Origin of the sequence: Methanocorpusculum labreanum Z, assembly GCF_000015765.1 — an archaeon.
GTDB classification, from domain to species: domain Archaea; phylum Halobacteriota; class Methanomicrobia; order Methanomicrobiales; family Methanocorpusculaceae; genus Methanocorpusculum; species Methanocorpusculum labreanum.
This window is the reverse complement of record NC_008942.1, coordinates 1194244-1308472: the sequence shown is the minus strand read 5'-3', so window position 1 is coordinate 1308472 and position 114229 is coordinate 1194244. Positions and strand designations below refer to the sequence as shown.

116 protein-coding genes, 8 tRNA genes and 2 other RNA genes (2 of these 126 running past the window's edge) are annotated in these 114229 nt (G+C 50.7%); 65 read left to right on the top strand and 61 right to left on the bottom strand.

What is annotated here, in order from left to right:
• Positions 1-283, bottom strand: partial view of an exodeoxyribonuclease VII large subunit gene (xseA, locus tag MLAB_RS06775; protein ID WP_011833652.1) — the 5' end (the start) only. It extends 1094 nt beyond the left edge of the window; the window shows 283 of its 1377 coding nt (coding positions 1-283); it begins with the start codon at positions 281-283; its stop codon lies off the left edge, out of view.
• A gap of 42 nt (positions 284-325) precedes the next feature.
• Between xseA and MLAB_RS06770 the strand changes: the two genes are divergently transcribed.
• Positions 326-1168, top strand: coding sequence for a sugar phosphate isomerase/epimerase family protein (locus tag MLAB_RS06770; RefSeq protein WP_011833651.1), 843 nt, complete (start codon positions 326-328; stop codon positions 1166-1168).
• Between the two features lie 91 nt (positions 1169-1259).
• Positions 1260-2522 (top strand): hemolysin family protein, encoded by a 1263-nt coding sequence (locus MLAB_RS06765; protein ID WP_011833650.1) that lies wholly within the window; start codon positions 1260-1262, stop codon positions 2520-2522.
• A 12-nt stretch (positions 2523-2534) separates the two neighbouring features.
• On the opposite strand, the gene MLAB_RS06760 is transcribed toward MLAB_RS06765, so the two are convergent.
• From MLAB_RS06760 to MLAB_RS06745, 4 genes are all read right to left on the bottom strand, one after another.
• On the bottom strand, positions 2535-3356 hold the full coding sequence (locus MLAB_RS06760; RefSeq protein WP_011833649.1) for an FkbM family methyltransferase: 822 nt from the start codon (positions 3354-3356) through the stop codon (positions 2535-2537).
• The gene (locus MLAB_RS06755) at positions 3349-4392 is read right to left on the bottom strand and encodes a lysylphosphatidylglycerol synthase transmembrane domain-containing protein (RefSeq protein WP_011833648.1); all 1044 of its coding nucleotides are present in this window, start codon (positions 4390-4392) and stop codon (positions 3349-3351) included. The genes MLAB_RS06760 and MLAB_RS06755 overlap by 8 nt, the downstream gene beginning before the upstream one ends.
• A 36-nt stretch (positions 4393-4428) precedes the next feature.
• Entirely contained in the window at positions 4429-5472 is a 1044-nt protein-coding gene (locus tag MLAB_RS06750; RefSeq protein WP_011833647.1) for a lysylphosphatidylglycerol synthase transmembrane domain-containing protein, read from the bottom strand.
• Between the two features lie 332 nt (positions 5473-5804).
• Positions 5805-6809, bottom strand: coding sequence for a prenyltransferase/squalene oxidase repeat-containing protein (locus MLAB_RS06745; protein WP_011833646.1), 1005 nt, complete (start codon positions 6807-6809; stop codon positions 5805-5807).
• Between the two features lie 213 nt (positions 6810-7022).
• On the opposite strand from MLAB_RS06745, the gene larC reads away from it, so the two are divergent.
• Positions 7023-8186: a nickel pincer cofactor biosynthesis protein LarC gene (gene larC / locus MLAB_RS06740; protein WP_011833645.1), complete on the top strand. Its 1164-nt coding sequence runs from the start codon at positions 7023-7025 to the stop codon at positions 8184-8186.
• Positions 8171-8845: a DNA repair and recombination protein RadB gene (gene radB / locus MLAB_RS06735; RefSeq protein WP_011833644.1), complete on the top strand. Its 675-nt coding sequence runs from the start codon at positions 8171-8173 to the stop codon at positions 8843-8845. Before larC ends, radB begins: the two co-directional genes overlap by 16 nt.
• A 37-nt stretch (positions 8846-8882) precedes the next feature.
• Here radB and MLAB_RS06730 read toward each other — a convergent pair whose 3' ends face one another.
• From MLAB_RS06730 to MLAB_RS06710, 6 genes are all read right to left on the bottom strand, one after another.
• Positions 8883-9842, bottom strand: a complete 960-nt coding sequence (locus MLAB_RS06730; protein WP_011833643.1) for a malate dehydrogenase — start codon at positions 9840-9842, stop codon at positions 8883-8885.
• A gap of 18 nt (positions 9843-9860) precedes the next feature.
• Positions 9861-10173, bottom strand: an RNA gene (ffs, locus tag MLAB_RS09635) — signal recognition particle sRNA.
• Positions 10174-10404: 231 nt separating this feature from the next.
• Positions 10405-10476: transfer RNA gene (locus MLAB_RS06725), tRNA-Ile, on the bottom strand.
• Between the two features lie 173 nt (positions 10477-10649).
• A tRNA-Asn gene (locus MLAB_RS06720) sits at positions 10650-10722 on the bottom strand.
• 59 nt (positions 10723-10781) lie between these two features.
• Positions 10782-11069, bottom strand: coding sequence for a hypothetical protein (locus MLAB_RS06715; RefSeq protein WP_011833642.1), 288 nt, complete (start codon positions 11067-11069; stop codon positions 10782-10784).
• Complete coding sequence (locus MLAB_RS06710; protein WP_011833641.1) at positions 11069-11422, bottom strand: hypothetical protein; 354 nt, start codon at positions 11420-11422, stop codon at positions 11069-11071. Before MLAB_RS06710 ends, MLAB_RS06715 begins: the two co-directional genes overlap by 1 nt.
• Before the next feature lie 63 nt (positions 11423-11485).
• On the opposite strand from MLAB_RS06710, the gene MLAB_RS06705 reads away from it, so the two are divergent.
• Entirely contained in the window at positions 11486-12619 is a 1134-nt protein-coding gene (locus MLAB_RS06705; protein WP_011833640.1) for a M24 family metallopeptidase, read from the top strand.
• Between the two features lie 4 nt (positions 12620-12623).
• Positions 12624-13499 (top strand): type II methionyl aminopeptidase, encoded by an 876-nt coding sequence (map, locus tag MLAB_RS06700; RefSeq protein ID WP_011833639.1) that lies wholly within the window; start codon positions 12624-12626, stop codon positions 13497-13499.
• 332 nt (positions 13500-13831) lie between these two features.
• On the opposite strand, the gene MLAB_RS06695 is transcribed toward map, so the two are convergent.
• The 5 genes from MLAB_RS06695 to MLAB_RS06675 form a co-directional block, all read right to left on the bottom strand.
• Complete coding sequence (locus tag MLAB_RS06695) at positions 13832-14806, bottom strand: archaeosine biosynthesis radical SAM protein RaSEA (protein WP_011833638.1); 975 nt, start codon at positions 14804-14806, stop codon at positions 13832-13834.
• Positions 14806-15993, bottom strand: a complete 1188-nt coding sequence (locus MLAB_RS06690) for a M20 family metallopeptidase (RefSeq protein WP_011833637.1) — start codon at positions 15991-15993, stop codon at positions 14806-14808. The genes MLAB_RS06695 and MLAB_RS06690 overlap by 1 nt, the downstream gene beginning before the upstream one ends.
• Before the next feature lie 3 nt (positions 15994-15996).
• Positions 15997-16500, bottom strand: coding sequence for a hypothetical protein (locus MLAB_RS06685; protein WP_011833636.1), 504 nt, complete (start codon positions 16498-16500; stop codon positions 15997-15999).
• Between the two features lie 84 nt (positions 16501-16584).
• Entirely contained in the window at positions 16585-17037 is a 453-nt protein-coding gene (locus tag MLAB_RS06680) for a DUF5814 domain-containing protein (protein WP_011833635.1), read from the bottom strand.
• Positions 17034-17675 carry a DUF2150 family protein gene (locus MLAB_RS06675; protein ID WP_011833634.1) on the bottom strand — a complete coding sequence of 214 codons (642 nt, stop codon included), beginning with the start codon at positions 17673-17675 and terminating at the stop codon, positions 17034-17036. The genes MLAB_RS06680 and MLAB_RS06675 overlap by 4 nt, the downstream gene beginning before the upstream one ends.
• Positions 17676-17927: 252 nt before the next feature.
• On the opposite strand from MLAB_RS06675, the gene MLAB_RS09870 reads away from it, so the two are divergent.
• Positions 17928-18221: a hypothetical protein gene (locus MLAB_RS09870; RefSeq protein ID WP_187146107.1), complete on the top strand. Its 294-nt coding sequence runs from the start codon at positions 17928-17930 to the stop codon at positions 18219-18221.
• A gap of 17 nt (positions 18222-18238) precedes the next feature.
• Here MLAB_RS09870 and MLAB_RS06665 read toward each other — a convergent pair whose 3' ends face one another.
• The gene (locus tag MLAB_RS06665) at positions 18239-18640 is read right to left on the bottom strand and encodes a pyridoxamine 5'-phosphate oxidase family protein (RefSeq protein WP_011833633.1); all 402 of its coding nucleotides are present in this window, start codon (positions 18638-18640) and stop codon (positions 18239-18241) included.
• 118 nt (positions 18641-18758) lie between these two features.
• Here MLAB_RS06665 and glnA point away from each other — a divergent pair, with 118 nt between their 5' ends.
• The 4 genes from glnA to MLAB_RS06645 all read left to right on the top strand — a co-directional run bounded on the left by glnA (position 18759) and on the right by MLAB_RS06645 (position 24371).
• Positions 18759-20144 carry a type I glutamate--ammonia ligase gene (gene glnA / locus MLAB_RS06660; protein WP_011833632.1) on the top strand — a complete coding sequence of 462 codons (1386 nt, stop codon included), beginning with the start codon at positions 18759-18761 and terminating at the stop codon, positions 20142-20144.
• A 131-nt stretch (positions 20145-20275) separates the two neighbouring features.
• Entirely contained in the window at positions 20276-20719 is a 444-nt protein-coding gene (locus tag MLAB_RS06655) for a MarR family winged helix-turn-helix transcriptional regulator (protein WP_011833631.1), read from the top strand.
• Positions 20716-22452: an ABC transporter ATP-binding protein gene (locus MLAB_RS06650; protein WP_011833630.1), complete on the top strand. Its 1737-nt coding sequence runs from the start codon at positions 20716-20718 to the stop codon at positions 22450-22452. Before MLAB_RS06655 ends, MLAB_RS06650 begins: the two co-directional genes overlap by 4 nt.
• An 8-nt stretch (positions 22453-22460) precedes the next feature.
• Positions 22461-24371, top strand: coding sequence for an ABC transporter ATP-binding protein (locus MLAB_RS06645; RefSeq protein WP_222702363.1), 1911 nt, complete (start codon positions 22461-22463; stop codon positions 24369-24371).
• A 290-nt stretch (positions 24372-24661) separates the two neighbouring features.
• On the opposite strand, the gene MLAB_RS06640 is transcribed toward MLAB_RS06645, so the two are convergent.
• From MLAB_RS06640 to MLAB_RS06625, 4 genes are all read right to left on the bottom strand, one after another.
• Positions 24662-24746, bottom strand: a tRNA-Leu gene (locus tag MLAB_RS06640).
• A 176-nt stretch (positions 24747-24922) separates the two neighbouring features.
• Entirely contained in the window at positions 24923-26614 is a 1692-nt protein-coding gene (locus MLAB_RS06635; protein WP_011833628.1) for an AMP-binding protein, read from the bottom strand.
• Between the two features lie 57 nt (positions 26615-26671).
• On the bottom strand, positions 26672-27631 hold the full coding sequence (gene moaA / locus MLAB_RS06630) for a GTP 3',8-cyclase MoaA (RefSeq protein WP_011833627.1): 960 nt from the start codon (positions 27629-27631) through the stop codon (positions 26672-26674).
• Positions 27606-28217: an RlmE family RNA methyltransferase gene (locus MLAB_RS06625; RefSeq protein ID WP_011833626.1), complete on the bottom strand. Its 612-nt coding sequence runs from the start codon at positions 28215-28217 to the stop codon at positions 27606-27608. The genes moaA and MLAB_RS06625 overlap by 26 nt, the downstream gene beginning before the upstream one ends.
• Before the next feature lie 104 nt (positions 28218-28321).
• On the opposite strand from MLAB_RS06625, the gene MLAB_RS06620 reads away from it, so the two are divergent.
• From MLAB_RS06620 to MLAB_RS06610, 3 genes are read left to right on the top strand one after another with little or no spacing between them, the layout of a single operon-like run.
• Entirely contained in the window at positions 28322-29065 is a 744-nt protein-coding gene (locus MLAB_RS06620; RefSeq protein ID WP_011833625.1) for a DNA polymerase sliding clamp, read from the top strand.
• 5 nt (positions 29066-29070) lie between these two features.
• The gene (gene priL / locus MLAB_RS06615; RefSeq protein WP_011833624.1) at positions 29071-30135 is read left to right on the top strand and encodes a DNA primase regulatory subunit PriL; all 1065 of its coding nucleotides are present in this window, start codon (positions 29071-29073) and stop codon (positions 30133-30135) included.
• Positions 30136-30178: 43 nt separating this feature from the next.
• Entirely contained in the window at positions 30179-31396 is a 1218-nt protein-coding gene (locus tag MLAB_RS06610; RefSeq protein WP_011833623.1) for a phosphoglycerate kinase, read from the top strand.
• Positions 31397-32085: 689 nt separating this feature from the next.
• On the opposite strand, the gene MLAB_RS06605 is transcribed toward MLAB_RS06610, so the two are convergent.
• On the bottom strand, positions 32086-33246 hold the full coding sequence (locus MLAB_RS06605; RefSeq protein ID WP_011833622.1) for a type IV pilin N-terminal domain-containing protein: 1161 nt from the start codon (positions 33244-33246) through the stop codon (positions 32086-32088).
• A gap of 188 nt (positions 33247-33434) precedes the next feature.
• On the opposite strand from MLAB_RS06605, the gene MLAB_RS06600 reads away from it, so the two are divergent.
• From MLAB_RS06600 to MLAB_RS06495, 23 genes are all read left to right on the top strand, one after another.
• Entirely contained in the window at positions 33435-34049 is a 615-nt protein-coding gene (locus MLAB_RS06600; RefSeq protein WP_011833621.1) for a translation initiation factor IF-2 subunit beta, read from the top strand.
• A 66-nt stretch (positions 34050-34115) separates the two neighbouring features.
• On the top strand, positions 34116-34388 hold the full coding sequence (locus MLAB_RS06595) for a DNA-directed RNA polymerase subunit L (protein WP_048062084.1): 273 nt from the start codon (positions 34116-34118) through the stop codon (positions 34386-34388).
• Positions 34389-34567: 179 nt separating this feature from the next.
• A tRNA-Ser gene (locus tag MLAB_RS06590) sits at positions 34568-34652 on the top strand.
• Between the two features lie 72 nt (positions 34653-34724).
• Positions 34725-35177 (top strand): 30S ribosomal protein S13, encoded by a 453-nt coding sequence (locus MLAB_RS06585; RefSeq protein ID WP_011833619.1) that lies wholly within the window; start codon positions 34725-34727, stop codon positions 35175-35177.
• A gap of 14 nt (positions 35178-35191) precedes the next feature.
• Entirely contained in the window at positions 35192-35737 is a 546-nt protein-coding gene (locus MLAB_RS06580; RefSeq protein WP_011833618.1) for a 30S ribosomal protein S4, read from the top strand.
• 2 nt (positions 35738-35739) lie between these two features.
• On the top strand, positions 35740-36135 hold the full coding sequence (locus tag MLAB_RS06575; protein ID WP_011833617.1) for a 30S ribosomal protein S11: 396 nt from the start codon (positions 35740-35742) through the stop codon (positions 36133-36135).
• The gene (locus MLAB_RS06570; protein WP_011833616.1) at positions 36136-36963 is read left to right on the top strand and encodes a DNA-directed RNA polymerase subunit D; all 828 of its coding nucleotides are present in this window, start codon (positions 36136-36138) and stop codon (positions 36961-36963) included.
• Positions 36964-37317, top strand: a complete 354-nt coding sequence (locus tag MLAB_RS06565) for a 50S ribosomal protein L18e (RefSeq protein ID WP_011833615.1) — start codon at positions 36964-36966, stop codon at positions 37315-37317. It begins immediately after the preceding gene.
• A 7-nt stretch (positions 37318-37324) separates the two neighbouring features.
• On the top strand, positions 37325-37747 hold the full coding sequence (locus MLAB_RS06560) for a 50S ribosomal protein L13 (protein WP_011833614.1): 423 nt from the start codon (positions 37325-37327) through the stop codon (positions 37745-37747).
• A 14-nt stretch (positions 37748-37761) separates the two neighbouring features.
• Positions 37762-38160, top strand: coding sequence for a 30S ribosomal protein S9 (locus MLAB_RS06555; RefSeq protein WP_011833613.1), 399 nt, complete (start codon positions 37762-37764; stop codon positions 38158-38160).
• 73 nt (positions 38161-38233) lie between these two features.
• Complete coding sequence (locus tag MLAB_RS09630) at positions 38234-38422, top strand: DNA-directed RNA polymerase subunit N (protein ID WP_011833612.1); 189 nt, start codon at positions 38234-38236, stop codon at positions 38420-38422.
• Between the two features lie 16 nt (positions 38423-38438).
• A tRNA-Pro gene (locus MLAB_RS06550) sits at positions 38439-38513 on the top strand.
• 37 nt (positions 38514-38550) lie between these two features.
• Positions 38551-38739: a DNA-directed RNA polymerase subunit K gene (locus MLAB_RS06545; protein WP_011833611.1), complete on the top strand. Its 189-nt coding sequence runs from the start codon at positions 38551-38553 to the stop codon at positions 38737-38739.
• 2 nt (positions 38740-38741) lie between these two features.
• Positions 38742-39941 (top strand): phosphopyruvate hydratase, encoded by a 1200-nt coding sequence (gene eno, locus MLAB_RS06540; RefSeq protein WP_011833610.1) that lies wholly within the window; start codon positions 38742-38744, stop codon positions 39939-39941.
• A 1-nt stretch (position 39942) separates the two neighbouring features.
• Positions 39943-40551, top strand: coding sequence for a 30S ribosomal protein S2 (rpsB, locus tag MLAB_RS06535; protein WP_011833609.1), 609 nt, complete (start codon positions 39943-39945; stop codon positions 40549-40551).
• Positions 40552-40705: 154 nt separating this feature from the next.
• Positions 40706-41359 (top strand): ArsR family transcriptional regulator, encoded by a 654-nt coding sequence (locus MLAB_RS06530; protein WP_011833608.1) that lies wholly within the window; start codon positions 40706-40708, stop codon positions 41357-41359.
• A gap of 42 nt (positions 41360-41401) precedes the next feature.
• Positions 41402-41472 (top strand) — tRNA-Gly (locus MLAB_RS06525).
• Between the two features lie 10 nt (positions 41473-41482).
• Positions 41483-42151 carry a DUF5612 domain-containing protein gene (locus MLAB_RS06520; protein WP_011833607.1) on the top strand — a complete coding sequence of 223 codons (669 nt, stop codon included), beginning with the start codon at positions 41483-41485 and terminating at the stop codon, positions 42149-42151.
• A complete protein-coding gene (locus MLAB_RS06515) occupies positions 42151-42747 on the top strand; it encodes an L-threonylcarbamoyladenylate synthase (RefSeq protein ID WP_011833606.1) in 597 nt (198 codons plus the stop codon). The genes MLAB_RS06520 and MLAB_RS06515 overlap by 1 nt, the downstream gene beginning before the upstream one ends.
• Complete coding sequence (locus MLAB_RS06510; RefSeq protein WP_011833605.1) at positions 42744-45176, top strand: heavy metal translocating P-type ATPase; 2433 nt, start codon at positions 42744-42746, stop codon at positions 45174-45176. Before MLAB_RS06515 ends, MLAB_RS06510 begins: the two co-directional genes overlap by 4 nt.
• A gap of 92 nt (positions 45177-45268) precedes the next feature.
• Positions 45269-46975: a class I adenylate-forming enzyme family protein gene (locus MLAB_RS06505; protein WP_011833604.1), complete on the top strand. Its 1707-nt coding sequence runs from the start codon at positions 45269-45271 to the stop codon at positions 46973-46975.
• A 3-nt stretch (positions 46976-46978) separates the two neighbouring features.
• A complete protein-coding gene (locus MLAB_RS06500; RefSeq protein ID WP_011833603.1) occupies positions 46979-48667 on the top strand; it encodes a class I adenylate-forming enzyme family protein in 1689 nt (562 codons plus the stop codon).
• Between the two features lie 156 nt (positions 48668-48823).
• Positions 48824-50512: a class I adenylate-forming enzyme family protein gene (locus MLAB_RS06495; RefSeq protein WP_048062081.1), complete on the top strand. Its 1689-nt coding sequence runs from the start codon at positions 48824-48826 to the stop codon at positions 50510-50512.
• Between the two features lie 32 nt (positions 50513-50544).
• On the opposite strand, the gene MLAB_RS06490 is transcribed toward MLAB_RS06495, so the two are convergent.
• Positions 50545-50727 (bottom strand): hypothetical protein, encoded by a 183-nt coding sequence (locus tag MLAB_RS06490; protein WP_048062080.1) that lies wholly within the window; start codon positions 50725-50727, stop codon positions 50545-50547.
• Positions 50728-50782: 55 nt separating this feature from the next.
• Here MLAB_RS06490 and MLAB_RS06485 point away from each other — a divergent pair, with 55 nt between their 5' ends.
• The 3 genes from MLAB_RS06485 to MLAB_RS06475 are packed head-to-tail and all read left to right on the top strand — an operon-like array spanning position 50783 to position 52050.
• The gene (locus MLAB_RS06485; RefSeq protein ID WP_011833600.1) at positions 50783-51334 is read left to right on the top strand and encodes an HDIG domain-containing metalloprotein; all 552 of its coding nucleotides are present in this window, start codon (positions 50783-50785) and stop codon (positions 51332-51334) included.
• A complete protein-coding gene (locus MLAB_RS06480) occupies positions 51334-51846 on the top strand; it encodes a thiamine-phosphate synthase family protein (RefSeq protein WP_011833599.1) in 513 nt (170 codons plus the stop codon). Before MLAB_RS06485 ends, MLAB_RS06480 begins: the two co-directional genes overlap by 1 nt.
• Before the next feature lie 9 nt (positions 51847-51855).
• Complete coding sequence (locus MLAB_RS06475; RefSeq protein ID WP_011833598.1) at positions 51856-52050, top strand: 30S ribosomal protein S17e; 195 nt, start codon at positions 51856-51858, stop codon at positions 52048-52050.
• Positions 52051-52163: 113 nt separating this feature from the next.
• Here MLAB_RS06475 and MLAB_RS06470 read toward each other — a convergent pair whose 3' ends face one another.
• From MLAB_RS06470 to MLAB_RS06425, 10 genes are all read right to left on the bottom strand, one after another.
• Entirely contained in the window at positions 52164-53114 is a 951-nt protein-coding gene (locus MLAB_RS06470) for an MBL fold metallo-hydrolase (protein WP_011833597.1), read from the bottom strand.
• Positions 53115-53289: 175 nt separating this feature from the next.
• Positions 53290-53952 (bottom strand): V-type ATP synthase subunit D, encoded by a 663-nt coding sequence (locus MLAB_RS06465; RefSeq protein WP_011833596.1) that lies wholly within the window; start codon positions 53950-53952, stop codon positions 53290-53292.
• A 7-nt stretch (positions 53953-53959) separates the two neighbouring features.
• Positions 53960-55336: a V-type ATP synthase subunit B gene (locus MLAB_RS06460; RefSeq protein ID WP_011833595.1), complete on the bottom strand. Its 1377-nt coding sequence runs from the start codon at positions 55334-55336 to the stop codon at positions 53960-53962.
• A 2-nt stretch (positions 55337-55338) separates the two neighbouring features.
• Entirely contained in the window at positions 55339-57084 is a 1746-nt protein-coding gene (locus tag MLAB_RS06455; protein WP_011833594.1) for a V-type ATP synthase subunit A, read from the bottom strand.
• Positions 57075-57377 (bottom strand): V-type ATP synthase subunit F, encoded by a 303-nt coding sequence (locus MLAB_RS06450; protein ID WP_011833593.1) that lies wholly within the window; start codon positions 57375-57377, stop codon positions 57075-57077. The genes MLAB_RS06455 and MLAB_RS06450 overlap by 10 nt, the downstream gene beginning before the upstream one ends.
• A complete protein-coding gene (locus MLAB_RS06445; RefSeq protein ID WP_011833592.1) occupies positions 57378-58436 on the bottom strand; it encodes a V-type ATP synthase subunit C in 1059 nt (352 codons plus the stop codon).
• Between the two features lie 8 nt (positions 58437-58444).
• Complete coding sequence (locus MLAB_RS06440; RefSeq protein WP_011833591.1) at positions 58445-59023, bottom strand: V-type ATP synthase subunit E family protein; 579 nt, start codon at positions 59021-59023, stop codon at positions 58445-58447.
• 15 nt (positions 59024-59038) lie between these two features.
• Positions 59039-59290 carry a hypothetical protein gene (locus MLAB_RS06435; RefSeq protein ID WP_011833590.1) on the bottom strand — a complete coding sequence of 84 codons (252 nt, stop codon included), beginning with the start codon at positions 59288-59290 and terminating at the stop codon, positions 59039-59041.
• Between the two features lie 3 nt (positions 59291-59293).
• Positions 59294-61279 (bottom strand): V-type ATP synthase subunit I, encoded by a 1986-nt coding sequence (locus MLAB_RS06430; RefSeq protein WP_011833589.1) that lies wholly within the window; start codon positions 61277-61279, stop codon positions 59294-59296.
• Positions 61266-61595 (bottom strand): hypothetical protein, encoded by a 330-nt coding sequence (locus MLAB_RS06425; RefSeq protein ID WP_011833588.1) that lies wholly within the window; start codon positions 61593-61595, stop codon positions 61266-61268. Before MLAB_RS06425 ends, MLAB_RS06430 begins: the two co-directional genes overlap by 14 nt.
• A 207-nt stretch (positions 61596-61802) precedes the next feature.
• Between MLAB_RS06425 and MLAB_RS06420 the strand changes: the two genes are divergently transcribed.
• Entirely contained in the window at positions 61803-62594 is a 792-nt protein-coding gene (locus MLAB_RS06420) for an FkbM family methyltransferase (RefSeq protein WP_011833587.1), read from the top strand.
• A 10-nt stretch (positions 62595-62604) separates the two neighbouring features.
• Here the strand turns inward: MLAB_RS06420 and MLAB_RS06415 are convergent, their stop codons facing one another.
• The 13 genes from MLAB_RS06415 to MLAB_RS06360 form a co-directional block, all read right to left on the bottom strand.
• Positions 62605-63783, bottom strand: a complete 1179-nt coding sequence (locus MLAB_RS06415; RefSeq protein ID WP_011833586.1) for an aminotransferase class V-fold PLP-dependent enzyme — start codon at positions 63781-63783, stop codon at positions 62605-62607.
• Positions 63780-63980 carry a hypothetical protein gene (locus MLAB_RS06410; protein WP_011833585.1) on the bottom strand — a complete coding sequence of 67 codons (201 nt, stop codon included), beginning with the start codon at positions 63978-63980 and terminating at the stop codon, positions 63780-63782. The genes MLAB_RS06415 and MLAB_RS06410 overlap by 4 nt, the downstream gene beginning before the upstream one ends.
• A 37-nt stretch (positions 63981-64017) precedes the next feature.
• Positions 64018-64089: transfer RNA gene (locus MLAB_RS06405), tRNA-Cys, on the bottom strand.
• A gap of 178 nt (positions 64090-64267) precedes the next feature.
• Positions 64268-64341, bottom strand: a tRNA-Arg gene (locus MLAB_RS06400).
• Between the two features lie 45 nt (positions 64342-64386).
• On the bottom strand, positions 64387-65046 hold the full coding sequence (locus tag MLAB_RS06395) for an HAD-IA family hydrolase (protein WP_011833584.1): 660 nt from the start codon (positions 65044-65046) through the stop codon (positions 64387-64389).
• Between the two features lie 10 nt (positions 65047-65056).
• Positions 65057-66085: a hydrogenase formation protein HypD gene (hypD, locus tag MLAB_RS06390; protein ID WP_011833583.1), complete on the bottom strand. Its 1029-nt coding sequence runs from the start codon at positions 66083-66085 to the stop codon at positions 65057-65059.
• A gap of 992 nt (positions 66086-67077) precedes the next feature.
• Positions 67078-67500 carry a GxxExxY protein gene (locus MLAB_RS06385; RefSeq protein WP_011833582.1) on the bottom strand — a complete coding sequence of 141 codons (423 nt, stop codon included), beginning with the start codon at positions 67498-67500 and terminating at the stop codon, positions 67078-67080.
• Between the two features lie 371 nt (positions 67501-67871).
• Entirely contained in the window at positions 67872-68462 is a 591-nt protein-coding gene (locus tag MLAB_RS06380; RefSeq protein ID WP_011833581.1) for a 5-formyltetrahydrofolate cyclo-ligase, read from the bottom strand.
• The gene (gene arcS, locus MLAB_RS06375; RefSeq protein WP_011833580.1) at positions 68459-70084 is read right to left on the bottom strand and encodes an archaeosine synthase subunit alpha; all 1626 of its coding nucleotides are present in this window, start codon (positions 70082-70084) and stop codon (positions 68459-68461) included. The genes MLAB_RS06380 and arcS overlap by 4 nt, the downstream gene beginning before the upstream one ends.
• Positions 70081-71526, bottom strand: coding sequence for a tRNA guanosine(15) transglycosylase TgtA (gene tgtA / locus MLAB_RS06370; protein ID WP_011833579.1), 1446 nt, complete (start codon positions 71524-71526; stop codon positions 70081-70083). The genes arcS and tgtA overlap by 4 nt, the downstream gene beginning before the upstream one ends.
• Before the next feature lie 4 nt (positions 71527-71530).
• Positions 71531-72091: a TIGR00296 family protein gene (locus MLAB_RS06365; protein ID WP_048062275.1), complete on the bottom strand. Its 561-nt coding sequence runs from the start codon at positions 72089-72091 to the stop codon at positions 71531-71533.
• Between the two features lie 568 nt (positions 72092-72659).
• A complete protein-coding gene (locus MLAB_RS09865; RefSeq protein ID WP_011833577.1) occupies positions 72660-72809 on the bottom strand; it encodes a hypothetical protein in 150 nt (49 codons plus the stop codon).
• A 535-nt stretch (positions 72810-73344) separates the two neighbouring features.
• Positions 73345-73917 (bottom strand): hypothetical protein, encoded by a 573-nt coding sequence (locus MLAB_RS06360; protein WP_011833576.1) that lies wholly within the window; start codon positions 73915-73917, stop codon positions 73345-73347.
• A gap of 185 nt (positions 73918-74102) precedes the next feature.
• On the opposite strand from MLAB_RS06360, the gene MLAB_RS06355 reads away from it, so the two are divergent.
• The 10 genes from MLAB_RS06355 (at position 74103) to MLAB_RS06310 (ending at position 86827) form a co-directional block, all read left to right on the top strand.
• Entirely contained in the window at positions 74103-77300 is a 3198-nt protein-coding gene (locus tag MLAB_RS06355; RefSeq protein WP_011833575.1) for a helicase-related protein, read from the top strand.
• Between the two features lie 5 nt (positions 77301-77305).
• A complete protein-coding gene (locus MLAB_RS06350) occupies positions 77306-78022 on the top strand; it encodes a DUF4391 domain-containing protein (RefSeq protein ID WP_048062079.1) in 717 nt (238 codons plus the stop codon).
• A complete protein-coding gene (locus MLAB_RS06345) occupies positions 78022-78312 on the top strand; it encodes a hypothetical protein (protein WP_048062078.1) in 291 nt (96 codons plus the stop codon). Before MLAB_RS06350 ends, MLAB_RS06345 begins: the two co-directional genes overlap by 1 nt.
• A gap of 194 nt (positions 78313-78506) precedes the next feature.
• Positions 78507-80417, top strand: a complete 1911-nt coding sequence (locus MLAB_RS06340) for a site-specific DNA-methyltransferase (RefSeq protein ID WP_011833573.1) — start codon at positions 78507-78509, stop codon at positions 80415-80417.
• 7 nt (positions 80418-80424) lie between these two features.
• Positions 80425-83655: a restriction endonuclease gene (locus MLAB_RS06335; RefSeq protein ID WP_011833572.1), complete on the top strand. Its 3231-nt coding sequence runs from the start codon at positions 80425-80427 to the stop codon at positions 83653-83655.
• Between the two features lie 383 nt (positions 83656-84038).
• Positions 84039-84263 carry a hypothetical protein gene (locus MLAB_RS06330; protein WP_143702789.1) on the top strand — a complete coding sequence of 75 codons (225 nt, stop codon included), beginning with the start codon at positions 84039-84041 and terminating at the stop codon, positions 84261-84263.
• An 881-nt stretch (positions 84264-85144) separates the two neighbouring features.
• The gene (locus tag MLAB_RS06325) at positions 85145-85609 is read left to right on the top strand and encodes a hypothetical protein (protein WP_011833570.1); all 465 of its coding nucleotides are present in this window, start codon (positions 85145-85147) and stop codon (positions 85607-85609) included.
• A complete protein-coding gene (locus MLAB_RS06320; RefSeq protein WP_011833569.1) occupies positions 85606-86127 on the top strand; it encodes an HNH endonuclease in 522 nt (173 codons plus the stop codon). The genes MLAB_RS06325 and MLAB_RS06320 overlap by 4 nt, the downstream gene beginning before the upstream one ends.
• Positions 86127-86633: a hypothetical protein gene (locus tag MLAB_RS06315; RefSeq protein WP_011833568.1), complete on the top strand. Its 507-nt coding sequence runs from the start codon at positions 86127-86129 to the stop codon at positions 86631-86633. Before MLAB_RS06320 ends, MLAB_RS06315 begins: the two co-directional genes overlap by 1 nt.
• Entirely contained in the window at positions 86630-86827 is a 198-nt protein-coding gene (locus MLAB_RS06310; protein ID WP_143702788.1) for a hypothetical protein, read from the top strand. The genes MLAB_RS06315 and MLAB_RS06310 overlap by 4 nt, the downstream gene beginning before the upstream one ends.
• 194 nt (positions 86828-87021) lie before the next feature.
• Here the strand turns inward: MLAB_RS06310 and MLAB_RS06305 are convergent, their stop codons facing one another.
• Positions 87022-87459 (bottom strand): GxxExxY protein, encoded by a 438-nt coding sequence (locus MLAB_RS06305; protein ID WP_011833567.1) that lies wholly within the window; start codon positions 87457-87459, stop codon positions 87022-87024.
• Here MLAB_RS06305 and MLAB_RS09720 point away from each other — a divergent pair.
• The 5 genes from MLAB_RS09720 to MLAB_RS06280 all read left to right on the top strand — a co-directional run bounded on the left by MLAB_RS09720 (position 87451) and on the right by MLAB_RS06280 (position 89907).
• Complete coding sequence (locus MLAB_RS09720) at positions 87451-87651, top strand: hypothetical protein (RefSeq protein ID WP_143702787.1); 201 nt, start codon at positions 87451-87453, stop codon at positions 87649-87651. The two genes, MLAB_RS06305 and MLAB_RS09720, sit on opposite strands and share 9 nt — an antisense overlap.
• A 277-nt stretch (positions 87652-87928) precedes the next feature.
• The gene (locus MLAB_RS06295) at positions 87929-88420 is read left to right on the top strand and encodes a hypothetical protein (RefSeq protein ID WP_011833566.1); all 492 of its coding nucleotides are present in this window, start codon (positions 87929-87931) and stop codon (positions 88418-88420) included.
• A gap of 374 nt (positions 88421-88794) precedes the next feature.
• Positions 88795-89105, top strand: an RNA gene (rnpB, locus tag MLAB_RS09500) — RNase P RNA component.
• A 72-nt stretch (positions 89106-89177) separates the two neighbouring features.
• Positions 89178-89663, top strand: coding sequence for a YkgJ family cysteine cluster protein (locus MLAB_RS06285; RefSeq protein WP_011833565.1), 486 nt, complete (start codon positions 89178-89180; stop codon positions 89661-89663).
• Positions 89650-89907 carry a hypothetical protein gene (locus MLAB_RS06280; RefSeq protein ID WP_011833564.1) on the top strand — a complete coding sequence of 86 codons (258 nt, stop codon included), beginning with the start codon at positions 89650-89652 and terminating at the stop codon, positions 89905-89907. Before MLAB_RS06285 ends, MLAB_RS06280 begins: the two co-directional genes overlap by 14 nt.
• A gap of 2 nt (positions 89908-89909) precedes the next feature.
• On the opposite strand, the gene MLAB_RS06275 is transcribed toward MLAB_RS06280, so the two are convergent.
• Positions 89910-90305, bottom strand: coding sequence for a hypothetical protein (locus tag MLAB_RS06275; protein ID WP_011833563.1), 396 nt, complete (start codon positions 90303-90305; stop codon positions 89910-89912).
• 87 nt (positions 90306-90392) lie between these two features.
• Here MLAB_RS06275 and MLAB_RS06270 point away from each other — a divergent pair, with 87 nt between their 5' ends.
• Together MLAB_RS06270 and MLAB_RS06265 are read left to right on the top strand one after the other, a co-directional pair.
• The gene (locus MLAB_RS06270) at positions 90393-91079 is read left to right on the top strand and encodes an HAD family hydrolase (RefSeq protein WP_011833562.1); all 687 of its coding nucleotides are present in this window, start codon (positions 90393-90395) and stop codon (positions 91077-91079) included.
• Positions 91080-91116: 37 nt separating this feature from the next.
• Complete coding sequence (locus MLAB_RS06265; RefSeq protein WP_011833561.1) at positions 91117-92151, top strand: MBL fold metallo-hydrolase; 1035 nt, start codon at positions 91117-91119, stop codon at positions 92149-92151.
• Positions 92152-92585: 434 nt separating this feature from the next.
• On the opposite strand, the gene MLAB_RS06260 is transcribed toward MLAB_RS06265, so the two are convergent.
• Positions 92586-94634: a cation:proton antiporter domain-containing protein gene (locus MLAB_RS06260; RefSeq protein WP_011833560.1), complete on the bottom strand. Its 2049-nt coding sequence runs from the start codon at positions 94632-94634 to the stop codon at positions 92586-92588.
• A 185-nt stretch (positions 94635-94819) separates the two neighbouring features.
• Here MLAB_RS06260 and MLAB_RS06255 point away from each other — a divergent pair, with 185 nt between their 5' ends.
• On the top strand, positions 94820-95905 hold the full coding sequence (locus MLAB_RS06255) for a radical SAM/SPASM domain-containing protein (protein WP_048062270.1): 1086 nt from the start codon (positions 94820-94822) through the stop codon (positions 95903-95905).
• A gap of 32 nt (positions 95906-95937) precedes the next feature.
• Here the strand turns inward: MLAB_RS06255 and MLAB_RS09860 are convergent, their stop codons facing one another.
• A complete protein-coding gene (locus MLAB_RS09860; RefSeq protein WP_011833558.1) occupies positions 95938-96090 on the bottom strand; it encodes a hypothetical protein in 153 nt (50 codons plus the stop codon).
• 306 nt (positions 96091-96396) lie between these two features.
• On the opposite strand from MLAB_RS09860, the gene MLAB_RS06250 reads away from it, so the two are divergent.
• The gene (locus MLAB_RS06250; RefSeq protein WP_011833557.1) at positions 96397-97734 is read left to right on the top strand and encodes an ATP-binding protein; all 1338 of its coding nucleotides are present in this window, start codon (positions 96397-96399) and stop codon (positions 97732-97734) included.
• A gap of 37 nt (positions 97735-97771) precedes the next feature.
• Here MLAB_RS06250 and MLAB_RS06245 read toward each other — a convergent pair whose 3' ends face one another.
• The 4 genes from MLAB_RS06245 to MLAB_RS06230 all read right to left on the bottom strand — a co-directional run bounded on the left by MLAB_RS06245 (position 97772) and on the right by MLAB_RS06230 (position 103764).
• The gene (locus tag MLAB_RS06245; protein ID WP_011833556.1) at positions 97772-98791 is read right to left on the bottom strand and encodes a CPBP family intramembrane glutamic endopeptidase; all 1020 of its coding nucleotides are present in this window, start codon (positions 98789-98791) and stop codon (positions 97772-97774) included.
• Between the two features lie 694 nt (positions 98792-99485).
• Positions 99486-100544, bottom strand: a complete 1059-nt coding sequence (locus tag MLAB_RS06240) for a DNA cytosine methyltransferase (protein WP_011833555.1) — start codon at positions 100542-100544, stop codon at positions 99486-99488.
• Positions 100517-101605, bottom strand: coding sequence for a response regulator (locus MLAB_RS06235; protein ID WP_011833554.1), 1089 nt, complete (start codon positions 101603-101605; stop codon positions 100517-100519). Before MLAB_RS06235 ends, MLAB_RS06240 begins: the two co-directional genes overlap by 28 nt.
• Positions 101605-103764, bottom strand: coding sequence for an ATP-binding protein (locus tag MLAB_RS06230; RefSeq protein WP_011833553.1), 2160 nt, complete (start codon positions 103762-103764; stop codon positions 101605-101607). Before MLAB_RS06230 ends, MLAB_RS06235 begins: the two co-directional genes overlap by 1 nt.
• Before the next feature lie 246 nt (positions 103765-104010).
• On the opposite strand from MLAB_RS06230, the gene MLAB_RS06225 reads away from it, so the two are divergent.
• Positions 104011-104466: a very short patch repair endonuclease gene (locus MLAB_RS06225; protein ID WP_011833552.1), complete on the top strand. Its 456-nt coding sequence runs from the start codon at positions 104011-104013 to the stop codon at positions 104464-104466.
• A gap of 126 nt (positions 104467-104592) precedes the next feature.
• Here the strand turns inward: MLAB_RS06225 and MLAB_RS09855 are convergent, their stop codons facing one another.
• The 3 genes from MLAB_RS09855 to MLAB_RS06215 all read right to left on the bottom strand — a co-directional run bounded on the left by MLAB_RS09855 (position 104593) and on the right by MLAB_RS06215 (position 108197).
• Complete coding sequence (locus tag MLAB_RS09855; RefSeq protein WP_187146106.1) at positions 104593-104754, bottom strand: hypothetical protein; 162 nt, start codon at positions 104752-104754, stop codon at positions 104593-104595.
• A gap of 167 nt (positions 104755-104921) precedes the next feature.
• The gene (locus MLAB_RS06220) at positions 104922-106517 is read right to left on the bottom strand and encodes a TIGR03768 family metallophosphoesterase (RefSeq protein WP_187146105.1); all 1596 of its coding nucleotides are present in this window, start codon (positions 106515-106517) and stop codon (positions 104922-104924) included.
• 57 nt (positions 106518-106574) lie between these two features.
• Positions 106575-108197, bottom strand: a complete 1623-nt coding sequence (locus MLAB_RS06215) for a putative manganese-dependent inorganic diphosphatase (protein WP_011833550.1) — start codon at positions 108195-108197, stop codon at positions 106575-106577.
• A gap of 120 nt (positions 108198-108317) precedes the next feature.
• Here MLAB_RS06215 and MLAB_RS06210 point away from each other — a divergent pair, with 120 nt between their 5' ends.
• A complete protein-coding gene (locus tag MLAB_RS06210; RefSeq protein ID WP_011833549.1) occupies positions 108318-108608 on the top strand; it encodes a UPF0058 family protein in 291 nt (96 codons plus the stop codon).
• A 50-nt stretch (positions 108609-108658) separates the two neighbouring features.
• On the opposite strand, the gene MLAB_RS06205 is transcribed toward MLAB_RS06210, so the two are convergent.
• From MLAB_RS06205 to MLAB_RS06195, 3 genes are all read right to left on the bottom strand, one after another.
• A complete protein-coding gene (locus MLAB_RS06205; RefSeq protein WP_011833548.1) occupies positions 108659-109060 on the bottom strand; it encodes a hypothetical protein in 402 nt (133 codons plus the stop codon).
• 28 nt (positions 109061-109088) lie between these two features.
• Positions 109089-109892 (bottom strand): ATP-grasp domain-containing protein, encoded by an 804-nt coding sequence (locus tag MLAB_RS06200; RefSeq protein ID WP_011833547.1) that lies wholly within the window; start codon positions 109890-109892, stop codon positions 109089-109091.
• A gap of 717 nt (positions 109893-110609) precedes the next feature.
• Positions 110610-111878, bottom strand: coding sequence for a proteasome-activating nucleotidase (locus MLAB_RS06195; RefSeq protein ID WP_011833546.1), 1269 nt, complete (start codon positions 111876-111878; stop codon positions 110610-110612).
• Between the two features lie 189 nt (positions 111879-112067).
• On the opposite strand from MLAB_RS06195, the gene MLAB_RS06190 reads away from it, so the two are divergent.
• The 3 genes from MLAB_RS06190 (at position 112068) to MLAB_RS09715 (ending at position 113580) form a co-directional block, all read left to right on the top strand.
• Complete coding sequence (locus tag MLAB_RS06190; protein ID WP_048062268.1) at positions 112068-112586, top strand: multiprotein bridging factor aMBF1; 519 nt, start codon at positions 112068-112070, stop codon at positions 112584-112586.
• Positions 112586-113251: a triose-phosphate isomerase gene (gene tpiA / locus MLAB_RS06185; RefSeq protein ID WP_011833544.1), complete on the top strand. Its 666-nt coding sequence runs from the start codon at positions 112586-112588 to the stop codon at positions 113249-113251. The genes MLAB_RS06190 and tpiA overlap by 1 nt, the downstream gene beginning before the upstream one ends.
• 95 nt (positions 113252-113346) lie before the next feature.
• Positions 113347-113580 (top strand): hypothetical protein, encoded by a 234-nt coding sequence (locus MLAB_RS09715; protein ID WP_048062071.1) that lies wholly within the window; start codon positions 113347-113349, stop codon positions 113578-113580.
• 232 nt (positions 113581-113812) lie between these two features.
• Here the strand turns inward: MLAB_RS09715 and MLAB_RS06175 are convergent, their stop codons facing one another.
• Positions 113813-114229: the 3' portion of a C45 family autoproteolytic acyltransferase/hydolase gene (locus tag MLAB_RS06175; RefSeq protein WP_281034019.1), read on the bottom strand. 606 nt of this gene lie beyond the right edge of the window; the window shows 417 of its 1023 coding nt (coding positions 607-1023); its start codon lies beyond the right edge, outside the window; the stop codon is at positions 113813-113815.

Genomic DNA, 114229 nt, shown 5'->3' with positions numbered 1-114229 from the left:
AGGAAATTGAGGCGGGGTTATCCCCCTGTTCCGTAAGAGAGAAATACAGATGTCCCGACGCATTTGGACGATATCCGGTGATCTCTCCTCTGACGATGATGTCCGTAAGAAGCGGGCAGTCGACGACTTCTCTGATCCGTTTTGCAAGTTCGGACACGCTGAGCGTGGTGTCTGAAACGCCGAGTGTTGAGTTTTCCGTAATCGGGGCAAGAAGCGAGGATTTGGACTCTTCGTTATCAAATGCCAGAGTCTTCTGCTGCGCTGTTCGCTTCTTTCCTGCCATATACCATACATTTAGTTGCTGACATGAGAAATATAACGGTCAATGATTCGACTCGCTGCTTCTTCGATGTTCTTCCATGAATATGAACCACCGGAAATTTTTGCTGCAGTAAACAAAGCCGGAGCTGATACTATTGAATTCTGGATGGAGACCCCTACATTCTGGTTGAGGGGAGCGCATGCATCGGAAGTGATCGAGATGCTGCGGCTCTACCCGAATTTTGGAAATATCGCGATGCATTCCCCTGTTTTCGAACTGAATCCCTGTTCGTTCAATCCTAAAGTCGCGGAGCTCACCGCAGAATATACCTTATCCTGCATGCATATTCTGGAAGAACTCGGCGGCGGTGTTCTAACCATCCATCCGGGAAAAAGAACGGCCAAACGTCCAATAAGCGCATTGGATAAGGAACGGTTTGCCCGTTATCTTACGAAAGTGGGAAATGCTGCTGTTGGGAGTTCCGTGACCGTGGCTCTTGAAAACATGCCTCCTGCGGTGAATGCGCATATGGTGACGGCTGAAGAAATGTGCCAAGTTCTGGACGAATATTCCTGGCTCTCGTTCACGTGGGATTACGCCCATGCCTGTCTTGCAGGTGATCCGTTTTCTTTTCCCAGGGAATGCGGTGAAAAAATCGTAAATATTCACACAAGCCGCGGGAGCAAAACATCGATGCACTCACCTCTTGCCGGAACACCCGAGGCTGCCGAACTGAAATCCGTTCTTTCAGAGATGAAATATAGCGGACTGATGACCTTCGAACTGGAAGATCTGAGTTTTGGACCGCATTCACATGCGGTTTGTCCGTATCCTTTCACCTATGATGAAAAAATTGCGATCCTTACCCGTGAAGTGAACGAGTTTTCGGATTGCCGATGTATTTAAGAAATGGTACGTATAAATAAATATAGAGATTTTAACCAATGGCTGTTTCCAGACATAAAAATAGATCTGCCGCATATGCGGCGTGGACGTTATGGTAGTTTATACGAATATCATCATTTTTCTTATATTGCTGATTTGTTCGGCATTTTTTTCGGCTTCCGAAGTCGCTCTTGTAGGTATCAGCCGTGCAAAAGTTCATACACTTTCAGAAACAGGAAGCCGCGGCAGGCGTCTGGATAAATTAAAAAATAATCCGGATCATTTTCTGATCACGATCCTGATCGGAAACAATATCGCAAACGTCGGGGCCGCATCTCTTGCGACCGCCGTTGCTTTGGAATTATTCCAGAATAACGGCGTCGCGATCGCGACGGGAGTTGTCACCCTTCTGCTGCTGATATTTGGGGAGATAGGTCCAAAAACCTACGCCAATCGTCAGATGGAGCGGGTCGCACTGTTCGTTGCAACACCGATTTATTTCCTTACCATGCTCCTCTCGCCGCTCTTCTATGTCTATGACCGGTTCCGGAAGAAGGATCATTCACCGTCCGTAACTGAAGAAGAGATCCGTGAATGGATCGATGTCGGAGAGATGGAAGGGGCGATTGAAGAGGAAGAGAAGGAGATGATCTACTCGGTTCTCAAATTCAACGACACGACTGCAAAGGAGATCATGACGCCGAGGCCCGATGTTGCGGTTGTTGAGGATACGGTAACACTTGAAGAAGCGGTATCCCATTTCAGGGAAACCGGTTTTTCGCGTGTACCGGTCTATCATGACAAAACCGACAATATTGTCGGAACCCTCAACTTCAAGGATCTCTTTAATGCCTACTCGACGGATAACCGCAAGGCCTCGGTCAAGAGCCTGATGCTTGACGTTTACTGCGTGCCTGAATCGAAAAAGATCGATGTTCTTCTTCGTGAACTTCAGGTCAGGCGTGTTCATATGGCGATCGTTCTGGACGAGTTCGGCGGATTTTCCGGTGTCGTGACCTTCGAGGACATTCTCGAGGAACTCGTCGGCGATATCATGGATGAATCCGACGGGGATGAAGTCTCGGATATCATCCCGATCGGCGACGGTCTGTATATGATCGATGCCCAGGTCCGTGTGGCCCTGCTGAATGAACGGTTTGATATTTCACTGCCCGAAGATCCGGGTAATTACGAAACGATCGGCGGCCTCGTCTTCTCGCAGTTGGGTCATATCCCTCGTCTCGGAGAGTCGATCCCGCTCCCGGGAGATCATATTACCCTCGTTGTTACCAAGATGCGGGGTAGACAGATCCTTAAAGTCAAGATGATTCTCGCCGCCCCTGAATATGACGATCAGGATATAAGCGGGGAGTAATCCCCTTATATCTTAAATTTTAGCATAGATCTTCTTCCATTTTTCCACGATCCTGTAATGTGGATTTGCATTTAGAAGAAGATCCCGCAGTATTTTTGGATCATCCGGCAGATGATAGGTGCATACGGAGATTTGTGGTCCCTGGGTTTTCAGGATCTCTTTTGCTCCGGCAAGCATTCTGCGTTCCGCTCCTTCAATGTCCGCTTTGATAAAATCCACGGTAAGAGCGTTTTCAGCACAAAATGCGTCGATGGTGGTGACTGGGGCCGTTTCGATTCTCCCTTGCTGATTCAGGACCATGGATGAGCCGACAAGCGTGTCCGTAAGGATCGTAAAATTGGCATTTCCGCACGTGTCGCTTACTCCGCAGGGAACTATATGTACCTGTTTCGCGAACTTTTGGTTCAGTGCAAGCGTTTTCAAAAGGATATCCCGTGCTTCCCTGATCGGTTCGAATGCATAGACCTCCGCACCTTTCGATGCGGCAAGAATAGAAAACACGCCGAGATTTGCTCCGCAGTCAAAGACCACATCTCCCTTATTGATCCTGACATCACTCCATTCATAGGGGCCTTCATCGGTGTAATGATATCTCCCAAGAAGCGCCGGGTAGAGAATATCTCCGATCTCCATTGCATAATACGCCTCTTCCCGGGTAGGATGTCTCTCGTGCGAAAGGACGGGTAAACAAAGCCCTGCTATTTCCATGCAGTCATTGGATTTTACGTAGAACCTGTCGTAGATTTTTTGATACTGATGCCGGTAAAAATCCTCCGTCCTTTGGTTTTTCGTCAGATGATACCGTACACGGTCAAAAAACGGTATCTCAGGCATCGTCGGATATCACTTTCTTGTTTGCCGCTTCACGTTTGACGATCAGGAAACTGGCGATAAAGCCGATGAGGATGTTTGAATAATACAGGATCATGCGCAGGAGGACAACAAAGAGACCCACAACTGAACTTGGAATGATGAGAGAATAAAATCCTGCATAGGCGAGTTCTGCGATTCCGGCAGCTCCGGGGGTCAGCGGCAACATCATAATGACCGCGATGATCAGCTGGAAGATGATCGACAAGAGTACATTCGGCGGGTATCCAAGTCCCATAAGAATGATCGAGGCGACTGAATACTCGCACGCCCACAGACAAAACGTCAGAATGAATCCAATAAAGAGTCCCCATTTCGCTTTCCCGGCAAAGAGCCGGAATGTGTTGTAGAACTGATCGACCCCGTCTAGTATCTGTCCAGTTATTTTTTCGACCTTTTCAGGGTTCATTTTCTTCATGAACAGGCCTCCGATTTTCAGCGCGAGCTTTTTGATGAGTTCCGGCTTTCGCATAATGGCGACCAGAATGATCAAAAGTCCGGTGAAAAATGCCGTCCCGCACCACGCAGCGATGATCAGTCCCTCCGGGATCTCGCCATTATTGTATACGAAGGAAAACATGCCCATGGCAAACATTACTCCCAAGACCATGAGAACCGCTTCCAGAAGTCTTTCGATCAAGACTACCGCCGTTGCGTCTGCTACCGGCACATTGGCTTTATACAGTTCATGAATCCTGACAGGTTCTCCTCCTATTTGTGAGGGGGTTATAGCCGCTATCAGCTGCCCGGCGCAGACCATATTGAGGGAGTGGAAAAACGGCACTTTATATCCCAAAGACCGGCACATGACCACAATTCGGGTTGCCCAGAAACCCATGGCAAGCATATGTACCATAAACGCAAGAAGCAGATATAAGGGGTTTAACTGCTGAATAGCAACGATTGTCTCCTCGTTGAATGTCAAAAGAATGACAATAAGAAGGACTGCGAGCGAAAGCCCTATTGAAATCCAGAGAAATTTTTTCTGCTTTGCATCCATGCTGTTCACTAAATGTTGATTGCTGAGAATTTATAATTACAGGTTAATCGGTTCATCTTTCTGGATTTTTGCCTCTCTGCGGACAATAATCATGCTTGCTGCAAATCCGATGGCGAGGTTGAAGTAATACATGATAAGCCGCCATAAGAGGACAAACACTCCTATAAGCGAGGTGGGGATTATCAGAGCATAGAAACCTGCCATGGAAACTTCGGCGACCCCTACGCCGCCCGGGGTAAGGGGTATCATCATGATCACGGTGATGAGGATCATGAAGATGAACGAGAGCAGGAAGTTCGGCGGCAGACCGAGTCCGACCATGAGAACGGAGGCGATGATAAATTCATTTACCCAGTAGAGTGCACTGAAGAGGAGTCCGTAAAACATTCCGGTCTTCGATTTTCCCGTGAAGTGCTTAAGGGTCACATAGAATTTTCCCAGATGCAGGTCGATTTTTCTTTGATACTCCTGAATGATATCCGGGGATTTGTTTTTTCCGAAGATGTGCAGCAGTTTGTGTAAAACCTTATTTGACCATACCGGATTTTTGGCAATGATCAGGAATACAAGCAGAAGACCCGCAAAGACAAAGGCTGCAATGTACGCAATCATCATGTATGCTTCGGGGAAGTTGAGGTCTGCAAAAAACAGGCCCAGAAGGAATACGCTGATAATGGTTCCGGCTATAAGAACGATCGCGTCGAACACTCTCTCCATTATCACGACCGCAGTAGCTTCTCCTCCGGGGACATTGGCTTTGGTCAATTCGTACACTCTGACAGGTTCCCCGCCGATCTGCGAGGGAGTAACCGCTGCGAGGAACATGTTTGAACAGACGAGGTTGAATGAGTGGAAAAACGGCACTTTGTATCCAAGCGATCTGCACATAAGTTTGATACGCAGCGCCCAAAAGCCAAGCGAGAAGATATGCATGACAAATGCCAAGAGAATGAACCAGAGATTACACTCTTCCAGCTCCTCAAGCGTCGAGGTGTCAAAGGTTAAGATCAGCATCACAAATAGTACCGCTAAGCTGATGCCAAGAGAAATAAAGAGCCAGCGCTTTTGTGATTTATCCATACCCACCCTGATTAATGACTACTCATTGAACTGAATGTGATATATGTTTTGTAGTTGGTCGAGGGTCGAAGACCCGAGACCATGAGCAAGTTGGAACGACTTGCGACCTGAGAGGGTCGAAGACCCGAGACCATGAGCAAGTTGGAACGACTTGCGACCTGAGAGGGTCGAAGACCCGAGACCATGAGCAAGTTGGAACGACTTGCGACCTGAGAGGGTCGAAGACCCGAGACCATGAGCAAGTTGGAACAACTTGCGACCTGAGAGGGGCAAAGACCAAAGGGGGTAACAAATTCTCACATACTACTCATAGAAATCAACGTTCCAGAGATTCACGGTTCGATTCCATACTCTTTCAAAACAATCAGGGATCTCAGAGTTATCCATTTCGATGGTTCTCCCTTTTTTTCGATCGGGACAAGAGTTTTGCCGTTGAACGTACTTTCCAGTTTCCAGGTTCCATTCTTCAGCCGCTTCTTTTTCAGTATGTCGACAGCGTCCTGCAGCCTTGCATCGCGAATTCCCAGCTCATGAAAAATAACGAGCAGTTCCAGAATGTCGGTCTGATACATGAGAGGAAAACCGGGTTTCAGCCAGCCTGGTTTGGCAACTTCCTGAAGATTGTGACTTTTCTTATAGAGATGATGCAGCAAAAAATACTCAGTCAGCATTTTAATAGTCTCATTGATTTCAATGGTTCGCAGGTGATTTGGGATCGCAGTCAGCCCCTTTAGCGTTTTGGCCACTCCCATATGGCACGAATGAGCGCCGAAGCACATTTTGAGCCGGTCATACGGCTCTCCTTCTGCCGGTTGACGTATGCCGTCATCTGCCCGCTGGTAAGAAGTGATCCACTCAATCGCCTGCGTGACTCTCGGATCGTTTTGATAACCCAGTTTCACGAGGCTGAACACCATGTTTCCGGTAAGACACGGAATTACTCCGCCGGGAAGTCCGGTCCCGGTTTTTGCACTCGTATCATAGGAAAACCCGCCGTGCATTGGTTCCTGAGAATGATTGAGTATAAACTCGCACGCTCGTTTTATTCCCGGATCTTTTGGATCTGCACCCAGTTCCGCCAAAATCAGCAGAGTCCAGGATGTGCCTGTGTATTTGTCTCTGTAAAACCGCAGAGGATCTCCCCATGACCCGTCCTCATTCTGTATTTCCATGATTTGGGGAACAAGTCCCTCCGTCATAATTGCGTGCTTAGCTTTTTTCACTTCAGGATCATCTGCATCTCTTCCCAAAAGGGATGTGAGCGTGAAATAACGAATCGAGGGATTGTCCCTTTCCAGAAGCCAGTTCAGAACGTCAGAATTATTAATCTCTTTCATGATACTCTCACTCTCAAAGCAGTATGTGTATGCTCAATCCCGAAAAAGACGGTATTGGCGTGTGATGGGTGGTCCTATACTATCAGAATAGGCTTCTCCCTCATCAAACTTTGCTTCCAATGACAAGCTCTTTCATCAAATATGAAAACAGGACCTCGTCGTACCATAAGGCGATATTTATTGTGACATGCAGGCGTAATAGATATACATAATATGCGTATTCTGGTAATTGATCCCCGTTTTGGCGCTGCAGGCGATATGATCCTTGGTGCCCTGCTCGGTCTTGGAGCAGACAGAGAGTTCGTTCTCCGGTCGGTAGCTTCCGTCTCGAAACCGGAGATCACAAACGTTCTCCGTGCCGGAATCCCGGCAACCTATATCAGGACCAATACGAAAAAAACGACCCGTAATCTTTCGGAAATACTGGAAATCATCTCTGCAGCAGATGCTTCAGAACAGGCAAAGGATATTGCAAAGAAGGTATTTACAAGAATCCAGAATGCAGAGGCGTCCGTCCACCAGACCGAACATGTTCATTTTCATGAGGTTGGTGCCGATGACGCAATTTCCGATATCCTTGGTTCCGTCTCGGCTATTTTATCATTGAACGTGGATGCGGTACATATTCTCCCGCTGTCAACAGGCATGGGCACGGTCACCTGTTCGCATGGAATAATGCCGGTCCCGGCCCCGGCAACGGCAGAGATTCTCAAGGCATCCAATCTCGCCGTCTCTCTCGGTTCGTTCGAGGGAGAACTCTGTACGCCAACCGGTGCGGCATTGCTTGCCACGTTCCAGGAAGTTTTCGGAACGACCGTTCACTCGGGAAAACTTCTCTCGTCGGGCGCAGGAGCCGGTACGCGTGATCCATCCGACCACCCGAATGTTCTTTTTGCATACATTATGGATACCGGGGATGAAGCGGGATCGGTTGACGTGCTCGAAACGAATGTTGATGATATTTCGGGTGAAGTTCTCTCCTCGGTCCTTTCGACGATGATGAATGAAGGGGCCCGCGATGCGTCTGTTATCCCTATCGTCATGAAAAAAGGCAGACCCGGTTATCTCATTCGAGTCATCTCTCTCCCGCGGGATGCCCCGCGTCTTGCAAAAATCCTTGCGCATGAGACCGGAAGTCTTGGCGTAAGATGCACCCCTATGATCCACCGGTTCATTGCAGACAGAACGATTGCGAGTACAAGCGTCGTCATAAATGACCGGGTCTACTCCGTTGACGTCAAAATTGCATCCATGGACGGCGTGGTCTATTCCCGCAAAGCCGAATTCGATGATCTTCAGCGAATCTCGGATGCATCCGGTCTTCCGGTTCGAACGGTAAAACGCATCGTCGAGGAAGATGTATGGAAGACGCCGTAAAAAAAATATCAACCGGAGCCTCTGGACTTGACACCCTTCTCGGCGGCGGCATTGAGCCGCGTATGATCACCCAGTTTTTTGGAGAGGCCGGTTCGGGAAAGAGTACGCTTTGTATGACGGCAGCCGTTTCGGTGCTTCGAAAAGGTCTGGGGGTCGTCTATATCGATTCGGAAGGTTTCTCCATCGAGCGGTTTTCGCAGATAGCCGGAGCCTCTACCGAAGAGTGCGCCAAGCATCTGTATGTATTTGAGCCGGCGACCTTTGCCGAACAGGGTCTGATGATTTCAGAGTCGGAACAGCTGATCAAATCCGGGACTGCCGGACTGATCGTGCTTGACTCGGCAACTGCCCTCTACCGTGTGGAACAGATGGATACGAAAGACGCTCTTTCGATGCTTTCACGCCAGATGATGGTGCTTCTGGGAATTGCCAAGAGATATGATATTCCCGTTCTCATCACCAATCAGGTGTTCATGGACATCGATCATCACCGACTGAGCGGTCTTGGAGGAACTGCGTTGTCGCATATCTCAAAAGCGATCATCCGTGTGGAAAAACACGAGGGATTCAGACGGGCCGTCGTTTCCAAACACAGGTCCCGCCCTGAGGGTATGTCCTGGGAGTTTGTTCTCACCGGTACCGGGGTCAGGGACCGCTGACCTCCGCCCTTTTTTTGATAAAAAAAGTATTGCTGTTTTACTCTTGGGATTCTGCATCGAGTACAGCACAGACGTTTTCGGTCGTATCTCTGATCAGTTTTACCGATTTTGCAAACATCTGCTCTTCTTCTTCGGATAACTTCACGCCGATAGGGAATACTCCCCCGCGTGTTATCCGGGCAGGAACGCTCACGCATACTCCTTCATGTCCGAACACCTCGCGGCGGATCTGTGTTGCGACGGTAAGCATGCGGTTTTCATCCTCGACGATGGTTCGAATCAGTGTTGCGATCGCATCGCCGGGACCGTAAACCGTTGCTCCTTTTGCCTCGATTATGTACGACCCGCTTGATTTCACCCGCTGGATCATCTCTTCACGCGGGAGTTTTGCAACGCCCAGAAGATTGTCGATCTGGATACCGCCGACCGTCGTCGCTGACCACATCGGGACCATGGTGTCGCCGTGTTCACCGATGATGCGGGTATGTATCTCACTAACGTGCACGTTGAAAAATTCTGCAAGGCATGCCTTGAGCCGCATCGAATCAAGATGCGTTCCAAGACCGAACACTCTGTGCGGCATCATCCCCGAATACTTGAGAGCAACGGTTGTCATAATATCCACGGGATTTGTTACAACAAGCAGGATCGCCTCCGGTGCCATGCGCCCTACTTGTTCGGCAAAAACCTTCACAATCCGTGCATTCTCAAGAGCCAGATCCAGACGGGTCTGTGTAGCTTTTCTTGGAACGCCGGACGTAAGAACGATTATATCTGATCCACGGAGCTCTTTTGGCGTTGTACCAAACGTTACACGGGTATTCGTTCCGCGTGCCGCAAAAGAGTCCATCATATCATGGGCGAGACCGTCCAGATACTGTTCATTTCCAGGTCTGCCGTACAGGCACATTTCCTGCACATGCGGAAATTGGGATACGGCATGTGCTACATATGAGCCTACCTGACCCGTTGCACCGATAATCGTAACTTTTGCCATAAGAACCCTTAAAAGATAATTGGGACACGTTCTCGGTTGGAAGCGCATATCCAACTTCTGTTACATATCCCTTCTCCGCCCCGCAACCCTGCGGGCGCCATGCGTTTACGGTGAGGTCTGCTCCCTTCCGGGCCTGAACCGGTGCCCACAACAATGAGATAATACATCCCTCCGGATGTATCCATCACATCCGCTGACCTCGCAGGACAAGGTATCAACGTTGGAACATGCAACATAGGAAGGACTGACACAGCCGTCCTCAAACTTCGTCCCCTGCGTATTGGCAGTTTCAGGTTACAGGTGACGCCAAGCCACCCGGACTAGTCCCAATATATATGGGAAGCCCGGAGAATAAAATGATGTAGGGTATGGAACGGAGGATTTCGGCCTTATGACGACTACTTTATCGTGATAATGCATAATCGGATGAATGGACGCATTTTCAGAATCGTCCGATTATCATTTTATGAATGGTTTTCCCAGCGATGGAAATGCTTATGGAATGATTTGCCCAGCAGCTCAAAAAAACAGCTCTACACTTTTGCCTAAAATGCAATGAGAATGGGCCCGGAGGGGTTCGAACCCACGACCACCCGGTTATGAGCCGGGCGCTCCACCACTAAGCTACAGGCCCGCAGAGAGAAGTACGTAAAACGGGTTTGTGGTATGAAACCACGCGCCCTCAAAATTTGTTCCCTTGCAGAAGAACATATAATATTTGGTATGCTGATAGATAAAGGTGTTTGTTTATTCTCTGAAAGTGAAGGGTATATGTTTTGAAAAAAATACACAAAAAAACAAAAGAAACGCCGCCAACAGGACTCGAACCTGTGACATGCTGGTTAACAGCCAGCCACTCTACCAACTGAGTTATGGCGGCACAGTTGTGTTGCCTAATTACATGGGCGGGTCTTTGTATTAAAGATTATGATTTTAGCGTCACTTTTCCTGGTGTAAAGAAGCCAGACGCATAATGAGTTTTTCCAAATCCTGATTAAAGTTTGCGAGCATCTCATAGGCCTTTGGTGTGGCGACGGCACCCGACGGTGTTGCTTTGATATACTGCATCTGCTCTAAAATCCGCAAAGAATAGCGAATTCTGTGCTGCGGCTGGCCGAGTTCTTCAGTCAGTTTCATAATGCCGATCGGACCCTGACGTGCAACAACACGCATGACGGACAGGTGGCGTTCGAGTAATTCTACTTCTCCAGTGATTTTGCTGAGCATTATTCCTCCACGTTTTTCTTGGATTCTTCTTCGCGCATCTCTTCTTCGAGTTCTGCGCGGATTTTAGCACGATATTCGTCCTGTTCTTTCTGCATCTGGGCAAGACGTTCTTCTTTGGTTGTGCCGTGAATGTCGAGCCAGGCTTTGGTAGCGCGGTATTTTGGGATAAATACTGCAAGACTGATTATGGAAATTACGATGCAGATGAGTACAATCGGTATTCTGAGCCAGATCGAGTCCGGAACGATAAAGAATACTATAACTGCCGCGGCAATTGCGAATATCAGAATGTTTAAGATGATTACGAGAACCGTAAATTTTCCCTTAAACTGAGTCCGCTCAGTGTCATCCATCGTAAGTACATCGGTTGCCTAAAGATAAAAACTACATCTCTTTGGAACGCTAATAATGAGAGGATGAAGCAGCTTTTGGATGAATTGGAAAAACATTCATGCGATGCATATGTTGCATACGACACATCGGAAAATGCGGATATGCGCTATGCTTCGGGATTTCTCGCATCTGATCCCTATATATACGTATTTTCCAGAGAGGGCGTTGCGACCCTGATCGTATCTTCGATGGAAGAAACGCGTGCGCGCTACGAGTCAACATGTAGCATAGTGACACGCATCTCCGCAGGTCTCCCAGAACTCCTGAAAGAGTATCATGATCCCGATTTGGCGACGGCCCATATGATCAAAAATTTTGCAGGTTCGCGCCTGTTGATCCCCCCTTCGATGCCGGTCGGTTTCGCTCACAAACTGGCCGAGGTCGCTGAAGTAGTCATAGATTCCGGGACGATCGCGAAAATCCGGAGCATAAAAACCGAGGATGAAATTACCAATATGCGCTATGTCCAGAAGATGAATGAGGTCGCCGTCCGCGCAGCCGTCGATGCCGTCAGAAAATCGGAGCCGGATAACAGAGGCATTTTGATGCTCGAAGATGCTCCCCTTACGTCGGAAAGGATCCGCGACATCATCCACTTTGCGCTTCGGCCCTTCAGCTGCGAAGACATCGACACGATCGTCTCCTGCGGGGAAGCATCATCCATGCCCCATGCGCGGGGAACAGGTCCGCTGTACGCAAACCAGCCGATCGTCATGGACGTCTTTCCACGAAGCGAGTTGACAGGATACTTTGCCGATATGACACGTACCATCTCCAAAGGTGCTCCCTCTGACGAAATAATCAAAATGTATGATGCCGTGCAAAAAGCCAAAGAACTGGCCGCATCCATGATCCGTCCCGGAATCACAGGCGCCGAGGTTTACACTGCGGTCGTGGAGTTTTTCCAGACACAGGGTTACGAAACGGCCGGATCCTCGGGATTTACGCATAGTCTTGGGCATGGCGTCGGACTCGAGATCCACGAAGCGCCGTCCCTTTCTCCGTCCGGCGGCGAACTGAAAGTTGGGCAGGTCATCACGCTGGAACCGGGCCTTTATTATCAGGGGATCGGCGGGGTCAGGCTCGAGGATATGGGTGTCGTAACAAGTGATGGATTTGACAGCTTTACGTGCTTTGAAGAAAAATTAGTAGTATAGTATTATGAACGATAACGAACTGGATACCTACATTGAGGCGGGGCGAATCGCAAAAAACGTCCTGCACAAATGCGCCGCCGAAATAAAACCGGGTGTCGGCATGGCCGATATTTTCGACATGGTTTTGGATGAAATATCCTCGGCAGGCGTATCACCCTCCTTCCCTCCCAATATTTCTTTGAATAACTGTGCGGCCCACGATACGGCCTCCCCTGACGAGGAACGGGTATTTGCCGAAGGGGATCTGATAAAACTGGATATTGGAACGCACATCGACGGATACATCGCAGACACCGCCGTCACGGTGGATCTCGGCGACCACGCTTCCTTATGCGAGGCATCACGCGCTGCGCTTGACGCCGCGATCAATGTCGTTGCGCCGGAGGTTGTCGTCAGCGAGATCGGCGCGGTCGTCGAAGAAACGATCACGTCATTTGGCTACAAGCCGATCATAAACTTAACAGGCCACGCACTTGCGCGCTATAGTCTCCACCACGGCCTCTCGATCCCGAACACGGGAAGATTCGGCAGCGCTGTTCTCAGAGAAGATATGGTTATTGCGATCGAACCCTTCGCATCGACCGGCTCGGGTCTGGTCCACGAGGCGCCGCGGGCCGAGATCTATCAGGTCGTCGGCAATGCTCCGGTCAGATCACCCGCCGGCAGAAAAATCATGAAAAAGGCGGAAGAGATGCACGGTCTGCCGTTTGCCCGCCGCTGGCTGAATGTTCCAAAGGCGGAACTTGCTCTGCCAACCCTCCTTCGTCAGGGAAATCTCTTCGTATATCACAGCTTATCGGACGTGCCGGAGTCATTTGTTTCCCAATTCGAGCACACGGTCATCGTGACCGCAGACGGCGCTCTGGTAACAACGAGATAAAATAAGAAGAATCTCTCCACCTTTATTATATGTGGGAGTTACGCGGTGTGTAGTGGATCAAATTCGGGAAGGGTATGGCCGAGTGTAGCTGAATGAGAAAAAGAACCGCGAATCTCCGCGAATTAACGCGAATCGCATTTTTCCTGCGCAGGCGATCAGCCGAAGCAGAGCACCCGAACGTAAGGAAAATGCGATTCGCGAGGATTCGCGGAGATTCGCGGTTCTTTTATCTCATACACCCACACCACTGCCGTACATGAAATCGAAGTACATCTCATAAGGACGTCAGTTTTATTCGGTTGCGAGCACACCGCGTAAGTCCTATAAAAAAATTACTGCGTGAGGGGCATGTTCCACGAACGTTCGTTCGTAAGAACAAACTCCCACTCTTTTTTGCATGCACAGGGGATTTCCCAGACATCGTCTAAAACACTCTTGTCAGCCGTGAGGGAATACTCGTTGATTGCGGCAACGATCTCTTTGTCGCAGGTCCCGCAGTTGTGAGGGCCGCGCTTGAATCCGCCGCCGACAGGGTCGCATGCTACCGGAACGTCCGCTTCCCGGAGAACTTTCACCGCAGACCAGAGATACGGCGGCCGGAATCCTCCCTTCTGCCAGTAATGTTCCAGTTCCGTTCTCCCCTGGATCGTGCAGAGGTTCATCGAGATCATGTCTGCGTAGGGTGCGACCTCGCGGATGGATTTTTCCATATCCTCCATCGCCTCCTTTTCCGTTAAAAAGAGCGGCTTCATCATCAGATATGCCTTCACACCGACGCCTGCGTTATGCGCCGTCTCGGCAGCTTTGATGAAATCTTCAAAGGTATTTCCTTTATCGATCGACTTTTCCCGAATGGTATCGTTCGTCGTCTCAAGACCGATCGCGACCGTCAGCGGATGGGCCTGGCCTTTATCGAGGCTTTTCAGCAGGCGGGAGAGTGCATCTTCCGTCACATACTCGGACCTGGACTCGGCGATCAGCGGCTTTCCTGCAAAGAATTCGCCGAATGCATCAAGAACCTCGAGAGGTACTTCATTAGGGTCGAAGACACTTCCCGAGGTGAAGATCTTTCCAAGCTGGTATTCATCGGGAGCGTAATTTTCCTGCATCCAGAGGATCTGCCCTTTCATGTGGTCGATGAGTTCATCCTTCGAGCAGGTATCGCGGTCGTTTTTATATCCGCACATCCTGCATCTGTTCCAGGAACAGCCGCCGGAAAGAAAGATCCCGGTCAGAGACGAAAGGACTTCGCCGAAGTATCTGTCCTGCCCTTTCCAGGATGCGAGCGGTTTTCGTGGGTCTGTCATTATGATATCTCCTGTTTTGTATTTGTGTAGTTCTGGATGAGTCTATAGTAGATCTCTTCGCATTTGTTCAGCTGGTCGATAGAGACCTTTTCATTCAGGCCGTGCATGGTGCTAAGGTCGCCGGGTCCGTATTCGAGAGCACGGAAACCCGCCAGGCGAAGCGCCCGGGCATCGGATGCGGCCCACTGGACCATCGGACGCGAGGTGATCCCGTACACTTCGCTGATGGCTTCGCAGGTTTTCTGCACAAGGAACGAGTCGCTCGCCGTCAGCGAAGCGTTGGCTTTGGTTCGGGGGGTGAGGACGGCCGATTTCGGGATATGGCTGCAGATCTCATCTAAGATCTCATCACAGTCGCATCCCCACGGGAGCCGCATGTCCATCATGAGAGTACATTTCTGGGCGACGATGTTGACCCGTTCCCCGCCGGAAATGATGCCCGGATTATACATGATCTGCCGAAACACCGGGCCGAAGTCCGTCGTCGTTCCTTCACCGGCGATTTTGGTCGAGTGCTCGATGAGTTTTTCCATCTCCTCTGTCTGCGGATATACGCGCTTGTGCAGTTCTCCCATCCAGTAGAGAAAATCCATCGCCTGGATCACCGCACTTTCACCGAGAATCGGATACAGGGATGAATGGCCGGGCGTTCCGACAAACTCCACATCGAATCTGCAGACGCCTTTTTGTCCGACAGCCGGGGCATATGCCGGCGTCGGTTCGGCGATCAAAACATCGCACGGGTGGATGAGGTTTTTCTCCAGCAGATACCGGGTGCCGTATCTTCCTCCCCCTTCCTCGTCACAGACGAAGGCAAGAGAGACCGGGAGATCATCGCCCGCATCCTTTGCTCTGGCAACCGCCGACAAAACGGCGGCACATCCGCCTTTCATATCGGTCGCCCCGCGTCCGTGCACGCAGGTGTCGTCGATCTTGCCGGAATACGGCGGATACTTCCAGCCCTCGTTCAGTGCCGGGACCACATCTATATGTCCGGTGAGAAGAAGACGCCCGGCCTGGTCCTTTGATATGACATTGTCATGACCGTCGGGCCCGGAGGTGATCGTTCCGGGGATGCCGAGTCCTTCCATTACGGATAAAATATATTCGGCAATCTCGCTCGTGTCGCCGGGCGGATTGTCGCTACGTATCTGTATCAGATCTGAGCAGAGCTTTGCTGCATTCATAGGTTATTTCCTTTTGAATTCTGCGAAGAGTTTTCCAATTGGTCCCTCCGGGTAGATGCTTCTGAGGAATTTCATGCTGAAAAGATCATCGGCCATGTCATGGAAGAACTGGGGCGGAAGGGGTATTTTTGAGTTTGGATCAAGAACGATCCTGAATCCAAGGTATGCGGAGACCTCGTCCGGGTCATAGATGAGCTGCCAGAGAATAGGGGTCTCTTCGAACTGTTCTTTATGATTGTCTCTCAGCCAGACCATGAATGCAGGGAAAAGAGCATTGTCTCCTTCTTTTGCGGTGTCCACGCGGGTACGCAGATATTCTGCGGTCATGGTGCATTTTATCGAGTCGGAACTGTAGCAAAGTAATGAGAGGGTATAATCCAGGTGGGCGATCGTGTCGATAAAATAAAAGTACAGGACCGGATCCATATCGGACGGAGTTTCCAGGACCAGGGATTTATGATACAGATACTCGATCTGCTGGGAGTAGTCGTTCTTCTCCAGTAACATGATATTCTAGTTTGGTGTGTGAGACAAAAAGAGTTGGGCTTTGGGAACAGCCCCTTCATAAAGATACGTATTCAAAACGTGAGATCAGCGTGAAATATTTCGGATATGCTCGTCTGAGAGGTTCACGAGTTCGTTTTCTCCGGCGAGGTCCGCGACACTTCTGATGGCTTCAAGAAGGTGGACGGACTCTTCGAGGAAACTCAGGATATCGGCCGGGAAAAGATCGATACCGTACTCGTCGATTAAGTGCCGGTGGATCTCTTTGTGGTTCAGCCCCATCTCCCGAAGTTCCAGGATTGTAATGACGAATTTTCGTTCCGGGCAGCCGCAAAGGGGTGAGTCGCGGCATTTGCATTCCAGAAAATCCTTAAAAAAACGGAGGACCTGGTCCCGCGTTCCCGGGTCCAGGCTATCGATATTCATTGAACCGGTAATCGCTTCCAGATTTGCCGGATGAAAGGCGCCTTCGGGCAGACGGTGGCCTGCCGCACGCTGAAGTTTTTTGATGTATCGAAACCGTGCCCTACTCGCGATCACGAGCTTTCTCCGGCTTCCTCGTCAAAGTCTTTGAGAGATTTCACGGCGTCGGCGATCCGTTCGACCTCGACGAGCCACTCGTCGAAGAGGGTCGGCTCATCGGTGTCTTTTACGTATTTCCCGCAACAGGAAGCTCCGTTGATGACGGCGGACCCGATCGAAGAGGCGATATCAAGTGCCTTTTCGGGATCTTTTTCGACGACTTTACGTCCCTCTTTGACGAGATTTTTGATCTCTTCAGCTGGCGGATAGGTCTCTTCAAGGTACTTCTGCGCAGCAGCGAAGAGGACGACAAGGGAGACCTGCATCGATCCGACGATCTCTGCGAGTTCCTCGCCCATGACTTCGGCCATAACGATCTCTTCGACACTGCGGAGTTTCGTTCTTGCTTCTTCAAGGGGTATTCTGCCGTTCTGGAAGAGACGGATGATCTTGATTACGGCAAGCGTAATGTCATCGGAAAATCCGTCCAGAATTCTGAATCCTTCCGGCATCTCATCTGAGTCCTCGTCCCCTTCCCAGTCGGCGGTTTCGAGGGTCTTGAGCCAGTTGTCCCATCTCTCCTGATTGTAGAAGATATAAAAGAGCTTGGGAGCAGCTTCCGGCTCAGCTGTTTTCTTACTTTTTTTGGCAGCCATGCTTTCTTACAAATAGTTCGGTTTAGTGTGGTAATAGAACTTGTGTTTGATTATGGGTGTGCAGCATCCCGTTCTCTGATCTAAAGATATTCGGGGATCATTTGGTCAGAATAGGACTTACACGGTGTTGGTGTGGATGGATGAAGAAAAGAACCGCGAATCTCCACGAATATCCGCGAATCGCATTTTCCTTACGTTCGGCTGCTCTGCTCCGGCTTATCGCCTGCGCAGAATCGCACCCTCTCTTGAAAAATGCTGTGGGAAAAACCCGCGTGCGGGTTTTTCTGTTGTTTGATTATTTTTTCGATTACACAAAAAGAGAGGTTAACTGAGAGAAAAACCGGCACGCCGGTTTTTCCTACAGCATTTGTCCAAGAGCCAGAGGCTCTTGAGACGTCTCACGAGCTTTTAGCTCGTGGACTTTTCCAGCCGGCGTGCGATTCCTGCGTAGGCGAAGCCCATTTGGGCTTATTCGCGGTTAAATTGATTCATGTTTCCACACCCAGCCGTATCCTCCCCAAATTGGATAGAGAGCACATCGCGTAAGTCCTATTAAAAAAAAGTTAGAGTTTTTTCCCTGCGTCCGGTCCGGGCATGCAGGTGAAAATTTCCTTGACGGTGATCTTGACCAGTTCTTTTCCCGGCAGTCCGGGTTTTTTCGCGTCAAGAAGCTCCTTCATTTTTTTGTGGTCGGCGGTTCCCGCTTCCACTGCGGCAGTTCCTTTCAACTGGAAACAGTTGCCGATATCACGGCTCCACACCAGAAGAGAGACCTGTGGATTCTCTTTGATGTTTGCGATAGTTTTGTTCATGAAATTATTTGAAATCCAGATCGTGTCATTGTCCATGACCCAGATTGCGCCCATCGGGGCTGCGTTCGGGACACCGGCTTTGGATGCGGTGACCAGATGACATACGCCGACTTTGGCAATCTGCTCTTTGAGTTCTGCAGTAAGTAATGCCATGGTGATAAATTGTACTGTTCTGGTATGTCAAGTTTTCCAGAAAATCCCCTGCTGAAAAATGGTCATGCGCCCGGATTCGAACTTGACATTTATTAGCCTTCACCACTCATATATGAGCATGGTTTCTGACGAGCGTAAAAGTCCTTTTGGCTCTCTTGCCGCTTCACACGGCGGCGACCGTGCGGAGTTGATTGACGCAGTTCTCAAACAGCTTGAGAATGACAATGTACGGTCGGTTCTCCTCCAGTTCTCGGACATGGTGGGCAAACCGAAAAATGTCGCGATTCCGACGAAACAGATGAAGAAAGCCTTAACTGAGGGTATCAGTTTCGACGGTTCTTCAATTCAGGGGTTTGCGAGACTGGAAGAGTCGGATATGGTGCTCCGGCCCGAGCCGGCAACATATCAGATCATTCCCTGGTCCGATGAGAAATACCGGGTTGCCCGATTCATCTGCGATGTTTATACGACCCGCGGCGAACCGTTCATCGGGGACCCGCGGTATATTCTCCGTCAGCAGCTGGAAAAAGCGGCAAAACTCGGATACACCTTCAATGTCGGCCCCGAGATGGAGTTTTTCCTCTTCAGACTGATCAATGGCCACCCCTCGGTGGAACTTCAGGATCACGGAGGATACTTCGATCAGACCCCGACCGACCCCGGAGAGGATGTCCGCCGCGATTTAGTGACCTCCCTTTCCGAGATGGGATTTGATATCGAAGCATCCCATCACGAGGTCGCACCCTCCCAGCACGAGATCGATTTCACCTACGGCAACGCCCTTGCCATGGCAGATAAGGTTGTTACCTTCAAGTTTGTTGCAAAAACGCTCGCTCTTCACCGCGGTCTGCATGCCACTTTCATGGCAAAACCGATCTACGGCATCAACGGTTCCGGGATGCATGTCAACTGTTCGCTGATGAAGGACGGACAGAATGCATTCTTTGATCCCGAAGGAGAACACCAGCTCTCCGACACCGCCCGTCATTTTATTGCCGGAATTCTCAAACATATCGATGGAATCACCCGTATCGCAAACCCGACGGTGAACTCGTACAAGCGGCTTATCCCGGGATACGAAGCTCCGGTCTATGTCGGCTGGTCTGCGATGAACCGTTCCGCCCTTATCAGAGTTCCCTCGTCCCGCGGCAAAAGTACCCGCGCCGAACTGCGCAGCCCGGACCCGACCTGCAACCCGTATCTCACGTTTGCCGTGATGCTTGCAGCCGGTATGGAAGGCGTTACCCAGAAGATTGAGCCCCCGGAGAGCGTGGACAAAAATATTTTCAGAATGAGCGCGGAAGAGCGTGCAGCTGAAGGAATACGCTGCCTCCCCTGGAGTCTCCATGAGGCAAACACCGCTCTGATGAACGATCCGCTGCTCTGCAGTGTTCTCGGCGAGCATGTGGTTTCGCAGATCAACCGTCTCGGTGAACTCGAGTGGGGAGATTTCTCCAAGCATATCACTGACTGGGAGCTTAACCGCTACCTTGCAACATACTAAATCATACCAACTCTTTTTTTCGATCCGCCGTTTTTTTTTGAATTCGCCGATGTACCGCGGCGCTTTTTATCCATCTTTGATGCGCTGACAGCAAATGTATATATTGTTAGCCCCCTAACCATTTTTCATATATGGATGACAGACTGCCAATAGCGATATTAATCAAGATCCTTTCAAATCATATAAAACGAAATCTGGACACTGCTGCGTCATTTGGGCCTCTGTACAATATCACCGGCACACAGATCCAGATCATCGGATATATCTATCATTCACCGAAGGATGATATTTTTCAAAAGGATATCGAGACGAAATTTTCCATCCGGCGCTCAACGGCCACCGGTATCCTTCAGCTCATGGAAAAGAACGAACTCATCAAAAGAGAGCCCGTCGAGTACGATGCCAGACTCAAAAAGATCATACTCACGGAAAAGGCACTTGCCGTCAGCCGGCAGGCGCATCACAATCTCACTGATCTTGAAGAGCAGATGACCAAAGGAATCTCGCCAGAGGAACTGGCAGTTTTCAGATCCCTTATCTGGAAAATGAAAACCAATCTTGAGGAGCTTGTATGAATCATATCATTGAGCGCCTGGCCGGCTCTATCCGCGAGTTTAAAAAAGACAGTCTCATAACCCCGCTGTTCGTTTCGTTAGAGGTGGTGATGGATGTAATCATCCCGTTGATTCTTGCAAGCCTCATCGACGACGGGATCACCGCAGGAAACATGGGAGTCATTCTCCGGCTTGGTCTTGTCTTGTTCCTCTCGGCAATATTCTCGCTCATATTCGGCATTCTCGCCGGAAAATTCGCTGCATCCGCGTCATCCGGATTTGCACGCAATCTCCGGCACGATATATTCTATAATGTGCAGAGTTTCTCGTTTGCAAACATCGACAAATTCTCTACCCCGAGTATTGTTACGAGGCTCACCACCGACGTTACAAATGTGCAGAATGCCTATCAGATGCTGATGAGGGTAGCGGTCCGCTGTCCTTTGATGTTGATCTTGTCCTACGTCATGGTCATCATCATCAACCCCGAGCTTTCCATCATCTATCTTGTGCTTATTCCCATTCTGGGTGTTGGGATGTACCTTATTATCACCAGGGTCCAGCCCATATTCGAGAAGGTATTCAAGACATTCGACCGGCTCAACAAAGTCGTTCAGGAAAATCTCCGGGGCATCCGGGTCGTAAAATCCTATGTCCGTGATGAGTATGAAGTGGAAAAGTTCAAAGACGTCTCAAAGGACATCTACGGATACTTTTCCCATGCTGAAAAACTGCTTGCATTCGTCAGCCCCTTGATGCAGTTCGTTGTCTACGCGGCGATCCTTCTCGTTTCCTGGTTCGGGGCCCAGTTCATCGTTGCCGGGACCTTGTCCACGGGTGAACTGGTCAGTCTGTTTGCCTATACGATGCAGATTTTAATGAGTCTGATGATGCTTGCCATGATTTTTGTGATGATCACCATGTCCCGTGCATCTGCGAAACGTATCGTCGAGATCCTCGATGAAGAGAGCAATCTCACGAACCCAGAGGATCCGGTGTTCGTTGTCGAAAACGGCGATATAAGCTTCCGCGATGTCGACTTCAGCTACTCCACCGATGCTGAAAGGATCTGTCTTCAGAAGATCAATCTGGAGATTAAATCCGGCGAGACGATCGGGATACTTGGCGGGACCGGCAGTTCCAAAACGACGCTCGTCCAGCTGATCCCCCGTCTCTATGATGTGACCGGCGGATCGGTCATGGTCGGGGGAGTGGATGTTCGCAAGTATGATCTGACGACCCTTCGCGATCAGGTCGCCGTTGTTCTGCAGAAAAACGTGCTGTTCTCCGGCACCATAAAGGACAATCTCAAATGGGGAAATCCCGATGCATCGGACGAGGAGCTGATCCGCGTCAGCAAACTGGCGTGCGCCGACGAATTCATCCAGCATTATCCCGAGAAGTACGACACAAGAATCGAACAGGGCGGGTCAAACGTCTCCGGCGGTCAGAAACAGAGATTATGCATCGCCCGGGCTCTCTTGAAAAAGCCGAAGATCCTCATTCTGGATGATTCGACGAGTGCCGTTGATACTAAAACGGATGCGCAGATCAGGCAGGCGCTGATGACCGAGATCCCGGATACAACAAAGATCATCATCACGCAGCGGATCTCTTCGGTCGAGCATGCGGACAAGATCATCGTGATGGACGGCGGCCACATCAATGCGGTCGGCACGCACGCTGAGCTCCTGCAGAACAATCCGATCTATCAGGAGGTCTATTCGACCCAGCAGAAGGGAGGTGAGGAGTAATGCCTCCCATGAATCATGGACCAAGCGGCGGCAAGCGTCCCGGGATTCCCGTTGTCGGAAACAAACCCAATGATGTGAAAAAGACGCTGAAACGTCTTCTTTCCTATCTGCCGGGTATGTACAAGGTAACGCTCGGCGCCGTCGTCGTTTGTATTATCCTCAGCACTCTTGCCGGCGTGATTGGTTCGCTTTTCCTGGAAGTGCTGATCGATGACTACATCACCCCGCTTATCGGTGTGGAAAATCCGGTGTTCACCGGGCTTCTCCAGGCCATCCTCTTCATGGCGGTCATCTTCCTCTGCGGTGTTGTTTCGACCCTTATCTATAGCAGACTGATGGTCATCATTTCCCAGGGGGTCATGAAACGGATCCGTGACGACATGTTTGTCCATATGCAGAAGTTACCCATCCGGTACTTCGACACGCATAAGTTCGGCGACACGATGAGCCATTACACAAATGATACCGAAACGCTGCATCAGATGCTTTCACAGAGCGTTCCCCAGGTGTTTTCATCGATAATCACCATCATCTTCGTCTTCTGCGCCATGATCTATACGAGTGGTCCTTTGACGCTCCTCGTTGTGGTCATGGTGTTCGTGCTGTTCTTCGTGATGAAGAATGTCGGGGGAAAGAGTGCGGTGTATTTTGTCCGTCAGCAGAAGTCGCTTGGAACCGTGAACGGGTATATCGAGGAGATGATCAACGGGCAGAAGGTCGTCAAGGTTTTCTGTCACGAGGATCAGGTCAAAGCCGAGTTCGATGTGATGAACGATGAACTGCGCGGACATGCGAAGTCGGCAAACACCTTTGCCAATATTTTCATGCCGATCGTCATGAATCTTGGAAATATCCAGTATGTTCTGGTGGCCGTCGTCGGCGGTGCGCTCGCGATCGGCGGGGTCGGCGGTTTGACCCTTGGAGGGATCGCGGCCTTCCTCCAGCTGAGCAGAAGTTTCATGATGCCGGTCAGTCAGGTTTCCCAGCAGATGAGTTCGGTTGTCATGGCCCTTGCCGGCGCAGAACGGATCTTCAAACTGCTGGACGAACCGGAAGAGGAGGATACGGGAGATGTCACGCTCGTTAATGCGCAGTATGAAGGATCGGTCCTCACCGAGGCTCCGGCATTTACGGGCATCTGGGCATGGAAGGAGATCGTTGACGGCTCTCCGGTCTATACAAAACTGGAAGGGGATGTGCAGCTCCGCGATGTAAGCTTTGGCTATACGCCGGACAAGGAGGTCCTGCATGACGTTTCCGTGTATGCAAACCCGGGTCAGAAGGTGGCGTTCGTCGGAGCGACGGGTGCCGGGAAAACGACGATCACCAATCTGATCAACCGGTTTTACGATGTGCAGGAAGGCGAGATATTCTACGACGGCATCGATGTGAAGCGGATCAGAAAAGCCGATCTTAGGCATTCGCTTGGGATCGTGCTGCAGGATACGAATCTGTTTACGGGAACGGTCAGGGAAAACATCAGGTACGGGAAGCTGGATGCGACGGATGAGGAGGTGTATGCGGCGGCACGTCTCGCAAACGCTCATGACTTCATCACGAGACTTCCCGAAGGATACGATACGATTCTGGAAGGAGACGGCGGAAGCCTTTCCCAGGGTCAGCGGCAGCTTTTATCCATCGCACGGGCTGCGGTGGCAAATCCTCCGGTGATGATCCTGGATGAGGCGACGTCGAGTATCGATACGAGAACGGAGGCGATCGTCCAGGCAGGTATGGATTCTCTGATGAAGGGACGTACGGTCTTTGTGATCGCTCACCGTCTTTCGACGGTGCATAATGCGGACGTGATCATGGTTCTCGAGTCGGGACGGATCATCGAACGCGGGACGCATACGAAGCTTATCTCCGAGAAAGGTAAGTACCATCAGCTGTATACGGGCGCATTCGAGCTGGAATAATTCTTTTTTTTTAGAAAAAGGGTGCGGGCTTTTTTTATTCGTCAGGTTCATGATGTTTTGAGTTGTTTTGGCATCTATCCGCCATCACACGAAATTCACAAAAACGTCCATGAAAACACGAAAGAGAAAGAATCAGCTGGATGGGAGACATAGTCCGCACCCCACACGAAAACAGCGAAAACCAGCGAAATGCACTAAACGTGGTGCCGGGATGATCCCCGAAAAAAAAGAGAGATAGAATACAAGACTCTGCATTCATACTAACATACTAAAGAACTGTAAAAAACAAGTGCGAAGGAAGGGATTCGAACCCCAGAACTCCTACGAGACCAGCCCCTGAAGCTGGCGCCTTTAACCTGGCTTGGCTACCTTCGCAGATATACTCGACCCCTCTGCATGAACAAAGGAATCACTGCACAAACGTGCTTTTAGATATTTGATGTCCTGCTAAATATACATGCGGTTTTATTCGCGGGAAACCGGCTCGCCTGCGGAGAAAAATATGTGTGGGTCTGCCGGTTCACGCGCTGTTGACCATGCCCGATTTTATCTTACTGGTCGCCGTTTCCTTCGGTCTCGAAACGCTTCATCTCGCGGTCACGCAGTTCTCCGCGTCTGATCTTTCCGGAGAACGACTTTGGAAGCTCCGGCAGGAACTCGATAAGTCTTGGATATTTGTAGGGTGCGGTCGTCCGCTTCACATACTCCTGGATCTCTTTTGCGAGTTTTTCCGTAGGCGCGTAGCCTTCGTGCAGCACGATGAATGCTTTGATGACCATGCCGCGGATCTCATCCGGCGAACCGACCACGGCACTCTCTTTGACTGCAGGGTGCTCAAGAAGGGTTGACTCCACCTCGAACGGGGAGATACGGTATCCCGAACTCTTGATCACATCATCGTTTCTGCCGACGAACCAGTAGTATCCGTCGTCATCGATACGTGCTTTGTCTCCGGTGTAATACCAGCCGTTTACAAACATCGCGGCATTTTCTTCCGGATTATTCAGATACTCCCTGACAAGCCCGACGGGTCTTGGATTCAGCGATACCGCGATCTTGCCGATGTCTCCTTTCTCCACTTCTTTTCCGTCGTCGTCATGGAGCTGGATATGCCAGCCTGGGACCGGTTTACCCATCGAACCCTGCTTGACTTCCATGCCGGGCAGCGTTGCAATACAGCAGCAGGTCTCGGTCTGTCCGTAACCTTCACGGATCGTAAGGCCGGTTCCTTCGCGCCAGATCCGGATGACCTCCGGGTTCAGCGGCTCGCCTGCACTCGTGCAGGTTCTCAGTTCTGAGAAGGAGAACTTTTTCAGATCCGCGATGATCAGCATACGGTAGATCGTCGGCGGCGCACAAAACGACGTGATGCCGTAGCGCTCGATGAGCGGGAGAAGCTCGGTCGCGTGGAATTTTGTGCGGTAGTCGTACACGAAAATACAGGCTCCGCAGATCCACTGACCGTAGATCTTACCCCAGCCGCATTTTGCCCAGCCGGTGTCCGAGACCGTGAAGTGGACATCATGTTCCGTGAGGTCATGCCAGAACTTCGCCGTTACGGTCTGACCAAGCGGGTGGGCATAATCATGCAGAACCATTTTTGGGTCTTTCGTGGTACCTGACGTGAAGTAGATCAGCATCGGGTCGGTCGCAAGAACTTTGCGCCCGGATGAGCTTACCAGTTTGGTTGAGACGGGTGCCGGATATTTGAGTTCGTTTTGGTAGCCGATCCAGGGAATCGGGACCTTTTCTCCCGGCTTGTCGTCAACAATCATGCGGAGCTGAAGGTGGGGGCACTGGGTCGCTACCTCATCCACCTTTGCCATATTTTCGCTGTCGGTGATGACCATCTTAAAGCCGCCGACCTTGATCCGGTAGGCGATATCCTTGACGGTGAGCATGTGGGGGGACGGACTGTAGACGGCACCGAGCTTCATGATACCGAGAACCAGGATCCACCACTCGGGGACCCGCGGGAGCATCAGAAGAACACGGTCACCTTTCTGGATGCCGAACTTCATCAGGATATTTGCCGCCTCGTTTGAGTGGACCATCATGTCCCAGAAGGTGAACTTTTTTTCCTCACCGTCCTGGTTCGTCCATATCATCGCAAGGTGGTTGCGATCGCGTTTTGCCCAGGCGTCAATGACGTCGAACGCAAAATTGTAATGTTTCGGGACATCGATTGCGAAGGTCTTGTAGGTCTCCTCGTAGTCTCCGATGTTGCCGGTAGCTTCTGTCATATGAAATTCTGCTTATGTATTGGAGTTATTCTCTAATTAATTCTCTGTGATCGCTGGTTATTCAGCAAAAAAATACGGGCTCCGGTTCTTAACTGCGGCCGCGATGGCGGATTTCAGCTCGTCTCCGTGCAGCCCTTTGACCGACACTTCGTTTCCGGTTTTGAGAAGACAGGGTTTCAAAAGACCGTCGGAAGTTACACGAAGCCGGTTACAGTTTGCACAAAACTCCGGGTTGTGCATCGGCCGGACGACCTCCACTAAAGCACCGTCGACCAGATACTTTCTCCGGTGGTGCATGTGTCTCGTCGTAACCCGGGATGAGTGCTTGGCGAACTCTTTTTCAAGATCCGCAACCAGTTGGGCATTTCCATGCACGGCAGGGTCCATGTCGTCCGTCCATCCGTTGATATCCATCAGTTCGATGATCTGCAGAATGAGATTTTCCCCTCGTGCCCGCACAAAGGCAAGAAAATCGTCGATCTCATTGTCATTCATCCCTTTCAAAACGACCATGTTGAGTTTGACCGGGGTCAGACCTGCCGCGAGCGCCGCATCGATCCCGTCAAGAACATCTTTGAGTCTGTCCTTTCCGGTGATCTTGATGTAGGTGTCCCGGTTCATCGTATCCAGACTCACATTCACCCGTGAAAGACCCGCATCTTTGAGTTCTTTGGCGAGTTTTGCCAGATGCGTGCCGTTTGTCGTGAGAGACGACTCGATGTGGGGGGGAATGGATCGGATGATGTCTAAAAGATCGGGCCGGAGAAGGGGTTCTCCGCCGGTAAGCTTGATCGTCTTGACGCCAAGTTCCGCAAAAACCCCGATCAGTTCGGAGATCTCCTCTTTGGTCATCTGGGATGCATGATCATCCCTCGTGCAGCCGTTGTCTCCTTCTCCTTCCCGGTGGCAGTAAATGCAGCGAAGGTCGCAGGCACTGGTCACGGCTATTCTGATATTCGATATTTTTCTGTTGTAGGTGTCGGTGAGAATATCACTCGCGTTTTTTTCTGTCGTCATCGGCATCTCCTATGAAATTCTTTGCAACGATGTAGCATTCGGTACTTCCTCTCCGGGTAGCTGTTGATCGAATCACCCTGACCGAGTAGAACTTTTCCTTAACGAGGGCAAGAAGTTCGTTGAAGTCGGAGCCCTGAAAAGATTTCATGACCAGATTGCCGCCCTGTTTTAAGAGGTTGCTTGCAAAGTTCAGCGCCTCTTCGTTGAGCCCCATGACCCGTGCCTGATCATAGGCTTTCGCTCCGGAAAGGTGGGGGGATGCATCACATACCACGACATTTACCAGAGGCATGGCCTCCCTGATTTTTGCCTGAATGGCAGGATCGGTAAAATCGCCGGTGATCGTGATGACGTTTTCGAGTGGAATGATCGGATTGAGATCAACCCCGCAGAGCTGACCTTCGGTCATCGTTTTTAAGACCTGAAGCCAGCTTCCGGGGGCCGCCCCGAGATCAACCACGTTGTCCGTTTGTCTGATTACATTGAATCGTTCATTGATATCGATGAGTTTGTATGCTGAGCGGGCCCTATACCCGTCCCGCATCGCTTTTCTATATACATTATCTTTTGTCCATTGTGATCCCATTGTTTTTCTCCCAACTTAACGTATATCTTATATGAGCGCGGATATAATTATACTATTAAAGTTTGTCACGCTAATATAAGAGAGTGTGTCAAGGGGTTATATTGATGTTAAAAGCAACCATTGAAGCAGATATTTTCCGTGAGACCATCGATGCGGTTTCAGCACTGGTAAACGAATGCCGTCTTCACGTTGACGAGAAGGGAATCAGAACGATCACTGTGGATACTTCCAACGTGGCAATGGTTTCCTTAGAACTCTCTGCATCGGCGTTTCTCACATTCGCCGCAGAACCCTGTGAAATAGGTCTCGATATTGAAAAGATCAGATCGATGATGTCGATGATCGGCAAGACGGACATCGTCTCTCTCGAACTTGACGAATCGGGCAAAAAACTCAAAATCAGTTTCGGCGGGTATGAATATTCGATAACCCTGCTTGATACAAAGACCATCAGAAAAGACCCGAACGCGCCGAACCTGAATCTGCCCGCAACCTTTGAAGTTCCCGGCGTAATGTTCAATGATGCCATCAAGGCTTCCTCAATGGTTTCCGATAAGATCTCCCTTGCCGTGTCTGCGGAGACCTGCGTTTTTACCATGAATGCCGACGGTGATTCCGACCGGATCAAACGCGAACTTACCGGCGATGATGTGCATTACCTCACCTGTGCGGATGCGAGATCCCTTTTCTCTCTTGACTATCTCAAAGACATGGGCAAATCGATCGGCCGTGCCGAGAAGGTCCAGATCCGTCTGGGCACCGATCACCCGGTCCAGTTCTCCTTCGTCTATGCAGGCGGCAAGGGAAGTGTGGGCTACCTTCTTGCGCCGAGGATCGAGGCAGATTAACCGTTATGCGCACGTCCGTTGAAAAGCGCGACCTGGCTCATTATCCTTTTTTACCTGAAGCACAGGGGCTGCTTGCATCCCGCGGAATCAAAGTTGCCGGGCTTTCCGGCTCGAAGATCGGCTGTTCCTATCTCGACCGGGCTGCCGAACGGGTGATTACGGCACTGGATGGAAAAACCGTTTACCCCGAGTCGGAAGACGATGTTGTCTCCGACATCATAACCTATGTTCTTGCCAGAGTGCTTGCCTCCGCCTCGAAAGACAAGCGGACAATGGACCGGCTCTGCAGGATGGAGGCATCCCGCGTCTATGCGTATTTCCATGCCGAAGAGAACGAGCTTTTGAAAAAGCGGGTCTGCGAGGAACTGGGTCTTGAACTGGGCGACGGTGCTCTTCCGGTGATCCGGTATGTAGAGCTTGCCTCCCGCGTGCGTGATGCGAAGTGGCGGCTGATCAACCGGGACGTGGAAAACGGGTTTGTCTCCGTCTCTTCCGACGAGATGGATGTTTTGATCGCTGAACGAATACGGGCGATCCTTTCCTCCGGTCTGCCGCTCGACATCCCGGAATCGATCGCAAAGGAGTATCTTCCCTGGAGCGACAAGATCCTTTCTGCCGTGCAGGAGAGAACGCTTGTTGAGTTCGGGGCGATCGACGAATCGGCGTATCCTCCCTGTATTCAGGCTTTGATCTCCGCGGCGGCGGCAGGCGTGAATCTCACGCATTCGGGCCGTTTTTCCATGACGGCATTTCTGCACAATGTCGGGATGAACGCCGAGCAGGTTGCGGGAATTTTTGCACGAAGCCCGGATTACAATCCCGATATGACGAACTATCAGGTCGATCATATCCTGACGAACGAGTACACGACCCCTTCCTGCGCCACCATGCTGACCCACGGGGTCTGCGTAAATAAGGACCGGCTCTGCGAGTCGGTTTCGCATCCGCTGAATTACTACCGTTCCAAAAAGAAGATGCTGGAAAAAATGCGGATCAAAGACGAAGCTCTGGCAAAGAAAGCGGAGACGTCAGCTGAAGAAAATCCCGATGCCGGGTCTCCCGGGCCGTGAAGACACTTGGTATTTATAGGTACAAAAAGCCAATCTTTTTGATATGAATTTTGGGACTCTTGCAGATATTGAAACACGCGGAAAAACCGTTCTCGTCCGTGTGGATTTCAACTCCCCTATAGATCCTTCCTCCAATACTATTTTGGACGACAAACGGTTCCGCGAACACATCCCAACGCTGCAGGCACTGGAAGATGCCCGCGTCGTGGTCCTTGCCCACCAGAGCAGACCCGGGAAAAAAGATTTCACTACGCTTGCCGCCCACGCCGATAAACTGGAGCGGCTCATGAATATGCCGGTCACCTATGTGGATGATATCTTCGGCACCTGCGCAAAGCATGCAGTCCGCGATGCTCATCCGGGAGATATCGTTCTTCTGGAAAACGTCAGGTTCTCAGCTGAAGAGAATCTGACCATGAAGCCGGAGGATGGAGCAAAGACCCATCTTGTTAGAAAACTTGCCTCCATGGCGGATCTTTTTGTATATGATGCGTTTGGCACGGCCCACCGATCCCAGCCGACGATCACCGGTCTTTCCTATGCCATGAAAACGGTTGCCGGCCTTCTCATGGAAAAAGAAGTGTCCATGCTTTCAAGAGTCTTCACCTCGGCACCCAAACCCGTGACCTTCGTTCTGGGCGGAACGAAGGTGGATGATTCCATCGCGGTTGCCGGAAACGTTCTCGCAAACAAGACCGCCGACAAAGTTGCCATTATCGGTGTGGTTGCAAACGTCTTTTATCTGGCAAAAGGGATCGACATCGGGGAGCCTTCACGCAACCTGATCCATATGCTCGGCTATGACGATGAAGTAGCGAAGGCAAAAACCATTCTCGACTCCTATCCCGATAAGGTCCTTCTGCCGGAATATGTCGCGGTAAAAGAGCATGATGAGCGTAAGGAGTATCCGATCACCCGTGTTCCCAAAGACTGCCCGATCCTCGATATGGGTACGGAGTCTATTGTGCAGTTCTCAAAAGCACTGAGGAACTCGGGTTCGATCGTGTTCAACGGCCCGGCAGGGGTATTCGAAGAGGCAAAGTTTGCCTCGGGTACGTTTGAACTCCTGCGGGCGGCGGCGAACGTGGACTTTTCCGTATGCGGCGGCGGCCACACGGCGGCGGTCATCGAACAGCTGGGTCTTGAACCGCAGTACTCCCATCTTTCCACCGGCGGCGGGGCCTGCATCGAGTTTTTGACCGGAAAGAAACTGCCGGCGATCGCAGCTCTCGAAGAGTCCTGGAAAAAATTCGGGAACTGATCCACTTCTTTTTTGGAATAGAACTTACGCGGTGTTGTGATCTTGGCCGAGAAAAAATTGACGTACTTATGAGGTATACGTCGATTTCGTGTACGGCATTAGTGTAGACACAAGAGAAATATCAACCGCGAATCGGCGCGAATCCGCCCTTCGGGCGAGGCGAATCGGATTTGCTGATCCTCACTCTCGCTCGTTGGGTCAAGTCGCAAGGCAAAGCCTTGCTCCGCTAGGGTCGTCGACTTCGTCTCCAATCCGCTCGACCCAACGGCTCGCCCCTCATCGGGAATGTTCGGGCAAATCCTGTCGGCGTCCCGGCGCCTCCCGTGAGGGAGATATTCATTGAGCAGTTCTGAATCTGAAAAATATTCACATTACTAACAATCACGACATAAGATCAAGAGGCTAATCAATAATAGGAGCCGCTGAGGCGGCGACAGGATTTGCCCGAACGTTCCCGATGAGGGGCGAGCAAGTCGAGGAACGAGACTTGTGAGAGTGAGGAATAGCAAATCCGATTCTGGGAGCAAGCCACCGGCTTGCGGGATTCGCGCCGATTCGCGGTTGGTTTTTTCTCTTGTGTCCACACCTAGTCATACACTCGCCAAATTGGATTGAGAATAACACCGCATAACTCCTATTGGAATTATTTACCCATGCAGAATCTCTCTGCACTATTATCTGTTGTGTGTTTAGTCCCTGATGGTGATCAGTGTTGTCTGTTCGGCCAGCTTGGTATTACTTGCGTCGAATATTTTTAAGGTGACATTGATCGCGGTCCTGTTTGCCGTATTGAGATAGAAGGTCGAAAAGGTTCCCGCATAGGTTTCGCCGGGTGCAAAGTATGTGCTTCCCACACGGAATTCCGTGTCGCTGGTGACCGAAACGGAACTGGCTCCTTCTTTTGGATCGTTCAGATTGACCTGGAGGGCGGGGCGGTATTCTCCGTCTACTATGATATATCGCCCGTCGATATCCTCTCTCCAGATCGTGGTTGCCAGTATCCCGACAAGGGGTATGTGATGCGTTGAATCTCCCGTTCCCTGCAGGGATTCTCCACCGATCTTGTAGTTTTTCACATATTCTCCCAGTTGGTCCGGCTGTTCGCTGACGTAGAGCTGTACTTCTTTCTGCACGGTCGTCTTGGATTTTCCGTCGATATAATATGCAGTATAGGTGATCACGAATGTCTGTGATGTGCCGTTGAATGCCTCGGTCGGGTAAGTATAGCTGTAATCATCTGCCGGGTGGGACAATACTTGTATGTCCACGCCCGAATAGCCGAGATCAAGCGTCCAGTACGAGATGTTCAAGATATTTTTGTAGGGGGTCGTGTCCGTCAGATAAAGCTTGTTTGGTTTCCAGTACGCATAATCCGCCATAAGGAACAGCTTTTCCGTACTGACTTCCTGAATCTTCCTGCCGTCGGCTCCAAGGTCCATGATTTTGGTAAAAAGTACCTGGTTTGCTCCGTCGGCAAATTCGCCGGTTACCGTGACAAGGTAGCTCCCTTTTGGAAAGCTGTCATCGAATTCGATTGGGATGGTCTCTCCCACATAAAATGCATTCGAAATCTTGGTTGGTGTTCCGATGCTGACTCCCTCCGGCGTGTTTACCGAAACGACCAGATCTTTCAGCACCGTTCCGTCACCAATGTCCCAAACACGCAGGACCAGGGGATTTGTGGCATTGTCCGTTGTTTCCGCGGTGATATATGCATGTTTCGGCTCGGTCAAATCGCCGGAAAATCCGAAAAAAACGAGGGCAGCTGCGCCGACGAGAACCACGGTTAGAAAAATGAGAAGTATCACACCGATCGTCGGCGATATTGCGGCTTCCGGTCTTGCTTTCATGCTGGAGGTCCCAAAGATAACAAGTCTCTAATCAAATTCTTTTTTTTTAATATAAATAATAGTTAGGCGTTTGAAACATCATTTGCCGTGTCTATGGGGTTATCCCGTGGTTATGCCGGATACATTGGGGTGAGATTCCCGTCCGGTGCATCAGACCTATATGTTCTCACAACCAACGGGTATGTATTATGGTGCAGTCATACGAAGATATGTTAAAGGCCGCGTATTCCGGGATAGGGGAACCGACGGAGACCGGCGAACGGTTCGTCATGCCGAAGGCGAAGATCTATATCGAGGGGAAAACTACGGTTCTCGAGAACTTTTCCGATATCGTAGACAGTCTCAACCGTGATAAGGACCACTTCATGAAGTTCATTTTGGGCGAACTTGGTACGGCAGGTAAGATCGACGGAAACCGCGCGGTGTTCAATGGAAAGTTCGAACAGGCACAGTTTGATGCGATTCTTGAGACATATGTCGGTGATTACGTCATCTGTTCCGAGTGCGGCAGGCCGGACACGAAACTCGTCAAAGACGACCGCGTACTGATGCTTCTTTGCGAGGCATGCGGATCGAAGAGACCCATCCGTAAACGCAAAGCGAAGACCGAGGTCCAGGGTCCCGCGATCGAGGAAGGAAAGGAGCTCGAGGTCCATATCGAGTCCATCAGTAAGAAAGGCGACGGCGTTGCAAGGATCGGCAAATATATTCTGTATGTCGCCGGTACCAAGGCCGGTCAGAATGTGAAAGTGCGGATCACCCGTATCTCCGGTCAGGTTGCCTTCACTCAGAAAATCCTTTAAATCTTTTTTTTTTGTTATTGATCCATCCCACAATTATATAGTATCGTCCGGCGAATGTATAAGGGAATGAAGCTGAAGATTATCGAGCTTGAGAAGGATAAGATACGGGTCACTCTGGAGGGTGAAGGGCACACGATCGTGAATGCGCTGGTGGATGAGATCCTTGCAGATCCCGAAGTGGATGTTGCCAAATATGTGATCAAATACCAGTTCTCCGATCCGGAAGTGTTTATCACCATGAAGCCCGGTTCTACAAAAGAGCCGCTCACGGTAATGCGTGAAGCCGCCCAGCATATGATCGACCGCTGCGACGCTCTTCTGAGCTGTCTGAAAAACTAATACATTTTGTTTTTCTCCATAGAGAGATAGGCGAAGTATTATATTGCTCTAACCCTTACATAATAGAGCACTCAGTTTAGTGGAGCAGTATCTGGCATACTGCGAGTGTCGACCTGCATATATCTTCTAGATAACGTGCAGCCTTCTGATCCGTCGGAAGGAAAGATGCGGAGTTCTCTGTAGACGTAGCCAAGCCTGGTATGGCGCAGGTTTGCTAAACCTGTGTCCCCCTGGGACTCGAGGGTTCAAATCCCTCCGTCTGCGCTTAACATACGCAACACGCACATTTTGTGTGTTTCAAATTTAGACTAAACTCTCCAAAAGAGAGGCGAAAAAATGGTTGAAGAGTCAGAATTAAAATATTTTGTGCGGATCATTAACACTGATCTGGACGGTACCCAGCCCGTGCAGCTTGCGCTGACGGGAATTAAGGGCATCGGCCTCCATGCCGCACTCATCATCGCACGCCGTGCTGGCGTCGACACCCGTGCCACCATGGGTCTCTTAGGCGATGAAGATGTGGCCGCGATTGAAGAGCAGGTAAAAGCATACCCTGCCTCAGTGCCAAAATGGATGGTCAACCGCCCGGTAGATGTGTACTCGGGAGAACCGAAACACCTCTACGGCAGCGACCTTTCCCTTGCGAAGGAAGATGACATCAACCTCATGAAGAAGATGCGGTGTTACCGCGGTATCCGTCATGAGAATGGTCTCAAAGTTCGCGGACAGCGTACGAAAGCAACCGGCAGATTCGGTAAGATCGTCGGTGTCTCCAAGAGGCGGAACTAAGCAGGTGATTTAAAATGGGATACCCAGGAAAGAACACCAAACAATACTCTTCCCCGAAGCGCCGCTTCGAGAAGTCGCGTATTGAATCTGAACGCGTCCTTGCGATCACCTACGGTCTGCGTAACAAACGCGAGATCTGGAGAGCCACCGAAGTGCTGAGAAAGCACAGAAGCGGCGCCCGTGAAGTCCTCGCAATGACCTCCTCTATCGGTGAAGCACCGAAGACAATTGCCCGCCGCGATGAACTTGTCGGCACGCTCCAGCGCTACGGCCTTCTTGGTCCGGACGCAGCAATGGATAACATTCTGTCTTTAAAAGTCGAAGACATCCTTGAGCGCCGCCTTCAGACGATCGTCTACCGCAAAGGTCTTGCACGCAGCCCGAAACAGGCACGTCAGCTTATCACCCACGGACACATTGCTATCAATGGTCAGCGTGTGAGCGTTCCAAGCTACATGGTTTCCATCGCAGAAGAGGCCGGCATTATGTATTACGCAACCTCCAGTCTCGGCGATGAAGCAAACGGCGAACGCCAGCGCATCATGAATCAGAGGGCATAATCATGGCAGAAGCAACTGAAAAATGGGGTATTGCCCACATCTTTGCCTCATTCAACAACACCATCATCACCGTAACCGATCTTTCGGGTGCAGAAACCATCTGCAAATCCAGCGGTGGAATGGTCGTTAAGCAGGCCCGCAATGAGTCATCGCCCTACGCAGCAATGCAGATGGCAATCAACATCGCCCAGGCCTCCAAAGATAAAGGCATCACCGGCCTCCACATTCGTGTTCGTGCTCCCGGAAACGGAAGACAGCGGTCACCCGGACCCGGCGCACAGGCAGCAATCCGTGCACTTTCACGTGCAGGTATGCGCATCGGCAGAATCGAAGACGTAACTCCGGTACCACACGACAGCATCCGTGCCAAAGGTGGCAGAAGGGGCAGGAGAGTCTGAATGGATCTGGTATTCAGCAGGCTCGATGACTCTGTCGCACGTTTTACTATTCACGGAGCGACTCCTGCATTCGCCAACGCACTTCGTCGCTCGATGATCGGTGAGGTGCCAACCCTCGCCATCGAAGACATCCGCATCTATGACAATACCAGCGTTCTCTTTGACGAGATGCTGGCACACAGACTTGGTCTCATCCCCATTAAGACCGACCTCTCGCAGTACGTTCCGCGAAGCGAATGTTCCTGCGGCGGCGAGGGATGTCCACACTGCACGGTAATGTTCACTCTGAGTGTTGAAGGCCCGAAGATGGTCACCTCCGGTGATCTTATCTCCATGGACGAGAACGTCGTCCCGGTCCACAACAATATCCCGATCGTCAAACTTTGGGAAAATCAGAAGGTCGTTTTAGAGGCAGTAGCGGAAGTCAACTACGGAAAAGAGCATGCCAAATGGCAGCCGACTCTTGCCTGCGGTTACTCAGAATATCCGGTCATCACCATCAAAGATACCTGTGACGGCTGCGGAAAATGTGTTGCCGAATGTCCCCGCGACGTTCTGGAACTCACGAAAGATACCGTCAGCATCCGTGTTGTAAACGGCGAAAGCAAGGAAAAAGACTGTTCGTTATGCCGTCTCTGCGAGACTGCATGCATGGACAGCGGCATCGGCGAAGACCCTGCTATTATTATTAGTGCAGACAGCACGAAGTTCATCTTCGTTGTTGAAAGCGACGGGTCCTTGCCGGTGAAAGAGATCATTGAAAGAGCACTGCTGCATATCAAGTCAAGATCCTCAGATCTTATTGAAGCATTACAGGAGGGACTGTAAATGAATAAAACTAACCCACGTCTCGAATCCTTAATCATGATGCTTAAACGCGCATCCCGGGAGAACGAGGCAAACATCTGGCGTGAAATTGCCGGCCGTCTGAACACGTCCAGCAAGAATCAGGCAGAAGTGAACGTCGGTAAAATCAACCGCTATGCAAACGAGAATGAGATCATCCTGGTTCCGGGCAAAGTGCTCGCAGCAGGTGTAATTGGTACTTCCGTATCAGTTGCAGCTCTCAACTTCTCCGATGCAGCCCGCGAGAAAATAACCGAAGCAAAAGGCACCTGCATGACAATCGAAGAGCTTGTCGCTGCAAATCCGAAAGGAAGCCGCGTAAGGATCCTGAGGTGAGATGAGTATGGTAACAGTTATTGATGGAGAAAATCTCCTTCTTGGAAGACTTTCCAGTATTGTTGCAACCCGCATCCTCGCCGGTGAGGAGATTGCAATCATCAATGCCGAGAAGGTCATCGTATCCGGCGCTCGTGCAATGGTCTTAAACGAATACCAGGTAAAGCGTGTTCGCGGATCCGTCGAAGGAGGTCCGTTCCTTCCAAGACGCCCGGACCACCTGGTAAAACGCACCATCCGCGGTATGATCCCCTACAAGACACGGCCGGGAGCAGCAGCTTTCCGCCGCGTCAAGGCATACGTCGGAGTTCCTTACGAACTCAAAGACGTCGAGGCGGAAGTTCTGGAAGATGCTCACCGCAGCCGGCTGAGCGGCGCCAGATACATCTCTGTTGGTGAGATCAGCAAAAACCTTGGAGCAAAATTCTAAACAGGTGATCTAAGATGAAAATTATTAACACCAGTGGAAAAAGAAAAACCGCAATTGCCCGCGCCACCCTTCGTGAGGGAAAAGGCAGAGTTAGAATTAACTCCGTCCCCCTTGAAGTATACGGTAACGAGATCATTCGCATGAAGATCTCCGAGGCACTTGCACTTGCACCAGGATCCATCGACAACGTCGATGTCGATATTGATGTCTCCGGCGGAGGCGTCATGGGTCAGGCAGAGGCAATCCGCACGGCACTTGGCCGCGGTATCCTTTCCTGGACCAATGACCCGAAGATCAAGGAAGTGTACCTCTCTTACGACAGAACGCTCCTTGTCAACGACTCACGTCAGAAAGAAGCGAAGAAGCCTCATGGACGCGGTGCCCGTGCACGGTTCCAGAAGTCTTATCGTTAAGGCACAGCATACAGAATATATGGAGGGGGCAACCCCACATATCAACAATTTAATAAGGACGTAAAGATAACTTATGATACCAGTTCGATGTTTCACCTGTGGAAAAGTAATTTCTACTGTATGGGAAGAATATCAACAGAGAAAAGCTGCAGGCGAGGATCCGAAAGAGATTCTTGATTCACTCGGGTTAGACCGATATTGCTGCAGAAGAATGCTTCTCTCTCACAAAGAGACTGTTGATGAGTTGTATCCGTACACGTGAGACATGAATGAATTGCGGGGTCGTAGGGTAGCCTGGACCATCCTATTACGTTCGGGACGTAGTGACCTGAGTTCGAATCTCAGCGACCCCATTTTTCCATTCTCTCTTATTTGTGGATGTGATTTTCTATGACATATACACGTTATGAACGTGCCCGCATCGTCGGGGCACGTGCTTTACAGATTTCTATGGGAGCTCCGGTTCTCGTGAAAACCGTAAAGATTGATCCTCTTGACATTGCGTTAGAGGAGTTCGACGCTGATCGGGTCCCGATAACGGTGAAACGCCAGTTCGGTACCTGCTCAGAGGTGCTTTAAGTATGACTGAAATTTCCGACATTCTTCTTCGGACAATTCTGGACTCACGCGGCAATCCGACCGTCGAAGCCGAGATCTCCACGATCTCCGGCGGATTCGGTCGTGCCTGCGCTCCGAGCGGAGCCTCTACCGGTATCTATGAGGCAAAAGTCCGTCCGTGTGACGAGGCCGTGGCCGATGCCTATATCAACCTCATCCCCAAACTGATCGAACTTGATTCTGCCGATCAGCGCGGATTCGATGACACCCTGCATGAAGTCGACGGAACGTCCGATCTTTCCGGAATCGGTGCCAACATCGCCGTGGCTCTGTCCCTTGCCAACGCCAAAGCAGCGGCAAGCACACTCAACATGGAACTCTATCAGTACCTCGGCGGCGCTTTTATCTCCCAGACCCCGCTGCCGTTAGGAAATGTTATCGGGGGCGGCGCTCATGCCGTTGACGCAACCGATATTCAGGAGTTCCTTATCGTGCCGACCGGCGCATCCACTGCTGCTGAAGCCGTATTCACCAATGCCCTCGTCCACAAACGCATAAAAGAGATTCTTATCGCGCGCGGAAAAGGCTGCGGTAAAGGCGACGAGGGAGGATGGGCTCCGCACATCGCCGACCTTGAAGCCTTTGAAATCGTGAACGAAGCAACCACCAAAGTCTTTGACGAGACCGGCATCGAAGTCCGCATGGGACTTGACGTTGCCGCATCGGAGATGTGGGATGCCGCAAGCGGTAGATACGTCTATAAGAATGCAAAGCGAACTACTGAGGAGCAGATTGCATACATTGCCGACCTGACCGAAAAATACAACCTGATCTATGTCGAAGACCCGATTCAGGAAGAGGATTTCGAAGGGTTTGCACGTATCACCGAAGAAGTCTCCGGCCGCGACACTCTTATCTGCGGTGATGACCTGTTCGTTACGAATGCTTCCCGTCTGGAAGAAGGTATCAGAAATGATGCCTGCAACTGTGTCCTGATCAAACCAAACCAGATCGGAACGCTGACGGACACCTTCGAAACGATCAGTCTCGCCCATGATTACGGGTATGAAACCGTCATGAGCCACCGATCCGGTGAAACGACCGACAACACCATCGCTCATCTTGCAACGGCATTCGGCTGCTGCTTTATGAAGAGCGGTGTTGTTGGTGGAGAGCGCATTGCTAAACTAAATGAACTTATAAGAATTGAGGAGCATTTCTAAAATGACCGACAATGAACTTGGAATTGAATTAAACGAACCATTAGTATCTGTAGAAGAATATCTTGCCGCCGGTGTCCATATCGGAACCCAGCAGAAAGACAACGACATGAAAGACTTCATCTACCGTGTCAGATCCGACGGTCTCTATATCATCGATATCAGAAAGACCGACGAGCGGATCAAACAGGTAGCAAAGTTCCTTGCACGCTACGAGCCTGCAAAGATCTTCGTCGTCACCTCCCGTCAGTATGGTCAGTACCCGGCACAGAAGTTCGCAGACACGATCGGCGCTCTCTCCCACGTTGGAAGATTCATCCCGGGAACCTTAACCAACCCGAAACTCCCGAAGTATGTTGAACCCTCGGTCGTTATCGTCACCGACCCGATCGGAGATGCTCAGGTCATCACCGAGGCCGTCCAGTGCGGTATGCCGGTAATTGCCCTTTGTGATATCAACAACCGTACAAACAATGTTGATCTCGTCATCCCGACCAACAACAAGGGACGCAAAGCACTCTCTATGGTTTACTTCCTGTTAACCAAAGAGTTCCTCAGACAGAAAGGCATCGTCTCGGCCATGACGGTCGAAGACTTCGAGTCTGAGTTCTAAAGCTGACGATCCGCCTCAGGCGATTCCTCAGCACAATAAAATAGAAAATCCCCCCTTTTTTAGTGAACCAACGGTTCAACGGTCTTTGATTATTTGTGAAACAATCAGAAGACATTTAAAGAAATATCCCCTTACATAATGTAATCTCGATAAAATGCTTGATCAGGATAACATATCTCACTTACTGGACATCCTTGGAAACCGGAATCGAAGACGGATCCTCGATCTTCTCCGGCAGAAACCATGCTTCGTCACCGAAATATCCGACCGGCTGGTCATCAACCCGAAAGCTGTTATCGAACACCTTGCGATCATGCAGAAGGAAGCGGTCATCTCCAGTTATCAGGATGACAAGCGGCGCAAATACTACTACCTCGTCAACGACTTCACCCTCTCGGTCCAGGTGACAAAATCAGAGCAGCCTATAGAGACCGTTTCTGCCGATAACGGCGAGATCCTCCCGCTTTCCGACAAGATCATGATGATCCGCCGTCTGCTCGATTCCCGGGAAAAGCTCATCGAAAATCTTGAAGCCGTGGAAAAGGACATCGACGAGATGATGGGGGACGTGATCGTCAACGGAAGAACGGTGTTCCAGAACAATATCGAGGCCGAACTTCTTCTCGCATTAGTGTACGCTCCCTTAACGCCGATCGAACTCTCCGATACCAGCGGCCGGAGCATCCCCGAGGTCACGGCGGCTTTGCGCTCTCTTGCGTCGAAAGGGTATGTCCACTCAGAAGGGGGCAGGTACAATCTCTGCGGCATCACGCATCATGCGCTTGAGACCACCGAGCTCACTTCATAATAAGAAACCTCTATATCTCTGCAAACAATATATTACTGAGATGCGGTAATGGTCTAATGGCATGACAGGGGCTTCCCAAGCCTCTAATCCGGGTTCGATCCCCGGTTATCGCATTCGATTTTTATGGTGTCCCATCACGCACTCAGCCTCATAGCCGACAATCAGAAAGGTATCCTCAGAGATATCGGTTCGGTATGTGCTGAACACAATGCGAACATCACCGCGATTCAGCAGGAGATTCTGACCCGCGGACCGGATAAGGGCTGTGCGTGGGCGGATATCGAGATTGAAGGAGGGGACGACACCGATTCGATCCTCTCGGAACTCCGTCTCGTAACCGGCGTTCGCGAGGTCGTTCTGCACGACACGTTCGGGGAAATTTTTGGAAAGCGCGTCATCATCATCGGCGGAGGCGCCCAGGTGGCCCAGGTCGCGATGGGAGCCGTCAACGAAGCCGACCGGCATAATATCAGAGGCGAACGCATTTCTGTCGATACCATCCCGCTCGTTGGAGAGCAGAATCTGGCGCGTGCCGTGGAAGCGGTCGGCCGCCTGCCCCGCGCCTCGATCCTTGTTCTTGCCGGTTCACTGATGGGCGGCGAGATAACCACTGCCATCAAATCCATCCAGGCGGACGGCATCCCGGTCATCTGCCTCAAAATGGCGGGAAGCGCCTCGTCGGCGGCCGATCTTGTGGTCACCGATCCGATCCAGGCCGGGGTCATGGCCGTGATGCATATCAGCACGATCGGCGTATTCGATATTGCAAAAGTGAAAGGGGAAGAGTTCTGATGATAACACCAACCGAAGAGAGCAGAATAGAAAAAGCCGTCCGCGTTTTATCCCGCGACGGCCTTGTAGTATATCCGACGGAAACCGTGTACGGGCTTGGGGCCGACGCGTTGTCGGATACTGCCGTCATCAAAGTCTATGAAGCAAAACAGCGGCCTCTTGGAAAACCGATCTCGGTCGCCGTTTCCGATATCGAAATGATCTACGGCATTGCAGACGTCAGCCCGTTTGCAGAACGGTTCATCAGCAAATTCCTGCCGGGTCCGGTCACGATCGTTCTCCCGGTGAAAAACTGTCTGCCTGGCGACCTTTCCGGAGGGACGGGCACGATCGGGATACGGTATCCGGATCACACCCTCGCTCTTGAACTGATCTCCATGTTCGACTGTCCGATAACCGCGACCTCGGCAAACATCTCAGGCGAAATATCTCCTGTAAGCGTCGACCAGGTCAACGTACCTCATGATTATCTGCTTGACGGCGGCGTTCTTCCAGGAATCCCGAGCACGGTCGTCAATCTCGAAACAAGAAATATCGAGCGTCCAGGCGCGATGCTGGACGACATCGCCCGTTTCTTTATAGAAAACGCGAAATGAAAAAAACCTACTCAGTATCCGGCATGACCTGTTCGGCATGCTCTCTTCATGTTGAAAAGGCCGCAAAAAGTGTAGAGGGCGTGAACTCCGCGTCAGTGAATCTTCTGGAAAATCGTCTGGTCGTCGACTCGGATGATGTGTCCGATGATCGGATCCGGCAGGCCGTGCGGGCAGCCGGGTATGATCTGGTTTTGGGCGATACCCCCCGCGGGGGGGCTTCGCTTCGCCCGATGCAGATCAGGCTTATTGTTTCTTTTGCTTTTCTTATTCCGCTTATGTATGTGTCGATGGGTCATATGTGGGGGTTCCCCCTCCTCGAATGGACCCATGATCCGGCAAACGCCGGGATATTCGCCCTTGTTCAGCTTTGTTTGACCATCCCGATCGTCATCGCGAACAACAAATACTACACATCCGGCATCCCGGCACTCTTCCGCCGTGCCCCGAACATGGACTCGCTTGTGGCGATGGGCTCTCTTGCGGCGCTCGTATACGGGCTGTATGCGATCTACATGATTTTTTCAGCTCTCGCGACCGGCGATACGGCCGCTGCCGGAACCTGGTCCATGGATCTCTACTTCGAATCGGCCGCAATGATCCTCTCGCTCGTTACGATCGGCAAGTATCTGGAGGCGAGGTCGAAAGGGAAGACCACCGAGGCGGTCAGAAAACTCATCGACCTTGCCCCGAAAACGGCCACGGTCCTTCGCAGCGGCGTTGAAGTGATCGTCCCCGCCGAAGAGGTGGTGGTCGGTGACTTAATCGTTGTTCGACCCGGTGCCGGCATTCCGGTCGACGGCACGATAACGGAAGGTTCGGCGCCGATCGACATGTCTGCGTTGACCGGCGAAAGTATTCCGGTCGTCAAAAATTCGGGGGACGCTGTTTCTGCAGGAACGATCTCGCTTGGCAGTTTTACGTTCCGTGCGGAAAAGGTCGGCGAGGACACGACGCTTGCCGCGATCGTCGAACTCGTGCAGAATGCGAACGCATCCAAGGCTCCGATCGGACAACTTGCCGACAAAGTAAGCGGGATCTTTGTGCCGCTGGTGATGACCATCGCCGTTGTTTCAGGCGGGGTCTGGCTGCTTCTCGGCGAGCCCTTTACGTTTTCCCTCTCGATTGCGATCTCGGTTCTCGTCATCTCCTGTCCCTGTGCTTTGGGGCTTGCAACGCCGGTTGCCATCATGGTCGCGACCGGAAAGGCCGCATCTCTTGGCATTCTGATAAAATCCGCCGAGTCGCTTGAGACTGCGGGGCGTGCCGACACGATCCTTCTCGATAAAACGGGAACGGTCACGATTGGAAAGCCCGAGGTCACCGAGGTCGTAACACTCTCCGGGACAACGGAAGACCTCCTGCTGATCGCCGCCTCGGTCGAATCCGCATCGGAACATCCTCTCTCGAAAGCCGTCGTCACCTATGCAGGAGAACACGGCATCGTGCCTGTTAAAGCGCAGGATTTCGTCTCGGTTCCGGGGCGGGGGGTATCTGCATCGGTGAACGGGAAGATCTGCTATGCCGGAAACGCCGCCTTCATGGAAGAAAACGGGATATCCTTCACTCCGGCAAACATGACCGGGACCCCGCTCTACTTTGCGAGCGGAAAGGAAATGCTCGGCATCATCTCCGTTGCCGACCGGATCCGGCCCACCTCCAAAGCGGCCATTGCCGGACTGCAGAATCTTGGTCTGGATGTCATCCTTTTGACCGGTGATACCAAAACAGTGGCCGAATCCATCGCCGGGCAGCTTTCGATCTCCAATGTGATCGCCGAAGTGATGCCCGCAGAAAAAGAGGGAAAGGTCAGAGCACTCCAGGAAGCCGGGCATCACGTCATCATGGTGGGGGACGGGATCAACGACTCGCCATCTCTTGCAAGAGCCGATGTGGGTATCGCGATAGGAGCGGGCTCCGATATCGCTCTCGAATCCGCCGACTATGTTTTGATGAAAAGCGATCCCTGGGACATCGTTTCGGCGATCCGCCTCAGTCGTGCCACGCTCCGAAATATCAAGGAGAATCTCTTCTGGGCATTCATCTACAACACGATTGGCATCCCTCTTGCTGCCGGCGTTTTCTTTGTTCCGTTCGGCTGGAAACTCTCTCCCGGCTTTGCGGCTCTGGCGATGAGTCTCTCTTCGGTCTGCGTCGTATTGAATGCCCTCAGGCTTAGATTTTTTACATCGGAGATACCAACTACTTCAAAAGAGGAAACCATGAAAAAAGTACTTACCATCGACGGCATGATGTGCGAACACTGCAAAATGACTGTGGAAAAAGCTCTCTCACGGATCCCGGGGGTCGTATCTGCAGTTGTGGATCTCAAGGCAAAAACCGCCGCGGTGGAACTTTCTGCCGAGGTTTCGGATGCCGAGTTTACCAAGGTAATTTCCGAGTCAGGTTACACAATTCTGTCTATTAAGTGATAAAATAGACAAAAATATTTCCGTTTCTATTATATGTTCCCCCGTAAATAATACTATGAGATTTTTTTACCGCTTGATCGGAGGATACATATTTGACATTACATTACTCTGAAGAAAACAAACGTTCGCTGTACGAAGCACTTCTATATGGTTTCAATAGGGCCGGCAATACATCACCCGCGGCCGCATATTACGGAAGGCACATCCTGTTCAAACAGTTCATGGACGAGGTTCATGCGATCGCGGCAGCCCTGGTGAATCATGGTGTGAAAAAAGGCGATTATGTCACTATTTTCCTGCCGAACATCCCTCAGGGGGTTCTGGCTCTCTATGCCGTCAACCGGATCGGCGCAATATGCAATATGGTCCATCCCTTATCCCCTCAGGAAGATATCGATTATGCCCTTAAACTCACAGACAGCCGGATCGCTCTCGCCTGCGAGGTCAATGAAGGTCTTCTCTCCGGGAAAAATATCGAGGTCATCAGATGTCGGACCTCCGGCTACTTCCCTTCAACCCCCAAAGGATTCGTGCTGGACAAAGGATTCCGGTTTGTGATGCGCAAATATCCAAAGGCAGAGAACGTTGCAAAAATCACGCTCTGGACCGATCTTCTTGCCGAAGGAAAGAAACTGCTCAAAGGAGGATTCCAGCTGCCGTCTGACGACGTCCAGCCCGACGATACCGCTGTGATCATGTACACCGGCGGAACAACGGGTGACTCGAAAGGCGTCATGCTCTCCAATTACGCGGTAAACTCGATGTCCATCCAGCTCTTGATCGACATCGGCGAGGGTAAAACCGATGTGGGCGACGGGTTCCTTGCGATCCTTCCGATCTTCCATGCATTCGGTCTGGCAGTTTCCGTTCATGCGCCGCTTATCTCCGGTATGAAGATCGTTCTGATCCCAAGATTCGATCCGAAAGGATGCGCCCAGCAGATCTTCTCCGAAGACATCCTGTTCCTCCCGGGAGTCCCCGCTCTGTTCGAACGCATGTATCCCTACTTCGAAAATAAAGATCTCTCCAGAATGAAGCTCATGGTCAGCGGAGGAGACCGCGTCTCCGAAGAGCTCGCCAATAAATACAATGTTCTTTTACGAAAATCCAAGGCCGATATCCTCTTTAGGACCGGGTACGGGCTGACGGAGGCGTGCGGTGCCTGCTGTCTCGTCGCGAACCAGTATGAAAAACTCCCGACCGGCTGTGTCGGGTCTCCGGTTACCGGCACAAAAGTCTGCGTTGTAAAACCCGGCACAACGGAACTCGTACCGGACGGTGTGGAAGGAGAACTCTGTTTCCTCGGTCCTTCGGTGATGAAAGGATACTACAAGAACGAAGAAGCCACAAAGGATGTTCTCCGGCTCCATGACGATGGAAACGTCTGGCTCCACACCGGCGATCTTGTCGTTATCAGGAAGGACGGGAACGTCTGTTTCCGTTCCCGGCACAAACGCCTCGTGAAGGTGAACGGCTACAATGTGTATCCAACCCTTATCGAGGAGGCGATGCAGAACCATCGCGATATCAAACTGGTCTGCGCCGTTGCGACCCCCTGGAAACTTGACCGGAAGATCAAACTCTTCGTTGTTCCGGAAAAGCCGCTCGGCTCCTTTGATGCGGCTGAGGAAGAGAAGATCCTGATCGATTACGCCAAAGACCAGATGAACCGCTGGAGCGTTCCGGCCAGGGTGGAGTTCGTGGCCGATCTTCCCATGACCAAGTTCAACAAGATAGATTACCGTCTGCTGGAAAAGCAGGAACTTTCACGGGCAAACGATAAAAAGCAGGCTGAGTAACGTATGTCACGTCCTGTGTTTAGAGACGACGCGAAGACCGAACTGGAATACACCGACGAGACGAAACAGTCTCTCTATTCCATGTTCAACTACGGCGTGCAGCATGCAGGCCGCGAGGCCGTGGCCATTCAATACTTCGACAACCGGATCACGTACGGGGAACTGTATGATCTCATCGACACCTGTGCGGCGGGTTTTCTCGATCGCGGCGTAAAGAAAGGCGATTTCGTCACGCTCTTTCTGCCGAACATCCCGCAGTGCGTGATTGCGGTCTATGCCCTGAACCGGATCGGTGCAATATGCAATATGGTCCACCCGCTCTCGACCCTGTCGGAGCTGGAGAATGCGGTCAAACTCACGGACAGCAAACTCATCCTCACGTTTGAACTGAACGAAGGTCTTGCGGCCAACTTCGATGTGGATATCATCCGGTGCAGAACGCCGGGCTACTTCCCGCCGGGTCCAAAGGGTTTCGTGATGAAATCCGTGTATTCCTACACGGTCCGAAAATCGCCGAAGGCTTCGTCCCGCGTCACCGAGTGGGCCGATCTTCTGGCGGCCGGGAAAAAGCGGTTCCAGACAACGCCTCTCCCGCCTTTAGAAGGAAAAGCAGACGATACGGCCGTCATTATGTACACCGGCGGCACGACCGGACCCGCGAAAGGGGTCATGATCTCGAACTGGTCGGTGAATTACGTCACGACGCGTCTTCTTCTGGAGAACGTCACGCACACCGCCCATATCGGCGACGGATTCCTCGCGATCCTTCCGCTCTTCCATGCGTTTGGGCTTGCGGTCTGTATCCAGGCCCCGCTTTCCTCCGGGATGCGGGTCATGCTTTCCCCCCGGTTCAATGATAAAGAGTGCAGCAGTCTTCTTCTGAAAGAGAAGGTCGCCTATGTGATCGGCGTTCCCGCGATGTACGAACGGATGTACCCGTATCTGAAAGATCACGACCTTTCATTCATGAAGCACGTTGTCTGCGGAGGAGACTGGGTAAGCCATGACCTCGCCTACCGGTATAATGACATCTTAGGAAAGGACAAGGGAGGTGCGGAGTTCCGTCCGGGTTACGGTCTGACCGAGGCGTGCGGAACCTGCTCTCTTACGCGGAATCAGTATAAGGCATTTCCCGAAGGATGCGTGGGTATCCCTGTGGAAGGAACTGACATCTGCCTTGTGAACCCCGGAACCTTTGATGAGGTTCCCGAGGGTGAAGAAGGGGAGCTTTGCATCTCCAGTCCCTCGGTGATGAAAGGATATTATAAAAATCCCGAGGCAACAGACGATGTCTTAAAGATTCATCCCGACGGAAAACTCTGGCTCCATACGGGAGACATATTCGCGATCGGCGAGGAGAACAATCTCTGCTTTAGATCCCGCATCAAGCGTCTGGTCAAGGTGAACGGATATAACGTCTATCCGCCCTTAATCGAAGCGGCAATGGAAGGCTGTCCGATCGTTGCCAAAGCCTGCGCCGTAGGCTTCAAGTGGCGGGACGACCGGCGGATCAAACTGTATGTGACCCTGAAGCAGAAGATGGATCATGCCGAAGCGGAGAAACATCTGCTTGCCTTTGCGACCGAACATCTGAATCACTGGAGTGTTCCAAAAGCGTTTGTCATCCTTGATGAGATGCCGATGACGAAGATGAACAAGCTCGATTATATGGCGCTCCAGGATAGGGCCTAACCTTTTTTTTCATACCGTCCCCCAACGAGGGGCCAATTTCGGGCTGAAGTATAAATACTCTCTGGTCATTGCCTCTGACATTATTTTTTGCAAAATTTGTTCAAATTTTGCGTGACCGCCAGCTATAATATGCTATCCTTCATATGTATATGGTTCATGAACGCCCGCATATACAGAAATGATTCCATCACCAAACTTGAGTATACAAACGAGACAAAAAGGTCTCTTTACACGATGCTCACATACGGTGGAACCCATGCAGGACCCCAAGCAATCGCCATACAGTATTATAATAATTACATATCATACCGCAGTCTGATGGAGCAGGTACATGCCTGTGCTGCCGGACTCATGCAGCACGGTGTGAAAAAAGGCGATTTCGTCACCATTTTTCTGCCGAATATCCCGCAAAGCGTTATCGCCGCCTATGCCGTCAACCGGATCGGCGCCGTCTGCAATCTCGTTCATCCGCTTTCAACGAAAGATGAACTCCGTTACGCGGTGGAACTCACCGAATCCCGGATCGTTCTGACGTTTGAGATCAACGAAGAACATTGTTCCGGTCTCGATGTCGAGGTCATCCGCTGTAAAACGCCCACCTACTTCCCCGCAGGCATCAAAGGTCGGATCATGAAGACGGTCTACAACCGTTCGGTTCGTCACGCCAAACAGACGACCGGAAGATCCTCTGAATGGGACGCTCTTCTCGAAGAAGGACGCGAATTTTTGAAGACCGCGTCCCTTCCCCCGCACGATGTCAGGGCTGAGGATACTGCCGTCATCATGTACACCGGCGGCACGACTGGCCCCTCGAAAGGCGTGATGCTTTCAAACACCTCGGCCAATTATCTGGCGACCCAGCTTCTCTATGACTATGTGGACGGCAAACCGCATATCGGAGACGGCTTCCTTGCCGTGCTGCCGATCTTCCATGCGTTTGGTCTGACCGTCTGCATCCACACGCCGCTCTCGTCAGGGATGCGGGTCGCTCTTTGTCCGCGGTTCGATGCGAAGGAGTGCGCAAAGCTCATCGTAGAAGAGAAGATGGCGTTTCTCTGCGGCGTTCCTGCGATGTACGAGCGGATGTATCCGCATCTCAAAGGAAAGGATCTCTCCTGCGTCAAACATCTGGTATGCGGCGGGGACCGGGTCTCTCCCGAGCTTGCCTACCGGTATAACGACATTCTCGGAAAAGAAAAAGGCGGAGCAGAGTTCCGTCCGGGCTACGGTCTGACCGAAGCCGGCGGGGCCTGTGTTATCACCGGCGTGCATTACTCCACGTTAAAGGAAGGGGGCGTGGGTGTCCCTCTTGCCGGAACGGAGATATGCGTTGTCGCTCCCGGAACGACTGACGTCCTGCCTAACACCGAGGAAGGAGAACTGTGTATGATCGGTCCGGCAATCATGACCGGCTACTACAAAAATCCTGAAGAGACCGCCGCTGTTCTCCGCATGCATGACGACGGCCGCATCTGGCTCCACACCGGGGACATCGTCTCGATCGGGGAAGGGAACAACATCAATTTCCGGTGCAGATACAAGCGGCTCGTCAAAGTCAACGGATACAATGTCTATCCTCTCATGATCGAGGCCGTCATGGAAAAGTGCCCGATCATCTCCCAGTCCTGTGCGATGGGTATTCCCTGGAAGACGGATACGCGGATCAAACTCTATGTAACGCTGAAGGAGAAGATGGATCCCGAGGCCGCGATAAAAGACATTATCGCCTTTGCCAAAGCGAATCTGAATCACTGGAGCGTTCCGGTCTCGATCTCGATTCTGGAAGCGATGCCCCTTACCAAAATGAATAAAACGGATTATAAAGCCCTGGAAAAGCAGGAATAGCTTTTCAAGTTTTGGTAAAAAAAAATATAAATTTATTTTTGGATCGATTTTTTAATTACTGTCAGTCCTGCAGTTGTGAGGTATGCCACAAAAATCAGGAAAGCTGCTACGTATCCATAGGCCGCCGGGAGGACGTGGGGCAGACCCAGAAGCAGAATGGCAAACAAAATGATTGCCGAGACGCCGATGATCACATCAAGTATCCAATCTTGCATACAAATACATTGTGCGTCGAGACTCTTATCCCTTTTCATATCCAATAAATAGGACATGGAAAAAACAGAGGCACTCACGCTTCTCAAACAACATGTAGCCACTCCCTCGCTTGTCGGTCACTGTATCTCGACCGCCGCCGTCATGAGAGGTCTGGCTGCTGAGTTGGGACAAGATGCTGTCCTTTGGGAAACGATCGGCATCCTTCACGACATCGACTTCGAGGAGATCGACGAGGATATGGAAAAGCACGGACTTGCCGGATACGAGATCCTTCGTGCGGCAGGTGTCGGCGACGAGATCGCTCTTCCGATCAAACGCCACAATCACATGATATTTGGTACCGACTATACGACCCCTGTGGAGATCTGTCTCCAGGTCGCCGACAGCGTGTCTGGACTGATCGTCGCCTGTGCGTATGTCAAGGGAGGAAACATATCCGATGTGACGGTGAAGACGGTCACGAAGAAGTACAAGACCCCTTCGTTCGCCGCAGGATGCGACCGGACAAGGATCGCTCTTGGCGACGCTCTTATCCCGAGGGAACGAATGTATGAGATCGCTATCTCCGAGATCACTGCGGTAAAAGACGAACTGGGGCTGAACTGATGGGTGCCGGAGCACAGTCGGCGGTTCTCCGCGATCTGCAGAAGGCTCACGGCAAACTGCAGGATGTCTCGCGCTATATCATTCCGCGTGACGATCTGGCGATCGCCTATGCGACCGCCGACGCCGTCGACAAGAAAGGCGTCGCCATCGCCAGAGGTTCGAGCGTAGGGTTCGGCGTCGATGAACCGATCGTCAAGACCCTTCTTACCGTCCGGCGTTTCGATCCCACCATTCGCTCGGCGGCATGCATACGCTATGAGGACGATATCCTCGCAACTGCTGTCGAAACTCTTCGGGATGTCGAGGTTTATGACCCGGAAAAGTTTCCGGCCGGTATCTCGACCATGGACTGGGGGATCGCTTCGGTATGCAGAAAAGGCGTGCCGCTTGCCATAGCAAATCCCGAATCTTCCCGCGGACCGGGCAGGATATGCCTCCTTGGAACCACTCCTGAGGAGGTAGCAAACAGAATACTTATCATATCTCAACGTCTTACATATATAGACATCTGAGGAATACTCATGGGAATCAAGCCAAGTTATATCAAATCAATGGGCATCGCCCTTCTCGAACAGCACGGAAAAAGCTTCAACGGCAACTTTGACGACAACAAGAAAGTTGTTGCTGAAATCACCACGATCGAAAGCAAAATGATCCGTAACCGTGTCGCAGGATACGTTACCCGCAAGGTCAACACCACTCCCGCACGCCGGTAACTTCCCGGCTCAATATCTTTTTCCAACGTCTTTTCGTTTTTTTCTCTACTTACCAGTATAGACCTGTTTTTTTGCACAATCTGCATCATAATGAAAAAAGCGAAAAAAGGGTTTTACAGCTGGAACACGTTTCCGTGTCCGGGACAGACCATCCAGCGTCTTCCCTGCATCATATCATACGCCGCAAACCGCTCAGCGGCAGCTTTCTTTGAATCCTCGTTCACACTTCCGCCTGCAAGGATCGCCGGGTAGCGGTTGACTTTCAGCTGCTCAGGCGTGAAGCCGTCGGGATTTATCAGGATATCTCCGGTAAACATGAGCCCCAGCTCGTTTTCGAGAAAGAGCATCGACCCTTCCACATGGCCGCCGATGCCTTCATACACCGAAAAGGTGAGGCCGGCCGTTTTCAGATCGCCGATATACGAAAGGGGAATGGTCGGGTCGGGCTTCACGCTTCCAATGAGACTGACGTTTTTCAGTGACGGGGTTTTGTAGCCGGTCAGCATCACCACCATATTATAGAACGGGGCACGGCTCGGATTCTTGACCCGGTAGTTTGCGACCCCGGTATTTTCCCGCGTGAAGTTCTCCAGACTCGCTTCGTTCAGATACACGCAGTCGAAGAGATCCATCGCCCCCATATGGTCCATATCGATGTGGGTGATAAGAAGCTCGGTCTTCCGCTGTGCAAAATCCGGATAGAGCGAGAGGACCGTCCGTTTCAGTTCTTCGGCATAGCAGGGAAATCCGCTGTCGATCACGAGGAACCCTTCCTTTGTCTCCAGGATATAGGTGTTGCTCCCGCACGGCGGTTCGATGCTTGTTAAAAGAACGTCCTCCCCGATCTTCTGTCGGGCTATCTTCGGGGTATAGCCGGTTCCTTTGCTTTTTGCAATAAGATCTGCATACTCGCAGACGGCGGTGATTATTGTATCCGGGTCCTCGTCCTGGTGGGTCAGGAGGATCCCGTCGGCGGTATTGCAGAACGATTGTTTTTGATCATCGGTAAAACAAAACATTTCCGCTATTTTATCGGCTTTATCGGCGGGGAAGTGAGTATTCATTGCTAATCTAAAGGGACGGGAGATAATATGAATATTCTTATCGGAAAAACCGGTCCGGTATCCAACTTGAAATGAAAAAAACAGTCGAAAAAAGAATAAAGAGATTCGGGTTAGAAGATCCCGGATATCTCCGGGGATCCCTGAGGTTCTCCCGGTCTCCTGCAGTACTGCATTATCATTCTGCTGCGTGTGCAGCGGAGAGTTTTGCGGCCTTTGCGGCAGACTTACCCTTTGTTCTTTTCATACGGAACAACTCTTCGCGTTCCATTTCGTCGAGCCGCATCTTGATAAAGTTACGGGCTTCGATCAACTCCGGAATAACCTTGAATTCCAGGGCATTCACACGGCGCTTTGTACTTTCGATCTCGTCCAGGAGGCGCTTCATAGTCGTCTCCAGTTCAGCGGAGAGAATGATACACTCTACTAATTCCTCGAATGCGTCGGCAGCCTCATCGATCGCGGCGGACGTTCCAAGAACGCCGTAACCGCGGTTCGTGAGGGACTTCTTCACACTCTGAGATTCGATCTTTGGTACAACAACTCCCATAATGTTCTTGCTTTTCAGGTCGATCACCGGGTTTTCAGATGCTGAAAACGCCGCTGACTTCACACCGATACTTCCGTCCACAGTTTCTGCGATTGCAATCATTCTCTGTGCACGTTCGTACTTTTCGGCAAGTTGATTTTTGAGATCTTTAGCTTCCGCTAACACCTTGAAGAATTCAAGGATAAGTCCGTCGCGCTTCATTTTCAGAAGCTTATACCCACGCTCCGAGAGCTTGATACGCTTTTTGAGGGCGATCAGTTCGGATCTGGTAGGCTTCACGTTCAGCGCCATGACTTACTCACTTCCTGTAGTTCGGGTGGTAGGTCTTGATCAGGTCACGGTCGATACGCTTCTCAAGTTCGCTCTCCGGGAGCTGGGTGAACATACCCCATCCGACGTCAAGCGTCTGGGCGATGGTTCTGTCCTCGTCGGATCCCTGGCGGACGAACTTGTCTTCGAATGCATCGGCGAACTCTAAGAACTTCTGGTCACGCTCTGACAGTGCGTCTTTTCCGACAATGGCCACTAAGCCGCGGAGATCGACACCTTCTGCGTAACCGGAGTACATCATATCGGAGACCTTCTTGTGGTCCTCACGGGTCATGCCTTTACCGATACCGAGGTTCATCAGACGGGATAAGGACGGCAGAACGTTGATTGGCGGATAGATACCCTTACGGTGTAACTCCGGGGAAATAACGATCTGACCTTCCGTAATGTATCCGGTAAGATCGGGGATCGGGTGGGTGATATCGTCGCCGGGCATGGTCAGGATCGGAATCTGGGTAACGGATCCTTTCAGGCCCTTGATGATACCTGCACGCTCGTAGATGGATGCAAGATCGGTGTACATGTAACCCGGATATCCGCGGCGACCCGGAACTTCTTCACGGGCAGCACCGATCTGACGAAGTGCTTCACAGTAGTTCGTCATATCGGTTAAGATAACCAGCACGTGGTAACCAAGCTCGTATGCAAGGTACTCGGCAGTGGTGAGTGCAAGACGCGGCGTGACCGTACGCTCGACGGCGGGGTCATCTGCTAAGTTCAGGAACACGACTGCACGCTCAAGTGCACCGGTTCTCTCGAAGTCTGCCATGAAGTAGTTTGCTTCTTCACGGGTGATACCCATTGCAGCGAAAACTACGGCGAACTCGTCGGATGATCCGGGCACTTTTGCCTGACGGGCGATCTGAAGTGCGATCTCGTTGTGCGGTAAACCGGCAGACGAGAAGATCGGAAGCTTCTGACCACGGACAAGGGTGTTGGTTCCGTCGATGGTGGAGATACCGGTCTGGATGAAATCTCTCGGCGTTCCACGTGCATACGGGTTGATAGCTGCTCCGTTGATGTCGAGACGCTTGTCGGGGACGATAGCCGGTCCGCCGTCGATGGGCTTTCCACCGCCGGACAGGATACGTCCGAGCATGGTCTTTGAGACCGGCATCTTGAAGGTTTCACCAAGGAAACGGACACCGGTGTCGCGTCCAAGACCGGTAGTGGTCTCGAAACACTGTACGACGACGAGATCTTCGGAGGTATCAAGGACCTGTCCGCGTTTCATCGTGCCGTCGGCAAGAACAAGGCTGACCTGCTCTTCGTAGCTGACCGGCTCGGTCTTTTCGACGAAAAGCAGTGGTCCGGCAACTTTAGAGACTGTCTTATATTCTTTCATGTTTATGCCCTCAGTGCCTTGAATTCTGCTTCCATGCCTGCGTAGATCTTGTCAAGAACCGGTTTGTAGTCCTTGGTGAATTTGACCTGCGGCATTTCGTTCTTTGCTTTGACTGCAAGGATCTGCGACGGCGGGACGCCTGCTGCCTGTGCGGCGTATGCAAGGTCTGCGTAGGTTCTGATCATCTTGAACATGTCAAGCTGTTTGGGCAGATCGCAGTAGGTGTCGACCGGGTCGAAACCGTTCTGCTGCAGGAAAAGTTCCCGCATCATTCTGGCGACTTCGATGGTGATCTGTTCGGTCTCGGGCAGTGCGTCGGATCCGACGAGCTGCACGATTTCCTGGAGTTCGGCTTCCTTCTGAAGAACTTCCATGAACCATGACCGGAGTTTGTTCCAGTCGGGTGAGACCTTCTCGTCGTAGTAATCGTTCAGCTGAGCCATGTACAGAGAGTAGGACTGCAGCCAGTTGATTGCCGGGAAGTGGCGACGGCGGGAGAGGTTTGCATCAAGTGCCCAGAAGACTTTGACGATACGAAGCGTGTTCTGCGTGACCGGTTCGGAGAAATCTCCGCCGGCAGGGGAAACTGCGCCGATAACGGATACAGAGCCTGATCCGCCTGCGAGCGGCTCGACAAGTCCTGCACGCTCGTAGAACTCGGAGAGTCTGGAGGACAGGTATGCCGGATAACCTTCTTCTCCGGGCATCTCTTCAAGACGTGAACAGATTTCACGCATTGCTTCTGCCCACCGGGAGGTGGAGTCTGCCATTAATGCGACATCGTAGCCCATGTCACGGAAGTACTCTGCAAGAGTAATACCGGTGTACACGGATGCTTCACGTGCTGCCACAGGCATGTTGGAAGTGTTTGCGATGAGAATCGTTCTCTCCATGAGAGAGTTTCCGGTTTTCGGGTCCTGGAGTTCGGGGAACTCGGTCAGAACTTCGGTCATCTCGTTGCCGCGTTCACCGCAGCCGATGTAGACCACGATTTCTGCGTCGGACCATTTTGCCAGCTGCTGCTGGGTAACGGTCTTTCCGGATCCGAACGGTCCGGGGATAGCTGCTGTTCCGCCTTTTGCGATCGGGAAGAGTCCGTCAAGGATTCTCTGTCCGGTCAGGAGGGGGATGCTCGGGCTGTGTTTTTCCACGTACGGACGCGGGACACGGACCGGCCATTTCTGCATCATCGGGAAGGATTCGCCGGAGTCGAGTTCGATAACGATCTCATCAACGGTGAAGTCTCCTGCATTGATCTTGGTGACCTTGCCGCCCTTTGCGAGTGGCGGGACCATGATCTTGTGCACGATACTGCGTGTTTCCTGAACTTCACCGACGATCTGTCCGGGGACGACATTGTCTCCGACGTGAACGACCGGTTTGAAGGTCCATTTCTTCTCGTGGTCCAGTCCCGGTGCGGTAACACCGCGTGCAATGAAGTTACCCATCTTCTGGATAAGCACTTCGAGCGGACGCTGGATACCGTCGTAGATACTGGTCAAGAGACCCGGACCAAGCTCGACTGCGAGCGAAAGACCGGTGTTTATGACGGGCTCACCCGGGCGAATGCCCGTGGTAGATTCATAGACCTGAATAACGGTGTCTGCACCGTCGATCTTGATGACCTCTCCCATCAGTTCCTCGTTTCCGACCTTGACCACATCATACATGTGTGCATCAAGATCAACTGCAGTGACCACAGGTCCTGCAATTCTTTTGAGTATTCCTGGTTTGCTATTTACTTCCACAAATCAACACCCACCGAACGTTTTATACGCTCCCTCAGGGAGAGACCTGCCTCCTGCCCGCCGATTGTAACGATGGTCGGTTTGACAGAATTTTCAATGATTACCTGCAGGCGACGCGGGATCTGTTCAAGGTCAGTGCTCTGCAGCACAAGTATGCCCACATTCGTGTCGTCAAGTACCTTCGTAATGGTCTCGGCAAGTTTTTCGGGATTTTCTGCAGAGTAGGTCTTTTTGATGCCAGCGAGCTGGAATCCCAAGACAAACTCCTTATTTCCAATTACTGCGATTTCCATTTACATCACCAGGTACTTTTCGAGTGTCTCCGCGTCCAGGCCTGCTTCTTTTCCACGGGCAATGGCACGGAGATTGGATACTTCATACTTCTTTCTTTCGAGATACACGAGAAGCGGCGAGATTGAGAACGGATTGCGTTTCGATACTTTGTCCATCTGATTGAGCTGAGCTGCAATCAGGGTGCTTTCGATCGAATAAATCGGTTTCTTCTCACGCAGAGATTCAAGTGCATCAAGGAGCACGGTGACTTTGATCTTCTTTTTCAGCGAATCGACCACTTCATCGGTGCTTTCAACACTGCTGAGTCTTTCGAGCTCTTCAGGTTTGAATGAACCGCCGGGGATCCAGATGTTCTGCTGGGCTGCGTTGTCGCCGCCCTGTGCACGCATTCTGAAAACACTGGTGATGTTTTTGATGTCGATTTCGAACATGACATATTTCAGGAACGGACGTCCGCCCTTCATACCGCCACGTGCTGCTTTGATCAGCGTTGCATAATAGTACTTATACAGCTCGTTCTCGATCTTCCCAAACGAATGGGTCTCGATTGCCTCGCTGAGTCCTTCGCTGAGAATCGCCGACATCTGCTTTACGGGCAGCTGTTCAACGATACGTTCAACCGATGACTCGGCGACAAGCCGGTCCAGCGTCGATGCATCGAGTGCACCGGCCGGGACAAGTACTGCACGGATCTTCCCGTCGGAAAATCCGAGTTCTTTACCTCGCAGGATACTCAGAATGTTCTGGATATCCCACTTATGCAGGTAATCACGGGTAAATCCTTTCATCTCTCCAGGAGCCAGAGCGATCACACGCTGATACTCCTTTGCAAGGTTCCAGGACATGGCGTTTTCGATGAGGTCGACACCTTTAAAGGATGCTGAAAGTTCATCGATTTCGCGTTTGTACTCCATCTCCTCAATGAGTCTGGTAAACTCAGTGAGACCCATGTTCAGCATGCGAAGATATTCTTCCCGCGGGATGAGCTTCGCTTTGCGGACCCGCATGCGGGTTGAAACATAGATATAGGGAGCAGTTCCGCTCATTACCTCAGTCATTGTTTACCTCATCCGAACAATATCTCCGATGCATCTTTCAGACTTGTTTCCCAGACTTCACCCATAAAGGTCTGGTATGAGAAGTCAAGTGTGAGCTGACCATCGGTACTTTGTACAACGACACCGCCGGCGATGTCGGTGATTCCTCCAAACGTAAATCCGCTCAGGGTTTTTAAACCGCTAATTGCCTCTTTTGCAGCCTTCTCGTCGCGTGCGTTGGTGAAAACGACACCCGCTTTGATCTGCTTGGCAGACTCTTTCAAGAGTTCACGTACGGCTTTTGCGTGTACGTCTGCCGGGAGGTTAGCGATCTCCTCTGCTGCACTGGTGTAGACTTTGTCAAGAAGTTCCTTTTGTGCGTTTAAGAAATCACGCTTCACAACCAGATTGGCGCTGGCGACTTCACGGATCATGATCCGGTCGGCCTGTGTATCAGCGTCTTTCTCGGCTGCGAGACGGATCTCGTTTGCACGGAGGTTTGCTTCGTTGACGATCTCTTTTGCCTGTGCCTCTGCTGCTGCTTTGATAGCGGCAGCTTCTCGGTCACCCTTTGCTTTGATTTCGTCTACTACTACCTCAAGTCCCATATCAGACTGCTCCGCTTAGACGAAGATCAAGAGCAGTGCGATAACGAGACCGAAGATAACGACGGTTTCCGGAAGAACGGTGAAGAGTAATGCAAGACCGAACATTCCACGGTCTTCTGCGGTTGCGCCGACTGCGGCTGCTCCGATACCCATTTCACCAATACCGGTACCGACACCAGCGAGACCTACTGCGAGACCTGCGCCGATTGCGGTGTATCCGGATGCTAATGCTGTTGCTGCTTCTACTGTCATAGATTCGATTGCCATTTTTTATTCCTCAGAGAATTTTCTTTTAAGTCCAAAGGGCTTGTATATGATTCCTCCGCCCTGGTAGAATTTGGTAAAGAATTCGACATAGTGTAAACGAATCGGGTGCAGAGCACCGCCAAGAATACCAAGGGCGACGTTGAGTGCGTGACCTAATATAAGAATTATGACACCCACAATAATCAATAGTACACCAACAACATCCAGGTTGGCCATTGCAGGGCTGATGAATAAATCGACAGCCATGAAGTTAACGACCATTGCGATCGCCACGGATGAAAGACCGACTGCAGCAAGACGGCAGAAGGACAGCATGTGGGAAAGCGTGTTTGTTGGGATTTCCATCAGGTCAAGTGGGTTCTCGATAGCGACGAACACACAACCAACGACGATCAGAATTGCACCTATAATTCCAGCAATGGTCGGGTACGCGACAAATGTGGGAAGTGCAAAGGGGAACTGGCAGTATTCGTTTAAGTCAGCCACACTCAGGATAAGCACCAGAATGCCCCACAAGATAAAGTTCCATCCAAGCTGTGCAAGGACTGCTTTTGTCCGGTGGCTTCCGGGGTGATCCATTCTGTAGTGATTGATCATTCCGAAGAAACGGCCAACGCTGATGTAGATGACACCAAGAAGGGCTGATACTATCAGCAGTTCAATAACCTGGGGCATCGCGTGTTCCATGCCGGCACCAATTGGAAGGTGACGGGAGAAAATAATCGAGTGCCAGGGGAGACTCATACCAAAGAACTCACTATAGAGAAGTCCGAAGACGCTCGTTGAAATAGCTGCTCCAAGGATGATGATAAAGGCTTTGTATCCCGTTTCGCCCATTTTAAGTAAAGTCTTACGAAGGACGAGGGCAAGAGCCAGATAAAGAAGACCATATCCCAGATCGCCGACAATGAATCCAAAGAGCAAGGGGAACATGATCGCAAGGATAATGGTCGGGTCCAGTTCTTTGTATTTTGGACGGGAATACAGGTCCATAAACAGTTCGGCGGGCTTTGCAAATGATGGATTATTATATTCCACCGGTACCGCGGTCGCTTCGTAATCCGAAGGATCCACGGTTACATAAACGCGTTCACCAGTTGCCTGGTTGAGTGCTGCTGTGATTTTATCCACCGTGTCGGCCGGGATCCAGCCGTCAATGACGAAAGCTTCGTCGGTGGTTGCAAATCGAAGCGGCGCTTCGGCACGTTCCACATCACAGGACAATACTTCATCGCAAGCGGCGAGTAAGTCTGCGTATTTTGCTTTGAGTTCAACGATCTTTGCGGTACAGTCTTCACGGATCTGTGTCTCTTTACCCAGTTCGACAGTGTATTTCTCCACTGCTGCCTGGACCGTGCCGGATTCAACCGGCAGGGAAACGCTCTGGAAGCCTGCATCGGCCAGCTGCCTTTCGATGTCTGCTGCGTTTTTGCTCTCTGCAAAGACGACTATGAAGTTTCCGTCTTTTCCCGCGACGTAAGTCTTTTCGTGCGGAACAGAGATGTCAAGGTCATGCTCGATGTACCCTGCAAAAACCGTCAGACTGCCGTAACCTCTGTAGAGATCAAGCTCTAGAGGCACTAAGGCAAATGGTTTGAGTTCGTTGATACGCTGTTCACATTCCCGGATACGGGTCTCTGCATTCGATCGCTTTACCGTGAGACTGCTAACTTCCTCCTCAATTTTGGGAAGCTCGCTATCTATTGCTGCTCGAATCGTTTCTGCAGGACGCATCTGGACAGTGCTTTGCGTAGACGGGGCGGTCTGGAACACACTCTCAATGGAGCGTATTTTCAGGAGGTTGTTCGAGAGCTCTCCGGCGTTTTCAAAAGGAACGCCGATTTTAACTCCTTCATAGCCTTCTTTCCCCTGATCTACAAAATCGGTGATGTGGAAAATCTGGTGACGATATAATTCGGTCACAACTGACGCCATCTGCTCCTTGCTCGCGGCAATTAACAAATGGGTCATCGGTCTAGGCTGAAACATGCAGTTTCTCCTTGAACCGCTCTACGAATAGCGAAGTTGCCTGCGGGAGCTTTTTGCTTCCTGCGTTAATCAGGTGATCGGCGTCTGCCTTTCCCTGAGTAACAATAGCGGCATGCTTTGCTGTTGCTACATTCCGTGCATCTAAAAGTCTCTGCTTTTTGTAATCCTCGGCAATGGTTTCTGCCTTGGCAATCAGGTTGTCAGCTTCGAGTTTTGCATTTGCAAGTGTCTGCTCTGCGGCACTTTCAGCTGCGGTGATTGTGGATTTACTTTTTGCTTCGGTTTCTTTAATGCTTTTCAGAACCTCAGTTTTCATCCAACCCTCCTCTCACGGCACATATTATTTGGTAACGGATATGTTTATACTTACGTTATTTGCCCCGGGTTTTCCCCCTCTGATACACACTTCTATGTGGTGAGGAGATGCGGGAGCGGCAAAAAAAGACGGACAGCGGGATGGGTTTCCTCGATTTTTCCCGGATCAAACAATATCTACAAATAGATTGCCCTCCGAAAGTTTACTATGAATACACCGGGGAGAAAAACCGTTTCGGTTTTGATTTTGGCTCTTTTGATTGTCGGATTCGTTCTGACGGCCGGGTGTGTCGGTCTGGTGAATCCGACGCCAAACGAGGTCATGATCCGCGGGAATCTGATCTCGGTCGATCCGACGTATGTCGACGGGACGTTTATCTGGAAACTTCTGCTGGATCCAAACGGCTATGAACCCGAGATGGTCGCCGCAGTGGACGGGTATCTGATCCCGCAGAATCCGCTGATCGAACTCGGTGCGGGGATCGGCTCGCTTTCGGCATATATGAACGATAAGCTGACGATGTCGGTGAATCAGGTTTCAGTCGAACCGAATCCGTATCTGATCCCGTCTCTGAACCTGACGAAACAGAATAACGATCTCGGCGTGACGTTCGTGCAGAAGACGATCGGGTACGGATCGAACACGGTCGCGATCTCGGTGACGTCGGATATCACAAACAACCGGATCGTGCGGCCGGACGGCGTACTCGTGAAGTCGGTCGAAGTGGATACGACGACCGTTCAGAAGCTTGCGCAGAATGCAGGGTTCACCTCGAATATAACGCTTGTCATGAATATCGTCGGATACGAGCATGCCGTCGTTCAGTATGAGGCCGAGTTCCTGAGCCAGAACGTCAGCACGGTGATCGCGGCGGTATATACCGACGGCAAGAACACGCCGGATTCGTTTGCGGAAAAGATGGAGCTGATCGGCTTTACGGAACAGTCCCGGGGAATGGCAGCCGAAAAAGGCTATGTGGTGATGGTCTTCACCAAATAAAAAAAGGGGTTTACCCCACGACCATACTATTTTCTTCGGCGATCTCGATGAACGAATCAGCGAGATACTCTGCCTGTGTTTTCGTTAGTCCGTAGGTGTTGAACTTCCACTGTTTGGTGACGCCCGGCATGATGCCGGTGATCCCCCGTTTGTTTAAGGCGCTCGAGAGGAAGAAGCCGCGTTTTTTATGGGTCCGGGCGATGACGTCGAAGGATCCCGCCGTATCCATACGGGTGAGGGTGTGTTTTCGCGGATACTCGGACGCGACCTTCGTTCCTTCGATCGAGAGCAGAGCGTCGGTGACGATCTTGTGGTTTTTCAGTTCCTCGTCGAAGTGGTTGACCCGCTCTTTCACCCGCGGGAAGGAGGCGATCAGCCCGACCGCCGGGTCGCCCATCAGCGAACAGCCGAGGATACCGACCTGCTTGATGCCGAACTTTCTGCCGGTGATATCCCCTTGGATCTTTGTTGTGCGGAGAACGATCTCCGCATACTCATCGGTGGTCGCAAGAATCCCGGACGGGGCGGGGGCCGCCATACTTTTGTGCCCGGATCCGACAACGAAATCGACGCCGAGTTTTTTCCCGTCAACCGGGAGAACGCCGACGGTATACACGCCGTTGTAGAGAACGGGGATGTCGTACTGGTGGGCGACTTTGGCGATTTTTTCGACTTCATGCATGTTGCCGTACATAAAATCGACCGCATCCACAAAGACGAGTTTTGGAGCATAGCCGAATTCGCGTACGGCGTTTTCGATCGACTCGGCGGCGGCATCGGCGGTGATGTGGTGGTCGGCCGTCGGCCTGATCTCTCTGACGACGCCGTTCACAACTTCGACGGACAAATACGCCGTGTAATGCCCCATCCCGGTCATGATCACCGGCTCGCCTTTTCCGACAAGTGCCCCGGTGACTTCCTGGAATGCCCGCCGTGCTCCGGGCACGAGCTGGATCTTGTCCATCCCGAGCCATTTCGCGGCTTCTTCGTGGAAGTCTGCGATCGGCGGTTTTGTCACATAGTCCAGGCGGAAGGGTTTATGACAGTTGTCACAGACGGAGTATCCGTCCCCCCACGCGATGACGGCTTTCATCGCTTCGGGTGTGAGTCTCCCCGCCGCCTGGATCGGATCGAGATTGATCGAGGATTCTTCCACGGCGCGGGCTTCGATCTGCCCTGCGCATTTCATAAGAGCTCTCCCTCGAGGATCTCAAGCTGTTTTCGGATATTTTCGATGGTGTCTTTTGTTCGTTCCTTCTGTTCATCGGTGAGATGATGCAAAGGCGAGGTCTCCCTTAGGGTGACCCGTATATCGGTCAGATTGAACAGGCCGGTGAATACTGCATCGATCGCTTTTTGTGACATTTTTTCATAGAGCGTCTGCATTTTTCCGCACAGACGCTATGCGGTTTTTGAAATGACAAGCCAGGTGCCTGATTTGAACAGGCGTAGAACTGCTCTGCAGGCAGTCGCGTGGCCGCTCCGCCAACCTGGCACGGTTTGATGTTCACAGTGTGATGTTCACACTGTGAATAAACATATGCGGTTTTTGTATTTAATTGTATCTGGGTTTTCTGGAGCAAAAGAGGATTTTCCAGCGGTTCGGATCCGGTTTGGATGCCGCACGCAGAACACGGGAAATTTTTGAGAACTACGGAAAAAAAAGAAAACGACGCACCGGTCGGGATTTGAACCCGAGTCATAGGCTCCGGAGGCCCATAGGATATCCTGACTACCCTATCGGTGCAGATACATTCGATTGAACGCCTTAGTATATTACACTTGAGAGTATTTATACCTGGGGTGACAGGATCCTTTTCAGATCCTGCACGCTTTCGGCGATGAGGTCAGCCCCGGCGTTTTCCAGCTCCTCTCTCGTACCGTAGCCGTATAATATGCCGATCGAATCAATCCCCGCGTCTTTTGCGCCGAGGATGTCGTGCATCCGGTCGCCGACCATGACGGTGTGTTCCGGATCGGTTATTGCGCAGCGTTTGAGCGTTGCTTTGATGATCTCGCTTTTGTGCGTTATGGTGTTGGCCATATCGCTGCCGGCAATGCAGGTGAAATACTTCGCGATCCCGAAGTGTTCGAGTACGATCTCTGCAAACTGCTCGACCTTTGCCGTTGCGACCATCAGGGTCCTGCCCTCCTCGTTGAGGGATTTAAGGAGGTCTTCGATCCCCGGAAAGACGCTGCATTCGAATATGCCTTTTTCACGGTAGAATTCACGGTAATATCTGACGGCGGCCGTCGCTTCTTCACGGGAAAGGCCGTAGATTTCCTGGAACGATTCGAGGGGGGGCGGCCCGATGAGTTTCAGCAGTTCGCTTCTTTCCGGGACCGGGATGCCGTATTTTTCCATCGCATAGATGAAGGAGTTGGTTATCCCGACCACCGGGTCGGTGAGTGTTCCGTCCAGGTCGAAGACGATGTTGGTGTAGGTTTTCATGCCCGTACCGTTATCTCTTCTGCTGGTACTGGTACCAGATCCGGCATGCTCCTTCGTGCGAGACCATGCACGGCCCGACGGGGACACGCGGCGTGCATGCTTTGCCGAAGAGTTTGCAGTCGGACGGGTCGGCGAGACCTCGAAGGACGCGGTCACAGATACATCCGTCCTTTTTGGTGATTTTTTCATAGACGAGGTCGAACTTTTTCTGGGCGTCGAATGCTTCGAACTCGGGCTTGAGGGCGAGACCGGAGTCGGGAATGACGGGGAATCCGCGCCACTCGACGTCGGAGGGGGTGAAGACTTCTTTCATGAGGTTCTGGGCTTTGACGTTTCCTTCGTAGGTGACAACACGGGGATAGGCGTTTTCGACTTTGGCTTCGCCGTTTTTGATCTGTTCGGCGAGCATGAGAAGGGCAAGGAGGATGTCTTCGGGTTCAAATCCGGCGACGACCTGCGGGACTTTGAACTGGTCGTATTCATGGTAGCCCATGACGGCACAGACGTGTCCGGGGAGGATGAATCCGTGGAGGTCGGCTTCGCCCTGTTCCATGAGCCATTTCATTGCGGGCGGGACGAGCCGGTGGGAGACGAGGATGCTGAAGTTTTCGGGGGGGTTCGTGATGAGGGTCGCGGCGACGGTCGGAACGGTGGTTTCGAAGCCGACCGAGATGAATACGACTTCCTTGTCCGGGTTCTGGCGTGCGATCTCGACTGCCTTGGTTATTCCCTGGACGATGCGGACGTCGCCTTTGACGTGTTCAAGGGAGGTTTTGGATCCGGGGACCCGAAGGAGGTCTCCGTAGGTGCAGACTATGCAGCCCCGCTCGGCAAGTTCGCAGGCGGCATCGATTTCTCCCTGGGGGGTGATGCAGACCGGGCAGCCGGGTCCCATCACGATTTTCATTTGGGGAGGAAGGACGGATCTGACGCCGTATTTGGCGATGGCGGCTTCATGGGTGCCGCAGACGTGCATGATCCTGATGTCGGTGTCTACTACTTCGGAGAGTTTTTGTGCAATATCCGTGCCGAGCGTCATATGTATGTATATTGCACGTCACTCCAGATAATCACATCTTTTCGATTTCGTGTATGGGATTCTTTTGGTGGTACTACTCATCACACGAAATGCACGAAAAACACACGAAAACACGAAAATGAGAACAAACAGGTTGGATTGTCTCCATCCCCCACACGAAATTTCCGAAATTCAACGAAATTCACGAAAAGGGGGATGTAAGAATATTCTTTTTTGGATTTAAGAAAAGGGTTTGTTAAAATTGATGAAAAAATTTACCAGCACCTGCTGCATTTTTGGTAGCCTGATGGGTCTGTCACAGTAAAGTAATTGGAAAGATCCTTGATATACGAACAGCCGGCTTTATGCACTATCCCTGAGTCCTTGTTCACGTAATAAAGAATTGTCGATGTCGCGGTTTTAGTAGGCGTCGGTGTACTGGTAACAACAGGCGTAGATGTTTGTGTTTGGACTGACGTTGGAGTATTTGTTAGAGTTGAAACGGGAGTGGAAGTTGCTTCGTCAGATGCTGTAGAAACACAACCCGCAGTAAAAGCTACTGCGAATAGCAGTAATATCATAATAAAACACACACTTTTATTCATAAAATATAATGGACATTGTTCTTCCATAAATATTTCTGGGAAATAGTTTACAATCCGCTGGTATTATCAGAATTATTACTAAAAATGGATCTCCTTACCTAGATATACTGGGTCATTATTAGTGAAATGATTCTCACTCTTTTTCATTAGATGGGGTGATTTGCCTTTGGTCTCGGCTGTTTTCACGTATGGGAATCTTTGAGAGGTACCCCTCCTCACACGAAATTCACGAAAAACACACGAAAACACGAAAATAATAAAATCGGTCGGGTGGAGATGTACATAGATCCCTCCCCAGCCCCCACACGAAACTTTCGAACATCAACGAAATGCACGAAAAGGGGGGCAGGGGCGGAGGAAAAGAAATCTTCTCTTGTCAAAATAGAGGTGAGTGTATTGGAGGTAATTTCACTCAAAATAATACGGCGGTTCTTCTTCTTCGACTGTTGGAAGTGCCGCTCCCTTTCGGACGATCCTTTGCACGTACACCTTGGGATATGTGCCAAAATTCACTAAGATCCCTAGATCATATCCCCCAAGATTTAGATAGTTCATCACCTGTTTCTGTTCTTCTTCTGTGGTGTTTTGCCGCGATTTCAGCTCAACAATAATTTTGTCAAAACAGACAAAATCCGGGGTATAATATCCGATCTCCTGACCTTTGTACACTGCCGGGATACGTTTCTGCGGGACAAAGGGAATCTTTCTTAGTTTAAATTCATGCTCCAAAGCTTTCTGATAAAATGATTCGATGAAGGTGTTTCCAAGAGTTTTGTACACTTCAAAAATAGCACCGAAGATTGCATAGGATTCGTCTTTATAATAGAGCATTATCTGTTATTTTATCATCCCATCCTAATAAAAATCACCCAGTTAATGCAGATCAATATATTACCTAACATTTCAATCCCCCGCCCCTGTCCCCCTTTTCGTGCATTTCGTTGATTTTCGAAAATTTCGTGTGGGGGACTGGGGAGGATGCTTCAGGGGTCCACCCAACAAATATTTCTTTTTTCGTGTTTTTGTGTATTTTTCGTGGATTTCGTGTGATGAATTGTACCACCCGAAAGAATCCCGTACACGAAACCAAAATAAAATAAAAAAAGAGCAGAAAAAGAACGCCCACTTACTCGCAAATCAGAGATTTGGTCACAAGTCTGACGACTTGTTCCGATGAGGCCGCCCCAACGGGGCAGCCCGCCTCAGCTGAGGTCGTCGACTTCGTCTCCGACCCGCCCGCACCGGATGACCTCGTCCTCGGTCACGACATAATCCATCCGGGCGTCGAACGGCTCGGTCGGGATCAACTCGACCTCCTGACAGGCATACGCCATCCCGATACGCGGGATATCGGGATTCTTTTCAAAAAAGCGGTCATAGTATCCCGCACCATATCCCAGCCGGTGCCCCGCACGGTCGAACCCCACCATCGGGACGAGCACCACGTCGATCGAGGATGCCGGGGCGGGCTGTTCATGGGTGAGCGGCTCGGGGACCCGGAAGGTGCCCGGTTCGAGCTGGTCCATCGAGGTGAGATACGAGAGCCGGAGCGTGTGGGTCTCCTTCTCGATGATCGGGACGACGACCGTTTTTCCCTCTTCTAAAAGGCAATTGACGATCACCATCGACTCCACCTCCGGATCCTTCGCGATGTAGGCAAGGACCGTATGATAGGGTTTCAAAAGTTCCTGCAGCCGGCAGGTGATATAGTATCCCTTCTCCCGCCGGTCGCCCAAAGACAGAGCTTCGCGTCGTTCTTTTAATATAGTGCGAAGCTCTGCTTTCGTCGTCATTTTCGATTCGTCTTCCGCACGCGGACCGCGATACCGCGGTTGGCACGGAGCATCTCGTCCGCACCCATCGTGGTTTTTCCGGTCGCCTGATATCCTTCGCCGCCGACGAACACCTCGTCGCCTTCACGGATCTGCGGATCGCAGTCGGCGATACCCGGCGCAAGGATATCTCCTTGCGGGACAAAGCCGTCCGAGATCCAGACCCGGTAGCCGTTGATGTACTTCCACCCCTCGTGGGTCGGGCGGAGCAGGCCCGTCTCCGGGTCGATCGAGAAGATCTGCGTCTTCTTCTCGTAGATCTTCTGGTTCGGATACCGGCCTTTCGTAAGCCAGCCCTTCGTGTCGACCAGTTCGCCGAACTGCCAGAGAAGCGTGCCGCGGATCGGATCCGTCCGGCGTTTTCTGCTCTCGCGAAGGGCGTTGTTGAGGGCACGGAGCGAATCCGGGGAGAGCGGCTTGTCGTCATTGCAGGTAAACTCGAGTTCGACGCCGGCCGCCTGTGCGGCGGTCTTCGCGACCTCTTTTGCCCCGCCTTCCAGATGGCAGATGACCCGGTCATACCGGTGCTTCGTGAGATAGGCCGTGAGGTATTCGACCAGGATCGCGGACTCTTCCTTGTCCCAGTATCCGGTCACCGGCACATCGTAGTGGCCTGCCGGATAGATGAGTTCGAGTTCGCGGGGGACGACGCCTAAGGGCGAAGTCACGATCACTTCATGGGCACGGCTGTCGACCACGCGGGAGAAGAGCTGATGCGATCTCGAGAGCGAGTAGGGTTTTCGTGCGGCGCACGGAAGAAGGACGCAGACATCGGTCCTTCCCGGAACGAACCGGTTGATGACCCGATCCTCGAAGAAGGCGATCTCGGCACGGGTCATCGACTCGGAGGAGTTTGCGAGGAACCGGGACGACCGGACGACCGGCAGGTTCACCGCAAAGCCAGGTCTCCTGTCGACGTGTCTGAGAAGAGAGACCTGCTCGGCGTGGAGTCTGCAGCGCATCTCCATGAACTCGCGGAGCTGGCCCTGTTCGATCCAGACCCGTGCGAGAGCGATCTCTTTTTCGAGAGCCAGGCGGTTGTGGAGCTTCAGGTCGCCGGCTTTGCAGCCCGGACAATCGCAGATGCCTTTTTCCATGTAGGAGGCATCGAACTCGCCTTCGGGCGTGCAGAACTTTTTCTGGACTGCCGCAAGATCCACCGCGGTGTAGTCGAAGAGGTCGAATCCGAGGTAGATCAGCGAAGCTACGTTCGAGGGAAGACCGCATGCGGGGGCATAGCGTGCGGCGTCCGGGGGACAGACCGCGAGCAGTTTTTCCATATACTCGGCATGGCGGCGTGCGTCGGAGATGACGGTGTTCCAGTTCGAAAACAGGAGCACGCTTCCCTCGACGGACTCGCTCTGCGGGTGAACGGCCGTCGGCTCTTCGCCTGCGACGAAGTATTTCCCGAACTCGGCTTTGCTAGCGGACGGCGGGAGGTTCGTGAATCCGCGTTCCTCAAGCGAGGGGAAGACCGACTCTGCGTCGATCACGGCGGGCGTGCTGATGCTTTCCTCGTCGGAGAGTTTCAGGTTCCCGATCCGGGCGTTTCCGTCGCGTTTTCGTGCGTCGAACAGACTCATGTGATGACCTCGGCCGCGGGGAATTCGGCTCTGAAAAGGTCGGCCCATTTGGCCGTGGTGGAGATGGTGACTTTGGTGTCGGGGTTGGTGGCGAGCAGTCCTTTGAGGCCCTTGATCCCGTACTTCATCATCTCTTCGTCCCAGGTCGGGACCTCGGCAGGCCCTGCAGGGAAGGTCTCGGCAAGTTCGTAGGGCAGGGGACCGAACGGCGGCTTGAACTCGATGACTTCTTCAAAGCGGGAAGGGACCGGCCCTCCGGCCGCAATGAGGGAGACGTCGGAGAGTTTCACGCGGGGGATCATCGCATGGTAGTTCGTGACCTCGGTCCGGCGGCATGACTCGCTGCCGCGGTAGAAGAACCGGCGCTTGCTCGCTCTGTCGAGGTGCTCGATCTCTTCGACCCTTTCCAGGAGTCTGCGGTATCCGTCGAGCAGTTTGGGGTGGGCCCGGCACCGCTCATCGACGAGTTCCCAGAGGGTCCCGTCCTGGATGGCGGCACGGATCCTCGAGATCTCGGCCATGGTGACGGCGAGGTTGTGGTAGGCGAGGAGCTTTTGTTTGTCGGGCGATTTTTTCAGCTCTTCGACGGTGTGACTGCGGCAGACCGGACAGGCGCACGGCAGTTCGCTCATCTCGTCGAGTTTGAGCGTTCCGTAGGTCGTGATGTAGCGTCCTTCCTTCGCATACAGGGCGTAGGCGGCGGAGTCGAAGACATCGCAGCCGAGAGCCGCGGCGAGGGCGAACATGGAGGGGTGGCCGGCACCGAAGAGGTGGACGCAGGCTCCCGGATTGAGGCCTTTTTTCGCGGCAAGGATGACGTCGACGAGTTCCCGGTACCGGTAGCTTTCCATTAAGGGAACGACGGCGCCGACCGGGCAGTAGGCAAAGCCCATATCGGAGACGGTTTTCCCGGCATATTCGCGGAGGTCTTCGAAGACGGCTCCCTGGACCGGACCGGAGATGGGAGCGTCGTCACCGAAGAGTTCCTTCGCTTCCTTCATTCTGGCCATGGTGATCTCCATCTGGGCGATGACTTCGTCCCGTTCGGTGTCCGGGTGGGTCGGGATGTCGAGCGGGACCCAGATGTCGCTTCCGATGTCTCTCTGGAAGGAGAGGGTCTGCTCGTTCGTGATATCGACGCTTCCGTAGACGGACATCTGGAAGGATCCCGAGTCGGTCATGATCAGGCCGTCGAAGTCGAGGACCTCATGCAGGCCTTTTTCGAGGGCGGGGCCGCGGAACTCTTCGCTTTTGGAGAAGATGTAGGCGTTTGTGATGATTCCTTCGACGCCCATCTTTTTCATTTCGGAGGGTGGGATTATCTGCAGGTGGGGGTTGACGACCGGGAGGAGTGCAGGCGTTCTGATGGCTTTGTCGCCGGCTTTGAGTTTGCCGACGCGTCCCGCTATGTCTTTATGGATGACTTCGAATGTTATTGCCATGGGATTATTCCTTGAATATCTGTCCTTCAAATGTAAGAATATTGCATGATGCGTTTGTCCATGCGTCAGGGTGGAGACCGGCTTTGCGGCAGGTCTCGCGGAGGAATTCGACGGGTCCCCATCCGTATTCGACGGCGACCTGGGGGAGAAGGAGGCCGGTGTGCCCGTTCATTTCTGCGATGAGTCCGTGTCTGCCGATGATGACGGCTCCGGGGCGCTGGTCCGGTTCGCACTCAAGGAGTACGGGCAGGGTGAGGACGGTGACTTCGATCTTGATTTGTCGGAGTTCCCCTTCGTTGACGGGGTAGAACCTGGGGTCGTGGATGGCGGCATGCTGTGCGGCGTCTTTGATGGCGTCGCCAAGCGGCATGACGGGGAAGGGAAAGCCGATGCATCCCCTGAGGTCCCCGAATTTGGTGAGCGTTACAAAGACTCCCCGCTTTTCGGTGAAGATGCCGGAGAGTTCCGGTACCCGTGCTGGTGGTTTTCCGGTCACTGCGGACTCAGCGTAGAGTCGTGCAGCCTGCAGGGCAAGCTGTCCTTCGGTCTGACTGAGGAGATGCATAATCATGTAGGTATTAGATGTCAGAGATGATGAATACAGTGGCGGGGTGAGCCGTAGGGGCGGCCTTAGCGGATGCGGGCCGACCCGTAGGGGTGGCCTCAGCGGAGCAAGTTTTCGAAGGAAACTTGCGACTGCGGGTTATCGACGTAGTCGGTGAGCTTAGCGGGGGGCGGGCTCAGCCGATCTTTTTCTTTTGTGTTTTGGTGTGCTTTTCGATTTGGTGTTTTGGATTTTTTGGGTGGTACCACTCATCACACGAAATGCACGAAAAACACACCAAAACACGAAAAATAGATAGATCGGTTGTTAGGTGGTTGTACATAGAACCCTCCCCCGTCCCCCAACACCAAAAAGCACAAATTCGCAAACCTTCGGTTTGCTCGCAAGGCAAAGCCTTGCTCAGCTAAGACCGGTCTTATGGACCGGTCCGCCTCAGCTGAGGTCGTCCGCTTTCAGCGTCCAACCCGCCAACGAAATGCACGAAAAGGGGGACAGGGGCGGAGGATTGAGGGATGTCGGGCGGCGTTGAAAAAAATACAAGACCCCCCCTTCAGCCGCTACCCCCATATTACCTGCGGCCGAGGGTTACGAGGATGATGCCGATAAGAATGAGGCCGCCGAAGAAGAGCATGAGGATGATGAGGCCGGTTTCGGAGTCGACGACCTGGATGTTAGCGGCCGTTTCGTTGAGTGAGTCGAAGATCGTCTGTGCAGCCATTGTATGTTTGCATATACTGCGGAGAGATTTAAGACTGTTGGCAGGTGGTGAGATACTCTAAGAAAGAAGGGATTGGCTGGGTGTGGATACAAGAGGTATTTTACCGCGAATTCTCGCGAATTCTCGCGAATCGCATTTTTCTTGCGTCGTCGTGCTCTGCTCCGGCTGATCGCCTACGCAGGAATCGCACGCCGTCTGGAAAAATGCTAAGGAAAAACCGGCGTGCCGGTTTTTCTTTCAATTTTCGTAACCTATCTCTCTGAGTGAGAGCGGCATTTTTGTCCGATTCGGGGGCATTATCGCACCGTGCGGTCAGGGGTATAAATATCCCTGATTCAAATTGTATTGGTGAGGACAGGAGGTTTGTTAGGTTCCCCCTCCCCGAATTATTTGCCCTGATCTCGATGAAACGGTTCGAGTCATGGCAATCAATGCTTTTTTCCAAGGCCCCTCCTCTCTTTTTTTGGGGAGGGGGGAGGGGCACTCTTTTAGATTGTGGTTGCGGTACGCTAGAAAAAAGAATGGAGAAAAAAACTTACCCGAGTCTCTTCTCTTTTGTGTTCCAGAAGAACAGTTCAGTCGGGGGGTGTTCATATTTTTTCAGAACCGAAGGATAGAGCTGAGGATACTTGATATCTGAAAGCGGAATGCAATAAATCATCTCTGGATTTTCAGGTTCGCCACCTAATCCAATAACAACGTAGACAGGGATATTTTTCTCTTGCTGATATTTTTGATATCGTGCAAATTGTGCAGGTTTTGACCAGGATAAAATTGGTCTTCCCTGCTTGTCTTTTGCATATCCTGAACGGAACTTACACTCTACTGCAAAGACATCACCTGTTGGATTATACCTTATACGAAAATCCGGATCGAGGTTGGATTCGGCATAGATTCCGTTCTTTGCGTTGTAATAATCAGGAGTTCGGTATTCCAGAGCAAAGTATTCTCTCCTCCCATTATTCTTGAAAATGAGGTCCTGTATATGGTCTTCAAATGCCCTGCCGATCTCTTCGAATTTTGCTTTAGTCTCTTCAGGTGTGTTTTCATCAGGCTCTTCTTCGAAAACGATCCCAAATACTCTTAAGAATTTACTGACTAATCCCATTTTTTAATCACATACCACGTTTTTGAACTATTGATTTGTGTACAAATAAATGGAGTTGGTTTGGACTTTTGAGGAGATTGGGTGGTTGAATTGGGATGAAGTTCAGAAAAAAGAGTTCGGTGGACGATAATAATCTGACAGTATTCTGTGGAAAGATATTACATACATCACGATAATTAGTATTTATGGCAAGTCCTATTTCGTCTCAAGAGCAGATAATTCAGATAGTCAATACAGCTCTTCAGAACAGAAAGGACAGTACAGTCAATATCTTAAATGATAAGCTTACTCTGTCAGTATTTTCCGAACTTGAAAGAAATCTGCAGAATGTTTCGGAAATCAACTTTATTGTCCGTGAAGAACATAGTGTTCCTGATAAAAAAGAGTTGATTCATGAGTTTGAACTAACAACAAAACCATCTGATATTCTCTTTAATAGCTATGAAATAGCGGAAAAAAACAAACTCCGGTATTTCCACAAGGCACGGACGATGCATGATTTCATCAAGTCCAACGTGAATGTCAGAAAAACCCTTAATCCAAATATGGTGAGAGGAAATGTTCTTTTAATCGATGATGATGTTCAGATTCAGGGAACATCGTCACTGGAAATATCGAAGCCAAAAACTATTCACGGTCTTCCTCAGATCAATTTTGATACATTTATCAATAGTTCCATGGATAAGGAACAGATCACTCGGTCTCTTAAGTTATTCCATACACTTTGGAATACCAGTGGATATACCCAGGATTTCAAAGAAGAGCTTCTTGAGAGTCTGTTATATATCTACAAAGAGTATTCTCCAGAGTTTTTGTATTATTATACGCTGTACGCCCTGTTTGGGGATCAATTGGATGCGAGTGTGGAGCATTTTGAGAATGACAATACTCGATTTAAGAAGACAAAGATCTGGAATTCGTTGTATAAGTTTCAGCAAGACGCCGTTGTTACTGCAATTCAGAGGATAAACCAATATAACGGCTGTATTATTGCAGATAGTGTTGGTCTTGGAAAGACATACGAAGCATTGGCCGTTATCAAATATTTCGAGATGAGGAACGACAACGTTCTGGTATTAGCTCCGGCAAAACTCTATGACAATTGGGATTCTTTCAAGAGCCCATATGTTGACAATCCACTGTCAGATGATAAACTCAACTACAAAGTGCTCTCCCACACTGATTTGTCACGAGATACAGGCTATTCACGAAGCGGGCTTGATCTTTCGCGTATTGACTGGGGGAGTTTTGACCTTCTGGTAATAGATGAATCGCATAATTTCAGGAATAGAACAGATAGTAAAGACCACGTTACACGGTATCAGAAGCTTCTCACGGACATTATCAAAAAGGGCGGGAACACAAAAGTCCTTCTGTTATCAGCAACTCCGGTGAATAATTCTCTGGTAGATTTACGCAATCAGATCAGTATCATTACTTCAGATCGTGATTTTGCGTATGAAAATGGGGGTATTCCAAGTATTTCCCAGGTTCTTATCAAAGCACAGCGTGAGATAAATGACTGGTCCAGAAGTTCCAAGAGAAATAAAACAGTCCTCCTGGATAGCCTACCGTCCGAGTTTTATAAGCTTCTTGAGATGGTGACAATCTCGCGAAGCCGCAAGCATATTACGAGTTGTTATGGGTCGGAAAATCTGGCGATGTTTCCAAAGAAATGCATTCCATTGACCTTCAGACCGGGCATCGATTCCGACGGCATGGTAATGAAATTCGACGAGGTGAATGAGGAGCTTGAAACTCTGCTTCTTTCGGTATATTCACCAATGGCTTATATCCTCCCAGAGTATCAGGCAGAATATCGTGAGAAGTATGCGACAAAGATTAATGATCGCGAGGTGTTTTTTCACGAACAGCGAGAGAGTATCAATATCAAACTTCACCGGTTTAATCTGTGTAAGCGGCTAGAAAGTTCAGTGTATTCGTTTGGGAAAACGCTGGAACGGATTCTTGGACGTATTGACGGGTATCTTCTTTCTTTGGAGAGAGGAGAGAAGCTCCTTACTGCAGATACTAATGGCGAGGATCTGGATGAGGATGAACTTGCAGAGATGGAAGATGCATCTTATCTGGAGTACAAATACGAGATAGATGTCCGGCATTTGGACGTGACGAATTACATTGAGGATTTGCAGGCAGATAAGCGAAAGATCAAGAAGATTCTTGGTCAGGTGAATACAGTCCTTGAAGGGAAACGTGATGAGAAACTGGCGACAGTGCAGGCGTTCGTTCTCGATAAAATACAGAAAACCCCGTATAATGTAGGGAACAAGAAGGTTTTGATCTTCTCGGCATTTGCAGATACGGCAAATTATCTGTATGATAATTTGTCTCCGCTTTTACGAGCCAAGGGTATTCATACAGGAATTGTTACCGGAGGAAATAAGCCCCGGACAACAATAAAGAAGGTCAATCTGAAATATAACGAGATTCTATCGCATTTCTCTCCAATTTCAAAAGAGCGACCGGATGCGCGGAATTTTGGAGAGATCGAGGTTCTTATCGGAACGGATTGCATTTCGGAGGGTCAAAATCTTCAGGATTGTGATTGTGTCGTAAATTATGATATTCAGTGGAATCCTGTTGTTTTGATTCAGAGGTTTGGAAGGATCGATCGCCTGGGCAGTTTGAATAAACGGATCCAGATGGTGAATTTCTTCCCAGATATGGATCTGAATGAGTATCTGCAGCTTGAGGAGAGAGTGAAGCGTAAGATGGTTGCTGCAAATCTGGGTTCGACGGGCGATGAGGATTTGTTGAGTCCGGAGATGAATGATCTAGAGTTCAGGCGTGTTCAACTGGAGAGGCTGCAAAAAGAAGTTGTGGATCTTGAGGAGATGAGCGATTCGATTTCCCTGACTGATCTGAATATGAACGGATATCTGAATGAGTTGTATGAGTTTGTGTCGGCACATCCCGAGGTGAAAAAAGTTCCCTCCGGACTTTTTTCGATTACGAAGGGGGAGGAGAAGGGTTGTCTGTTCTGTTTCCGTCATATGGATAATCTGGCGAAACCGAAGAGTGACAGTTCGCTGTATCCGTATTATCTTCTGTATATGAAAAATTCTGGTGAGGTTTATATCGGGATGCATAATGCCCGTGAGGCGTTGTCGGAGTTCAGGCGTTTGTCCTATGGTAAAGAAGTGCCAGAAATGCGGCTTTTCCAGCTGTTCAATGCAAGGACGAAGTATGCTTCGGATATGACGAAATATTCGAAGCTTATCACAAAGGCGATTTCGGCAATTACGGGAGCAGAGCGAAAACGTGCCGAGGAGAGTATTTTTGATTTCACAGGGTTCGTAGACGAGTTTGCTCATACTGCGGAGGATGATTTCGAGTTGATTTCCTTTTTAATTGTGGAGTGAGTCAAATGTTAGGCATCCCGGATGAATGTTCGGTAGAGAGAAACCTTGATGTGAAGCGTCTTCCTCTGAGCGAGGTGAAACCTGGAGAACGAAATCGGTTTAGGGATGTGGTTCGAGAGCTGAAGGTCTCGGCAGTTTTGACGGATAAGGTCCTTCCAGCATATACTACGGAGAGATGCATTGTGCAGGCGGTCCAGGTGTTTGAGGTGCGGGTAAATTCTCTGCGGTCAGCACCCTTCGTATGCGGCGTTTTGCAGAAAATGACGAAAACGCTTTGTATCATTTTTGTGCGGGATGATCATCAGGAGCAGTTTTCATTTGCATTGAAGCGTTTGAATCTCCAGTATGCGTCAGAAGTGGTTGTTACGGATCAGTTTTTGAGTGTGCCACGCGTATCCGGCGTTTCGGGAAATGGCATGCGATTGATGGAGATGTATGCTGGATGGGGTGTTGTGGTGAATATGACGAGTCTTTATTCATGGTATCTTGAACTGATGGTGAAGTGTTTTGTTATCACACATAGGAAGGTCTGGTCCGGGATGGAGGGATTGCTTTCGTCAAAAGTATGGTATAATTCCGATGATGTTCTTTCGATGTTTTCGGATCTGAAACGGCTGGTAGGTTTGTCTGAGGAGCGTGGCCGGTCGCTTTCGATGGGGGAATCTGTGCGGCTGAACGGGGAGTTGAGAGAGGTGTATGAGAGGCTGGAGAGGTATGCCTGATGGATGCCGGTGAAGGAATAATTGTAGTTTTTGTCAGTATTATTGCGGGATTTTTAAGTGTATTTTTGCTGAAGGAGATTTTATCCGATTTTATCTTTACTCAGCTGATCGATAGTTTTGAATATATCTTAGACCAGTTATATTATCAAACAGCCCCCCTCACAGATCCAGAATGGGCGGCGAGTATGGAGAATTCGTATAATTTTGGGAATATGGCTTTAGATTCCCTTCGCTTTCTAGTCGGTTTTCTTCCGACCTTATGTTTCGGCATTCGGTTGGTAAATCGGTAAATTGTCCGTTCTTGCCGGGTCCGTGGAGGGATTTTTCCGTATGCTGAGAAATAAGGACTTTTTCAGATTACTGCCGGTTTCATTATTTTTATCAGTGTATGTTTTGGGAAGAAGAACATTTTACTCTCCCCCCCACTCGTAATCTTTAACCCCATTCCCCGCCCAATTACACATATTCTATTGGTGACATCTGCATGGAACAACACAACCCCGCTTTTCAAAAAATACCTCTTGCAACAACGAATCCTTTCTCTGAAAATCTCCGCCGCCTTCAGGCACTTTTTCCTTCGATCGTCAAAGACGGCCAGATCGATTTCGATGCCCTGAAAGAGGAACTTGGCGAAGTCGAAGAAGTGGATAAGGAACATTATGAACTGTCCTGGGCAGGAAAGCAGGAGGCAAAACGGACCGCAGGCGAGCCAATACTTGGACGCACGCTGAAGTATGTCCCAGAGGAAAGTAAAAATCCAGACTCTACAGAGAACCTTTACATCGAGGGAGATAATTTAGAGGTTCTGAAGCTTCTGCAGAATTCTTACGTCGGCAAGATCAAGATGATCTACATCGATCCGCCGTATAATACGGGCAACGATTTTGTCTATAAGGACCACTTTGCGGTATCGGCAGAGGAAAATGCGAAAGCGGAAGGAGATATTAGCGCCGAAGGGGAGCGGTATGCGGTAAATCCGAAAACGTCTGGCAAGTATCATGCAAATTGGCTCTCAATGATGTATCCTCGGCTGCGGCTCGCGAAGAATCTTTTGAGAGAGGATGGTATTATGTTCATCTCAATCGATGATAATGAAGTGGGAAATTTACGGGAGATTTGCGATGAAATTTTCGGGGACAATAATTTTTTAGCTAATCTCATTTGGGAAAAAAAATATACAAGATCAAATGATGCTACATTTTTCTCTGATAATCATGATCACATACTCTGTTATTGTCGTAATGTTGAATGTTTTAAAATTGGAAGATTGCCTAGAACAGAGGAGATGGACGTAGCATATAAAAATCCAGATAATCATCCCAAAGGACTTTGGAAAGCAACACCATTACATGCAAAAAGTGGTTCTGCCAATAGTGCTAACTTTACATATACCTTCAAAAATGGTGTCGTATTTACTCCACCAACAGGAACATATTCTCGATATTCTAGTGATACATTGAAAAAATATGATGATAATAATGAAATTTGGTTTGGTCAAGATGGGATGTCTATCCCCGCACGTAAAACATTTCTGTGTGATCTAAAGAATGAGGGGATTGTGCCAAGTACAATTATCCCATATAAAACTGGGGGACACAATCATGAATCGGTAGAAGAATTGAAAGATATTTTTATAAAAAATATCTTCACAAATCCAAAACCTACACGTTTAATCCGCCATCTTGCAACAATAGCTAATCTTAATCATGAATCTCTCATCCTCGACTTCTTCTCCGGGTCTTCAACAACGGCCCATGCAGTGATGCAGCTCAATGCCGAAGATGGAGGGACCCGAAAATTCATCATGGTCCAGCTGCCTGAAGCCTGTGATGAAAAATCTGAAGCATACAAAGCCGGCTACAAAACCATCTGTGACATCGGAAAAGAACGGATTCGCAGAGCCGGGGACAAGATCCAAAAAGAGCACCCGGAAGCTTCGCTTGACACCGGATTCAACGTTTTCCGTCTTGCAGACACCAACATCCGCTGGATCGCCGCCGAAACCGGACAAGTAAGCCTTGAAGATGCAATCATCACCAGTGGGAAAGACTTACGCGACTTCATGCCCGGATACACCGACAAAGACGTCGTCTATGAAATACTGCTTCGCCAGTATGACATCCCCCTGACCGCAAAAATTGAATCTCTTGGTAAAATCGGAAAACGCACTTACTCCGTCGCCGGCACCCTGATTGTCTGCCTCGAAGAGAACATAACAAACGAAATCATAGACAAGATTGCCGGAATCGAACCCGTCCCCCACAAAATCATCTTCCGTGACAGCGCATTCGGGGATGACATCTCCCTCAAAGAAAACACCATGATGCGTCTTGACGCCCTCATGCAGAAACACAGCTCCGGTGGAAAGACCCCATACCGTGTAGAATTCCTCTGAGGTCCCCATGACCGGCAAAATCACCTTCAAATTCGTCGACCTCCCCTATCAGATAGACGCCGTCAATTCCGTCGTCGACCTCTTTTCGGGACAAAACAAAACCACCGGCGAATCCCTCTACAAAACACCCGGACGTGCTGAACTCATCGAAACACGCCTCGGACGAAATCCCAGACTCGAGATAGGCGACACTCGACTCCTCAACAACCTCAAATCCATCCAGACCCAAAACGACCACCTCCTCCCCGACGACGAACTCTTCAACTACAACTTCTCCGTCGACATGGAAACTGGAACCGGAAAAACCTACGTCTACCTCAGGACCATCCTCGAACTCCATAAACAATATGGATTTACCAAATTCATCATCGTCGTCCCCAGAATCGCCATCCTTCAGGGCGTCAAAAAAAGCATCGAACAACTCACAGAAACCTTCAAAGCACTCTACGACGGAATCGACATAAACGCCCGATCCTTCATCTACACATCATCAAAAATCGACGAACTCAGAAGCAAATTCATCGAAGGAACAGACCTTTCCATCGTCATAATGAACAAAGATGCCTTCAACAAAAGCGGCATCAATATCATTCAGAAAGACCGTGAAGGCGGGACAAAACTTTGGGACTTAATCAAAGCGGTAAAACCAATCATCATAATCGACGAACCGCAACTTATCGAAGGGACCACCTCCAAAAAGAGTTCATCCCTTCGCGAACTCGAAAATCTTGCACCCCTCTTCACTTTACGCTACTCCGCGACCCACAAAAATCCCTATAACTGTGTCTACCGCCTGACAAGCTATGATGCATACAACCAGAACCTCGTCAAAAAGATCCGGGTAAAAACCGTATACGGTGAAGTCCCAACTGATTTCCCCTACATCAGATATGTAACTTTTACAACAAACCTCAAGGCAAGGATCGAAATATTCTCCCGTGATGAAAAACGCGGTATAAGCAAAAAACAATACGACGTAAGCGATGGTGACTCGCTTCACGAACTCTCCGGTGGCCTCGAACAGTATCAAAACATGTTCATTGCCGGAAACCCCCACAAACTCGATGGACTCACCATCTCACGCGGGAAACTTGGTCAGCTCACCCTCTTCAATGAAACCACCGGATCATCCAACTGGGGAATCACCATCAATCAGGGTGATGACAGCCTCACACTTATGCCCGGAGATTGTACATATAATGAAAAACTCCGAGAAGCCGATTCAACTGTTGTCAGGGTCCAGATCAGAACTGCAATAAAAAATCATCTCGACACCCAGTTTAACCTCCTCGAGAACAAAAAACACATCAAAGCTATCTCCCTCTTCTTTATTGACGAAGTTAAACGCATCCGTGACGATACGCAAGCTGACGGCCGCGGAATCTTCCTTCGGATCTTTGACGAAGAATACAACACCATCATCCACGAAAAAAAATACCAGGACTACTTCAAAAAATACGAAGCTCTATTCCCGGAATACAAAAACGTCCTCAACATCAGAGAAGGCTACTTCGCCATAGATAAAAACAACAAAGTCGTCGAGCCTGAAAGCTCCAAAAAGAACAGACTCAGCATGCTCGAAGAAGACGACTACAATAAAAAATCCAAGGAAGACATCGAACGGGGTATTGAACTGATCCTCAAGAAAAAAGAGGAACTCATATCATTTCAAACACCCCTGGCCTTCATCTTCTCCCACTCCGCGCTAAGAGAGGGGTGGGACAACCCAAACGTCTTCACCCTCTGCACCCTCAAGGAATCTTCAAATGAAATGGCAAAAAAACAGGAGATCGGCAGAGGACTCCGTCTTCCTGTAGACATACACGGGGAACGCTGCTATGATGAAGATGTAAACATGCTGACGGTCGTTGCAAACTCCTATTACGACGAATTTGCAGCCCATCTCCAGGCAGATTTCGACGCAGAACAAAACTTCAACAAAGACATAGCTACAGTCTACGAATTTATCGAGACCCTGAAACAAGCCGGACTACCACAGAAAAAAATCACCAAAGACCTTGCCAAGACCTTGGAAAAAGAGCTTCGGATAAAAGCCGTCATCAACTCGCAGGGTAAACTCAACCCAAAAATCGACATACACAACATATCGTTCACTGACGCCACGTTAAGCGAGCATGAAGTCGCCATCAAAAATGCTTTCATCCAAGTCATGACCGAAAAGGGCACAAAGAGGATATATATCGAGAATGGCGATGAAAAATCCGAAGAAAACTCCCCTCATTCCTACATAGGTGAAGAATCCTTCAAAAACCTTCTAAATGAACTCACACTCCGCCTGGAAAAACGCACATTCTATCAGATCAACATTGACTCTGCAGACTTCATTCAGGAAGCGGGAAGAAGACTCAATCGTCTCTTAACAACAAAATGGGCAACCGCCCAGTCGATCACCACCACTACCGGCGAAGTCCGTATGAAAGCAGACGGAAAAACCTACGTCAATGAACAAAAAGAGGAGTACACAACCGACAAAACACCCTTGGTCTGGTACAAAAAAACCGACTTCCAGATAATCAACTACATCATGCAGCAGACAAGACTCCCGCGTCTTGCCATATACGCAATACTCAATGAACTGAGTCCTGAACTCAAAGAATACCTCAGGGTTCAGGATATATTAGATAATGCAACACTCGAATTACAAAAAACTCTCACCGAATTCAAATCTGCCCACATATCCGGATATCAGGTAATCGATAACTACCTCTTCGACAAAAAAGAAATCTTCGTTCCTGACAAAATCGACTCAGAAACGCTCAAAAAATTAGATGATGATGATGCATTCACTTTTGATGCATACAAATCCAAACCAGAAAAGCGTCATGCACTCTACAAATACTACAAGACAGACAGCAAAGGTGAAAAAGAGTTTGCTCAGCAGTTGGACGAAGATGAACGCGTCCTCCTCTTCACCAAACTCCACAAAGGTGGGTTTGTCATCGACACACCTGAAGGAAATTACTCTCCAGACTGGGCAGTCATCTATAAACACTCCGACGAATTGACGAGACTCTATTTCATCGTTGAGACAAAAATCGACAAAGAACGTAAAGATCTCAGTGAGGTTGAAAGAGTTAAGATTAGTTGTGGAGAAATGCACTTCGATGCAGTATCTAAAGCAATAGGAAAAGATGTTGAGTATCTTTATGCTAAAAACTACCGGCATTTCACCGAGCAGATTGAACGTTTCGAAGAGATCAACATACGATCTCCTTAATTCCACATTACTATTTTTCAGCTACCTCGTTAAAATTTCCTTCATCATATAAAAACCCGCATTATCACGTATTACGTCAAAACAAACTTTCAAATAACCTCAAAACCAACAAAAAATGAGACAAGTTCGCAAAAGGAAAAAAGAATCAGTGCGGTCCGGCATACGAGTCCTGCGGGACGGTTAGCTATTTTAGGGTACGGTTCGCAGCCACATAAGTCGTCCTCCTCTGCCCACGGGCCAACCAGAAAATTTCTTCCTCTCCGAACTGATCACGAACCCCAGGTTCGCGACACAACGGAACTCAGGCCCCTCGTTTGGTCTGAAAAATTGTACGGAAACCCGCTAGGGGTAAACTTGAATTAAAAATGAACACATTAATGAAAATGACAGAAATCGACGATTTCAAAAGTGTAACGACAATTAGACTAAACACTGCGATCAACTCGAGCCGCGTCAGATTCCCTGACTCGCTGTCCGTAAAGATCCCTACCATCTCACGACAGGGACTCGAGATCGCAGCACAGGAACAGGGGCTCACCCTCTCCGAACTCACGCGGGACATCGTCGAGGCATACCTCGAAGAATACCTCAAAAACAAAAAACGCTGAAAAGCGGATCCGCCCCCCTTCTTTTTTTCAAAACATCACCATCCGAAACGACCCGGGGAAGGAGATGTTTAGGTGTGGAAACATGAGATAAATCAACCGCGAACCGCAAATCAGAGATTTGCTCTCCGACTCGCTTCGCTCGCTTGAATCGGCGCGATCACAAAGCTTCGCTTTGCTCTCCGACTCGGGCTTACAGCCCTCGCTTGAATCCGCCCTCCGGGCGAGAAAAACAAATTTGTCGATTCGCGGTTTGTTTTTTCTCTTGTGTTTACCCTAATGCCGTACACGAGATCGAAGTACATGCTTCGTGTTTTTTCCGTTAAGACCGACCCCCGCCGGAACATATCACAACACACCATAAGACATCACAAGATGTCATGAAATACCATCAAATATCATCACATATCACTCAAAAACACAGTATTTTATCAAAAAACATCCAACAATAGTGTGAGGAAAACACCTCGGGAAGTGATCAAAACAAACAGCAAAAATGCAAAACGTGTCTGCCCAATTCAGACTTTACAGGGAACGAAATGAACAGACACTACTCTCTTAGACCTTTGGGATAATCAAAATATTTGAAACATCCCGATTGACCCTTCGTCCCGGTTGACATCAGACGTCAGACGTCAGACGTCACCCGCATTTTCAGAAAAAAGAACTACCCTGGAAAAATCGAGCCGCACTCTCCACCAGAGAGATGAGCTGCCGAAACACTCTTGTGTTATTTCTTTCTTTCTAAAAGTATATATAGTTACCTTGGGGTCTCGAAAAATGATGGAAGAAAACGATCCCCGAAAAATTGTCCGGGTATCTGTTTTCCAAAAAACAACCTGACGTCTGACGTCTGCCGCCTGACGTCAACCTACAAAGTAAAAATGCGACAACATGCATATCTCAGAATAACCGACGAGGAAGGAAACACCCTCGACAGCATCGCAAAAAATCTCGGCTTTGTGAGCCGCACCGACCTGTTTACCGCCTGTGCCCATCTCCTCATCTACGGAGAGACCATTGACGGCGAACCGTCCATTGACCCCGTCACCGAACAGGAACTCAAAACCCTCCACGGACTCAACGAAAAATATCTCCTCCAGATGCGGACCTTCGTCCAGATCTTGGATGAGATCGCCCTCCCCGTCATCGCCATGCGGGGCATCGGGGTCGCGTTTGCAAACCTCGGGCATGACTTCAAGATCCTCATGCTCGAACGCTGCGGCATGGTGCCTGAGGATACCGACATTCGGGACTGGCTCAAGATCTACCAGAACACCCGCCGGGCGAAGATCATCGAATACAGGACAAAACAGTTCGCCAGCATCATCGCCCGGGAGGAAGAATGACTGAACCAAGGCGCCTCCCCGGCATCCGGCTCCAGGACCTCGTCATCATGACGAAACTCAGCTCCCGGGACTGGACCCTCGACCCTGCCAAAGGAGACATCATCTCCACCCGGACGGGCAAACCGCTGCGGTTCTGCACGAACAACGTCGGCTACCAGGAGGCCTCCGTCACCTTCCACGGACGCCGCGTCAAGATCCAGCGGCACCGTGCCGTCTACATCGCCGGGGCCTGCCGGACCTACCAGGACCTCCCGACCGACTTCGACCTCCAGGTCGATCACATAAACGGCGACCTCACCGACTGCCGGTTCGAAAACCTCCGGCTGATCCCCGCACGGGAAAACAACCGTCCGAAATCCGGGTATATGCTCCGGTTCTTCAGCAGCGACGAGGTGGCCGTGCTTCGGGAGAGGTATGCAAAGGGCGTTTCCCCGCCGGTGATGGCCGCGGAGTTTGGGGTCTCGCGATCCACGATCTGGCGGCTCGTGACCCGCCGGACCTATAAGGAGGTGCCCTGATGGCCGAGTCCTCAGCGCCGACTGACTCGCCCGCCCCGACGGATCTGGAGGCGCTGCTTCTCGAGTGGCGGCCGGTCCCTGACGAGGCATTCGCCGCGGCGTTCCGGTATCAGGAGTTCCTTTACTGTATGAAGGAGCTGACGACGCTCTTCGAAGAGCGGCATACGGAGCTGATCGGGATGATCAGATCAGAAGGACTCGCCTCGGACGAGTTCGTGCTCGAGATCCCGACGGACCGGGTCGTGAACACGTCCCTCCTCCAGGACGAACTGCCGGATGTCTATGACGAGCTGGTGTTTATCCGTCCGTCGGATGCGAAGCGGTTCATCGGTCTTGCGGCCCTGTATGATCTGGCGGTGGAGACGGCGGGCCGGGACCGGGTGGCGAAGGTCGAGCGGGTGAATCTGCTGGATCTAAAGAAGGCGCTCCCGGCAGACGAGGCGGCAAGGTATGTGAAGGAGGTCCCGCACGAGAGCCTGGCGAAGGTGGTGAGGGCCGGGGAATGATGTGGTACCAATATACCGAACTGAGGGATAAGGAGACGCTTCTTTGGATGCTTCGAAAAGGCATGACGCGGGAGGAGATCGCGAAGGTGGTCGGATGTCCCGTGTCGGCAGTGCGTACGGCGGAAGTGAGGCATACGCTTAGAAAGCCGGTGATCATTATGTCCGAGGAGCTTCGGCAAAAGCTGAAGCTTTAGGGCTTCTTTTTTTAGAAAGGACTGTATCTCCTGTGAACGCATGAGAAAATTAACCGCGAATCTCCGCGAATCCTCGCGAATCGCATTTTTCTTGCGCCTGCGTGCTCTGCTCCGGCTGATCGCCTCCGCAGGAATCGCACGCCGTCTGGAAAAATGCTAGGGAAAAACCCGCGTGCGGGTTTTTCTTTTTTCTTTTATTCTCTTGGGAGATTGGCATTACACAGATATCGTTCATCGGAATATACGACTCGTCTCCACTCGAGTTTTCTCCTTTTTCCAAAATTGATAAGAATTCCAAGTCTAATTCCGGTAGCTTTCAGATAATTGATGAGCTGTGCCTCATCCTCTTTGAGTAATTCCGTCTCACATTTCAGTTCAAGGATGATATTATTGTAACAGACCACGTCTGCCTGATAATAACTCGGCAGTTTCACGCCTTTGTAGAAAATATTCAGATGTTTTTTGTGTTCAAAAGGAATTCCCTGCAATTCCAGTTCAACTTCCAGAGCATCATGATAAACAGCTTCCAGAAACCCGCGTCCCAGAGTATTATAGATGGTCATGGCACAGCCGATTATTTTATGCACTTCATCTGGATAGATAATCTCGGGGTTTTCCACAATATGATCCATGATTCTTTTTATTTTCGTTCAAAAATATATGATTTTCCCCAAAGAAAAACCGGCAAGCCGGTTTTTCCTACAGCATTTTTCCAGGCGGCGTGCGACTCCTGCGCAGGCGATAAGCCGGAGCAGAGCACGCAGGCGCAAGAAAAATGCGATTCGCGAGGATTCGTGGAGATTCGCGGTTGGTTTTTCTCATAAAGCCGCACCCAACCATACACTTCCCGAATTGGATTGAGATCACACCGCGTAACTCCCATTCCAATTACTAATCTATTACTAATATCTGTCAAATTAGTAATTGGACACCCTCCTCCCCAACCCGCCAAAAAAATAGGAACAACACTACCCGCAAACACCCCCATATAAACCCACCTTTTTTGAGAAAAATCCGCAAAAACTTTACCGCTATCCCCCACCCCCTCTAAGAATATAATCAGAGGTTGGACGGGGCCCCAGCTGATCTCGGGACAAAACCATGACAGCAGATTTCATTCAGACAGCAGTCTCGAAGTCCTCGAAGAGGACCTTCACCGCAGAGTTTACGAACGCCGCCGCGTATGATGCGATCGTCGCAGAAATTACGGGCGAGACAAATCCTCTCGGCCTTGCGGAAGTGGAACTTGGGAAGGAAACCTACAAGACCTATGTCGGCTACTTCGATCCAAACACTTCCGAGATGAACGGCAAGGTCCAGGTTACGGCATTCAGCAGAGCTGAATATACGGCCGCAGTCACCGCCCTTACCGGCAGTGCGGACCTCAAGACCGCATTCGGGAACGGCGGTACCGCAGAGACCTCCGAGATCGGTACCGAAGCAACGTGGAACGTCCGCATTTCCGCGAAGCTTGGGACCGACACGTTCCAGATCAGCTTCAACCGGGATTCGATGATCGTCTCCGGCTATGCTGACGACGCCACCCTCGCCGCAGTCGAGACCTGGGCGGACACGATGCCCGGCCTCTGCTGAAGGGAGGCGGAGATGCAGATCTCCCGCCGGCTTAGGAAGCTGATCCTTGTGTTCCTCGGGTTTCTCATTATGCTTTTTGGGAAGATGGTTGAGGAAGTGGGGACCTTTAGGTCCCTTAGCCGAGGCAGGTTGGCGACGAAGTCGACGACCTCAGCCGAGGCGGGGTGGGCTGTCAGGCCCACCCTTAGCAAAGCAAATCTCGGATTTGCGACCAAGTCGCCAGACTTGCGATCAAATCTTTGATTTGCGAGTTTGCGAGTGAGGGTGAGCCGTCAGGCCCGCCCCCTATCTTTTTTCGAGGATGCCCATTTTCATTCCCTCTTTCCCTGTACCCGCTCCATTCATAATTCCTCATGCCCAATATATATCCGCGTGAGAGGGAGCACACGGCTGACGGTGGTCAATTCGAGACCGCTGAGGAAAGTCCTCCCACCGCTCAGGTACACAGCCGTATGCAAATACGGGTGGCGAGAGTCACAGCTCTGGAACAGAAACGACACGTCCTCTTCTGAGCAATGAAGCAGCAGTTGAAGCTGTTGAGCGTCGAGGCTGAGGGACCGATGGAACGGCGAATCTCTGTGGGTGCAAGTTGGAACAGGGTCGCTACGGGTGCCTGACCCAATGATCCGGGTACAACGCTAAGCCGAATGCCGTAAAAACAGGAGGAGGCTTATTACTCCGACTCACGCATCTTCTTCTTTTAGTCCATTTCCGGTATCACTAAATAGCTTCGGCGCCGATTAGAGGTTGATAATACATGGGAGGGAATTTTGAGTGCACCCAGTGCGGACTCTGCTGCCTTGGGATCGGCGAGGTCGTCAGAATGGACAAACAGATTTCCAAGTACGGGTTCGTCGTAAAAAACGAAGTGGTCCGCGAGATGCGTCAGGCCCTCATCACGCCCGAATATCGGGAACTCTTTGATAACGACCACTCGGTTCAGGAGGAAAACCGGGCCGCCTGCTTTTTTGTCCGGCGAAAGCCCGACGGAAAATACGTATGCACCATCCACCCGTACAGGCTTTTCATCTGTAAAGACTACCACTGCTGCGCCGCCCGGATCTGGAAAGGCGGCGAGGAAAAAGGCCGTGTCAAAGGCCGCGTCTCGCTTGTTACAAAAGACGAGGATCTGCACGGAATCTGGCTGGAGCATGTCCAGAAACATCCCGACCCGTCCCGCGAACACATTGAATCCGTGATGGGGGAACACGGTTATTCCATTCTGTTCTATGACGGTGAATGAGATCCCTGTAAAAGACGGCGTCCTCGTCTGCACCGACGGAAGGCTCGTCAGCCCGGAAAAATGCCGGATGTGCATGCATTCCCGCTACTTCGTGATCGACGGAAAACAGGAAAAATCGCCGGCTCTCGCTTTCTGTCAGGTAGAGCGGGTCACAACAGTGCCCGATATCCCCCGCTCAACGGCGGTCGGCTGTGCGGAAAAACGCGGAGACGGATTCCACAACGTCTCGAATATCTTCTCCTGAATCTAGGCGCCGGCAGGCTTGACGCCCGTGATCCTCTCGATCTCGGCACATGCCTTATTCAGATCGTTCATATAACAGCCGACCGACTCCTTGAATCCTGCATAGCCGTACACCGACTTCAGAGCGAACGCAAGCGCCCGGTCGCCGTCCTCTTCGGCAATCTTTTTCAGGAAGTAGATGATCATCTGGTCCCCGCCGGACTGCTTGAAGATCCTGCCGTACCGCATATGGATATACATCGAGAAAAATACCTTGATCGCTTCCGGGCTCTGCTCAATGATCCCGGCCAGCTTTTCCGCAGCTTTGTTCGGGGCGATCTCTTCCCGGTACACCATTCTGGATACGAGATAGATCTTCTCGAGATCCTCCTCGTTCCACCTAAAATCCTCAGCAGCCATTTATATCTATTTAGTGGGCGGTGCCCGATATAGCTTTTGACTCTCGATTCGATATCCCTAAGTATTTCCGGGTGAGATGTGTATTCAATGCAGACCCTGCTCTCCGCTCCGTTCAAAGCCGTCCTTTTCGATATGGACAATACGCTTTTCGATTTTGTGGAGGCGATGAAAAAGGGCTGTGATGCGGCCGCCGCTTCGGTCGGGGAAGGGACCGGGGAGGAGCTTTTGAGCTATTATCTGCGGTGGAAGTATCATTTCGAGGACCACACGAATCTGCAGGATTTCATGATGGCCCACAACCGCTTTTCGGTGGAGAAGTATTTCGAGGCGGTCGGCGCTTTCGACGAGGCAAAGATGAACTGCCTGACGGCATACCCCGGGATCGAAGGGGTCCTGACCGGTCTGCGGGACGCCGGATACCGCCTTGGGGTCGTAACGGATGCGTTTTCCTACGCGGCCGAACTGCGTCTCGAACATCTGGGTCTGAAGTCCTACTTCGATGTGATTGTGGGTTACGACACGACCGGGTACAAAAAACCGCATTTCGCTCCGTTCGAGTGCGCTCTGGATCTTCTCGGTCTTGCCCCACACGAGGCGGCCTATGTCGGCGACTCGATCCGGCGCGACATCGAACCGGTCAAGTCTCTGGGTATGACGGCCGTTTATGCGAAGTACGGGGATCGGAACTTTTTCGATCATCCGTCGCTTGCCTGCCCGCAGAAAGTTCTCGTGGCGGACACACCTTTGGATATTCTGCGGCTTTTACGACCATAAATATAGTAATGGTTCATTGCCAATATGATAAAAACACATGATGCTTGATACAGATTTTTTAGAACGTATCGCTCCTTATATTGAACCCCTTACGGCCGAGGAACGGGCCGAATATATTGCGGAAGGCGAAGTATCGGTACAGATCCGGGAAGGCGAAGGTATCACGCCGAAGGATTATCTCCAGCTGGTGGAAAATATCGGCCTCTATCTTGGAAAGACGAGCGGCGAAGGCTTCGAGTCGAATTATCAGACGATCCAGCTTAGTAACGGCAAGACCCTGCTCGTTATCCAGCTGCCGGGCGGCGGCAATCTGAACGTATTTCTGACCCCCGAGGGCAAAATGATCCTTGATACCGGTTACGGCTGCTATTATAAAGACTGCGAGCGGATGATCAAAGCCCTCAACGCAGGGGATTTTTCCGATGTGAAGTTCGTGGTCTGCACGCACGGTGATGCGGATCACTGCGGGGCGTCGGGGTATTTCCCGGTGACGCCTGTGATGCATCCGGTGACAAAAGCCCTTCTCGAGAGCGGGACGCGGGGCTATGCGTCGCCGAACGGCCGCGAGATTCTGGAGAAGTTCTACACGACGACGATCAACACCTACTCCCGCATGAACGTGCCGGAGACGGTAGAATATTGTAAGACCGAGCCGGTCGGCACACGCGGGCTTTTCCCGGTCATCGACTCGTTTTCGTTTGCGGATATGCAGTTCGAGGTTTGGGCAAGTCTCGGCGGTCACATTGCGGGCCAGATCTTTTTGTACGAGCCAAACGAGGGACTGCTTTTCACAAGCGACGCTCTGCTGAACTTTGCGACGCTCTCCAAGGCGCGTGCGGATTACAGTTCGATCGCGGATTCGATGATCGGCTCGGTGAACGTGAACAGCGAGACGGCCAGAATCGAACGACGCGAACTCCTGAGGATCGCCAAAGAGTTTGACGAACTGCAGAAAGCCGCCGGCAAGCGTCTTCTGATCTGCTGCGGCCATGGGGCGGTGTCCATTCTGGATGAAAAAGGCATGCTCTCTCCTTACAGCGAGCCGCTCTACTACGCGGCAGACTCCTGCTGATCCTTTTCTCCCCTTTTTTCTCGCTGTTTTCCCGGATGGTGTTTCGGCCTTATGCGGCCGGCCCTCTTTGTTCGTATATCTTCATATGGTTTATCGGCTTCGCGAAAAACCCTGCTATGATGTGAAACTTATTATACTATCGCACCTTACTATTAGTAAGCGAGTGTAAACAGCCCGCGAGATAGATTGCGGCAGCTTCGGTTGCCGGCACAGATCCAAGAAGGATGCGTAAAAGCGTTCTGATACCAACAGAGTTCACCACCTGTCTGGTTTACCCAGAATAAACACCACACCAACAAAATTTTTTCATACACAAGGGGGTGAATCCAACCCGCGAAAGTACCCCATGCTTTCGCCCGGCACGGCCGAAAGGCTGTGCCGTTCCTCCTAAATCCTCAATTTCGCAAAAAAGTATTTTGGGTGATTGCTCTATTTTACTCGGTCTTTTCCGCAAACAGGAACATGATAGACGAGATCGCGTCGGGTTCTCCGATCACAACCGCGGTGTCGCCTTCGTTTAAGATCGTGTCTCCGTCCGGCGAGACAACCGCGTCCGCTTTGCCCGCACACCGCACGGCAATGACCGAGACGCCGTAATTCTTGCGCATCTGGACCTCGGAGATACGTTTGCCGGCGATCTGTGCTCCTTGCTCGACGCGTATCTGCTCGACCCTGCTCTTACTCTTGGACATCATATCGTTTGCCTGCTTTGCCCGAAGCCGGATAACATCCAGTTTGCCGCCCTTCGGCTCGGCTTTGGCAAGGTTCGAGTTGATCGGCAGATCGATGTATTTGTCGTAGATCTCGTTTCTGGCCTGTTTGGCATACAGATCGAAGTCCTGCACCGGCACCTGCTGGTTGGAAAGGATACGGTGGAAGATCTGGAGGGCCGCCTCCTTTTCATCGACGATCACTTCGTCCGCTCCGAGGCGGTACAGTTCGGCGGTCTCCGAGATGTATCTCGATCTCGTGATGATGCCGATCTTCGGGTTCATTCTGCGGGCGGTCGTTAAAATCGCCTTGATCGTGTCCATCTGCGGGATGGAGACCACGATCGTCTGGGCTTTCTCGATTCCGGCGAACTCCAGGACCGCTTCACGCGATGCATCGCCGTAATGGATGTTTTCTCCGAGCTTTTTCTCGTTTGCCACGGTCTCCGGGTTCAGTTCGAGAATAACATACGGAATATCCACCTTTTTCAGGGCTTTTGCGACGTAATGGCCGGTCAGCCCGTATCCGACGATGATGACGTGCCCGATCGGCAGTTCATCCTCCACTCCTTCTGCCGATCCGCTGTATCCAACGCCTGCCGGGACCGGCATCGGGAAGAACCGGTCGACGAACCGGGGCGCCATGCTGATCACGCTCGGCGTCAGGATCATGGTCATGATCGAAATTGCGAGGAATATCTGGTAGACATTATCGCTGAGGATACCGCTGGAATAGCCGGTCGCTCCAAGCACGAAGGAGAACTCTCCGATCTGGGCGAGGCCGAATGCCGAGAGGAATGCGACGCTGGTTGCTATTCCCAAGGCCTTTACAGAGACGAAGTTGATCACGAGTTTGAGCATGATCAGGGAGGCTGCAAGGACGAGGAGGAACGGCAGATGTTGTGTGAGAAAGCCGAGATCTAAGAGCATACCGATCGAGACGAAGAAGAAACTCGTCAGAAGATCCCGGATCGGCATGATCTGTCCGATAACCTCGTGGCTGTAGTCGGATTCGGAAATGGCGACTCCCGCAAGGAACGCTCCTAATGCAAGGGAGACGCCGTTTAAGGACATCAGCCAGGCAATACCGAGACAGATCGTCACGATCGAGATGATGAAAAGTTCATTGCTCCGGGTGAGGGCGACCTTTTGGAGGAACTTTGGGACGAGATAGATGGCGGCGATCAGGATGACGCCGAGCATCACTAAACCGAACACGAAGTTCAGTACGGTTCCAAGAAGATTGGTCTCTTCGGGGCCGGCGAGGATGGGGGCGAGCATCATCATCGGCACGACGGCGAGGTCCTGGAAGATCAGGATACCAAGAGCGATCTTGCCGTGCTTGGTCGCCATCTGGCCTTTGCTCTGATAAATGTTGAGAACGATGGCCGTCGACGAGGACGAGACCATCATTCCAAGGAAGAGTGCGGTGTTGGAGGGAAGGCCCGCCATCTGGAGGGCAAGCCAGACCAGGACCGTTGTTACGATCACCTGCAGCCCGCCGCCTATCAGCACGACCTTCTTCATGGAGAGGAGGTTTTTGAGCGATATCTCAAGACCGATGGTGAACATCAGAAGAATAACGCCGAGTTCTGCGAGCACGGCCACCTGTTCTTCGGTGATTAAGTGGAGACCGAAGGGGCCGACGATGATTCCAGTGAAAAAATAGCCGATTATGAACGGGATATGGATCTTTTTCCCGATAAATAACACGCCGATCGCGCAGGCGAGCACGATCACTACTGCCAAAAGCATGTCTGTCTGACTAACCATATCCGTTTCCTATTGTATCTAGCAGAATAGTGCTCTCTGATTAGTAAAAAATGTACCTATATATCGCGAGATTGGCCCTTTCGGTATTCTATCCGGGACATTTCGGGATGATTCAGGATATTCGGCCGGTGTTTTCCCGACGGAAAAGCATATATGGCAAACAGGGGGGATATGTACTCCTTAGTATGCCGGATGCATTTCTCACCACCTATCTGAACGATGCGATCAAAAAGCTGATCAAAGATGTTCTGAAGGGAACGCTTTCGAACCGGAAGGAGACGGCGTTTCTTCTCTTTCAGGCACGTCAGCAGCGTGAGAATGCGAAGAGGCGGAGTGCACACCCGAATATGCCGGTTTTTCTTATCGCAAGCATCACGTCGGCCTGCAATCTCCATTGTGCGGGCTGCTATGCCCGGGCCACGGGTATGTGCGGGGATGAGAAACCGGCGGGAGCGGAGCCTATGAGCGTTCCCGAGTGGGAGAATATTTTTCTGCAGGCAGAGGGGCTTGGGATCTCGTTTATCCTTCTTGCCGGAGGGGAGCCTCTGCTCCGCCGTGATCTGATCGAGGCGGCGGCAGGGCATTCGTCGATCATCTTCCCGATTTTTACGAACGGGACGCTGATCGATGATGCATATACGAAGCTTTTCGATGAGAACAGAAATCTGGTGCCGGTCATCAGCATCGAAGGGGGCATCGAGGAGACGGATGCCCGCCGGGGGTCGGGGACGTATACGTCGATCCTTGCATCGATGGGCCGCCTTCGGGAGGGAAAGATCCTGTTCGGTGTTTCGGTGACGATCACGACGGAGAATCTTGCCGAGGTGACGTCGGCGGCGTTTCTGGATCTGCTGCGGGATCAGGGTTGCCGGCTCGTGTTCTATATCGAGTATACGGCGATCGATCACGGTTCAAAGGAGATGGAACTGGACGCGGCGAGGCGTGAGGAGCTGGAGGGCAAAATGACGGGGATCAAGTCGGCGTATCCGGGGATGGTGTTTATTTCGTTCCCGGGGGACGAGAAGCATATGGGCGGCTGTCTTGCGGGCGGGAGAGGATTTTTCCATATCAATCCGTACGGTTCGGCAGAGCCGTGCCCGTTTTCGCCGTATTCTGACCGGAATCTCCGGAACGTTTCTCTGCTGGATGCGGTGAACTCGCCGTTTTTTGCGAGGCTGATCGATGCGGGTCTCGTTGGGGGAGAGCATGACGGCGGCTGTGCTTTGTTCGAGCACGAGGCGGAAGTCATCGCCCTGATCGATAAGGAGTAAAGAATAAGGAAAAAGGAATAGGGGGAGATCGGTTACTGGAGGCTGCAGGTGGAGCAGCTTCCATGCAGGTTCCGTTCGGTGAGCTGGCCGACCTGGAGTTCGAGGTCGCGGACCCGTTCCATGAGGTCGGCGTAGTCGCGTTCGAGTTCTTCGAGGCGTTTTTCGATGTTTTCCTGGGATGTCATGTATAGGAGGTTGGCGTTTTGGGGTTTATATGTTAGGGCGGGTTGGATGCTGAAAGCAGACGACCTCAGCCGATGCGGGCTACCCGTAGGGGTGGCCTCAGCGGAGGCGGGATGAGCCGAAGGCTCATCCTTAGTTGAGCAAATCTTTGATTTGCGAACAAGGCTTTGCCTTGCGAGGACATGGATTCGCCAATACTATTATCTCATCTGAGTACCCATAAAAAATAAGTTGTGGGTTTCATCACATAATTTGTGAAAATAATGTGATGTACATCACATAATTTTCAGTCTGCTTGGGAGAAGAAGATGTATCGAACTGCAATAGAAGAGCTTAGGAAGTGGAAGTCGTCAGAATACCGCAAACCGCTGATCGTAAACGGGGTCAGGCAGGTAGGTAAAACCTGGCTGCTCAAAGAGTTCGGCAGGCAAAATTATCAGAACACCGTGTATGTCAACTTTGAGGAAAATCCCGAATACAAATCGTTCTTCGACACCACAAAAGACATAGAAAGAATTCTCCCGAATCTCGCCGTTGCCAAAAAACAGACGATACAGCCCGGGAACACCCTCATTATCTTTGATGAGATCCAGGAGTGTCCGGATGCCTTGAATTCTCTCAAATATTTTTATGAGAACGGTCCGGAGTATCATATCGTGTGTGCCGGTTCACTTCTCGGCGTTGCCCTCTCCAGGCCGACCTCATTTCCTGTGGGAAAAGTTGAGTTTTTCACTCTCCGCCCCATGACCTTTTCCGAGTTTCTGATCGCCGTCGGAGATGAAAATCTGGCTTCCTATCTTGACGGCATCCGGGAGATCGAACCAATACCGGAGGCATTTTTCGGTCCGCTCTGCGAGAAGCTGAAGATGTATTATATTATTGGAGGCATGCCTGAAGCAGTGTATGCGTGGACGAAGGAGCATGACATAAATCAGGTCCGTAAAATCCAGCAAAATATCCTGAATGCCTATACCCGCGATTTTGCAAAACACATTCAGCCGTTGTCGGATGTTCCCAAAGTCATGTATATCTGGGAATCTATCCCCTCTCAGCTGGCAAAAGAAAACAGGAAGTTTCTGTATAATGTGGTGAAGGAAGGGGCACGGGCGCGGGAGTATGAGAACGCTCTTCAATGGCTTTGCGATGCGAATCTCTTGCGCAAAGTGTATCGTCTGCGTTCCCCGGAACTGCCGATATCATCTCAGAAGGATCTCTCCGCTTTCAAAATTTATCTGGCTGATGTCGGCCTGCTTGGCTGTATGTCGGTCCTTGATCCTTCTGTCATTGCAGAGGGGGATGAAGTGTTCAGCACGTTTAAGGGTGCATTGGCGGAGAATTATGTTCTGGAAGCGATCATTGGGCAGTTTGACGGATCGCCTGGATATATGTCGTCGTTGAATCCAAAGTTTGAGATCGATTTTATTGTCCAGCGGAAAAATCTGATTATCCCAATAGAAGTGAAATCCGACCGGAATGTTACGGGGAAGAGTCTGAAAAAATATAAAGAGCTGTACGGCGATTCGGTCAAAGTCCGTGTCAGATATTCTCTGTTGAATCTGAAGCTGGATGATGATGTGTTGAATATTCCTTTGTTCATGGCCGATCATTCCGCACGGCTTGTTGATCTTGTCCTTGGAAAAGAATAAGAGAAAAAAATAAACATGGTTCTCTCTGCCTTGCGGGCTACTCTTTGCTTTGCGAGTTGTCGGGGACAGGTGTTCGTTTTTTCCACATTTTGTCGGTGAAGACGAAGATGACTGCCAGGATGAGGAGGAGCACATTAAATATATTCCCGGCATTGGCGGTCTGTGCCGGCAGGATCTGGGGAAATGCATCGATGGATGCATGGAACAGGACTAGGATCAGGAGACTTCCTCTGCTGCGGTTGTAGAGCCAGGTTACAATAAGGACGCCGGGGAGGAACCAGACGAATCTGGCTATGATATCGGCCATGTCGAAGGGATAGAATCCGGTGAAGTAGAGGGGGACATGCCAGAACTGCCAGAAAAATCCGAGGATGATACTGGCAACGATCGGGTTGAACAGGAACTGCAGTCTAGGGAGGGCGAATCCTCTCCATCCGGGTTCTTCCTGCAGGGGTCCGCCGATGAGGAGGATCGTGAAAAACAAAATCACGGCGGAGAGCGGTCGGATGCTTTCCATGCCCGAGATGTATGTCGAGAAGGATTGTCCGCTGTACAGCAGATCGATTACACTGCTGAGGATGAGGAGCAGCGGCCATACGGCGAGAGCGAAGAGATACCATACCGGTTTTACCCGCCACTGCCCCAGTGAACGCATGAGATCCTGAACACCAACGGTACGGGAGAAGATCCGGGTTATGACGAAGGCGGAGAGGGCGGCAAGGATACTGCAGAGGAGAAGGAAGACGGGGTCAGCGAGACTGCCGTTGAGCATGGGCCAGAAAAGAGCGAACGGCAGGATGATACAGAAGAGGACGGCGAACCGGAGGATATTTTTCCATCGTGGGACGGCGATTTGTGCGGGTTTCAGGAGTTTGGCGATGAGTACGGCGCTGAGTGCCGGACCGAATGCACCTATGACGCAGATGAGCATCATATATGCGGGTGTATTGAGAGGAATGACGAGGGGTATGCTCCAGATGATCCAGGAAATGGCAAAGGCGATCAGGAAAAATGCAGTGATCGGATGTTTTTTGATGTTCTCTATGTAGGGGTACACGATCTTTTCCTTTACAGATTCATTGATGGAATGATTGATGTAATGATATTTAATGGATTGCCTGCTTGGATGAGATGTCTCGGATATTTTCAGAATCTTTTCTGAGAATTATGCAGATTATAGATGTGTTTTTTTGAGGATTTCCGTCCGGTCTTTGTTGAATGGCCTCTTCGCGAGATGGGAATAAGAAGGATTTTGTTTATTTGAGGATGGGGGGATGGTTGTGCTTTGTTTAAGCAATAGGTTAGTTACATGGAACGGAGGTATGTGGGATATTTTACCGCGTTTCGGGAAGGGTATGGCTGGGTGCGGACACAAGAGAAATCCCACCGCGAATCGGCGCAAATCCGCCCTTCGGGCGAGACGAATCGGATTTGCTGTTCCTCACTCTCGCAAGCCTGCTTTGCAGTCTTGCTCCTCCCTCATCGGGAACGTTCGGGCAAATCCTGTCGCCGCCCCGGCGGCTCCTTGCTTAGGGAGTAAAGATATCTCTTATTTTTGATTCAGGATGCGGGGCGTGACTGCGGTGGAGAAATCTTATTTTCGAGGTATATGAACGGTTATGGGAATTCATCCGCACGTGAATATTCGGTCTTTAAAATAATCGTGTGGGTTTCATCACATAATTCGTGGAAATTATGTGATGTACATCACATTATTTTTAGTGTGGCTGGAAAAGTTCAAAAACGAAATCTTATTTTTTACTGTTACTAAGGATATATTCCCCGAATACCTCGGCGAGTTTTACGGGAACGGCATTTCCGATCTGTTTTCCAATGGATACATTGTTGCCGTAAAAAATATAGTCGTCTGGAAATGTTTGAAGTGCGGCTGCTTCACGCAGAGAAATTGCCCTGTCTTGTTCCGGATGACCGTATCTCCCGTTTGAAAGGCTCGCACAGCGGCTCGTAAGCGTCGGGGCAACGTCATCCCATGCCATTCGTCCGTATACATCCGTATGACCGGTTTTTCCTTTATGACAATCGAGGACTAATTCGGATGACCAAGCTCGTCTATCCCCTCCATCGTGAGGAGTTGCCCGAATACGCGTCAAGTTTTTGTCGTTAAGGCATGCGGCTGAATGATTTGGCACGCTATCTGCCGATTCTCCTGCCTGTATTGGCGGATAGCAAAGAATAGCATCTCTTACGGTCACATATGGTTTTTTACCGGAATTATTCGGACCATATTCTCCATCGGGAATCTTTGGGATGAAGAATCGAGATGCAATAATAACCAATCGTTTTCTTTTTTGAGGAACGCCGTAGTCATTTGCATTAACTACTTTGTAGTCGTATGAGTAGTTGCACTCATCCAGTATTTTTAAGAAATTTTCGAGAACTGAATGACCCTTTTTCATCAATCCCGGAACATTTTCTATAAGAAGGTGAGCGGGCAATACATCTTTTACTATACGTCCGAATTCCGTGAGCAAATCCTTATCGACGTGTTCGGTATTTGCTCTACGCTGTTTACTGAAGGGTTGGCACGGAGCACAGCCGGCAAGAAGCAAATTATCTTCATCTCCCTCGATTTCAGGAAATTCTTTGTATATATTACTACCGGAGATCGTTCGAATATCAAAATTTACGAATTTATTATGATTATTTTCTTCATACGTTCTCTTTAAATCGGGCGAGATGTCGATACCTCCCAGTACTTTAATCCCGGCATCGGACAACCCTTTGGTAATTCCGCCCCCGCCACAAAAAAAATCAATTGCAATTAACTTGGTGCTATGTGATTTGTCCATGTCTCTAGATCTCTCTCTGGAATTCCGGGTCTACATGAATTTAACATATGTGCCCAAACGATCTGTTCCCTATATGGACTATCAATTGAGGTTATTCTGTAATATTTGTGTTGCTCGGAATTAATGTTCATCTGACTGAGAGCAATTTCAGTTAGTGGGATGAGCATAATCTGTTTCAGATCGATAGTGAGATGCGGCAATATTCTCGGCATTTCTGGAAGAGCAACACGGTATTCATTTGTATAACCCATTTTTAGACTCTTTTCAACGCTTGCGGCTATTTTCTTTCGTGATGTACCTTCTTGAAACTGACCATTTTGATAATACCACTCTTTCGGACAACATTGTGCGCATAACACATTTTTCACCTTCGGTGTTTGGGTCTTGGAATCCACCATATCACAAGATGCTGTAAGGATTACGAAGTATTCTTCCGGTTTTCCTATCGGGTTGCTATTCTCATTGATACATCTAACTACATCACAGGTGCACAAGGATGTAGATATTGGGGGGCAGAGATATTGAGTCCAAGGCGGTAATTGAGCATCATCTATCTTCTGACTGAAATGCGATAAAACACGTTTTGCAAAGACATATTTTTGGACTCGCTCCTCAATATTGGGAGTCTGATCAATTGCATCAAAAATATTCAATGCATGAGTCATCGCGTCGTTAAAATCTGTTCTAATTGTTGAAAGGACGGGAGCGGTGGTCTTAATGTTCTCGAGATATTGAATAACCGGCTCCTCATCTCCTTTTTGTATCACTTTAATTAAACGATGATTGTACCTTCCCTCTAAATCGCTGAGCGGCATTGCTGAAAAAACTATAACCGGTCTGAAACTATTTTCCCATATGTTTTTAAGAATATCTTCTCCATCATAACTACCTGTTTCCTGATTTTTCCAATCAAGGATGACAACATCGGGATTGTAATCGGTAAGTTTTTCATAACTATTCTCGAATGTCTCTATAATGCAGCACATCCACCCCTGATCCTCACAATAATCCCGGATTCCTTTAACGGTTGCCTGTTGATCATCAACAATAAGAACTTTCATTATTCAGCTCCTTTTGCAAGCGGGATGCAAATTTCGAATGTCGCTCCGCTTGATAAGCTTGGAAACAGAACCCCAACTTTCCCGCCATAATAACTTAAAATTTCAGTCACAATAACCAATCCCATACCGAATCCCTGGGATTTTGACGTTTCTCCTGCTTCAAATATACATTCAGACTCTTCTTCCGAAACCCCAACGCCGGTATCACTAACAAATATCTTTATTTTTTGGTTGTCATCTATTATTTTTGCCGTTATATCGATTGTTTTTTCTTGACCATTCTGTTGAATCCAGTAGCAGGCATTGTCGAGCAAGTTGATAAATATCGTTTGCAGTAATCCTTCATGGATTGGGAGGAGAATGTTATTAGGGAGATAATTATTAATCACAACTCCTTGTGCATTATCTCCGGCACGAATAAGACGGATGCTCTTATCCACCGTTTCACGCACAAGGCATTTATATTCTGCCTTATACAAATCTTTTCTGACCAATGGGGAAAAAGTCCGTGCTAGATCAACCAACCGTGCGTGACTCTCTGAAGCATCATTGAGGGCCTCACGAGTCTTGGTTTCTAATGGGGAACACGTTTTATCAACACGCTTGATAAATCTTATAATGGCATTCATTCCATTAAGTAATTCATGGAGAATAACTGTTGCCACAGAACCTAACGAGGCGGTTTGTGCATAATACGTTACTCTTTTCTGCAAATCATCTAAGTTCTCTCTGTTCTCATTGTTGAATTCATTGACGTATTTTAAAATTTGTTTATTATCCTCCCCTTTTTCTACTGCAAGTTCGACTTTCCCGACCAATCTTTCTGCAGATAAACTCGTGAAAAGATTCACTAGGGGTTTTTTCCCATTACTGCTTGTTTCCGATTCCCTGGTTTTGTCCAAAGATCGTAAATTTTCCAGTTCATTGATGACTGAGCCAAGAAGATTGATGAACTCCTTGTACTCTTTTGTATCCATTAATTTTTCACGATCGGTTGTGTCTTTTAGTTCTGGATTATCCTTTGAGTTTATGTTTACTATGCCAATGATTTGATTCGTGCTGATTCGTTTACCGATTCTGCTAACTCTACGTAAATCGATCCCCAACCAATCTTTTGAAGCATCGGATTTAGGAAGAACGAGAATATTGTCCCGATAGATTGACAGCCCTTTGTATTGTGCTAGAGCACGTCTGATATCATTTTTTCCGATATCATAATGTGCGGATATCTCTCCTCTGCTTTCCACATCTAAATCCCAAACTCTTATTTCAAAACTGAATGGACCGCATGAATAATCCATTTCACCACTACATTCCTGGAGAGAGAGTTGCTCCTGGTAACCCGTAAATCCTAATTTACCTTCATTCCAGTTTATTATTCCAGTTTTGGTTTTTGGATTATGGTTAATGTTTGTCGGGGAATATGTGTATTCCCAATGTATCGTCCCTATTGCATCGACATTGCCGGTAATTTTGTATGGGGGTTTTTCAATAAATTTAGGGGCAGTTATATTAACAGGCCCTTCTATAGTGGATGATCTGAGTTGGATAGTAAAATTATCAATATTTTTAAACGGGGCAATTAAACGGGATAAACTATCCTTTGTCTCCAATATCTTCTCAGGACTCCATATGGAATTTAGATCACCAATTCGGATAACGGTACCGGGATTCTGGAAGATGGCTGTATCGTTAAGTTCTTCCATTGTGATTTGACACTCACCCAGATCATCGAAGTCTACGAGGTTTTTCCAGTTTATTTTTATCTTTAAAAATCCATCATCAGGACTTTTCGTCCAAATATCCATAGTGTTCCCAAGTTTTGCTGCGGAAAAACGACCAAGCCCTTTGTTTCCCGAGACTTTCCTTATTTTGCCATCGCGTTCAATAAGGGGATTTTTAACTTTATGTTTAGTAGCAAGAACAGCCCATACCTCTTTGATTACCTGACGCGTCATTCCAAGTCCATCGTCGATGATTTTGATGTACGCTCCTCCTTCATCTTCGCCAAATTCTACCACAACATTGTAGGCAAATGCATCGTAACTATTTTTCACCAATTCGGTAATGGCTATATTATCATTCGTTACGAGATCGGCTCCAAATGCAGTGAATGCCCTTGGGCTGATTTTTAGGGGGATTGTTTCTTCATTTATCATTTAAATCATCGGATTCAGTGGGAATATATCAATCGACAATATATGTCGATGAATAATATTTCATTCTATCTCTAATTTCATATAGATAATCGGTTGTGGTCAACACACTTATGTTTGGAAATACGAATATTATCAGCATAGAGTTTAATGGATATATGCATTAAGCTATGATGAGTTGGGAAATCCCGGCTTACGTGGTTATGTTTGCAGCATAGTAAAATCAAACAAATCGATAAATAATTCACCATGGATAGAGTAACTCCCGAACACCGTAGTTGGATGATGAGTCGAGTTCGGTCAAAGAAAACTAAACCGGAACAACTCGTTGCTTCCTATCTGAGGGAATCTCATATCGGCTATCGACGATGTCGGACCGATCTTCCGGGAAAACCGGACTTCGTTCTTTCCAAATATCGAGCCGTCATTTTTGTGAATGGATGTTTTTGGCATGGTCATGCGGGGTGCAAACGTGCCACCATTCCCAAAACGAATACGGAGTGGTGGATTGCTAAATTTCAACAAAATAAATTACGCGATGAGAGAAATTATGCACAGCTTCGGGAAATGGGGTGGCGGGTTTTCGTAATTTGGGAATGTGAACTTGGGAACGATGTGGAATATAAACTCAAGGAATTAGTGAAGGAAATGCTGCTTTGGGATGATTATCCTGCTGATGACTATCCAGACGAAATATTCTACTAATCAAAAATCCATAGGTCGGTTTCCATTCCTGCATCCTATAATGAGGATTCTCCACCGCGTCGGGCTCCACGCCGGAGTCGCCTTCCCGCACCCCAGTCAGAAATAAAAGATATCTTTACTCCCTAATCAAGGAGCCGCCGGGGCGGCGACAGGATTTGCCCGAACGTTCCCGATGAGGGATGAACCGGCGGGACGATAAGACCCGCCGAGTTCAAGTGAGGAATAGCAAATCCGATTCTTCTCGCCCGAAGGGCGGATTCGCGCCGATTCGCGGTTGGTTTTTCTCATGCGTCCAAAAATAGAATATCCCCCCTCTTTGTTTTTTGTGCATTTAGTTGATTTTAGATAGTTTCGTGTTTTCGTCTTTACTTTCGTGCATTTCGTGTGCTGAAACTTAATGTCCCACTCCCCAAAACCCCAATCGAAAAAAAGTATGAATTGATTCAGCCGACTGTTCACTTAACCCGGACGAGAAGCTCCGCATTCTCGATCCCGACATCGGTTTTCCCGCTCATCTGTGCCGCCGCGATAGAATAGGACCGGGACTTCTCCGCGAGCGGGTCTCCCTCCACATCGACATCCACACACACCGTCTTGATACCCACAAGCTCATCGGAATACCGCGTGATCTCGAACGTTCTGAACTCCTGCGGGAAATCCCTCAGCGAAGCCGTCTCCACGACCCAGAACCCGTACTCCGGATGTGCCGGATCGGGCGATGCGATCGGCAGAATCGTATTCATATGGTTGTGACCCGAGACCCACATCAGCAGATTCGGATACTTCTGCAGCTCCGTGATCAGTTCCGTCTGGGAAACTTCCGAGTTCAGACTCCAGCCGGAAGGTGCTCCCTCCTCCATCGTCGCGATCGGGATATGTGCGCCGATGATCATCAAAACGCCGTCCTCCTGTCCCTTCTGCAGCTCCGCCTTCAGCCAGGCAAACCGCTCCTCGTCAAGCGAACCGCGGCCGTGTGCCCAGATATCGCCGATCGTCGAGCCGTTCTCGGTTGTATCATCCAGCATGATGATCCTAACACCCTCCACCGGGTCGAACGAATAGCACGCGAAATCATTCGCGATCATCTCTTCAGTATAGCCGTGACCATACGGAAGCGAACTCGAATTCAGGAATTCCTGCATGAACCCGATTCTGACACCGTCATCCGAGATCGCGTGACGGTTTGCATCCGCGATCACGGTCGGGGCCGACGCAAAGCTGGAAACACTGCCCATATCGATGATCGTCCCGTTCGGGTCCGACCCGTTAAAGACACCCATATAATAGCCGGTAAGCGACGTGTCTCCGGTCACCGTCACATCCAGCCGCAGATTCGCGACCGTATCGCCGACGAGGACACTGCTGAGGTTCTCATCCATTGCAAACACGCCGGTAAAGAACTCATCGTGATTGCCGATCGTCTGATACCAGGGCATATCCAGGCCTTCCGCCGTAAACGTCTGCTGGTAATCGATATTCTCCTTCCCGGCAGTTCCGCCCGAAACCGGAGTGATCGTCTTTCCGTCGAGAACGTCGATATACCAGCGCAGTTCATTATACTGATCATTGTTCGCCGCATCGCCAAGCGAGAGAACAAGGTCCAGCTTATTCTCTTTATTGATATTGTTGATCGTTTTTACTGCGGCATTCAGAACCTGGGTCGAATACATCGAGACCGGGGAATATGCCGAAGGGAAAGGCCTGAGATAGCCGAGAGCGATCACCTGAAGCGGTGACTCCTCATCCGTGATGTGGATATCCGAGATCGTAGCAAACGAAAGAAGCTCCGTTCCCGTACCCGAAGCGTTCATCCCGCCGGCGATATCGTCCCGTACGGTGAGCGGCACGCCGTCTCCGTAGGTCCATTCGCCGAACCCGTTGTAATGGTACATGCTGAGATTTGCGGGCGTAATGGTCTGGTTTGCTCCCGGATCGACCGGGACAACGGTACGCTCCGTTGTGTTCAATGATTCCATCTGACTCACACAACCGCTGGAAAACACCAGCAGCACGGCGAATAGTACGATGAGTACTACCAAAATGCGTGACATAATCATAGCATTATGTCCGTGTCAGCTATAAGAGGATATCTAAATAAAAAGTGAAAATTAGAAGACTGAGTCCAGCATTCGCCCGAAATGCGGCACAAAATCCTTTTTCCTCGAAACGACCCCCGGCAGATGCATGGGGGTCTTCTGCCAGTTCATCGCAAGCATCGTTGCCTCGTCGGCCGCCGTGAACATATCCGAACCCATCTCCGAGACACTGGTATATAATGCGATATAGATGTCCGGGGCATGCGGCTGCCGGAGTTTTGCATCCAGCGCCGCAAAGATCGCGTCGGCATTCGTCTTCGCATATGCATACGACGGGACAAGGATCTGCGAAATGATCACCCGTTTGCCGGACAGGTTATACTCTTTTGTGTCTCTCTCGAGAAGTTCGTCCTGCGAAACGCCCGAAAGCGACATACCTTCCGCGATCAGTTCGTTCGCGTAGGAGGCCGGATCCACCCCGGCGATCTCCGAGAGGAAGCGGACCGCGTCCTCGTCCTGCTTTGTCGTCGTCGACATCTTCAGGCCGAGCGTATCCGAAAGGATACCCGAAAGCAGGATCCCCGCCACGTTCTTGTCCGGCTTGATCCCTGCTTCCATGAACCGTCTGGTTACGATCGTCGAGGTCGAACCGACCGGCTCCATATCGAACCGGATCGGGCGAAGGGTCGCCATCGCCCCGAGCCGGTGGTGGTCGATGATCTCGATGATGTCTGCCGTCTCGATCCCCTCGACCGCCTGGCTGTACTCGTTGTGGTCGACCAGGATCACCGACTTCGCCACGTCCTCCATCAGCGAGTTCCGGGAGATCGTGCCGAGCAGTTTGTCGTTCTCGTCCACCACACAGGCCGTCCGGTACTTCGAGTTCGACACGATTTGCTTCACGTATTCCATCGTGTCCGCGATACGGACGGTCGGCACATCCTTCGTCATGATCGTCTCGGCGGGGAGTGTTAAGTGGATCATCTTCGCGACCCCGAACGCGTCGACCTCGGTCGAGATCACCGTCACGCCTTTTTCCGAGGCGGATGCGAGCAGCCTCTGCCCGACCGGTGCCGAATCCGCGATGATCAGGGCCGCGATCCCGGCCGAGACCAGTGCGAGCTGCGTCGGCTCGTCGTCCCCGACGATCGCGATATCCTTTTTCGTGATGCGGGAGAGGATCACGTGCAGGGCGTCGATCGAGATATACACCGCTCCTTCAAGGACGGTGTGATTTTTCACCCGCACCGTTCCGTGCAGGATCCGTGCGAGCGTATCCACGCTCACCGGCGAAACGGCGAGCGTCTCCATCTTCGTGTTCGAGACATAGGCTCTTGCAAGACCGTGCTCGCTCACGAGACCGATCAGGTTCCCGTTCGGATCCGTGATCGGCAGATTCCGCAGATCGTTCTTATCCATCAGCTCGATCACGTCGATCGTCGGTGTTTCCGCATTCGCGCTCTCCGGGTGCGTGAACGGAATATCCGCCACCGACGGCTCGACGCTTAAGACAAGGGCCGGACCTTCCAGATCGAACTTCGCGAGAGCGTACTTCGACTCGGCGTTCAGGTCGCCGCAGCGTGCCGCGATATACGTATCCTTCCCGTCCCTGTTCAGAAATGCCGCATATCCGATCGCACTGCATATACTGTCAGTATCCGGATGACGGTGGCCTATCACATATATTGACTTCAACTGAGACTCTCCTGACGATATATGGGTATAGTTTGGCGGTAAATAAGATAGACTTTTTCCGGCCGGATTTTTCGCTCACGCAAATTATTAAGACATTTCACCCCTTATCTATTTGGCATCATGCACAAGGAAGAACTACTTGAGCTTCATCAGATATTTTTTGACATCAAAGTATACTACGAGTCAATCAACCCGGATCTGAAGTTTCCCCAATACAATGCACTGAAAATTACCCCGGACATGGTCAACCGGAGCAAACTCGAACACAAATATGCGATCTTCATTCTCGGCTCCGAGATCGCCGCAGCCATGAAAGAGATCGAGACCATTTCCTCACGCGGCATCCCGACCCGCATGAAAGAGCTTGCCGACCGCACGCTCAAGGAAATGGAATCCGAAAAGGAACAGTAAATAAAAACAGGCGGGGATCCCCCCATAACCCGCCTTTTCTTTCATCTTTTTTAGTTCTTGACGAACTCGATACCGATCACCGTGTAGCTCTGCTCGTTGCTGTTCATAACGAGCTTGTTCTGCTGGGAGAATCCGGATGCAGCGACGGTAAAGAACAGATTGTAGTTTAAGTTGCTCGACTTGGTCCAGGTGAAGTCGGAAGGCAGTTCGGTTCCCATGCTTTTTACGGTAACTTTTCCGGTTCCGTCCTCGTTGAAGACCATCGTGTAATACTCGGCGTTTCCGGCGTTGGTGGTCTGTCCGGTCCATGTTCCAAAGATCGGGTCAAGCGCATTCGTGCCCACGTCCGGCGTCTCCGACCCGGTTACAAAAGACGTGGTCACACATCCCGCGGTGACGATACAGAGGAAAATGATCCCAATAATAAGGGGAGTGAGAAGAGATTTGTTCATATGAGAAATAGAGTTGGGAATTATTTAATTATTTCCTGCCTTCTTTGTCCTGGCGGATCAGATAATCGGCAAGAAGTTTGGGGATCGGTGCAGTCATGCAGTGCCAGTTCGGAGTGCCGTTTACTTCGAGAACAGTGTAGCCGCCGTCTTCGAGAGGCAGAAGATCGACCCCGCAGTAGTCGATGCCGACCGCCCGGGCCGCTCCCTCTGCGGCTTCAGCCATGTCTTTTGGGATCTCGACGGCCTGCCCGCATCCACCCTGATGGATATTGTGGGTAAGGTGCGGGGATTCGCGTTTGATCGCTCCTACTGCTTCATAATCGATGACGAAGATCCGGTAGTCCCGGTCGTTTTTGACGTATTCCTGCACGTAGTAGGGCGGCTCTTCTTTGATCTCATCGGCGGAGTGGAAGAGATAGATCCCGTTCCCGTCGAATCCGTAGACCGGTTTATAGACGGCTTTCCCCCCGTGTGCATCGACGAACTTCTGGACCTTTGCCTTACTGTTCGTAAAGCAGGTGGCCGGACTCGGCGCTCCCGACTGGAGGATCTTTGCGGTCGTCGTAACTTTGCTTGCGCATATCGCGATCGCTTCCGGGGAGTTGATCACGTGGTTTTCCAGTTCGAGGGCTTTGAGAAGTTCGAACTGGACGCCGTCCTGTTTTATCCCGCATGCCCAGATCGTTTCTCCAAACACCGGGAGATCGAACGGATCGACGGCCGCAAGGTCGAGGTTGACGAACGGAACGCCGCGTCTTCTCAGTTCTTCCTGGACCATGCCGGTGGAGTTGTCGGTTGGAGTATCGGTCGGTTTAGGGATAATATGAATCATTAATTTGTGTTTGCTTTGGCGATGTAATAAGCCTGCCGTGATAGTGCTGACCCCTTTTAAAGTGACGCCCTGCGGTGAAAAAATATGGAAAATGTTTGCGGGTGGTTGCGAATGATTCTTGTTCCTTTTTCCAGGTTTCTTGTAATGGATTTATTGAGTGGTACTACTCATCACACGAAATGCACGAAAAACACACAAAAACACGAAAAGTAAAAATCCGGGAGGCGAGATACATGTGACCCCCTCCCCAGTCTCCTCCCCAGTCTATCGACTTGCTCGACTGAGGTTGTCAGCTTCGCAGCCAACCTATCCCCCACACGAAACTTTCGAAAATCAACGAAATTCACGAAAAGGGGGATAGGGACGGATGTAAACGGCAACTAACTTTCTTCGTGTTATTACACTTTTATTTTCAGGTCCATACGAATAAATATCAACCGTGCACGCAGGTCAAAAGATATACCACTGATCTGCCCTTCACCGCGGCCCCCCTTTTCGTGAATTTCGTTGATTTTCGACAGTTTCGTGTGGATGGCAGGGGGGAATGATATGCATGCCCACATCTCTCGTCTTTTTCTTTTTCGTGTTTTTGTGTGTTTTTCGTGCATTTCGTGTGATGGGCGGGCTTGCCCCGCAGTGGGTGGCTTCAGCCGATCAAGTCAATGACGTGCGAAGATGCACCCACCAAAAAAAGTACGAAAAAAATTATAAAAAAAATTATGAATACATCCCGTCAGGGAGGGGCATGATCTTCTCAGTTCGTCCCTTTCTGACCGCCTCGATCGCTTTGGCGAAATCTTCGCCGCTGACCCTCGTCCTGCCGTTTCGAACGGCATTCATGCCGGCTTCCACGCAGATCGCCATAAGCTCCGATCCGTTCATGTTCGGGGTCTCGGCCGCGATCTTTTCAAGCGAGACGCTCTTTGCAAGATGCATATTCTTCGTGTGGATCGCCAGGATCATTGCCCGTCCCGCTTCATCAGGGAGAGGGAACTCGATGATCCGGTCGAACCGTCCGGGGCGTAAGAGCGCCTGATCGAGGATATCCATCCGGTTCGTGGCCGCGATGATCTTCACGTTCCCCCGCGTATTGAATCCGTCCAGTTCGGACAAAAGCTGCATCAGGGTCCGGTTCACTTCGTGATCGCCTGCCGAGTAGGCATCGTTGCTTCGTGACGATCCGATCGCGTCGATCTCGTCGATAAAAATGATCGCGGGAGCCTTGTCTCGTGCGAGAGCGAACAGTTCCCGAACGAGCCGTGCCCCTTCGCCGATATACTTCTGCACGAGTTCGGAGCCGACGACACGGATGAAGGCGGCGTTCGTCTCGTGGGATACCGCTTTTGCAAGCAGGGTCTTGCCGGTTCCCGGCGGCCCGACGAGAAGCACGCCTTTCGGCGGCTCGATACCCACTTTTGCGAACAGATCGGGTTTCAGGAGCGGCAGTTCCGCTGCTTCGCGTAAGAGGGTCTTCTGGAGTTCGAGTCCGCCGATATCTGCGTAGCTGACGTTCGGCGCCGTTTCGACCTCCATGCCGGAGATGAGAGTATCGTATTTGTTCGGCAGGACCTCGATAAGGACGAAGGACTGCGGATGCAGGGCACACTGTCTCCCGGGGATTATCTCTTTTGGGTCGACCGTCTCGCTTACCTTCGAGAGGAACTGCGGCCCGGTCGTGCTCCTTACAATAACTCGTTCATCCGACGCGAGGGCTTCGATCGTCCCGATCACGAGCGGCGGGGTGCGGTACTGTTCCAGATCGCCTTTCAGCCGTTTCGCCTCGCGTTTATACTGATCCCTTTCAGATTCCGTTGCCGCCGCCTGCAGCCTGAGCTGTCTGACCGTTTCCCGCAGCTCATAGTTGCGGCTTTCCAGGGCAATGTTGGTTTTTCTGAGCTGTGCAAGCTCATCCGACGACATAACCGGTTCGACGGAGATGATCGGCGTGATCACATCCTGATTGTCATCCTGCCCAGATTCAGTCATAAAAATACCCCTATGTTTGGTATATCTGACGAATGCAGTAAAGTATCTTTCGAAAGGATACATTTTGCATGCCGCGGATTTTTTCCCGCAGTTTTCGCCCTCATTTCCGTCCATTCACCGACAGAGAGTATTGCCGGATAGGAAAAGGGTTAATGTATGCGAGGGAAAATATAGATGAGCGAGTATATCATGCAGACAGAATATTGTGAGTTATGCGGGGTAGCACTGAGTAAGAAAGGCAAACTGGTGCAGATCGAGGGAGCAAAGCCGATGAGAGTCTGCGACAAGTGCGCCAAGCTTGGGACCGAGGTCCAGGCACCGCGTGCTCCGGTCCAGTCGTTCGGCCGCCCGGTCATTACGACCAAGGCCAAGTCGCCGTCCCAGGCCAGTCAGCAGGCGAACCGCAAGCGGGATATGTTCGATTTCATCGAGGGCGATATCGTGGAGGATTACCCCCAGCGGATCGCATCGGCCCGTCTTGCCAAAGGCTATACCCAGAAGGATCTTGCCTTCATTTTGAAGATGCAGGAAGGAGACATCAAGAAGTTCGAACGCGGCGAGCGTGCCCCGACAGAGGCAGAACGCAAGAAGCTCGAAAAGGAGCTCGGCATCGTTCTTCTGGATGTGTCCGATGACGACGACAAGCTTCAGGCAGGCGGCGTCGCATCCACCACGCTCGGCGATGTTCTTCAGGTGAAGAGGAAGTAATGTCGTCTCCGCTTATCCTGGTGAACTTCAAGTCATACCGCGAAGGAGCGGGCAATGCGGCAGGACAGATAGCTTCGGCCGCCGAACTTGTGATGCAGGAGTCGGGCGTGACTATCGGTATCGCTCCGCAGTTTGTGGAGCTTCACCCGTTCTGCAAGCATTACGAGATCCCGGTGTATGCCCAGCACATCGATGCGGTGGAAGGAGCTTTCACCGGCCGGATCCCTGCATTCACGGTGCGGGCGGCCGGCTGTGTTGGGTCGCTGATCAATCACTCGGAACGAAGACTGACGATCGCAGAGATTGAGGCATGCGTCGAAGCGGCGAAGTTCAATCATCTGGAGTCGGTGGTCTGCACGAACAATGTGGGCGTTTCGGCAGCGGCCGCGGCGTTTTCGCCGACGTATGTGGCTGTCGAGCCGCCGGAACTTATCGGCTCGGGCATCTCGGTCGCAAAAGCGGATCCCGATATCATCAGAAATTCGGTTGCTGCAGTGAAAAAGATCAGCTCGGACGTTAAGGTCCTCTGCGGTGCAGGCATCCAGTCGGGCGAGTGCGTAAAAACGGCGGTCGATCTTGGAGCTGACGGCGTTCTGCTCGCATCCAGCGTCGTGAAGGCAAAGGATCCGGAGGCCGTGCTTCGCGATCTGGTGTCCCTTTTATAATTCCTGAATACTACTCAAATAAGCTCAAATACTTTTTTTTAATAGGACTTACGCGGTGTTAATCCCTCTTCAATTAGGGAAGAGTATTACTGGGTATGGACACAAGAGATTATTTGACCGCGAATCTCCGCGAATTAACGCGAATCGCATTTTTCTTGCGCCACCGTGCTCTGCTCCGGCTTATCGCCTACGCAGGAATCGCACGTCGTCTGGAAAAATGCTGGGGAAAAACCGGCGTGCCGGTTTTTCTCTTCGTTACCTTCTCTTTTTTGTGTAATTGGAAATATAATGAAACAACAGAAAAACCCGCAGGCGGGTTTTTCCGATAGCATTTTTCAAGTGAGGGCGCGATTCCTGCGTAGGCGATAAGCCGAAGCAGAGTGCCCGAACGTAAGGAAAATGCGATTCGCGTTAATTCGCGGAGATTCGCGGTTGGTTTTCTTTTTGTCTGCACTAATGCCGTACACGAAATCGAAGTGCATGTCATAAGTAAATCAGTTTTTTCTCGGTTAAGATCACAACCCTGCATAAGTCCTATCTGAAAAAAAGAGGTTGGGGTGATTATTCTGCGAAAAGGGGTGAGAGACTGACTTTCTGCCACGTCATATCCACGACTTTGAACCAGAGCGTTTCATCCGCCGGGACGAAGACGATCTGGTGGTTCGAGGAGCAGGGGATCCCGTCGAAGACCGTGTGGGTGAAGGTCGCTCCGCCGTCTTCGTAGGCGACATCACGGATGCCGACCATCTTCTCGCCGTCGATGCTGCCCTTTGCCTCTTCGGCCTGCCCGAGCAGGTTGTCGTACCGGATCACGGAGTTTGGCTCGGGGACGATGCCGGTCCAGAAGGGATCGACGAAGTGGTTTGCTGCGGCAATGACCCCGTCGCCGGTCCGCTGTTTTGTTTCGACGAGGCCGACTTCATAGACGTATGCCCCGGTCACTCCGGCGGCGTCCACGATGACGGTCCCGCTTGGACG

Coding starts and splice junctions, on each gene's coding strand:
- MLAB_RS06260 (WP_011833560.1), bottom strand. CDS start 94,634: ATGGTTAGTCAGACAGACATGCTTTTGGCAGTAGTGATCGTGCTCGCC.
- MLAB_RS06230 (WP_011833553.1), bottom strand. CDS start 103,764: ATGATAAATGAAGAAACAATCCCCCTAAAAATCAGCCCAAGGGCATTC.
- MLAB_RS06335 (WP_011833572.1), top strand. CDS start 80,425: ATGACCGGCAAAATCACCTTCAAATTCGTCGACCTCCCCTATCAGATA.
- MLAB_RS06475 (WP_011833598.1), top strand. CDS start 51,856: ATGGGAATCAAGCCAAGTTATATCAAATCAATGGGCATCGCCCTTCTC.
- MLAB_RS06545 (WP_011833611.1), top strand. CDS start 38,551: ATGACATATACACGTTATGAACGTGCCCGCATCGTCGGGGCACGTGCT.
- MLAB_RS06235 (WP_011833554.1), bottom strand. CDS start 101,605: ATGAAAGTTCTTATTGTTGATGATCAACAGGCAACCGTTAAAGGAATC.
- MLAB_RS06345 (WP_048062078.1), top strand. CDS start 78,022: ATGGATGCCGGTGAAGGAATAATTGTAGTTTTTGTCAGTATTATTGCG.
- MLAB_RS06650 (WP_011833630.1), top strand. CDS start 20,716: ATGAATCATATCATTGAGCGCCTGGCCGGCTCTATCCGCGAGTTTAAA.
- MLAB_RS06285 (WP_011833565.1), top strand. CDS start 89,178: ATGGGAGGGAATTTTGAGTGCACCCAGTGCGGACTCTGCTGCCTTGGG.
- MLAB_RS06380 (WP_011833581.1), bottom strand. CDS start 68,462: ATGACGACGAAAGCAGAGCTTCGCACTATATTAAAAGAACGACGCGAA.
- MLAB_RS06240 (WP_011833555.1), bottom strand. CDS start 100,544: ATGGACAAATCACATAGCACCAAGTTAATTGCAATTGATTTTTTTTGT.
- MLAB_RS09720 (WP_143702787.1), top strand. CDS start 87,451: ATGATCCATGATTCTTTTTATTTTCGTTCAAAAATATATGATTTTCCC.
- MLAB_RS06195 (WP_011833546.1), bottom strand. CDS start 111,878: ATGACTGAATCTGGGCAGGATGACAATCAGGATGTGATCACGCCGATC.
- MLAB_RS06770 (WP_011833651.1), top strand. CDS start 326: ATGATTCGACTCGCTGCTTCTTCGATGTTCTTCCATGAATATGAACCA.
- glnA (WP_011833632.1), top strand. CDS start 18,759: ATGGTTTCTGACGAGCGTAAAAGTCCTTTTGGCTCTCTTGCCGCTTCA.
- MLAB_RS06415 (WP_011833586.1), bottom strand. CDS start 63,783: ATGAAATGCGCAGGGCAGATCGAAGCCCGCGCCGTGGAAGAATCCTCG.
- MLAB_RS06430 (WP_011833589.1), bottom strand. CDS start 61,279: ATGTTTCAGCCTAGACCGATGACCCATTTGTTAATTGCCGCGAGCAAG.
- MLAB_RS06295 (WP_011833566.1), top strand. CDS start 87,929: ATGACAGCAGATTTCATTCAGACAGCAGTCTCGAAGTCCTCGAAGAGG.
- MLAB_RS06690 (WP_011833637.1), bottom strand. CDS start 15,993: ATGAATGCAGCAAAGCTCTGCTCAGATCTGATACAGATACGTAGCGAC.
- MLAB_RS06610 (WP_011833623.1), top strand. CDS start 30,179: ATGAATTTTGGGACTCTTGCAGATATTGAAACACGCGGAAAAACCGTT.
- MLAB_RS06355 (WP_011833575.1), top strand. CDS start 74,103: ATGGCAAGTCCTATTTCGTCTCAAGAGCAGATAATTCAGATAGTCAAT.
- MLAB_RS06705 (WP_011833640.1), top strand. CDS start 11,486: ATGAAGCAGCTTTTGGATGAATTGGAAAAACATTCATGCGATGCATAT.
- MLAB_RS06560 (WP_011833614.1), top strand. CDS start 37,325: ATGGTAACAGTTATTGATGGAGAAAATCTCCTTCTTGGAAGACTTTCC.
- MLAB_RS06580 (WP_011833618.1), top strand. CDS start 35,192: ATGGGATACCCAGGAAAGAACACCAAACAATACTCTTCCCCGAAGCGC.
- radB (WP_011833644.1), top strand. CDS start 8,171: ATGGAAGACGCCGTAAAAAAAATATCAACCGGAGCCTCTGGACTTGAC.
- larC (WP_011833645.1), top strand. CDS start 7,023: ATGCGTATTCTGGTAATTGATCCCCGTTTTGGCGCTGCAGGCGATATG.
- MLAB_RS06595 (WP_048062084.1), top strand. CDS start 34,116: ATGAAGCTGAAGATTATCGAGCTTGAGAAGGATAAGATACGGGTCACT.
- MLAB_RS06445 (WP_011833592.1), bottom strand. CDS start 58,436: ATGACTGAGGTAATGAGCGGAACTGCTCCCTATATCTATGTTTCAACC.
- MLAB_RS06305 (WP_011833567.1), bottom strand. CDS start 87,459: ATGGATCATATTGTGGAAAACCCCGAGATTATCTATCCAGATGAAGTG.
- MLAB_RS06350 (WP_048062079.1), top strand. CDS start 77,306: ATGTTAGGCATCCCGGATGAATGTTCGGTAGAGAGAAACCTTGATGTG.
- MLAB_RS06410 (WP_011833585.1), bottom strand. CDS start 63,980: ATGCAGACGCTCTATGAAAAAATGTCACAAAAAGCGATCGATGCAGTA.
- MLAB_RS06605 (WP_011833622.1), bottom strand. CDS start 33,246: ATGAAAGCAAGACCGGAAGCCGCAATATCGCCGACGATCGGTGTGATA.
- MLAB_RS06220 (WP_187146105.1), bottom strand. CDS start 106,517: ATGTCACGCATTTTGGTAGTACTCATCGTACTATTCGCCGTGCTGCTG.
- MLAB_RS06255 (WP_048062270.1), top strand. CDS start 94,820: ATGCCGGATGCATTTCTCACCACCTATCTGAACGATGCGATCAAAAAG.
- MLAB_RS06620 (WP_011833625.1), top strand. CDS start 28,322: ATGTTAAAAGCAACCATTGAAGCAGATATTTTCCGTGAGACCATCGAT.
- MLAB_RS06205 (WP_011833548.1), bottom strand. CDS start 109,060: ATGAACAAATCTCTTCTCACTCCCCTTATTATTGGGATCATTTTCCTC.
- MLAB_RS06520 (WP_011833607.1), top strand. CDS start 41,483: ATGGTGTCCCATCACGCACTCAGCCTCATAGCCGACAATCAGAAAGGT.
- MLAB_RS06480 (WP_011833599.1), top strand. CDS start 51,334: ATGGGTGCCGGAGCACAGTCGGCGGTTCTCCGCGATCTGCAGAAGGCT.
- MLAB_RS06495 (WP_048062081.1), top strand. CDS start 48,824: ATGAACGCCCGCATATACAGAAATGATTCCATCACCAAACTTGAGTAT.
- MLAB_RS06485 (WP_011833600.1), top strand. CDS start 50,783: ATGGAAAAAACAGAGGCACTCACGCTTCTCAAACAACATGTAGCCACT.
- arcS (WP_011833580.1), bottom strand. CDS start 70,084: ATGAGTCTGTTCGACGCACGAAAACGCGACGGAAACGCCCGGATCGGG.
- MLAB_RS09870 (WP_187146107.1), top strand. CDS start 17,928: ATGCTGTGGGAAAAACCCGCGTGCGGGTTTTTCTGTTGTTTGATTATT.
- MLAB_RS06310 (WP_143702788.1), top strand. CDS start 86,630: ATGATGTGGTACCAATATACCGAACTGAGGGATAAGGAGACGCTTCTT.
- MLAB_RS06530 (WP_011833608.1), top strand. CDS start 40,706: ATGCTTGATCAGGATAACATATCTCACTTACTGGACATCCTTGGAAAC.
- MLAB_RS06225 (WP_011833552.1), top strand. CDS start 104,011: ATGGATAGAGTAACTCCCGAACACCGTAGTTGGATGATGAGTCGAGTT.
- MLAB_RS06200 (WP_011833547.1), bottom strand. CDS start 109,892: ATGATTCATATTATCCCTAAACCGACCGATACTCCAACCGACAACTCC.
- MLAB_RS06585 (WP_011833619.1), top strand. CDS start 34,725: ATGGTTGAAGAGTCAGAATTAAAATATTTTGTGCGGATCATTAACACT.
- MLAB_RS06570 (WP_011833616.1), top strand. CDS start 36,136: ATGGATCTGGTATTCAGCAGGCTCGATGACTCTGTCGCACGTTTTACT.
- MLAB_RS06715 (WP_011833642.1), bottom strand. CDS start 11,069: ATGCTCAGCAAAATCACTGGAGAAGTAGAATTACTCGAACGCCACCTG.
- MLAB_RS06600 (WP_011833621.1), top strand. CDS start 33,435: ATGGTGCAGTCATACGAAGATATGTTAAAGGCCGCGTATTCCGGGATA.
- MLAB_RS06745 (WP_011833646.1), bottom strand. CDS start 6,809: ATGAAAGAGATTAATAATTCTGACGTTCTGAACTGGCTTCTGGAAAGG.
- MLAB_RS06465 (WP_011833596.1), bottom strand. CDS start 53,952: ATGGCGCTGAACGTGAAGCCTACCAGATCCGAACTGATCGCCCTCAAA.
- MLAB_RS06250 (WP_011833557.1), top strand. CDS start 96,397: ATGTATCGAACTGCAATAGAAGAGCTTAGGAAGTGGAAGTCGTCAGAA.
- MLAB_RS06315 (WP_011833568.1), top strand. CDS start 86,127: ATGGCCGAGTCCTCAGCGCCGACTGACTCGCCCGCCCCGACGGATCTG.
- MLAB_RS06730 (WP_011833643.1), bottom strand. CDS start 9,842: ATGGCAAAAGTTACGATTATCGGTGCAACGGGTCAGGTAGGCTCATAT.
- hypD (WP_011833583.1), bottom strand. CDS start 66,085: ATGACGCTCGGCACGGATATTGCACAAAAACTCTCCGAAGTAGTAGAC.
- map (WP_011833639.1), top strand. CDS start 12,624: ATGAACGATAACGAACTGGATACCTACATTGAGGCGGGGCGAATCGCA.
- MLAB_RS06755 (WP_011833648.1), bottom strand. CDS start 4,392: ATGGATGCAAAGCAGAAAAAATTTCTCTGGATTTCAATAGGGCTTTCG.
- MLAB_RS06665 (WP_011833633.1), bottom strand. CDS start 18,640: ATGGCATTACTTACTGCAGAACTCAAAGAGCAGATTGCCAAAGTCGGC.
- MLAB_RS06565 (WP_011833615.1), top strand. CDS start 36,964: ATGAATAAAACTAACCCACGTCTCGAATCCTTAATCATGATGCTTAAA.
- MLAB_RS06265 (WP_011833561.1), top strand. CDS start 91,117: ATGATGCTTGATACAGATTTTTTAGAACGTATCGCTCCTTATATTGAA.
- MLAB_RS06210 (WP_011833549.1), top strand. CDS start 108,318: ATGCACAAGGAAGAACTACTTGAGCTTCATCAGATATTTTTTGACATC.
- MLAB_RS06510 (WP_011833605.1), top strand. CDS start 42,744: ATGAAAAAAACCTACTCAGTATCCGGCATGACCTGTTCGGCATGCTCT.
- MLAB_RS06275 (WP_011833563.1), bottom strand. CDS start 90,305: ATGGCTGCTGAGGATTTTAGGTGGAACGAGGAGGATCTCGAGAAGATC.
- MLAB_RS06500 (WP_011833603.1), top strand. CDS start 46,979: ATGTCACGTCCTGTGTTTAGAGACGACGCGAAGACCGAACTGGAATAC.
- MLAB_RS06440 (WP_011833591.1), bottom strand. CDS start 59,023: ATGGGACTTGAGGTAGTAGTAGACGAAATCAAAGCAAAGGGTGACCGA.
- MLAB_RS09860 (WP_011833558.1), bottom strand. CDS start 96,090: ATGACATCCCAGGAAAACATCGAAAAACGCCTCGAAGAACTCGAACGC.
- MLAB_RS06645 (WP_222702363.1), top strand. CDS start 22,461: ATGAATCATGGACCAAGCGGCGGCAAGCGTCCCGGGATTCCCGTTGTC.
- MLAB_RS06655 (WP_011833631.1), top strand. CDS start 20,276: ATGGATGACAGACTGCCAATAGCGATATTAATCAAGATCCTTTCAAAT.
- MLAB_RS06675 (WP_011833634.1), bottom strand. CDS start 17,675: ATGGCTGCCAAAAAAAGTAAGAAAACAGCTGAGCCGGAAGCTGCTCCC.
- MLAB_RS06635 (WP_011833628.1), bottom strand. CDS start 26,614: ATGACAGAAGCTACCGGCAACATCGGAGACTACGAGGAGACCTACAAG.
- MLAB_RS06330 (WP_143702789.1), top strand. CDS start 84,039: ATGACAGAAATCGACGATTTCAAAAGTGTAACGACAATTAGACTAAAC.
- MLAB_RS06750 (WP_011833647.1), bottom strand. CDS start 5,472: ATGGATAAATCACAAAAGCGCTGGCTCTTTATTTCTCTTGGCATCAGC.
- MLAB_RS06575 (WP_011833617.1), top strand. CDS start 35,740: ATGGCAGAAGCAACTGAAAAATGGGGTATTGCCCACATCTTTGCCTCA.
- MLAB_RS06470 (WP_011833597.1), bottom strand. CDS start 53,114: ATGAATACTCACTTCCCCGCCGATAAAGCCGATAAAATAGCGGAAATG.
- MLAB_RS06395 (WP_011833584.1), bottom strand. CDS start 65,046: ATGAAAACCTACACCAACATCGTCTTCGACCTGGACGGAACACTCACC.
- tpiA (WP_011833544.1), top strand. CDS start 112,586: ATGTCGTCTCCGCTTATCCTGGTGAACTTCAAGTCATACCGCGAAGGA.
- MLAB_RS09855 (WP_187146106.1), bottom strand. CDS start 104,754: ATGAGAAAAACCAACCGCGAATCGGCGCGAATCCGCCCTTCGGGCGAG.
- MLAB_RS06685 (WP_011833636.1), bottom strand. CDS start 16,500: ATGTTACTGGAGAAGAACGACTACTCCCAGCAGATCGAGTATCTGTAT.
- MLAB_RS06270 (WP_011833562.1), top strand. CDS start 90,393: ATGCAGACCCTGCTCTCCGCTCCGTTCAAAGCCGTCCTTTTCGATATG.
- MLAB_RS06450 (WP_011833593.1), bottom strand. CDS start 57,377: ATGGAAATCGCAGTAATTGGAAATAAGGAGTTTGTCTTGGGATTCCAG.
- MLAB_RS06555 (WP_011833613.1), top strand. CDS start 37,762: ATGAAAATTATTAACACCAGTGGAAAAAGAAAAACCGCAATTGCCCGC.
- MLAB_RS06710 (WP_011833641.1), bottom strand. CDS start 11,422: ATGGATGACACTGAGCGGACTCAGTTTAAGGGAAAATTTACGGTTCTC.
- rpsB (WP_011833609.1), top strand. CDS start 39,943: ATGACCGACAATGAACTTGGAATTGAATTAAACGAACCATTAGTATCT.
- MLAB_RS09630 (WP_011833612.1), top strand. CDS start 38,234: ATGATACCAGTTCGATGTTTCACCTGTGGAAAAGTAATTTCTACTGTA.
- MLAB_RS06320 (WP_011833569.1), top strand. CDS start 85,606: ATGACTGAACCAAGGCGCCTCCCCGGCATCCGGCTCCAGGACCTCGTC.
- MLAB_RS06760 (WP_011833649.1), bottom strand. CDS start 3,356: ATGCCTGAGATACCGTTTTTTGACCGTGTACGGTATCATCTGACGAAA.
- priL (WP_011833624.1), top strand. CDS start 29,071: ATGCGCACGTCCGTTGAAAAGCGCGACCTGGCTCATTATCCTTTTTTA.
- MLAB_RS06325 (WP_011833570.1), top strand. CDS start 85,145: ATGCGACAACATGCATATCTCAGAATAACCGACGAGGAAGGAAACACC.
- MLAB_RS06365 (WP_048062275.1), bottom strand. CDS start 72,091: ATGCATCTCCTCAGTCAGACCGAAGGACAGCTTGCCCTGCAGGCTGCA.
- MLAB_RS09865 (WP_011833577.1), bottom strand. CDS start 72,809: ATGGCTGCACAGACGATCTTCGACTCACTCAACGAAACGGCCGCTAAC.
- MLAB_RS06190 (WP_048062268.1), top strand. CDS start 112,068: ATGCAGACAGAATATTGTGAGTTATGCGGGGTAGCACTGAGTAAGAAA.
- MLAB_RS06765 (WP_011833650.1), top strand. CDS start 1,260: ATGGTAGTTTATACGAATATCATCATTTTTCTTATATTGCTGATTTGT.
- MLAB_RS06515 (WP_011833606.1), top strand. CDS start 42,151: ATGATAACACCAACCGAAGAGAGCAGAATAGAAAAAGCCGTCCGCGTT.
- MLAB_RS06425 (WP_011833588.1), bottom strand. CDS start 61,595: ATGAAAACTGAGGTTCTGAAAAGCATTAAAGAAACCGAAGCAAAAAGT.
- MLAB_RS06435 (WP_011833590.1), bottom strand. CDS start 59,290: ATGGCAATCGAATCTATGACAGTAGAAGCAGCAACAGCATTAGCATCC.
- eno (WP_011833610.1), top strand. CDS start 38,742: ATGACTGAAATTTCCGACATTCTTCTTCGGACAATTCTGGACTCACGC.
- moaA (WP_011833627.1), bottom strand. CDS start 27,631: ATGACGACAGAAAAAAACGCGAGTGATATTCTCACCGACACCTACAAC.
- MLAB_RS09715 (WP_048062071.1), top strand. CDS start 113,347: ATGGACACAAGAGATTATTTGACCGCGAATCTCCGCGAATTAACGCGA.
- MLAB_RS06625 (WP_011833626.1), bottom strand. CDS start 28,217: ATGGGATCACAATGGACAAAAGATAATGTATATAGAAAAGCGATGCGG.
- MLAB_RS06280 (WP_011833564.1), top strand. CDS start 89,650: ATGACGGTGAATGAGATCCCTGTAAAAGACGGCGTCCTCGTCTGCACC.
- MLAB_RS06695 (WP_011833638.1), bottom strand. CDS start 14,806: ATGACAGACCCACGAAAACCGCTCGCATCCTGGAAAGGGCAGGACAGA.
- MLAB_RS06385 (WP_011833582.1), bottom strand. CDS start 67,500: ATGCTCTATTATAAAGACGAATCCTATGCAATCTTCGGTGCTATTTTT.
- MLAB_RS06460 (WP_011833595.1), bottom strand. CDS start 55,336: ATGAAAGAATATAAGACAGTCTCTAAAGTTGCCGGACCACTGCTTTTC.
- MLAB_RS06490 (WP_048062080.1), bottom strand. CDS start 50,727: ATGCAAGATTGGATACTTGATGTGATCATCGGCGTCTCGGCAATCATT.
- MLAB_RS06420 (WP_011833587.1), top strand. CDS start 61,803: ATGAATACACCGGGGAGAAAAACCGTTTCGGTTTTGATTTTGGCTCTT.
- tgtA (WP_011833579.1), bottom strand. CDS start 71,526: ATGGCAATAACATTCGAAGTCATCCATAAAGACATAGCGGGACGCGTC.
- MLAB_RS06340 (WP_011833573.1), top strand. CDS start 78,507: ATGGAACAACACAACCCCGCTTTTCAAAAAATACCTCTTGCAACAACG.
- MLAB_RS06360 (WP_011833576.1), bottom strand. CDS start 73,917: ATGGGATTAGTCAGTAAATTCTTAAGAGTATTTGGGATCGTTTTCGAA.